This is a genomic window from Microbacterium xylanilyticum, from assembly GCF_054654695.1.
In genome coordinates this window covers 2,859,986-2,969,289 of record NZ_BAAIEN010000002.1, presented here as the reverse complement: position 1 = coordinate 2,969,289, position 109,304 = coordinate 2,859,986, and the positions used below count along the sequence as shown (strand labels likewise).

The window sequence follows — 109,304 nt, the reverse complement described above, 5'->3', positions numbered from 1 at the left end:
TCCGGCGATGCCCATCCGCACGCCCGGGCCGAAGATCAGCGCGAACAGGGCGTACGCGAACAGACCCGCGACGATCGAGGGGATGCCCGTCATGACGTCGACGAGGAACGTGATCGCGCGGGACAGCTTGTTGCCCCGCCCGTACTCGACGAGGTACACGGCCGTCATCACGCCGATCGGCACCGAGATGATCGCAGCGGCCAGGGTGACGAGCAGGGTGCCCATGATGGCGTGCAGGGCGCCGCCGCCCTCGCCCAGCGTGCCCTTCATGGAAGAGTTGAAGAACGTCGGGTCGAAGCGGTGCACGCCGTCCGCGATCACCGTCACGGCGACCGAGACGAGCGGCACCAGGGCGATCGCGAAGGCGCAGGTCACGATGCCGGTGATGAGGCGGTCGAGCGCCTTGCGGCTGCCCTCCACGATGCGCGACAGCACGTAGATGAGCACGAGGTAGACGAGCGCGCCGACGACCAGGGTGCCGGCGACGTTGAACTCGCTGCGCCGGCTCATCGCGGTGATCGCGAAGGGCGCGGCCACGATCAGCAGCGAGGCGGCCAGCAGCGTCCAGGGCGCCCAGCGCGGCAGTCGGCCGGAGCGCAGCGACGCCGAGGAGCGCGTCGCGGGACGCAGCTTCGGGGACTCGGAGGTGATGGCGGTCATGTCAGGCTCCCGGTCCGCGACGGCTGACGATCCAGCGGGCGAGTGCGTTCACCGCGAAAGTGACGATGAACAGGATCAGACCCGTGGCGATCAGGACGTTGATGTTCGTCTGGAACGCCTCGGGGAAGGTCAGGGCGATGTTCGCCGCGATGGTCGACGGGTTGGTGGAGGTGAACAGCTCCCAGGTGACCTTGCTGCTCACGGAGAGCACCATGGTGACGGCCATCGTCTCGCCGAGCGCGCGGCCGAGGCCGAGCATCGACGCGGACACGATCCCGCTGCGTCCGTACGGGAGGACCGCCATCCGGATCATCTCCCACCGCGTGGCGCCGAGAGCCAGCGCGGCCTCCTCGTTCAGGCGCGGCGTCTGCAGGAAGATCTCGCGGCAGATCGCGGTGATGATCGGCACCACCATCACCGCGAGCACGATGGCGGCGGTGAGGATGGTGCGGCCGGTCTTGGAGAGTTCGCCGGCGAACAGCGGGAACCAGCCGGCGTAGGTGTTGAGCCAGGCGTAGACCGGCTGCACGGCGGGTGCGAGGACGGCGAAGCCCCAGAGGCCGAACACGACCGAGGGCACGGCGGCGAGCAGGTCGATGATGTAGCCGAGCAGCTGTGCGAGCCGGCGCGGCGCGTAGTGCGTGATGAACAGGGCGACGCCCAGCGACAGCGGGACGCCGATCAGCATCGCGAGGAAGGCGACCCAGACGGTCCCGAACAGCAACGGCCCGACATAGGCCCAGAAGTTGCTGGTGAGCAGCGAGGCGCTCTTCGGATCCGCCCCGAACGCCGGGATCGACTGCACGATCAGGAAGATCGCGACGGCCGCGAGGGTGATCAGGATCATGGATCCCGCGGCGACCGCAGCGCCCGAGAACCAGATGTCACCGGCGCGGCGCTTGGCGACGGCCGGCCGCGGAGCCGGCGCCGTGGTGGCTGTCATGGGTGCTGCTTCCTATCGGGTGGGCACAGCGCGTGCGTGCGGACGAGGGGGACGGCGGGACGTGCGTAGGCGGTTCCCGGGAGCGGAAGCATCCCGGGAACCGCCTGTGGACTCACTTGATCAGGTCGATCGCGGCCTGAGCCTTGGTGCGCAGCTCGTCCGAGATCGGCGCGCTGCCGGCGTTGGTCGCGGCCTCCTTCTGGCCTTCGGCCGAGATGGCGGTCGAGAAGAACGACTTCGCGAGGGCCGCGATCTCGGGCTTCTCGTACTGCGTGCAGCCGATCAGGTAGCTGACCAGGAGCACGGGGTACGCGCCCTTGGCGGTGGTGGTGCGGTCGACCTTGATGGCCAGGTCGCCTTCGGTGCGGCCCTGGTCGATCTTGGAGGCGTCGAGGGTGGCGCTGGCGCCCGCGGCCGAGTGCTCGGTCCACGTGTCGCCGACCTTGACCTTGACCGAGGAGAAGCCCTTGGCCTGCGAGGAGTCGATGTAGCCGATCAGGCCCTCGCCGCCCTGCACGGCCTTGACGACGCCCGAGGTCTTCTCCGCGGCCTCGCCGCCGAGGTCGGCCGGCCAGGTGTCGACCGAACCGGCGGTCCACACGTCGGGGGCGGTCTGCGCGAGGTAGTCGGTGAAGTTGGCGGTGGTGCCGGACTTGTCCGAGCGGTGCACCGGCGAGATGGTGGCGTCGGGAAGGGTCGCCTTCGGGTTGGTCGCGACGATCGCCGGGTCGTTCCACTTGGTGATCTTGCCGGCGAAGATGCCCGCGAGGGTCTTCGGGTCGAGGTTCAGCGAGTCCACGCCCTTGAGGGTGAAGACGATCGCGATCGGGGAGACGTAGGCCGGGATCTCGACGATGCCGGAGCCCTTGGCGCAGGCCGAGAACGGGCCGGCGGTGATGTCGGCGGTCTTGAACGCCGCGTCGGAGCCGGCGAAGTTCACGCCGCCCTGCTGGAAGGCCTGACGGCCGGCGCCCGAGCCCTGGGGGTCGTAGTTGACCTGCGCGTCGGGGTTGGCAGCGGTGAAGAGCTTGGTCCAGGTCTGGATCGCGACCTGCTGGGCCGACGAGCCCGAGCCGACCAGGCTGCCCGAGACGGGCTTGGCGGTCGAGGTGGGAGCGGCGGAGTCGGTGGGGGTCGCGCCCTCGTTCGCGGCGCAGCCGGCGAGCGAGAGGGCCGCGACGGCGCCGATGGCGCTGATACGCGCGATGCGGGAGATCTTCACTGTGGATCCGTTCGATCGTGGGTCAGGGTAGGGCCCGGTGCAGGGCACACAGTGACGCTAGGGCCGGCGGTTAACGAGACTCGACCCTGGGGGTAAACGGAAGGTGAACGGACGCTGGCCGTGTGCCGAGTCCTTCGTCTCGCCTTCGGCTCGCTCAGGAACCGGCTGGTCGGATTCGGCTCTCGCAGCGACCGATGTCAGATCTTGGGCAGGTGCGTCTCGATGGAGATGATCCCGGATCCGGGGTTCGTGGCGCTCAGATGCACCACGCTGAACGCGCCGACCTCCAGCGCCGAGGCGCTGCCGAGGTACGAGCCGTGCAGGGTGCCGGTGGCGAGCGCGATCTCACGCAGGATGTCGGGCAGCACCGGACCGTGGCTGCACAGCACGACGGGCTTGCCGGAGCGCACCCGCTTGCCGATGACCGTGCGCGGATCGGACTTCCCGTCCTCCCAGGCATCCTGGCTGAGCAGCTCGGTCTTGCGGATCTTGTGCCCGATGGCCTTGGCCAGCGGCGTCACGGTCTCCACGCAGCGCCGGGCGTCGCTGGACACGATGCGCTGCACGCCGAAGGCGAGCAGGGGGCCCACGATCGCCTTCGACTGCGCGTGCCCGCGGGGGGTCAGCGGACGGGACGCATCGGGGCCGCGCCACACCTGGCGGCTCACGGCCTTCGCGTGCCGCAGCACGATGAGCGGGAAGGTGCGCAGCGCCCCGTCGTCGACGAGCTTGGCGAACGCGTCCAGGATCTCGACGTCGACCGGGTAGCTGAGCCGGGCGCGCGCCTTCTTCAGGCTCACCCATTCGAGCGCCGCGATCTCGCGGTTGGGTACGAACGCGGACGCCCGCACGGCATCCTCGGTCGCCTCCGCGGCCCAGTAGTGGACCACCTTCTGCTTGCGATTGGCCATCGTGTACCGGGAGACGCCCACCGGCGCGCCCAGCGAGACGCGGATCCCGGTCTCCTCGAAGATCTCGCGCACGGCCGTCTCGGCCAGCATCTCGCCGGGATCCACCTTGCCCTTGGGCAGCGTCACATCGCGGTACTTCGTGCGGTGGATCAGCAGGATCCGCAGCTTGTCCTCCACGACGCGCCACACCAGACCGCCTGCGGCGTACACGGCACGGTCGGGCCGGTCGGCGACGACCGTGATGCCCGTCGTGTCCGCGGTGGCGCTGGAGGTTCCGGAGGGGCTCGGGGTCATCGCACCGCCCGTGCCCGGCGACGCTTCTGGATCTGCGACATGGTCCTATCCTGCAGGTCGACGAGCGCAGCGCCAACCTCGGAGAACGCGTGCCGGGACCACACGCCGTCCGCGCCGAGGTGCCACGACGACGTCTCCGGAGACATCGCGAGGTCGAAGAACGCCAGCAGCTCCTCGATGTGCGCCTCGTCGGTCACCCGCACCAGCGCCTCCACCCGGCGGTCCAGGTTGCGGTGCATCATGTCCGCGCTGCCGATGTACACCTGCGGGTCGCCGTCGTTGTGGAACGCGAAGATCCGGGAGTGCTCCAGGTAGCGGCCGAGGATCGAGCGCACCGTGATGTTGTCGGTGATGCCCGGAAGATCCGTGCGCAGGCTGCAGATGCCGCGCACCCAGACGTCGACCGGCACACCCGCGGCGCTCGCCCGGTACAGGGCGTCGATGATCTGCTCGTCGACCATCGAGTTGACCTTGATGCGGATGTGCGCCGGCTTGCCGTCCAGCGCGTTCTTGCGCTCCTTCTCGATGAGCCGGAGCAGGCCCTTGCGCAGGTGCAGCGGGGCGACGAGGAGGCGCTTGAACTTCTTCTCGATCGCGTATCCGCTGAGCTCGTTGAACAGGCGGGTGAGGTCCTTGCCGACCTGGGGATCCGCGGTGAACAGGCCGAAGTCCTCGTAGATCCGGCTGGTCTTCGGGTTGTAGTTGCCCGTGCCGATGTGGCTGTAGCTGCGCAGCACGCCGTCCTCCTCGCGGATGACGTTCACGAGCTTGCAGTGCGTCTTCAGCCCCACCAGGCCGTAGACGACGTGCACGCCGGCCTTCTCGAGCTTGCGCGCCCAGACGATGTTGTTCGCCTCGTCGAAGCGCGCCTTCACCTCGACGAGGGCGAGCACCTGCTTGCCGGCCTCGGCCGCGTCGATGAGCGCCTGCACGATCGGGCTGTCGCCCGAGGTGCGGTACAGCGTCTGCTTGATGGCCAGCACGTGCGGATCGCGCGCGGCCTGCTCGAGGAACGCCACGACGCTCGTCGTGAAGGACTCGTAGGGGTGGTGCACGAGCACATCGGCCTTGCGGATCGCCTTGAAGATGTCGATGCGCTCGTTCGCGCCCGGCTTGAACGCGAGCGCTGTCGTCGGCACGTGCGGGGTGTAGCGCAGGTCGGGTCGGTCGATCCGGCCCAGTCCGAACAGTCCGCGCAGATCGAGCGGTCCGGGAAGGCGGTAGACCTCCTGGTCGGTGATGTCGAGCTCGCTCAGGAGCAGGTCGAGCGTCACGTCGTCCATGTCGTCGGTGATCTCGAGGCGGATCGGCGGGCCGAACCGGCGACGCAGCAGCTCGGCCTCGAGCGCCTGGATCAGGTTCTCCGACTCGTCCTCCTCGATCTCCACGTCCTCGTTGCGGGTGAGCCGGAAGGCGTGGTGGTCGAGCACCTCCATCCCGGGGAAGAGGTCGTCGAGGTGGTTGGCGATGAGCTCCTCGAGCCGGATGAAGCGCAGCTCGCCGTCCTCGGACGGCACCTCGACGAACCGCGGCAGCATCGGCGGAACCTTGAGACGCGCGAACTCCTGCCGTCCGGTGCGGGCGTTGCGGATCCGGATCGCGAGGTTCAGCGAAAGACCGGAGATGTACGGGAACGGGTGGGCGGGATCCACCGCCAGGGGCATCAGCACCGGGAACACGTTCGTCTGGAAGTAGTCGGTCAGCTCGGCCTTGGCCTCGCCGTCGAGATCGTCCCAGTCGACGAACTCGATGCCCTCGGCGCCCAGCGCCGGGCGCACCAGGTTCGTCCACGCGGCGGCGTGGCGCAGCTGCAGCTTGTGCGCTTCCGCGGAGATGTCCGCGAGCACGTCGGCGGGCGCGCGGCCCACATTGGTCGGCACGGCGAGCCCGGTGACGATGCGGCGCTTGAGTCCGGCCACCCGCACCATGAAGAACTCGTCCAGGTTGCTGGCGAAGATCGCGAGGAAGTTCGCGCGCTCGAGCACGGGCAGTGTCTCGTCCTCGGCGAGCTCGAGCACGCGCTGGTTGAACGCGAGCCAGCTCAGCTCGCGATCCAGATATCGGTCCTCCGGGAGCAGCGAGTCGTCGGGCGCCACGAGCTCGTCGAAGTCGTCGTCCTCGGCGTCGTCGAGACCGGAATCTGCCAGTGCGGGATCGATCATGCGCCCCATCATTGCAGGATGATGTGACCTGCGGGTGAACGGGTCCGAACTGTGACCGGGAATGCGGCGGAACCCGCCCGAGCGCCAGGGCGAGGCGATGGTCAGCGGGTGCCGGGGGAGACCTGGCGGGTGTCGTCCTCGTCGGCCGCGAACCGGTAGCCGACGTTGCGCACGGTGCCGATGATGTGCTCCTGGTCGCCGAGCTTCGCGCGCAGCCGCCGCACGTGCACGTCGACGGTGCGGGTGCCGCCGAAGTAGTCGTAGCCCCACACTTCGCTGAGCAGCTGCTCGCGTGTGAACACCCGTGACGGATGCGTCGCGAGGAAGTGCAGCAGCTGGAATTCCTTGTACGTGAGATCCAGCGGCGTGCCGCGCAGCTTGGCGGAATAGGACTGCTCGTCGATGGTCAGCCCGGAGGTCTGCACCCGCACCGGCTCGGCCGCCGGGGCCTCGCGAGACAGGGCGAGCCGGATGCGCGCGTCGATCTCGGCGGGACCGGCGCCGGTCAGCAGCACGTCGTCGATGCGCCATTCGCCGTTCACCGCCGTCATGCCGCCCTCGGTCACGACCAGCAGCAGCGGCCCCCGCAGGCCTGTGGTGCGGATGAGCGTGCACAGCGACTTCGCCGCGACCAGGTCGGTGCGCGCGTCGACGATCACGGCATCCGCGTCGGGCGCGGTGACCAGTTCCGCGGGCTGCGCGGGGATCACGCGGACGCGATGGCCGAGCAGCTCCAGGGCGGGGAGGACTGCCCCCTCGCCGGGAGATGACGTCAGCACCAGAAGTTGCGCCACGCGGCTCCTTTCCTATTCACACTCTACCCAGCAGCGCATGCACAGGGCGGATGAGTGACAATGGGCCCATGGCCGATCCCGTCCTCGCTCCGCGCAGCCCCTTCGTCGGGCTGGTCGTCACCTGGGCCGTCGCCGCGGTGGCCGCGATCCTCATCGGGATCTTCGCACCGGCCGCGCTGCTCATGATGTGGTACGTCATCGGCTTCGGCCTGTGCGTGCTGCTGTCGTTCACCGTGCAGCTCTCCCGTGGCGAGACCCGCGGGTTCATCCTCCGCGTCTCGGCGGGGTGCCTCGGCGCACTCCTGGTGATGGGCGTCATCTCGGCGGGATTCGGCATCGCCGCACTGTTCGGCGCCTGAACCCGCCCGCGCCGGGGAGCGCGCGGACGGCAGTAGAGTAGGGGCATGGACATCGTCGCGCTCGAACTCTTCTTCGTCGGCCTGCTGGCCCTGGCGGGGCTCGCGATCGCCTTCTGCGCGGGAGCTGTGCTGGTCAACCTGTTCCGCGGCCAGCGCTGACGGCGTCCGCCGACGCTCACACCCGCTGATCCAGAAGGCTGCGCATGCTCGATCTTCCCTCCGACCTGCCCGCCGACATCGTGCCGCTTTCGTGGCTGCTCGGCGTCTGGGAGGGCACCGGCGTCATCGACTACGAGGTGCCCGGTCCCGACGGCGGCGAGGGGCACCGCTTCCAAGGCGAGTTCGCGCACCGCGTGAGCTTCAGCCACGATGGCGGGCCGTTCCTGAACTACTCGGCGACCGCGACCTTCACGCCCGAGGACGGCGAGGCGGTCGCGCTCGTCGCGGAGTCCGGCTTCTGGCGGCTGGCCCGTCGCGCCGACGCGCAGGACGCCGGACCGGCGCTCCTGCCGCCGCGCGAGAGCCGCACCGCGGAGCGCACCGTGCACGACGTGGAGGCGCTGCGGCTGCCGGAGGGCGGTTTCGCGATCGAGGTCTCGATCGCCCACTCCGACGGCACCCTCGAGCTCTACCTCGGGCGCATCGACGGCCCGCGCATCGACATCGCGACCGATGCGATCGTCCGTGCGGAGGGCGCCAAGGAGTACGGCGCCGCGAGCCGCATGTACGGCCTCGTCGACGGTCACCTGCTGTGGGCCTGGGACATCGCCGCCCTCGGCGCGGGCCTGCGCTCGCACGCGTCCGCGCGCCTCGCGAAGGTCTGACATGGCCGTCTTCCCACCCCTTCCCGGCGCGATCGCGGACGGCGACGTCGTCGCCCACTTCGGGGATCCCGTGCGGGAGCAGCGCGCCCTGGAGCGCGGAGAGGCTCTGGCACCGCTCGCCGACCGGACCGTGATCGAACTCACCGGATCCGAGCGGCTCACCTGGCTCGACTCGATCACCTCCCAGTCCGTCGCACGCCTTCGTGCCGGCGACAGCACCGAACTGCTCGTACTGGATCCGCAGGGACGCGTCGAGCACGTCGCCGCGGTCTTCGACGACGGCGTCTCGACGTGGCTCATCGCCGACACCGCGGACGCGGAGCCCCTCGCCGGATGGCTGCAGCGCATGGTCTTCCGTGCCGACGTCGCGGTCGCGGTGCGGCCGGGGTTGGCCGTCGCCGGCTTCTTCGCCGGTGCCGCCGCCGAGCAGCAGGCGGAGCGCGCCGCGCTCGCCCCGCACGGCGTCGCCGTGGTGTGGACGGATCCGTGGCACGAGGTGCAGCCGGGCGGGCATCAGTATCACGAGGGCGCGCACCCCGGTGCGGACTACCACTGGCGCACCGCGGTGCTCGACGCGGACGGGGCGGCCGCGCTCGCCGCGGATCCGTCGGTCGCCTGGGCCGGTGCGCTCGCCGCAGAGGCGCTGCGGATCGCCGCCTGGCGTCCGCGCTGGGCCGCCGAAGTGGACGAGCGCTCGCTGCCGCATGAGACCGACTGGATCCGCAGCGCGGTGCACCTGAACAAGGGCTGCTATCGCGGCCAGGAGACCGTGGCGAAGGTGCACAACCTGGGTCACCCGCCGCGGCGCATCGCCGCCCTGCACCTGGACGGCAGCGAGAGCCTGCTTCCCGCGTCCGGGGCGCCCGTGCTCGCCCGCGGTGGCGACGGGGCCGGCGAGGACGAGGTCGGCCACATCACCTCGTCCGCGCGCCACCACGAGCTCGGACCGATCGCGCTCGCCGTGCTGTCCCGGCGCGCGCCCGTCGGCGACCTCGTCGTGCGCACCCCGGACGGCGACGTCGCGGCCGCGCAGGAGGTCATCGTCCCGGCCGACGCCGGCGCCACCGCGGATGTCCCGCGCCTGACCCGGCTGTCGCGCCGGCCGTCCGCGCCGGACCCGCGGGGCGCGCACTGACAGGGTGCCCGCGGTGAGCTCGGGGACCGGGCGCACGGAAGGCGCCGACAGCGGAACCGCGAACAAGGGGTCCGCGGACGTCGGCGCACCGCATGCCGGCGCGGACGCGCTCCCGCCGCTGCGGATCCTGCTGATCGACAATTACGACTCGTTCACGTACAACCTGGTGCACCAGGTCGCGGCCACCGCGGGCCAGGCGCCCGTGGTCGTCCACAACGATTGGGCGGACTGGGATCCGGCGGTGCTCGACGGCTTCGACGCCGTGGTGCTCTCACCCGGACCCGGGGATCCGCGGGTGCCTGCGGACTTCGGGATCTGCGCCGATGCGATCCGGGTCGCGGCGGAACGGCGACTCCCGCTGCTGGGCGTCTGCCTCGGTCACCAGGGGCTCGGGCATGCGTTCGGCGCTGTGGTGCGGTGGGCTCCGGAGCCCCGGCACGGCCGCCCCTCACCCGTCTTCCACGACGGCACCGGTCCCTTCCAGCATCTGCCGTCGCCCGTGGAGGTCATCCGCTACCACTCCCTGCTCATCGACGAGGTACCCGAGGAGCTGGTCGTCACGGCGCGCGCGGACGACGGCGTCATCATGGGGATCCGGCACCGCGAGCTGCCGCTGTGGGGCGTGCAGTTCCATCCCGAGTCGATCGGCACCCGCGACGGCACGCGCATGATGGCGAACTTCGTCGCGCTCGTGCGGGAGGGGCTCGCCGAGCGGCCCGCGGCGCTCGCGGAGCGCCCGCTCCCTGTCGACGGGCCGGAGGCTGCTCCGGAAGCGTTGACGGCGGCTGCGTCCTCGCCCGTCCGCCCGGCACCGGCCGCGCAGACGGTCCTGAGGCGCACGCTGACCCGGTCGGTCGACACGGAGAGGCTGTTCACCGCTCTGTTCGGCGATGCCACCCATGCCGTGTGGCTGGACGGCAACAGTCCCGGAGACGACCGCGCGCGGTACTCGATCCTGGGCGGCGGCGACGACCTGCCCGCCGCGGTCGCCGACGTGCACGCGGGCACTGTCTCCGTGCGCGACGGCGAGCGGGTGCGGGAGATCCGGTCGGGCTTCTTCGACTGGCTGGACGCCGAGCTCGCGGCCATCCGCGTCGAGCCGGGTGATCTGCCGTTCGCGCTGGGCTGGGTCGGCGCGCTCGGCTACGAGCTGCGCGCCGAGTGCGGATCCCCGCATCAGCGTCGGGCCGCGACACCGGACGCGATGCTCGTGCGGCTCGACCGGGCGCTCGTCGTGGATCACCGCGAGGACCGGATCCATCTCCTGGCCCTCGACGATGCGGAATGGATCGAACGCACGGCGGCGCGGATCGCTGCGCTCGCGGGTGAAGCGGTCGAGGGCGAGGCGGAGGCGAGCGGCGCTGAGCCGGCAGACGGTGCTGCGGTGCGGGTTCCGGATCTGCACGCCCGGCACTCCCGTGACCGCTACCTCGAGCTCATCGCCGCCGCCCAGGAGCAGATTGCGGCGGGGGAGACCTACGAGGTCTGCCTCACGAACCTGCTGCACGGCGAGGACGCTGGTGATCCGCTCGAGGCGTATCGCGTGCTGCGCCGGCAGAATCCGGCACCGTTCGGCGCTTTCCTGCGCATCGGCGAGGTCAGCGTGCTGAGCACCTCGCCGGAGCGCTTCCTGCGCATCACCGCCGGCGGTGAGGTGGCATCGAGCCCGATCAAGGGCACCCGTCCGCGCGGCGCCACCGCGTCGGAGGACGAGCGGATCCGCGCCGAGCTCGCCTCCGCGGAGAAGGACCGTGCCGAGAACCTGATGATCGTCGACCTCGTGCGGCACGACCTGGGCCGGACGGCCGAGCTCGGATCCGTGCACGTCGACGGCCTGTTCCGCGTGGAGACCTACGCGACCGTGCACCAGCTGGTGAGCACGGTGCGCTCGCAGCTCGCCGCGACGCCGGTCGCGTGCGTCCGCGCCGCCTTCCCGCCCGGCTCCATGACCGGAGCGCCGAAGCTGCGCACCATGGCGATCCTTGACGGCCTCGAGGGCGGTCCGCGCGGGTTCTACAGCGGCGCCCTGGGCTACTTCTCGTTCGACGGGGCCGTCGACCTCAGCGTGGTGATCCGCACCGTGATCCGGTACGACGAGGGCTTCGACTACGGGGTCGGCGGGGCGGTCGTCTCGCTCTCCGATCCCCAGGAGGAGTACGCCGAGACGGTGGTCAAGGCCCGCCCGCTGCTGGGTCTGACCGGCGCCGTGTTCCCCGAGGGCTGACGCTTCCCCGGGGAGCTGGCCCGCCCGGCCCGGCAGCGGGTCACGCCGGCGCCACAGCGCTCCACGGCACGGTGAGCTCGCCCAGACGCCACCGCGTGCGACTGCCGAGCACGGGGTGACCGGCCTCGCGCAGCGCGGCCACGGCGGCGAGGAAGCGCTGCGTCGCCCCGAACGTCGACAGACCTGCGGCGCGCTCCCACTCGCGGTCCAGATCGGCGAGCAGCGCGTGGATGCGCTCACCCGGCACGTTGTGGTGGATGAGCGCCTTCGGCAGCCGCTCGGCGACGATCGACGGGCGCTCCAGTCCCGCCAGCCGCAGCGAGATGGTGAAGCGCTGCGGAGCGCCGGCTCCGTCGACGTCGACGAAGCTCGCGACGCGGCCGATCTCGTCGCACGTGCCCTCCACGAGCAGTCCGCCCGGGGCGAGCCGCGAGGCCATCCGCCCCCAGGCGCCGGGCACGTCCGCCTCGTCGTACTGCCGCAGCACGTTCATCGCGCGGATCACCGCGGGGCGGCGGCCGTCCGGCAGCGGCACCTCGAACCCGCCGCGCGCGAACGACACCGGCAGGTCGGCCGGGAAATGGCCCATGCCGCGGCGGAGCTCGGCGAGCTGGGCCCGGGCCGTCGACACGCGCTCGGGATCCAGTTCGAGCCCGAGCACCTCGGCGTCGGCGCGCACCCGCACCAGCCGGGCGGCGAGCTCGAACGCCGTCACACCGCTCGCGCCGAAGCCCAGGTCGACCACGAGCGGATCGGCCGCCCGGCGGAACGCGGGGGAGGCGGCGATCCAGCGGTCGTTGCGCCGCAGCCGGTTGGTGCCGGTCGTGCCCCGGGTGGGCCGGCCGAGCGGAGAGGACGCCATGGATCCATCCTGCCGGGTGCCGGCGGGGACGTGTGCTGCGTCAGCGCAGGCCGCCTCCCATCGAGGCGCCGGTGGGCGCCGTCCGGGTGTCCACCCGCACGGTCAGTGACGCGGTGTAACCCCTCGAGGTGTCGCCGGTGACGGCGGCGAGCTGCAGGGCGCCGCCGTCGTCGCCGAAGACGTTGTCCGAGGTCAGGGACGTCTGCGACAGGTTCTGCGCCGATCCGTCGTAGCCGCCCGTCGCGTACACGGCGTCGCAGGCCGCCTGCGGCAGGGCGAGCTGCGACGTCGCGATCGCCTTCGCGGCGTCGGTGACGTCCGCTGCCGTGGCGTACACCTCGAAGTGGATGTGCGGCCATCGGCCCGAGTAGCAGCCGGGGAAGACCGACGTGAACGACACCCGGCCGTCCGCGTCGGCCACCTGCACGCCGCGCAGATAGGTCTCGTTCTCGACGCCGTCGGAGTACATCGAGTACCGGCCGGCGGCGTCGCAGTGCCAGGCGTACACGGCCACGCCCGTGAACGGCGCGTCGCCGTTCGCCATGTCGAGGATGCTCAGCGCGAACGTCAGGGGGATCCCTGCCGCGGTGCTTGCGCCGCCGATCGAGGAGCGGATGTCCTGGCGCACGATCCCGGACTCGGTCAGGACGTCGGGACCGTTCGAGCCGTCTCCGGGATACGGACCCGCGGTCTCGTCGGGGATCTCGGCGGCGGGCACGTCCGCGATCTTCGTGGCGGAGGGGCTGGGCGTGCCGGTCGTGGTCGGCGTGGCAGCCGCGTCTGCAGTCGACGGCGCGCAGGCGGCGAGCACGGCACCGCCCGCGCCGAGCCCCACCAGGCTCAGCACCGTGCGCCGCGACACGAGCGTGCGCAGGTCGAACGGCGCTCCCTGATCGACGACCTCCTCCTCCGGTCGGTCGAGCAGTCGGCCCTCGTAGGCGAGGCCGTACGGGGTGCGGGTCGGGTCGGGGAAGGTGCTCATGTCCGGATCCTCTCTCGGGATGACATGAGCGATGCTCCCGGACCCGTCGGATCTCCGCCTTTGCGTCCGCTATGCACCTCCTAAGGGCTCTTCGTCACGCGATGACGTCGGCTTCGGGCGCGCGCCGCGCACGCCGTAGGCTGGGGACATGACCCGCACCCTCATCCTGCTCCGCCACGGCCAGAGCGAATGGAACGAACTGAACCTGTTCACCGGCTGGGTGGACGTCCGCCTCTCCGAGCAGGGCAGGAACGAGGCCCGGCGCGGAGGCGAGCTCCTCGCAGAGTCGGGGATCCTGCCGGATGTCCTGCACACCTCCGTCCTCAGCCGCGCGATCCAGACTGCGAACATCGCGCTCGACGCGGCGGACCGGCTGTGGATCCCGGTCGAGCGGTCGTGGCGCCTCAACGAGCGCCACTACGGAGCCCTGCAGGGCAAGGACAAGGCGCAGACGCTCGAGGAGTTCGGCCCCGAGCAGTTCCAGCTGTGGCGCCGCTCCTTCGACGTGCCGCCGCCCCCGCTCGACGACGCGAGCGAGTTCAGCCAGGTGAACGACCCGCGCTACGCGGGCATCGACGGCGAGGTGCCGCGCACCGAGTCGCTCAAGCTCGTGATCGACCGCCTGCTGCCGTACTGGGAATCCGCGATCGTCCCGGACCTGGCTGCCGGCAAGACGGTGCTCGTCACGGCGCACGGCAACTCGCTGCGCGGCCTGGTCAAGCACCTCGAGGGCATCAGCGACGCCGACATCGCCGAACTGAACATCCCGACCGGCATCCCGCTCGTCTACGAGCTCGACGAGAACAACCGGCCCACGGGGCCCGGCCGCTATCTCGACCCGGAAGCCGCCGCCGCCGGCGCCGCCGCCGTGGCGAACCAGGGCAAGAAGTAACACCCGTTCTGACCGCGCCGAGACCCCTCGGAGCAACGAAACCCCCCTCTCGCCGCGCTGGCGGAGGGGGGTTTCGACGGTCTGTGGGGGTCTCGGCGTGGAGGCGCGAACTCATGACGCAGCGCGCCATGCTGCCGCACGGCCGGGCGGGAGGTCAGGCCAGCCCGGATCCGGTCTCCGCCTCGGCCTGCGCCTCGACGGCGAGGGCGATGTCCTCCTCGTCGACGGCCCAGTCGCCCGTGGCCAGGTAGACGACCTTCTTCGCGACGGCGACCGCGTGGTCGGCGAAGCGCTCGTGGTAGCGGCTGGCCAGGGTGGCGTCGACGGTGGCCGTCGCCTCGCCCTTCCAGTTGTCGCTGAGCACCTTCTCGAACACGCTCGCGTGCAGCTCGTCCACGTCGTCGTCTGCGTTGCGGATCGAGTCCGCGAGTCGCAGGTCCTGCGTGCGCAGCAGCTCGGACAGGGTGCGGGCGATCTCGACGTCCAGCTCGCCCATGCGGGTGAACGTGCCCTTCAGGCCCTTGGGGATGGCGCGCTCGGGGAAGCGCAGCCGCGCCAGCTGCGCGATGTGCTCGGACATGTCGCCCATGCGCTCCAGAGACGCGCTCACGCGCAGCGCGGTGACGACGATGCGCAGGTCGCGGGCGACCGGCTGCTGACGGGCGAGGATCTCGATGGCCTGCTCGTCGAGCGCGACCGCGAGCTCGTCGATGCGCGCGTCGTCGGCGATGACCTCCTCGGCGAGGGCCACGTCACTGGTCGCGAACGAGCGGGTGGCCTTCTCGATCGACACGGCCACGAGGTCGGCGATCTCGACGAGCTGCGCCTGCAGATCCTCGAGGGACTGGTGGAAGACTTCGCGCATGGCTGCGCACCTTTCGTTCGGTGACCCCGGACTTCGGCAGGGGCGGGGTCGCACGGCGGCCCGCGGCGCGGGCACGGGGCGGTGCCCGTCACGGGTCGTGACGCGCACGTGCCGATTCTGTTCGGCGAAGGTTAACGGTTGGTGCCGTGCTCGTGAACAGTAGCGCGCCAGGCGGTGCGAGGGGCGCGAACCCGCCGGATCGGGGGGTGAACGACCTCTACTCTGGAGATCATGGACAGCACTCTGCTCGCCCTGCTCGCCCTCGGGCTGGGGGCCGTGATCGGCGCGGGCATCGCCGCGATGATCGTGGCCGCGATGCGGGCTCGCACCGCCGCAGAGCTGCAGGCGTCCAGCGAGCTCCCGGACGGGCTGACCGACGTGCTTGCCGCCATGGACGACGCCGCGTGCGCGGTGGATCCGTCCGGTCTGGTCACCGCCGCGAGCTCGGCGGCCGCCCGCTTCGGAATCGGCGTCGGCGCGACGCTGGAGAACCCCGAGCTGCGTCAGCTCGTGCGCGCGGTGCGCGAGGGCGGCAGCGAGACGGCGACGCTGCGGCTCGCGCGCGGCGGGCGGAACCTCGACCCGCGGCTCGTCGCAGCCAGGGCGAGCCGCATCGGGCCGCGCCTGAGCCTGCTCATCATCCGAGACATCACGGAGCAGGAGCGGCTGGAGCAGATGCGCACCGACTTCGTGGCCAACACCAGCCACGAGCTGAAGACCCCGGTCGGAGCCGTGAGCCTGCTCGCGGAGGCCATCGAGTCCGCCGCCGAGGATCCCGCCCAGGTGCGCGCCTTCGCGACCCGGATCCAGGCCGAGGCGGCGCGCCTGGGTCAGCTGACCGGGCGCATCATGAGCCTGTCCCGGCTGCAGTCCTCCGATGGCCTCGGCCAGTTCGGCCCGGTCGCGATCGACGAGGTCATCGCCACGAGCGTGGAGGCGCACGCCGTCCAGGCGGCGTCCGCCGGCGTCGAGCTCACCCGCGGCGGGGAGCGCGGGGCCTGGGTGCGCGGCGACGCGCAGATCCTCATCGAGGCGGTCGGCAACCTCATCGCCAACGCGATCGTGTACTCGCCGCGGGGATCCCGCGTGGGCGTCGGCGTGCGCGTGGACGACGGCGTCGTGGAGATCTCGGTCTCGGACCAGGGCATCGGGATCGACGAGGCCGATCGCGAGCGCATCTTCGAGCGGTTCTACCGCGCCGACGAGGCGCGCTCGCGGCGCACGGGCGGCACCGGGCTCGGGCTGTCGATCGTGAAGCACGCGACGCAGCGCCACGGCGGGGAGGTGCGGCTGTGGTCGCGCCCGGGCCGCGGCTCCACCTTCACCATGCGCCTCCCGCAGATCCCCTCGCCCGAGGCCGAGGACGGCCCCGGCCGGCGCAAGAAGCCCAAGAAGGACAAGACCAAGAAGAAGCGGAAGGCGCGCAAACCGCCCCGCACCGGCTCGTCGCCCGTGATCAGCACGGACCAGCCCCGCACCGATACCGGAGAACTCGTATGACCCGCATCCTCCTCGTCGAAGACGAGCCCGATCTCGCCGACCCGCTCGCCTACCTGCTCCGCCGGGAGGGCTACGAGGTCGAGATCGCCGAGGACGGCCCCACCGCGCTCACCCTGTTCCGCGAGAGCGGGGCGGACATCGTGCTGCTCGACCTGATGCTGCCCGGCATGCCGGGCACGGAGGTGTGCCGGCAGATCCGCACCACCTCGACGGTCCCGATCATCATGCTCACCGCGAAGGACTCCGAGGTCGACATCGTGGTGGGCCTCGAGCTCGGCGCCGACGACTACATCACCAAGCCCTACTCCTCGCGCGAGCTGCTGGCCCGCATGCGCGCCGTGCTGCGCCGGGTCGTGCAGGCCGAGGACGACGTCGACGAGCGCGTCCTCGAAGGCGGCCGGGTCACCCTCGACATCGACCGGCACACGGTCGCGGTCGACGATCAGGTGATCAACATGCCGCTCAAGGAGTTCGAACTGCTCGAGGTGCTGATGCGCAACTCCGGACGCGTGCTCACCCGCGGCCAGCTGATCGACCGGGTGTGGGGGAGCGACTACTTCGGCGACACGAAGACGCTCGACGTGCACATCAAGCGGATCCGCTCCCGCATCGAGGAGAACCCCTCCGAGCCGGTGATGCTCGTCACCGTGCGCGGCCTGGGCTACCGATTCGAGGGCTGAATCGCACATGCGAGAACGCCCCCGGATCCGATCGGATCCGGGGGCGTTCTGCGAGGTCGAACGCGGTTCAGCCGACCGGGGTCTCGCTCGGGGTCGGGGTCACCTCGACGGCCGGGGCCACCGTGGAGGTCGGCCGCGGGGTCGGGGCCGGGGTCGGCACCAGCGTGGAGTAGTAGGGGAGGGTGCCGTCGAGCACCGGGATCGCGTACTTGACGCCCTCGGCATCGCCGGACTGGAAGTACACCTCGACGGTCTTGCCGGCTTCGGTGTCCAGGCCCTCGAAGGTCAGCGGCTCGGCCTCATCGCCACCCAGGCTGACGGACTTCTGACCGGCGATGCGCACGCTCTGGGCAGGCCCGTCGCCGACCGAGATGTGGATCGTGGCGGAGTCGGCCGTGGTGTTCACCAGACCCGCGACGAGGTTGCCGGTGGTGCCGTCCGCGTCGACGACGAAGAAGGCGTTGCGGACCTCGATCGGACCCTTCTTGGGCACGTTCGCCCCGTCGGAGGCCGAGTAGTCGATCGTGGTCGCCTGCGGAGTGATCCCGGCGCACCCGCTGGCGCCGACGATCACGAGGGCGCTGAGGGCGATGGACGCAGCAAGGCGCGATTTCACGGGTCCTCCAGAAAATTCACGTGATGATCCAGCACCATTCTAGGGGCACGCGTCGTCCGATCACGGCTCGCCCCGCGCGCGCGTGAGGCCGCGGAGCGGGCAAGGGGCGCGAACCTTAGCGCATTCCCGCTGTGGTATCCTGGAGGTTGCCGAAAGGACACGACTTTATGCTTTTTGAGGTTGGTGAGACCGTGGTCTATCCGCACCACGGCGCCGCGACGATCATCGAGGTCAAGGAACGGGTGATCAAGGGCGAGACCAAGAAGTACCTGAAGCTGAACGTCACGCAGGGAGACCTCATCATCGAGGTGCCTGCCGAGAACGTCGACCTGGTCGGCGTGCGCGACGTGATCGGTCAGGAGGGCCTGGACCGGGTCTTCGAGGTGCTGCGCGCCCCGTTCACCGAGGAGCCGACCAACTGGTCGCGCCGCTACAAGGCGAACCTCGAGAAGCTCGCCTCGGGCGATGTGATCAAGGTGAGCGAGGTCGTCCGCGACCTGTGGCGCCGCGATCAGGACCGCGGGCTCTCCGCGGGCGAGAAGCGCATGCTGGCCAAGGCCCGTCAGATCCTCACCTCCGAGCTCGCGCTCGCGGAGAAGATCGACGAGGAGAAGGCCGGATCGCTGCTCGACGAGGTCCTCGCCTCCTGAGCTCCGTCGAAGAAGGGGTGGAAGCCGTGCGGCTCCCACCCCTTCTTCGCGCCCGCGCGCGGTCTCAGATCGAGCGCTGATAGCTGCGGATCGCCCGCAGCGCCCACGTGAACGCAAGGGCTGCCAGCAGCGCGAGACCGCCGGTCTGCCACCAGCCGTCCGTGGGGAATGCGCCGGAGAGACCGCCGCGCCCGAGCTCGACCGCCCAGGTCATCGGGTTCCACCGCGAGACGTTCTGCACCCACTCCGGCATCGCCGCGGCGGGCATCATCGTGGTCGACAGGAACGTCGCAGGAAGCACGATGAGCTGCGACAGGCTGATGAGAGCGATCTGGCTGCGGGCCGTGAGCGCCACGGCCGTCGACGCGCAGCAGAACGTCGTCGCCAACAGGGTGGCCACGCCCAGCGCGACGAGCATGCCGGCCGGGCCGCCCGGATAGCGGGCTCCGCCGAGCCAGCCGATGCCGATCACGACGAGGGACTGCAGCACGTTGATGACCAGCTGCTGCAGCAGCTGCCCCGCGATGATCGCGGAGCGCCGCAGGGGCGAAGTGAGGTACTGGTCCATCACGCCGGAGTCGATGTCGTCAATGAAGCCGGTGCCGGCCCACGCACCGGAGTACAGCACCGTCATCATCAGGATCCCGGGGACGAGGTAGTCGATGTACCCGTGCCCGCCGAACTGCGGCAGCGCGCCCAGCGTGCGGAACACCTGCCCGAACAGCAGGATCCAGATCACGGGCTGGATGAGGCTCATGACAGGGCCCCAGGCCTGACGGATCGACACGATGGACCAACGCCGCAGCACCTGGCCGGTCTGCGTGAACCAGCCGGGGCTCGCGGGGGCCGCCACGCGGGCGGGGGAGAGGGTGATCGCGCTCATGCCGCGACTCCTTCCGTGAGGGCGGACGCCGCGGCGTCGCCGAAGGTGTGGCCGACGAAGTGCAGGTACACGTCGTCGAGGGTGGGGTGGGACGCCGCGACCTGGCCGTAGCGGATCCCGGCGCCGTCGAGCGCGGCGATGACCGCGCCGACCGCGGTGGCGGCGTCGTCGGTGCGCGCCACGAGAAGCCCGTCCACGCCGGAGGTCTCCACGAGCACGTCGCGCAGCCCCGGGACGTGCGCGATCGCCCGGCGCACGGCGACGGGGTCGGGCTCGACGAGGGTCACGCGCACGGCGTCGCCGTGCAGGGCGGCCTTGAGCTGTTCCGGCGTGCCCTGGGCGACCGCGCGCCCCCGGTTCACGAGGAGAAGCTCATCGGCGAGCCGGTCGGCCTCCTCCATGTAGTGGGTGGTGAGCACCACGGTGAGCGCCTCTTCGCCCGCGAGTCGACGGATCTCCGCCCACATCGCCGCGCGCGCCTCGGGATCCAGCCCGGTGGTCGGCTCGTCCAGGAACAGCACCTGCGGACGGTGCACGAGCGCCGCGGCCACGTCGAGCCGCCGGCGCATGCCGCCGGAGTACGTGCGCACGGGCCGGCGGGTGGCGTCGGCGAGGCCGAACTCCGCGAGCAGGCGGGCGGAGCGCGCACGGGCGTCGGGGCCGCTGAGCCCGCGCATCCGCCCGGCGATCTCCAGGTTCTCGGTCGCGGTGAGGTTGGGGTCCGTCCTCGTGCCCTGGGACACGTAGCCGATCGCGGCGCGCACGTCGCCGGGCGCCGTGCTGACGTCGTGACCGGCGACCGCGGCGCGTCCGGACGAGGGACGCGACAGGGTCGTGAGGATCTTGGTGGTGGTGGACTTGCCGGCGCCGTTGGGGCCCAGCAGGCCGAAGACGCGTCCGGCGGGGACCGTGAAGCTCAGGCCGTCGAGGGCCCGGACGGCGGGCCGACGGCCGCGGCCGCGGTACTCCTTGACGAGGTCGTCGGCGATGATGGCGGTGTGTTCTGCGGGCATGACGAGCATCCCTTCCGTTCCGAGGGTTCTTCTGCGTATGGGGGAGGGCGGATCCGGCAGGGGGCGATGATCGCCCGATCGGATCCGCCGACCGGTCAGCGGCGGTCGCCGCCGCGCGGTGCGTAGAGCATGCGGGCCAGGAGCAGCATCATGGCGGCGAGCCCGGCGACGAACGCCACGGGCGCCCACCACCAGCCCACGGTGAAGACGAGCACGATGATCACGGCGAGCGTGACGAACCACAGCACCGCGGTGTAGATCCCGAACCGGGCGGCGGTCTCCGGCTCCGTCTCGAACCGGTTCGGCGGCATCTGCCCTGCGGCGCCGCGCACCCAGGCCTTGTGCCGGTTGGTCTTCGTCGCGCCGAGGTAGGAGAACAGGGCGATCGCGGCGACCAGCAGCATCGCGGCGAGGATGACGAGCCACAACTGGTCCGGGGCGAGGGCGAACGCGCCGCCGAGGCCGAGGGCCAGCAGCGTGCCGGTCGTGGCCAGGCCGAATCCGGTCGCGCGTCCCCCCGGCAGCGGATGGTTGGTCGTGGTCTCCTGCAGCAGGGCGTCGGCCGTCACGATCCCCAGCGCGACCGCGACCAGGGCGCCGAGCCCGGCGACCGCCGCGGGAGCCGCCGGGTGGACGAGCAGCAGGACGAGCAGGATCCCGACCAGCGCGCCGGCGGCCAGCAGGCTCAGCACCACGGTGCGCACCACGAAACCGGGCTTCGGGCGCACCCGATTGCGGGCGGTGAGGGCCTCCCAGCCCTGGCCGGATGCGCCCGCGGGCTCGTCGTCCAGCAGGGCGCGCACGTCGCCGAGGTCGGCGATCGCACGCCGAGCGGCCTCGGCGGGGGAGGCGCCCGCGGCGACGAGGTCGTCGACCTGGGCCGTGAGATTGGCGCGGATCTCCTCCTTGAGGTCCTGGGCGGCCGGCGTCATCTCGATCCCGGCGAAGGCCTCGTCCAGCAGGCGGTGGATGTCGGTGTTCATGGCGTTCAGTCCTTCACGTCCAGAAGTGTGTCGATCACGCGGCGGGTGGCGACCCATGCCGCGACGTTGCTGCGGTACACGGCGCGCCCGGCGTCGGTGATCCGGTAGTACTTGCGGCGGCCGCCCTGCGTCTCGTCGCCCCAGTACGACTCGACCAGGCCGTCCTTCTCCAGGCGCCGGTAGGTCGCGTACAGGGTGGCCTCCTTGATCTCGTGGTCCCCTCCGGTCGCGTCCCGGATGGTCTTGTAGATCTCGAAGCCGTAGCGGTCGCCGGAGCGGAGCGTGGAGAGCACGATCGTGTCGGTGTGCCCGCGCAGGAGGTCCGCGGAGAAGGCGTCATCGTTCATGTCAAGTACTGTATCAGATCAAGTACTGATTCACGCAAGGTTTTCTCCAGACCGATGGCGCGGCCGTCGGGCGCTAACGTGAGAGCGTGACCGACCACGTCCCGCCGCTCGCCCGCACCGCCGTGATCGTCGTGGCCGCGGGGTCCGGCGCCCGGCTGGCGGCGGGAGCGCCGAAGGCCTTCGTTCCGCTGGCCGGGCGCACCATCCTGCAGCGCGCGCTCGACGGCGTGTTCGCTGCGGCACCGGCGCAGGTGATCCTCGTGGTGCCCGCCGGGCGGGAGGCTGAGGCGGCGGCGATGGCGGGCGGACGTCCCGCACAGGTGGTCGCGGGGGGCGACACCCGCCAGCAGTCGGTCGCCGCGGGCTTTGCCGTGCTCGCCGGCGACGTCGACACCGTGCTCGTGCATGACGCCGCGCGCGCCCTGACCCCGGCGGCGCAGTTCGCCGCGGTCGCGGATGCCATCGCTCCGGGCATCGGCGTCATCCCGGCACTGCCGGTCGTCGACACCCTCAAACGCGTGCACGACGGGGTGGTCGTCGCGCCGGTCGACCGGGCGGAGCTGGCCGCCGCGCAGACGCCGCAGGGCTTCCCGCGTGCGGAGCTCGAAGCCGCGTACGCGCAGGCCGCCGAGCGCGGCGTCGAGTACACCGACGACGCGGCGCTGTTCGCGGCCGCCGGGGGAGCGGTGCACCACGTCCTCGGATCCGAGGAGGCCTTCAAGATCACGACCCCGCACGACCTGGAGCGCGCCCGCATGATCATCGACAACGCCTCCGTCCCCGCGTCGGGGCGGGCTCGGCGAGCGGCCGAAGCGCCGCTCGTCCCGCGCATCGGCATCGGCACCGACGTGCACGCCTTCGCCGACGGAGGAACCCTTCGCCTGGCGGGCCTGGACTGGCCGGGTGAGCCCGCGCTCGAGGGGCATTCCGATGGCGATGCGGTGGCGCACGCGATCGTGGACGCCCTGCTGGGCGCGGCCGGACTCGGCGACATCGGGCAGCACTTCGGCACGGCGCACCCCGAGTACGCCGGTGCACACGGCGATGTGTTCCTCGCGCGCACGGCCGGGATCCTGGCCGAGGCGGGGTACGCGATCGGCAACGTCTCCGTGCAGTTCCAGGGCAACCGCCCGCGGTTCAGCGCGCGACGCGACGAGGCCCAGCGCGCGCTCTCCGCCGCGCTGGGCGGCGCGCCGGTCGCGGTCTCCGCGACGACGACCGACGGCCTCGGCTTCCCCGGGCGCGGCGAGGGGATCGCGGTCACGGCCGTCGCCCTGGTGCATTCGATCGCGCACGGCTGAATCCGCGGAACCTGGATTCCGTTCCTCCGCGTCGCGCACGTGCCTACGCTGGGGGAATGCGGCCACCGCCGTCACCCCGGCCGCGCGAGAGAGGATCCTTCATGCGCGCACTCGTCCACTCCTCCTTCGGGGATCCCGCCGAGGTCCTGTCCGTGCAGGACGTCCCCCTGCCTGAGCCCGGACCGGGGCAGGTGCGGCTCCGGGTTCTGCTCGCGACCGTGCACAACCACGACCTGCTCACCGTCCGCGGCCTGTACGGCTACAAGCCCGAGCTGCCGGCCCGCTCGGGCACCGAGGCCGTGGGTGTCGTGGACGCCGTCGGCGAGGGCGTCGACGACGCGCTGCTCGGGCGCCGCGTCACCGTCGCGGGGGCCTTCGGGGCGTGGGCGGAGCACGTGCTGGCGTCGGCGGCGGGGGTCATCCCGGTGCCCGACGACGTGCCGGACGAGCAGGCGGCGCAGCTCGGAGCCATGCCGTTCAGCGCCATCAGCGTGCTGGACTCCCTGGGGATCAGCGCAGGCGACTGGATGATCCAGAACGCCGCGAACGGCGCGGTCGGCCGGATGGTCGCCCAGCTGGCGGCCGCCCGGGGCGTGCACGTCGTGAGCCTGGTCCGCCGCGCCGGCGGCGTCGCCGAGCTCGCGGCGCAGGGCGTGCAGAACGTCGTCGCGACCGACGCAGCCGACTGGCAGGACCAGGTGCGCGCGCTCACGGCCGACGCGCCCATCCGCGCCGGGATCGACGCGGTGGGCGGCGATGCCACCGGCCAGATCGCCGCGATGCTCGGCGAGGGCGGTCTGCTCGTGCTCTTCGGCGCGATGGCGTCCCCGATCATGCGGATCTCCTCGGGCGATGTGATCTTCAAGCAGCTCACCGTGCGCGGGTTCTGGGGATCGAAGGTCGCCGGGGCCATGCCCGCGGAGCAGCGCGGCGCCCTGTTCGGAGAGCTGCTGCAGCGCCTGCGCGAGGGCGTGCTCACCCTGCCGGTGGAGGCCGTGCTGCCCTTCGAGCAGGTCGCCGAGGCATCCGAGGGCACCCTGCGGGCCGGCCGCGAGGGCAAGATCCTGCTGCGGCCCTGATCGCCCCCCGAAACTGACAGGGGCGCCCCGGTAGGCTTGAGCGGTGACGATCCGCCTCCATGACACGCGCGCGCAGGAACTGCGCGAGTTCGTTCCGCTCGACCCCTCGAACGTGACGATCTACGTGTGCGGACCCACGGTGCAGTCGGGCCCGCACATAGGGCACGTACGGGCGGCACTGAGCTTCGACCTCCTGCGGCGCTGGCTGCAGCTGCGGTACGGCCGCGTCACGTTCGTGCGCAACGTCACCGACATCGATGACAAGGTGCTCACCAACGCCTCCGACGCCGAGCCGTGGTGGGCGCTCGCGTACCGGATGGAGCAGGAGTTCTCCGCCGCATACGCCGCCGTGGGGATCCTGCCGCCGACGTACGAGCCGCGTGCGACGGCATCCATCCCGCAGATGCAGGAGCTCATCGCCCGGCTCATCGAGCGCGGCCACGCGTATCCGGCGTCGGACGGTTCCGGCGACGTGTACTTCGATGTGCGCTCCTGGCCCGCCTACGGGGAGCTGACGCGTCAGTCCGTCGACGCCATGGAGGCGGCGGAGGATGCGGATCCGCGCGGCAAGCGCAACCCGCAGGACTTCGCGCTGTGGAAGGGCGCCAAGCCGGGAGAGCCGGCCGACGCGACCTGGGACTCGCCCTGGGGCGCGGGGCGACCGGGCTGGCACATCGAGTGCTCGGCGATGGCGCGGCGCTACCTCGGCGCGGAGTTCGACATCCACGGCGGTGGCCTCGACCTGCGCTTCCCGCACCACGAGAACGAGGTCGCTCAGTCCACCGCGGCCGGCGACGCCTTCGCGCGCTACTGGGTGCACAACGGCCTCGTCACCGTGGACGGGCAGAAGATGTCGAAGTCGCTCGGCAACTTCACGCTCGCGGCGGACGTGCTGGACAAACATGATCCGCTGGTCGTGCGCTACGCTCTCGCCGCGGCGCACTACCGCTCCAGCCTCGACCTCTCCGAGTCGTCGTGGACCGAGGCCGAAGCCGCGCTGGGGCGGATCCGCACCTTCCAGGAGCGGGTCATCCGCGCCCACGGCCCGCACCTCGGATGGGCCGACCGTGGTCTCCCGGACGCCTTCGCCGCGGCGATGGACGACGACCTGGGCGTGCCGCAGGCGCTCGCGGTGCTGCACGAAACGGTCCGTGCGGGGAACGCGGCACTGGATCGCTCGGAACGCGGAGCCGCGATCGACGCCTTCGCCGATGTGCAGGCGATGACCCGGATCCTCGGCATCGACCCGTTCGCACCGGAATGGGCATCGGCCGGATCCGACACGAAGACCACCACCGCATTGGACGCCCTCGTCCAGGCGATGATCACCCAGCGCGCCCAGGCGCGCGCCGACAAGGACTGGCCCGCCGCCGACCGCATCCGCGATGCGATCGCCGCCGCGGGCATCACCCTGGAGGACACTCCAGACGGAACTCATTGGAGCATCGATGGCTAAGCCGAGCCGCCCCGGAGCGGGCAACAGCAAGAAGAAGGGTGCCATCAAGGGCACCGGAGGCCACGGACGCAAGGCGCTGGAGGGCCGCGGGAACACCCCGAAGGCCGAGGACCGCTCCTGGCACGTCGCCGGCAAGCGCAAGGCGGCCCAGGAGCGCTACGCGGCGGCCGGCGGCAAGGGCCGGATCGGTCAGAAGCCCCAGAGCGGCGGGTCGAACCCGAACCGCCGCGTGTCCGGCTCGTCCGCCTCGAGCGACACCGAGACGGTCACGGGCCGCAACTCGGTGCTCGAGGCGCTGCGCACGAAGATCCCCGCCACCACGATGTACATCGCCCAGCGCGTGGAGATGGACGACCGCGTCAAGGAGATGCTGGCGATCGCCCGTCACCGGGAGATCCCCGTGCTCGAGGTCACCCGCCAGGAGCTCGACCGCATGGCCGGGTTCGACGGCGTGCACCAGGGCGTCGCGCTCAAGGTCCCGCCCTACGAGTACGCGCACCCGCAGGATCTGCTGGAGCAGGTGATCGATCGGGGCGAGACGCCGCTGTTCGTGGCGCTCGACGGCATCACCGACCCGCGCAACCTGGGCGCGATCATCCGCTCCACCGCGGCGTTCGGCGGCCACGGCGTGATCCTGCCCCAGCGCCGCTCGGCGAGCGTCAACTCCGCCGCGTGGAAGACCAGTGCAGGGGCTGCCGCACGCATCCCGGTCGCGCTCGCCGCGAACCTCACCACGATGCTCAAGGAGTTCAAGAAGCAGGGCGTGTTCGTGCTGGGCCTGGACGGCGGCGGCGACGTGTCGCTGCCCGCGCTCGAGCTCGCCGACCGTCCCGTGGTGATCGTGGTCGGATCCGAGGGCAAGGGCCTGTCGCGTCTGGTCACCGAGACCTGCGACCAGATCGTGTCGATCCCGATCTCCGCGGCCACGGAGTCGCTCAATGCCGGGATCGCCGCCTCGGTCGCGCTGTACCAGGTCTCGACGGTCCGCGCTGCGAAGGGCTGACGCCGGTGGCACCGTGCGCGACCGCCGGGCGCGCACGACGCCGGACGCACGGCGTTGACCCGGAGTGCACATCCGTCAGTTCCCGGAGATTCGACGGAATAGGCGGGTGCCGCGGATCCTTGCACCTTCCGTACCCTGTGCAGGAATGGAAGGAAAGCGCATGGCCCGCATCATCGTCATCGGAGGCACCGGCTACGCCGGCGGCCACATCGCCGCGGAGGCGGCATCGCGCGGACACGAGGTCGTCTCAGTGTCCCGCAAGGAGCCGTCGGACCGCATCGAGGGCGTCGAGTACGTCCAGGGCGACGTGCTGGACCCCGCCTCCCTGGCGGACACGCTCGCGGGCGCGGACGTCGTCGTCTCCGCGATCTCGCCGCGCGGCGACATGACCGACAAGGGCCTCGACGCGGTGCGCGCGCTGGTGCAGGCCCTGACCGGCACCTCCACCCGCCTCGGCGTCGTGGGCGGCGCCATGGGCAGCCTCAGCGCCCCCGGCGGACCGCGGCTGTGGGATCTCGGCGTGCCCGAGGAGTACCGCCACGAGGCGAAGTTCGGCATCGACTCGCTCGAGATCCTGCAGGGTTCCGAGGGCCTCGACTGGTTCTACGTGCACCCGCCGAAGGAGTTCGGCGCCTGGGTCCCCGGCGAGCGCACCGGCTCCTACCGCGACGGCGGCGAGGTCTTCGTCGAGGACGCGGACGGCAAGTCCTACATCTCGGGCGCCGACTACGCGGTCGCGTTCGTCGACGAGATCGAGAACCCGCGGCACCGCGGCGAGCGGTTCGCGGTCGGCTACTGACCGCACCACGACGAGCGGTCGTCCTTCGTCTCGCTGTGCGGATCCTGAGCGAGCGCAGCGAGGCGAAGGACGCTCAGGAACCGGACCTCACCAGTTCCTGAGCGAGGAGCGCGGCGACGAGACGAAGGACGCCGCTCAGACCAGATCCCGCCAGTCGACGTCGGCTTCGTCGTCGTCGAGCGGGACGGATCCGGTGATCACCGGCAGCGACATCGTCTCGGTCGGCGGGCCCATGATCGTGGCCTCGTCGCGGCGGTGCCGCAGCACGTCGTTGATGTACGAGGTGAGCACCTCCGCCAGGGGCACGGAGCGGCCGCGGGCCTGGGACATGTACCAGCGGTGCTCGAGCACCTGGTGGAACACCTCGGCGGGCTCGAGTTTGGCCCGCAGGTCGTAGGGGATGGCGCGCACGACGGGTTCGAACACCCGCGTCAGCCACTCGTGGGCGTACATCTCCTCGTCCGCCCAGTGCTTGGTGGAGCGGGCGCGGAACTCGTCGAGATCGTTCAGCAGCCGCCGGGCCTGGTTCTCCTCGACATCGAGTCCGGTGAGCCGGATGAGCCGGCGCTGGTGGTGGCCGGCGTCGACGACCTTGGGCTCGATCTCGACCCTGGTGCCGTCGGCCGTGGTCTGGATGGACATCTCGCCGATGTCGAAGCCGAGCGCGTTGAGCCGTTCCACCCGCTCGGTGATCCGCCAGGCCTCGCCCGCGGCGAACGACTCGTGCTCGGTGAGTGCCGCCCACAGCGAGCGGTACGACGACACGATGCCGTCGGCGATCGCGACGGCGTCCACGCCGCGCTCCAGCCGCCCGCCTGCGGCGAGGTCGAGGATCTCCCCGGCGATGTTCGTGCGGGCGAGGTCCAGGTCGTAGGCGCGTTGGCCGTCGGTCAGGCCCTCCTCGTGCAGCTCGCCGGTCTCGGCGTCGACGAGATAGGCGGCGAAGGCGCCGGCATCCCGGCGGAACAGCGCGTTCGACAGCGAGACGTCGCCCCAGTAGAAGCCGACGTTGTGCAGGCGCACGAGCAGCAGAGCGAGCGCGTCGACGAGCCGGGTGGCGGTGTCCGGGCGGAGCACCCGCGTGAACAGGGCGCGGTACGGCATGGAGAACTTCAGGTGCGAGGTCACCAGCACCGCGGGCAGCGCCGCCCCCTTGGCGTCCGTGCGGCCGGCGATCACGGCCACGCGCGAGACGCACGGCACGTCCAGACGCGCCAGGTTCCCGAGCATCTCGTACTCGCGGCGGGCCATCTCCTCCGTGGTCTCCTTCACGGCGACGACGGATCCGCTCAGGTCCGCGAAGCGCACCAGGTGCCGGGAGAGCCCCTTCGGCAGCGAGACGATCACCTCCGAGGGCCACTTCGACAGCGGCAGGGACCAGGGGAGCGAGAGCAGCCCCGGGTCCACAGCGCTCGCGGTGATGCTCAGTGCATCCTTCATGGCTGCTCCTCGGTCTCGTGTCCCGGGCGGAGAGCGCCCGGATACGACGACGCGGCGCGAGGGGATGCCCCCCGCGCCGCGTCGCGCGATCAGATGATCAGGAAGCCGCGATCGGCTTCGTGTTCAGGCGCTCGCCCGACTCGAGGTCGAAGGCGTGCAGGTGGCCCGGGTTCGCGGCCAGGGTGACCTTCTCACCGGCGTTCGGGTGGTTGCGGCCGTCGACACGGGCGACGAGGTCGGCGCGCTTGCCCGCGATGTCGGTGTGGCCGTAGAGGTAGCCGTCCGCGCCGAGCTCCTCGACCAGGTCCACGACCACCGAGATGCCCTTGCCGTCGGCGGGGCCGACCGTGATGTCCTCGGGGCGCACGCCCACGGTGATCTGGTTGCCCGACGCCCGGCCGAGGGTCTCGCGGTCGAGCGGGACGACCTCGGTGCCGAACCGCACGCCTCCGTCGGCGAGGTCGGAGGCGAACAGGTTCATGGCGGGGGAGCCGATGAAGCCGGCGACGAAGACGTTCTGCGGGTTCTCGTACAGGTCGCGCGGCGAGCCGACCTGCTGCAGCAGACCGTCCTTGAGCACGGCGATGCGGTCGCCCATGGTGAGCGCCTCGGTCTGGTCGTGGGTCACGTACACCGTCGTGACGCCGAGACGGCGCTGCAGCGACGCGATCTGCGTGCGGGTCTGCACGCGCAGCTTCGCGTCGAGGTTCGACAGCGGCTCGTCCATGAGGAACACCTGCGGCTGGCGCACGATGGCGCGGCCCATGGCGACGCGCTGACGCTGACCGCCGGACAGGGCCTTCGGCTTGCGGGTGAGGTACTGCTCCAGGTCGAGGAGCTTGGCGGCCTCGAGCACGCGCGCGGCCCGCTCCTCCTTGCCGACACCGGCGATCTTGAGCGCGAAGCCCATGTTCTCGGCGACGGTCATGTGCGGGTACAGCGCGTAGTTCTGGAACACCATCGCGATGTCGCGGTCCTTCGGCGGGACGTCGGTCACGTCGCGGTCGCCGATGAGGATGCGGCCCGCGTTGACCTCTTCGAGGCCGGCGAGCATGCGCAGGGAGGTGGACTTGCCGCAGCCGGAGGGGCCGACGAGAACAAGGAACTCGCCGTCGGCGATCTCGATGTTCAGCTTGTCGACCGCGGGGCGGGTGCCGCCGGGGTAGAGCCGGGTGGCCTCGTCGAAGGTCACAGTTGCCATTGTCTTCTCCTTCACCGGCAGGTACGTGCCGGACGATCCGTAGTGAAAAAGCGACGAGGGTGAACCCGCCGTGGCCCGCCGTCGGGCCGGGTTCAGTATGACATGCGGCTCCTGACAGGTCCATCCCCGGTGTCGCGACGCGTCATCGGCGCCCGATCGCCGCCCGATCTCGCAGGGAGCGGCCAGTGCCCGTCTGGGCATTTCTCAGCCTGCCTGGCTAGCATCGGAGCCGTGCCGTGCCGCGCCCGTTGGCGGCCGGACACCGGGATGCCCATCCCCAGGAATCAAGAGGAACGATGTCGAGCGACGAAACGCCGAACGTCCCCACGACCTCGCACTCGCGTGCGGCCGTGCGGGAGAAGGCTCAGCAGCTGAACGCCCAGCAGTCCCGCGCCCGGTTGATCCGGCGCGTGATCATCGCGGCCGTCGCGGTCGCTGTGGTCGTGGCTGCCGGCGGTGCCGTGGCCTGGGCCGTGGTCTCGGCCGCGTCGAAGCCGACGCTCAGCCCGTCGAACCTGAACGACGACGGCGTCGTGGTGACCAAGGAGGAGCTCGCGTCCGCGCGCGCCGCGTCGACGCCCACCCCGACCGCTCCCGCCGGGGCCGCGACTGGGACGCCCACGCCCACGCCGACACCGGATCCGACCTCGGCGTCGGGCCCCGTGGACATCCACGTGTACGTCGACTACCTGTCGCCCGGGGCCAGCGACTTCGAGCGCGCCAACTCCAAGCAGCTGGCGACGTGGGTCGATCAGGGCGCCGCCACGGTGACGTACCATCCCGTCGCGCTGCTCACCGCCAACTCGAACGGCACCAAGTACTCGCTGCGCGCGGCGTCCGCGGCCGCGTGCGTGGCCGCGCGGCAGCCGGCCGCGTTCTACGCGTACAACCACGCCCTGCTGATCGACCAGCCCAAGCAGGACACCGACGGCAAGAGCGACAAGGAGCTCATCCAGCTCGCCGTCGACAGCGGCGTCAAGGACGGCGACGGCATGCGCGGGTGCGTCGAGGACGGCACCTACGGCTCCTGGGTGAAGGACGCGACGCAGCGCGCCGTGGACGGGCCGCTGCCGGGGTCGAAGAAGAGCGCGCTGAGCGGCGCCCCGACGATCGTCGTGAACGGGCAGGTGTACGCCGGATCCCTCACCGACGCGGCGGAGTTCAGCCAGTTCGTGCTGTCCGTGGCGAGCGACTCGTACTACGGGACGCCGGGTCCGACGGTCACGCCGACGCCCAGCCCCAGCGCCACGCCCTGACCGCGCGGCGGCGGTGCCCGCGCCACGACGGGCTTGCTACGCTGTGGTGCGGTCGCGCCGTCCGGTGACGGCCGGCGCACGCCTCCTTAGCTCATCTGGTAGAGCAGCGGCCTTGTAAACCGCAGGTGGCCGGTTCGAGTCCGGCAGGAGGCTCCGACATCGCCTCGATGGTCCGCGCTCAGGGCGCGGCCGTCATCGTGGCGGACTGCACGCGCCCCGTCGCGTCGGACGAGGCGAGCAGCGCGTCGTCCATGAGCCGGCGGGTGGGCTCGCCCTCCAGCCAGTCGTGCGCGAACGAGGCGGGGATCAGCACGGGCATCCGGTCGTGGATCCCGGCCAGCCGCTCAGGTGCGGGCTGCATCACGATCGAGTAGCAGGTGAACCAGGATCCGTCCTCGGCCCGGCCGCGCTGCGTCACGGCCGCCATCCCGAACAGCGCGCCGTCCAGACCGAACTCGTGCCACGTCCGCGAGGGCTTCTGCATCTCGAACCACCGCGTGGCCGGCACGATCGCCCGGCCGCGCAGGCTCCCCGGGCGCTCCTGCAGCCGCTCCGACCGCGTGTTGATCGACGGGAACCGGGACGGCCTGCCGTCGACGAGGAAACCCCACCACGCCTCCTCGAGCTCAGGGCCGGATGCCGCAGGCACGAGGATCGGATTGAGGTTGCGCAGCAGACGGCCGGTCGGGCGCACGGTCTCGTCGGCGTTGCGCCGCGCCCAGGCGCGGATGCCCTCCAGGAGTTCGTCGTCGGCCTCCTCGATCAGCTGCTGATCGCTGAACCGGGGATCCAGGCCATAGCTCGCGCACATGAGGGGAGCGTACCTCCGGCAGCGGACATCGGCGCCGGAGGGGAGCGGATCCGCCCCGCGCGGCCGCCGCGGGTAGGCTCGGACGGTGACCGCGCATCCCCCGAGACCTGCTCGCGGGCGCACCCTGCTGGCGCTCGGCGGAGCGATCGCGATCGGCGCGATGACGGCGATCCAGGCACGCGTGAACGGCCAGCTCGGGGTGCGGCTCGACAACGGCGTCCTCGCCGGCTGGGTGTCCTTCGCGGTGGGCCTCGTGCTGCTGAGCGCGCCCGTGCTGCTCCGCCGGACGGGCCGCGCCGCGCTCGGTCGCGTGTGGCAGGGGGTGCGCACCGGCCGGGTGCCGTGGTGGATGCTGCTCGGCGGGGCGTGCGGGGCGCTGACGGTGTCGACGCAGGGGCTGGTCGCGGGCATCCTCGGGGTGGCCCTGTTCACGGTCGGCGTCGTCGCCGGCCAGACACTGCACGGCCTGCTGCTGGATCGGGTCGGCTTCGGGCCGGCCGGGGTGGTGGCGATCACTCCGGGGCGCCTGATCGGCGGCCTGTGCGCGCTCGTCGCGGTCGCGTTCTCGCTGGGCGGGGACGTGCTCTCCCGCGCTCCACTGTGGATGCTCGTGCTGCCGTTCCTCACCGGCGCCGGGATCGCCTTCCAGTCCGCGGTGAACGGACGGCTGGGGCAGCGCATCGCCTCGCCGCTGGGCGCCACCTACATCAGCTTCCTCGGTGGCGTGCTCGTGCTGTCGGCGTCGGTGGCGGTGAGCCTGCTGGTCAAGGGCGCGCCCCGGCCGCTGCCCGCGACGTTCCCGGGCGACCTGTGGCTGTATCTGGGCGGGCTGCTCGGCGCCGCGTACATCCTGCTCGGCGTCGTGATCGTGGCCCGCACGGGCGTGCTGCTGATGGGCCTCGGAGCCGTGCTCGGCCAGCTCGTGGTGTCCGTCGTGATCGACGTGATCTGGCCGCCCGCAGCGGGGCCCGCGCTCTGGCAGGTCGTGGGGATGGTGCTCGCCGCCGGGCTGTCGGTGCTCGTGGCGCTGCCCTGGCGGATCCGCCGCGGGGTCCGGTAGCCGCACTCGTCGTGCGGTCGCGTGGGATCAGGCGGACACGCGGGATCAGGCGTCAGCGCGTCGGATCCGCCTGTTCCGCCGCGTTCGCCTGTTCTCGCGGCGCGGATCCGACGAGAAGCGCGGATCGGGCGGCAGGAGCCGTGGCGTCACCGCGGCAGGCGGGTCAGCAGCGGCTCCGGGTCCACAGTGCGGCGCGAGCCGGGGGACCGGTCGGGCTTGCCGCCGACGTACAGCCAGCCCAGCAGGGCCTCGTCCTCGCCGAGGCCGTGCAGCCGGGCGACCTCCGGGGTGCGCGTGTAGTCGCCGGTGCGCCAGATGACGCCCCAGCCGGCTTCGTCGAGCAGCAGGCTGAGCATGTGGGCGACGCCCGATGCGACGGCCTCCTGCTCCCACCGCGGCACCTTGTCGCTCGGCCTGAAGCTCGCGACCACGGCGATCAGCAGCGAGGCGCGCAGCGGCTTGGTCGACGGCTCCGGATCCCCGCGCACGGCCGAGATCGCCTCGCCGAGCCGGATCCGGTCGTCGCCGCGGAGCTCGATCAGGCGCCACGGCTGCAGCGACGAGTGGTCCGCGACGCGGCCCGCGGCGGCCACGAGCGGGAGCAGCTCCTCGCGCGACGGCGCGTCGGGGGTGACTTTGGACCAGGACTGGCGGCGGCGGACGGCGTCGAGGGCGCTCATGCCTCGGCGGCGCCCTCGTCGGGCTGGAAGGACAGCGCGATCGAGTTCATGCAGTAGCGGTCGCCGGTGGGGGTGCCGAAGCCGTCGGGGAACACGTGCCCGAGGTGCGAGCCGCAGGCGGCGCAGCGCACCTCCGTGCGCACCATGCCGAGGCTGGTGTCCTCGATGAGCTCCACCGCTTCCGGGCGCACCGACTCGTAGAAGCTCGGCCAGCCGCAGCCCGAGTCGAACTTCGTGCCGCTGCGGAACAGCTCCGCGCCGCACGCGCCGCAGGTGTACAGGCCAGCACGGTGCTCGTCGAGCAGCTCGCCCGTCCACGGGCGTTCGGTCGCGGCCTCTCGCAGCACGGCGTACTGCTGCGGGTCGAGCTCGGCGCGCCATTCGGCGTCGGTCTTGGTCACGCGGTGCGACATGGATCCTCCCGGGGTCGGATCCATTCTCCCGCTTCCGACGGCGGCGAGGGCCGAGCACCGGGGCGTGGCTCCCTGGGCGCGGCGGCCGGTGGCCGTAGCCTGAAGCGGTGACCGACCTCCTCAGCGACCGCGAGCGCGTGATCCTGGAGTTCGAGGCGCGCCGTCCCGGCCACTCGAGCGCCAAGGAGGAGGCGATCCGCGGAGAGCTGCAGCTGACCCCCGCGCGGTACTACCAGCTGCTGGACCGCGTCATCGACTCGGAGCAGGCGCTCGCGGCGGATCCGATGCTGGTGCGCCGACTGCGCCGCATCCGTGACGGCGCCGCCGCCCGCCGGGCGGACCGCACCGCCCTCTCCGCCGGCTGAGATCGGCCGCACGCGGCGCGTCCGGCGGGCGTTCAGGAAATCCGACGGAGCGCGACGGATAACATCATGGGATGCCAGAACCCGCCCGCGACCGCTTCGACGTGATCCCGCACGCGCAGGGGCGTGTCGGCGCCCATCGTGCGGAGAACCCCGGCATGCGCGGATGGTTCGTGGTGCTGTGGGCGGCCGTCGCCACGGCCGTGCTGATCGCGGTGGGCATCTTCGCCGCGATGCTGGCCATGGGCAAGATCAGCTTCGACCAGGGCACGCCGATACCGGTGCCGACGCACACCGCGACCTCCGCGCCACCGGCGCTGGACACGACGTATGCGGTGTTCGTCCTCAACGCCACGGGTGTGAACGGCCTCGCGGCGGCGACGCGCGACACCATTGTGAACGCGGGCTTCCCCAGCGGTGCCGTCGTGACGGGCGATGCCGCCGCGCAGGACTTCCCGACCACCACGATCTACTACCGGACCGCGGCGGACAAGACGGCGGCCCAGGCGCTGGCCAACCTCATCGGTGCGACGAAGATCGCGTTGAGCGACCGCTACGGAGACGACGTCGTGGCCGGACAGAAGCAGCTCACCGTGGTGCTCGGCATGGACCTCGCGAAGAACGCCCCGTCGACCGAGCCCACGCCCGCCGACACCTCGGGCGACAGCGCGACCGGCTGACCGCGGACGCGCTCGTTACAGCTTGCACTCTCCAGGGTCGAGTGCCAGACTGGGTTTAGCACTCGACTGATCTGAGTGCTAAACCCAACGTCTACGTCCAGGAGGGACGACAGAACTCATGGCAAAGATCATCGCTTTCGATGAGGAGGCCCGTCGCGGCCTCGAGCGCGGCCTGAACATCCTGGCCGACGCGGTCAAGGTGACCCTCGGCCCGCGCGGCCGCAACGTCGTGCTCGAGAAGAAGTGGGGCGCCCCCACGATCACGAACGACGGCGTCTCCATCGCCAAGGAGATCGAGCTCGACGACCCGTACGAGAAGATCGGCGCGGAGCTCGTCAAGGAGGTCGCGAAGAAGACCGACGACGTCGCCGGAGACGGCACCACGACCGCCACCGTCCTGGCCCAGGCGCTCGTCCGCGAGGGCCTGCGCAACGTGGCCGCCGGCGCCGACCCGATCAGCCTGAAGAAGGGCATCGAGAAGGCCGTCGCGGCCATCACGGCCGAGCTGCTCGCCAACGCGAAGGAGATCGAGTCGAAGGAGGAGATCGCCGCGACCGCGTCCATCTCCGCCGCTGACCCGGCCATCGGCGAGCTCATCGCCGAGGCGATCGACAAGGTCGGCAAGGAGGGTGTCGTCACCGTCGAGGAGTCGCAGACCTTCGGCACCGAGCTCGAGCTCACCGAGGGCATGCGCTTCGACAAGGGCTACCTGAACCCCTACTTCGTCACGGACCCGGAGCGCCAGGAGGCCGTCTTCGAGGACCCGTACATCCTCATCGCGAACCAGAAGATCTCGAACATCAAGGACCTTCTGCCCGTCGTCGACAAGGTGATCCAGGACGGCAAGGAACTCGTCATCATCGCCGAGGACGTCGAGGGCGAGGCTCTCGCGACGCTCGTGCTGAACAAGCTCAAGGGCATCTTCAAGTCCGTCGCCGTCAAGGCTCCGGGCTTCGGCGACCGCCGCAAGGCCCAGTTGCAGGACATCGCGATCCTCACCGGCGGCACGGTGATCACCGAGGAGGTCGGCCTCAAGCTCGAGAACACCACGCTCGCCGAGCTCGGCCGTGCCCGCAAGGTCATCGTCACCAAGGACGAGACCACGATCGTCGAGGGCGCGGGCGACGCGGCTCAGATCGAGGGCCGTGTCACCCAGATCCGTCGCGAGATCGAGAACACCGACAGCGACTACGACCGCGAGAAGCTGCAGGAGCGCCTCGCCAAGCTCGCCGGCGGCGTCGCCGTCATCAAGGCGGGTGCAGCCACCGAGGTCGAGCTCAAGGAGCGCAAGCACCGCATCGAGGACGCCGTGCGCAACGCGAAGGCGGCCGTCGAGGAGGGCATCGTCCCCGGTGGTGGCGTCGCGCTGATCCAGTCGGGCGCCAAGGCGCTCGCGGGCCTGACGCTCGAGGGCGACGAGGCGACCGGTGCGAACATCGTCCGCGTCGCCATTGAGGCGCCGCTGAAGCAGATCGCCGTCAACGCGGGCCTCGAGGCCGGCGTCGTGGCGCACAAGGTCTCCGAGCTCCCCGCGGGCCAGGGCCTGAACGCGGCCACGGGCGAGTACGGCGACATGTTCGCCCAGGGCATCATCGACCCGGCCAAGGTCACCCGCTCGGCGCTGCAGAACGCCGCGTCGATCGCCGGCCTGTTCCTCACCACCGAGGCGGTCGTCGCCGACAAGCCGGAGAAGGCGGCGGCTATGCCGGCCGATCCGTCCGGCGGCATGGACTTCTGAGTCCAGAACCCCTTCGAGAAGACCCCCGGGATCCGTCCCGGGGGTCTTCTCCGTCTCCGCCGGATCCGGGCGAGCACGCTCGGCTCCGGCGGGGCTCAGTGGAAGAGCGCCGTGGAGTCGCTCTCCGCCTGGGCGTAGAACTGCGCTGCGGAGCCGAGCGCCTGGCCGATCGCCGCGAGCGCCTGCTCGACGTGCGCCTGGGCGCCGCGCCACTGCTCTGCCGCGTCCTGGCAGGCGGCCGAGGCGATGCCGGTCCAGGACGACTGCAGCTGAGTGAGCTGCGCCATCATGGCGGCGGCGTCGCTCTGCAGCCGTTCGGCGGTGGCGCTCACCGAGAGCCTCGTGGTGGCGACGGCATCGGTGTCGACGGTGAAGACGGACATGGGGATCCTTTCGTCGGTGGATGCGTCCGACGGTAGGCGCGCGTGCCGGCGGCAGGCGGCGCGGTCATGCATCCCGTGCAGTATCCGCGGTCCCCGTCTCCTGTGCGGACCGGTCGTCGAGAGCCGGCCGGCCGCGGTCGGTCAGTGCGGCAGGTCGAGCGGCTCGATGGGCTGCGTGTCCTGCAGCAGGTGCTCGGGGGTCGCCCGCGACGGGGCGAGCGGCAGGGAGACCGTGAACGTCGCACCTCCGCCGGGGGTCTCGGTGACCTGCACCGAGCCGTTCAGCGCCTGCACGATCGAGGCGACGATGGCCAGGCCCAGGCCGGCGCCACCGGTGTCGCGCGTGCGCGACGTGTCGGCGCGCCAGAAGCGCTGGAAGATCTGGTCGCGGATCTGCTCCGGCACGCCCTCGCCGTGATCCACGATCGAGAACCAGCCCACGCCGCGCCGCCGGTCGGCCCCCACGACGACCTCGATGGGAGAGTCTCCCGGCGAGAAGCGCCGGGCGTTGCCGAGCAGGTTCGCGATGACCTGGCGCACCTTGTTCTCCTCCCCGAGCACGATCGGCGGGGTGGAGACGGGGGCGACGACCGCCTCGGAGAAGTCGATCTCCGGTACCGGGCTGCCCTCGCGCGGCCGGCGGCGCAGGATGGCCGGGATGCGGGCGCGGGCGTTCACGGGCCGCGACGTCGGGGCGGGGCGCGTGATGGCGGCGACCGAGGGCTCGAGCTCCTCCGGGGCAGGCGGCTCCGCGGTCGTGTCGACGACCGTCACGGTGCGCTCGGGCGCGGCGGCACGCAGGTCGAGTGCGGCGTCCTGCGCGAGCGGACGCAGGTCGAGCGGCTCGATGGTGAGTTGGCGCTGCTCGTCGAGGCGGGCGAGGGCGAGCAGATCCTCGACGAGCACGCCCATCCGCAGCGCCTCCTTCTCGATCCGGTCCATCGCCCGGGCGGTGTCCTCGTCGCCCTTGATGGCGCCCATCCGGTAGAGCTCGGCGTAGCCGCGCACGCTCACGAGCGGGGTGCGCAGCTCGTGACTCGCGTCGCCGACGAAGCGGCGCATCTGCTGGACCGATCGATCCCGCTGCGCGATCGATGCATCGAGGCGGTCGAGCATCGTGTTGATGGCGCCGTTGAGGCGGCCGACCTCGGTCGTCGGCTCGAGGTCGGTGAGGCGCTGGCTGAAGTCTCCGGCGGCGATCGCCATCGCGGTGGATTCCACGCGCCCGAGCCGGCGGAAGGTGAGCGTGACCAGTCCGCGGGTCGCGAGCGCGGCGATGATGATCGTGACGAGGGCGACGGTCGTGAACACCCCGAAGAACGTCGCGATGATGCGGTCCGGCTCGTCCAGCGACAGGGCGACCACCTGGATGAACGTGATGTTGGTCTTCGGATCCTCACGGACCGCGACCGCGGCGCGGAACTCGGATCCGTCGGCACCGTGCAGCACGAGAGGGTCGGTGCGCTCGGCGTCGATGGTCGCCGTTGCGAGCGGATACGAGGCCGGGAAGGCGGGCTTGGTCGCCTTGGGGGCTCCGCCGCCGGAGAGGATCAGCGCGCCCTGGGCGTCGTACACCGCGACGAAGTACTCGGACAGTCCGAGGCGTTCATCCTTCAGTGCGGCGCTGAAGCCGCCGGTGTCCTTGTTCGGCGTGATCGTCGCGAGGTCGCTGGTGACGAGGGTGGGCAGCTGCGACTCGACGTTGTCGATGAGGAGGTTGCGCAGGATCGGCATCGTCCCGATGCCGGTCACCACGAGTCCCAGCGCGAGCACGCCGACGGTGACGCCGGTCACCTTCGCGCGAAGGCTGATCCGGCGCCACCACCGCGTGATCGCGTCGGCCTCGCCCATCCGCTACGCGGTCTTCCCCACTTTGAGCATGTAGCCGAAGCCGCGCTTGGTCTGGATGACGGGCTCTTCGGTGTGCGGATCGATCTTGCGGCGCAGGTAGGAGATGTAGCTCTCCACGATGCCGGCGTCGCCGTTGAAGTCGTACTCCCAGACGTGGTCGAGGATCTGGGCCTTCGACAGCACCCGGTTGGGGTTGAGCATGAGGTAGCGCAGCAGCTTGAACTCGGTGGGGCTGAGTTCGATCGGGGTGGATCCGACGAAGACGTCGTGGGTGTCCTGATCCATCGACAGCTCGCCGGCGCGGATCACCGACTCCTCATCCGCCTGCATCGTGCGTCGCAGGATCGCCTGGGCGCGGGCGACGATCTCGTCCAGAGCGAACGGCTTGGTGACGTAGTCGTCGCCCCCGGCGTTGAGACCCTCGATCTTGTCCTCGGTGTCGTCCTTCGCGGTGAGGAAGAGGATCGGCGCGGTGAATCCGGCGCCGCGCAGGCGCTTGGTCACGCTGAAGCCGTTCATGTCGGGCAGCATCACGTCGAGGATGATCAGGTCCGGCTCCTCCTCGAGCACGGCGGAGATGGTGGCCGCACCGTTGGCCACCGTCTTCACCGAGAAGCCGGCGAAGCTCAGGCCCGTGGAGAGGACATCGCGGATGTTGGGTTCGTCGTCGACGACCAGGATGCGCGCTTCAGTCATGCCCCCCATTATGGTGACCGGATCGGTGTTCGGGCTGATTGCGGCCTATTCCCTGGCGAAGCGGAGCGCGGGGGTGCAGAGTGAACGCATGAAGATCGACATCATCGAGCACGAGCCGCCGTACCGCGTCGGCGTGATCATCGGCAGCCTGTCCCGTGAATCCATCAACCGCCGTCTGGCGAATGCGCTGACGCACCTGGCGCCGGAGGGCTTCGAGTTCTTCGAGATCTCCTACGCCGACCTGCCGCTCTACAACCGTGACCACGATGCCGACTATCCCGAGGTCGCGCTGGATTTCAAGGACGCCGTCGCGAGCGCGGACGCGCTGCTGTTCGTCACGCCCGAGTACAACCGCTCGCTGCCGGGACCGCTGAAGAACGCGATCGACTGGGGCAGCCGGCCCTGGGGGCAGAACGTATGGGAGCACAAGCCCGTCGGTGTGATCGGCGCCTCGGCAGGGGCGATCGGCACCGCCGTGGGGCAGCAGTCGCTGCGCAGCATGCTGAGCTTCCTGAATGCGCGGCAGATGACCTCGCCTGAGGCGTACATCCACTACACGCCGGGCCTCGTCGACGACGAGGGGAACGTCACCAATGCCGGCACCGAGGACTTCCTTCGCCAGTTCATGACCGCCTTCGCGGAGTACACGGCGCGCGTGCTCACGGTCATCCCGCAGAGCTGAGCCGTCGGGGACTCGTGCAGGGGGATCCGTCAGGCCGGATCCCTACCACCTGACCGGGCGATAGCATCCCGTGCATGGAGGATGAGGACGGAGGCGACGCCGTCTGCTGGCTGTCGAGGGTGTGCCCCGAATGCGGGGCGCTGCTCGACGATCTCGCCGTTCCCTGCTGGCGCTGCGGGCTGAAGCCGGGGGAGCAGCCGCGCCTCTGATCGCGGGCGGTCCGGGGGGGGGCCGTCTGCGCCCTGCTCGCCTCGATGATCGAGCGTCAGCGCCCGAGTGCCGCGTCCACGGCGCGGGCGATGACGTCGTCGATCCGCACATCGGGATCGACGGTGAGTCGATGCAGAAGGGCGCCATCGCACGCCGCCATCAGGAACGGCGTGTTCCGCGCCGCCGCCTCGCCTCCGAGGTCGGTGAGCACGCTGCGGATCCATGCCTCCATGCCGAGCCGCTGCTCGCGCAACGGCCGGATCGCGTCGGCGTCGGCTTCGAGGAACAGCGCGTACCTCGCCCGCGTGCGGGAGGCGAGCGGCCCCGCCTGCGCCGCCGCCATGCGGCAGAGCAGATCCACCAGCTCGTCCCGGCTGTGCGGATCGGGCGCGCCTCCGTCGCTGCGCTCCTGCTGGGCCAGCCATTCGACCACGCCCGCGACGAGCGCCGCCCTGGTCCGGAAGTGGTTCGAGGTCGATCCGGCGGGGAGCGAGGCGGCCGCATCCACTCGGCCGTGTGTGAGGGCCCGGATGCCCTCGGTCCCGATCAGGGCGACCGCCGCGTCGAGGGCGCGGTTGCGGGTGCTGCTCATGGGATGAGCGTAGAACACTATCTTCGTAGTGACTATTTACTATGAACGTAGTAAAATCGGATCCCGGGCCGGCGCGGCCCGCGAGGTGCGACGAGGAGGTCTCACCATGGGCATTCCGGTGTCTTCAGAAGGATCCGTCGGTCGCCGATGGTCGCCGCCGCTTCCCGACGCGGACGGCTTCGAGCACGCGATCGTCGAGACCGCAGGGCTGCGCACCCACGTCGCGACGATCGGTCAGGGGGAGGCCGTGGTGGCAGTGCACGGCTTCCCGATGCACTGGTGGCAGTGGCGGGAGATCGCACCCGCGATCGCCGCGCACGGTTACCGCGTGATCTGCCCGGATCTGCGTGGCTCCGGGTGGACCGAGGCCGACGATCCGCGCTTCCGCGCCGAGTCGCAGCTCGACGACGTCGAGGCTGTGCTCGATGCGCTCGGTGTGGAACGCGCGTTCTTCCTCTGCCACGACATGGGCGCGATCTCGGGGATGCAGCTCGCCTATCGCAGCCCGGAGCGCATGCGCGCGATCGTCCAGGTCGCCGTGCCGCCGGGATTCATGGAGTTCAGCCCGAAGGTCATCCCCGCGTTCGGGCACATGCCGGCTCTGCTCCTGCATCGTCCGGGGCGGTCGCTGCGATACCTGTTCCGCGACGCTACGTGGCGCAGCCGATGGGCGACGCGACGATCGACGCGTATCTCCGCGTCCACGAACGGCCGGAGATCGAGCGCGCGGTCGCCGCGCTGTATCGCGGGATGGTCGTCCCCGTCTCGATGCGGCTGATGAGCGGCGTCTACAAGCGGATGCGGCTGCACCCGCCGATGCTGTGCGTGTTCGGCGACCGGGACGGACCCTTCGCCGAGGCGACGGTTCGCCGCATCTGCCGCGACCATGCCCAGCACGCCGACCGGTTCGAGCTGGCGTTCGTCGACGATGCCGCCCACTTCCTCACCGATGATGCGCCAGACGACGTGGCGCGTCTCGCGCTGGACTGGTTCAGTCGCGAGGGCTGAACGCGGCCTGCGGGCCCGCGGGTGCGCTCAGGCGGCCTCGAGCTCGTGCGCGTCCATGATCGTGTAGCTGTAGCCCTGCTCCGCGAGGAAGCGCTGCCGGTTCTGCGCGTAGTCCTGGTCGACGGTGTCGCGCGCGATGAGCGTGTAGAAGCTCGCGGTGTGGCCGGACTGCTTCGGCCGCAGCAGCCGGCCCAGGCGCTGCGCCTCCTCCTGGCGGGAGCCGAAGGATCCGGAGACCTGGATCGCGACCGACGCCTCGGGAAGATCGATCGAGAAGTTCGCGACCTTCGACACCACCAGCAGCTCGATCTCGCCCTCGCGGAACTGCCGGTACAGCTCCTCGCGCTCGTCCACCGGCGTGGCACCGGTGATGGACGGCGCGTCGAGCGCCGCGGACAGCTCCTCGAGCTGGTCGAGGTACTGCCCGATCACGAGGATCCGCTCGCCGGCGTGCTTCGCGATGAGCTCGCGCACCGCGGTGATCTTGGCCGGCGCCGTCGCCGCCAGGCGGTAGCGCTCGTCGTCGGTGGCGGCCGCGTACTCGAGCCGCTCATCCGGCGGCAGATCGACGCGCACCTCGTAGCAGGCGGCGGGGGAGATGAAGCCCTGCGCCTCGATCTGCTTCCAGGGTGCGTCGAAGCGCTTGGGGCCGATGAGACTGAACACGTCGCCCTCGCGGCCGTCCTCGCGCACGAGCGTCGCGGTGAGGCCGATCCGGCGCCGTGCCTGCAGGTCGGCGGTGAGCTTGAACACCGGGGCGGGCAGCAGGTGCACCTCGTCGTAGACCACGAGGCCCCAGTCCATCTCGTCGAGCAGGCTCATGTGCGCGTACTGCCCCTTCCGCTTCGCCGTGAGGATCTGGTAGGTCGCGATCGTGACCGGCTTGACCTCCTTCACCTGCCCCGAGTACTCGCCGATCTCCTCGGGGGTGAGGCTGGTGCGCTTGATGAGCTCGTCGCGCCACTGCCGGGCGGAGACGGCGTTCGTCACGAGGATCAGCGTGGTCGTCTTCGTGGCGGCCATCGCGCCGGCGCCGACGATGGTCTTGCCGGCACCGCAGGGGAGCACCACGACGCCGGATCCGTCCTTCGCGAACGCGTCGACGGCCTGCTGCTGGTAGGGGCGCATCGTCCAGCCGTCCTCGGCCAGGGTGATCTCGTGCGGCGTGCCGGGGGTGTAGCCGGCGAGGTCCTCAGCGGGCCAGCCGATCTTCAGCAGCTCCTGCTTGATCTGGCCGCGCGCCCAGGCGTCCACGGCATAGGTGTCGGGGGACGGGTGCCCGATGAGCAGGGGCTGGATCCGCTTGTTGCCCGCCACCTGAGTGAGCACGGCCGGATCCGTGGAACGGAGGATGAGGGCGCCCTCCTCGTCGCGTTCGATGACGAGGCGGCCGTAGCGATTCACGGTCTCGCGGATGTCGACCGACACCGACGGCGGCACGGGGAAGCGCGACCAGCGGTCCAGGGTCTCGAGCATGTCGTCCGCGGTGTGCCCGGCGGCCCGGGCGTTCCAAAGGCCGAGCCGGGTGATCCGGTAGGTGTGGATGTGCTCGGGCGCGCGCTCCAGCTCGGCGAAGATCGCGAGCTCGTGCCGGGCGCTCTCGGCGTCGGCATGTGCGACCTCGAGCAGCACGGTGCGGTCGCTCTGGACGATCAGCGGGCCATCAGACATAGCGAACCAGTCTACCGGTCGCCGGTGCCGGGACGGGCGGACGGGCGTGCCCGCCCCGAAGCCGCCTCAGGTGCCCGGGTTCTCGAGCGCGCGGGTGGCGAGGATGGAGCGGATCGGGAGAGTGCGTTCGACGTCGCTCGCCCGATCGCGTCCGCGCAGGCGCCCGCCGCCGAAGCCGGTCACCTCGAGCACCAGTTCGCGCGTGGTGCCGTCTGGCATAGCGACCTCGACGGCCAGCACGGCGCGCTGCTTCGCCGCGTGCTCGAGCTCGCGCTCCAGCCAGGCCGCGTCCGCGTTCTCCTCCCGCGCCTCGCGGAGCCGGGCGATGAGCGCCGCGTAGCGCGCCCGGTCATCGGGAGCAGCGGGCGCGCTCGCCGCGGTGGTGCGCACGGGGCGCTCCACCGCGCCGCCGGCGTCGACCAGCGCCGCCGGGTAGTGCTCGTCGGTGAGCGCCCAGAACACGGTGTCGCGGTTCACGCGGGTGGTCAGCGAGGTCGCACCGTCGGCCGCCGTCTCCCGGACGAGCCCGAGCGGGCGCAGGGCCTGATCCACGTCGATCGCGCGCAGCAGGTGCTCGTCCGCGCTGCGCACGCGCGTGCGGCCGGTCTCGGGATCCGTGCCGACCTGCACCTGGCCGTGCCGGCCGGCGCTCTGCGTCAGCAGGTAGCGCAGCGGCTGCGGCACACCGGTGAGGGAGATGCCCTCGAGGAAGGCCAGCACGCCCTCCTCGGTCTCGCCGGCGGAGAGGGCACGGCTCAGGGAGTCGGCCGTGAAGCGGTAGGAGGACGCCTGGCTGGCCGACTCGCGCGCCGCCATCCCGCGCAGGCGCAGGTCCAGGGCGGGCAGGAGCGGTCCCGGCGCGATCGCGGTGAGGTCGTTCTGCAGGAAGATCCGGTCGACCTCGGCCGGCACGTAGGCGCTGAGCGCATCCGGCTCCGGGTCGGCGCCGAGCCGCGGGGCGCGCGCCCACGGCGTCTCCGCGAAGGTGCCTTCGGCGGCGGTCTCCGCGTGCGGGGCTCCGGGCGCGGCCTCAGAGCCGCCGGCGACGAGACCCAGCAGCCGGGCCTGCCGGATCAGCGCGTCGGCGCGGTCGCCCCATGCCGGGTCCCACGGGTGCTCGTCCCGCCAGGAGGGCAGCGGGATCCAGCCGCCCTCCGACGTGCGCAGCGCCTCGGGCAGCGCAGCCCGGAAGCCCGCGACCAGCCGGGCCCAGCGCTCGAGGCCGGCCAGTCGCAGCCAGGCGGCGCCGTCCTCGGAAAGGTGCAGACTGCGGTCGATGGGCCGCAGCAGGCCCGCGCCGATGCCGAGGGCGAGGACATCGTCGAGGAGCGCCGCGTCGTCGGGCAGCCCGCGCTCGACGAGGCGGCGCTTCTCGGACAGTCCCACCGTGCCTGCGGCGAGCAGCGGGAGCGGACCCTCCTCGGCCAGCAGCAGGGTGTCGGCGAGGGTCGCGACCGTGGTGAAGGCGCGTTCGGCGGCCCGGGCGACGGCGGGCTCTTCCGCCTCCTGGGGCGCGTCGGGCGCCTCCGTCGGCGGGATGGTGCGCCCCGCGACCGCGGCCGCGACCGAGGGCGGCAGCGGGCCACCCGAGGCCGGCAGCAGGGCGAGCGCGCGCAGAGCGTCCGCCGCGGCGCCCGCATCGGCCCCCGTCGCCGCGTCGAGGAGTCCCGAGGCCTGCGCACGGGTGAGCCGGGGGAGGATCTTCGCGATCGAGGCGGGATCCAGCAGCGCTTCCGCAGCGTCGAAGAAGTCGTTCCATGACGCGTCGGGTCGCACGTCGCGCTGACGGAACAGCGCGGCGAGCTGCTCGTCGGTGCGCGCGGACAGCGCCTCGGCGAGAGGGCGCGCGTGGGTGCTCATGGGAGAACAGCTCGCAGGGCGTCAGGAACGCCGGGCTGCGCGGCCTCTCCGCACGAAGCTCATGATGAGCAGCACGACGATCATGAGGAACGCGATCGGCAGGCCCCAGAACGGGAAGACCCCCACGATCGGCCAGGCGCCGTGCGTGAAGTCGGCCTGCTTCATGCCGAAGGCGGTGCCGAGGATGATGGTGAAGAAGCACAGCACCGACAGGGCCGCGAGCGTCAGCGAGCCGAATGTCAGGAACCGATCGATCCCGCGGATCTCCGGTTCGGGGGCTGGCGGCCGAGTGCTCATCCCCACCAGCCTACCCGCTCGACGACGGGTAGGCTGGTGTGTGCGGGTTCCCCCGCGCACCGAGAGGGTCCCGCCGGATCCTTCTTCCCCGAACGATGCAGCGAGGTTTCTGGAATGCCCACCGGCAAGGTCAGGTTCTACGACGACGAGAAGGGTTTCGGCTTCATCACCACCGATGACGGCCAGGACGTCTTCCTGCACGCCACGTCCCTCCCCGCCGGGTCCACGGTGAAGGCCGGCACCCGCGTCGAATTCGGTGTGGCCGACGGCAAGCGCGGACTCCAGGCGCTCTCCGTGCGCGTGCTGGAGGCGCCGGTGAGCCTCGCGAAGGCGAAGCGCAAGCCCGCGGACGACATGGCCGTGATCGTCGAGGACCTCGTCAAGCTCCTCGACGGCATCGGCGGCGACCTGCGTCGCGGCCGCTACCCGTCGTCCAGCCACGGCCGCAAGATCGCCGCCGTGCTGCGCAACGTGGCCGAGGACTTCGATGCCTGAGACCGGCCCCGACGCGGTCGAGTCGGCTCCGGCGCCGCAGCCGGACGCCGTGGCGCCGGCCGTGGAGGTCGCGGTCGCCGCCGAGGAGCCGCTCGACGTGCCGCTTCCGAACGAACGGCTGCTCGGTGCGCGTGACCTGGCGCTCGCCGCGCTGCACGAGATCACCCCTCCGGCGACGGTGGGACCTCCCGCGGGCTACCTGCCCGAAGCGGACGGCGTGATCTCGCTGCGCTTCGAGAACCGGCTCGGCGGCTATCCGGGCTGGTACTGGACCGTGTCTGTCGCCCAGGTCGGCGACGAGGAGCCGACCGTCCTGGAAGCCGAGCTGCTGCCGGGTGAGGGCGCGCTGCTCGCGCCGGAGTGGGTCCCCTGGGCGGAGCGCCTCGCGGAGTACCGCGCGCATCAGGCGGAGCTCGCCGCGACCGCGCAGCACGACCCGTCCGACGGGGAGTCGGAGGATGCCGACGAGCTCGAGGAGGACGCGGACGTCGACGACGTCGACGCCGACGACCTCGAAGACGACGAGCTCGAAGACGACGAGGAAACCGCCCGGCCGCGGCTGCACGCCGGGGACCTGGACGGCGTCGACATCGACGAGCTCGACGACTCCGCCTCCAGGGAGGGCGACGCGGCTGACGAGCAGCACGGCGATGAGGACGACGACGACGCGGACGATGAAGGCGACGAGGACGACGAAGACGACGAGGACGACGCAGCAGAGGAGGAGTGATCCTCCGGCCGTGCGGACATGAGAAAGGGCGCCCCTGCGGGAGGCGCCCTTTCTCATGTCCGATCTGCGCGCGTCACGCCTCGCGGTGCTCCAGCACGTAGTCGATCGAGCGGATCAGCTGGCGCACGTCGTCGGGCTCGATCGAGACGAACGTCGCGATGCGCAGCTGGTTGCGCCCGAGCTTGCGGTACGGCTCGGTGTCGACGATGCCGTTGGCGCGCAGCGTCTTGGCCACAGCGGCGGCGTCGACGGACTCATCGAAGTCGATGGTGGCGACCACGGGGGACCGGTCGGCCGCATTCGTCACGAACGGCGTCGCGACCGCGCTCGCCTCGGCCCAGCGGTACAGCTCCTGCGAGGACTCGCTGGTGCGTGCGGCGGCCCAGGCGAGGCCCCCGTTGCCGTTGATCCACTGCAGCTGCGAGTCGAGGAGGTGCAGGGTGGTCAGTGCGGGGGTGTTCAGCGTCTGCTCGAGGCGGGAGTTGTCGAGCGCGTTCTTCAGGCTGAGGAATTCCGGGATGTACCGACCGGAGGCGGCGATGCGCTCGATGCGCTCGATCGCGGCCGGCGAGACCGCCGCGAACCAGAGCCCGCCGTCGGATCCGAGATTCTTCTGCGGCGCGAAGTAGTACACGTCCGTCTCGGTGACATCGAGGTCGATGCCGCCGGCCGCACTCGTCGCGTCGATCACGGTGAGCGCGCCGTCGGCGGCGACGCGGCGGATCGGCGAGGCGACGCCCGTCGAGGTCTCGTTGTGCGGCCAGGCGTAGACGTCCACGCCCTCGACCACCTCGGCCTCGGCGCGCGAGCCCGGCTCCGCGTTGCGAACGTCGGGCGCCTGCAGCCACGGCGCGGCCGCGGCCTTGGCGAACTTGCCGCCGAACTCGCCCGAGACGAGGTTCTGGGCGCGGTTCTCGATGAGGCCGAACGCGGCGGCGTCCCAGAACGCCGTGGATCCGCCGTTGCCGAGGATGATCTCGTAGCCCTCCGGAAGACGGAACAGCGACGACAGGCCCTCGCGGACACTGCGGACGAGGTTCTTCACGGGGGCCTGCCGGTGCGACGTGCCCAGCAGGCTCGATCCCACGGCCGCGAGGGCGCTCACCTGCTCCGGGCGGATCTTGGACGGGCCGCATCCGAAGCGGCCGTCGACGGGCAGAAGTTCGCGGGGAATCTCGATCGCCATGCACAGATTCTAGGTGTGCGCGCGGGGGCGGCCCTTCCCGTGTGACGCCGCACGACGTGCCCTCCGAGGCGGCGGTGTCCTGGCGCCGCCCGGCAGAGCCGGTGCTCATCCGCAGAAGGTAGGCTTGCCTAACAGCAGCTCCTGCATCCGCAGCACCATCACCCAGGGGGATCCATGGCCGATCTGATCGACACCACGGAGATGTACCTCCGCACCATCCTCGAACTCGAGGAGGAGAACATCGTCCCGCTGCGCGCCCGCATCTCCGAGCGCCTCGGGCACTCCGGCCCCACGGTGTCGCAGACGGTCGGGCGGATGGAGCGCGACGGCCTCGTGGTGGTCTCCGAGGACCGCCGGCTGGAGCTCACCGAGGCCGGGCGCCGCAAGGCCGTGGACGTGATGCGCAAGCACCGCCTCGCGGAGCGGCTGCTGTCGGACGTGATCGGGCTGGACTGGGCCTACGTGCACGAAGAGGCCTGCCGCTGGGAGCACGTCATGAGCGAGCAGGTGGAGCGCCGCCTCGTCGAGCTGCTCGGCTATCCCACCGAGTCGCCGTACGGCAACCCGATCCCCGGGTTGGATCAGCTCGGCGGCACCCCGGCGCGCACCTTCGACGAGGGCGTGATCGGTCTCGTCGAGCACATGAACACCGCCGGCGTGCCGACCGAGGGCACCGTGCGCCGTCTGGCCGAGCCGGCGCAGGTGGATCCGGAGCTGCTGGAGCAGCTGCGTGATGCCGGCGTCGTCCCGGGGGCGCGCGGCCGGTTCCGCTTCAACGAGGGATACGTCCTCATCGAGGTGGACGGGCAGGACGAGGGGCTCGAGCTGCCCGTCGAGCTCGCGTCGCACATCTTCCTCGTCGCCTGAGCCTGAACGTCCGCTGTGCGGCGATCGGCGGATCCGCGGGAAATCGGCGTTCAGCGGATCCCAGGCCGATGTGACGGGTCCGTGACTTCCCGGTAGCGTCGATAGCGCCCGTCGTCCCCGACTCGTCGACGGAGTCCACGACGCTCGCCTCATCGGCCCGTCGCCGTCGTGGGCAGACGTGCGTCCGCATCTGACGGACAGAGCAGACGACGACGGACCGGCGCGAGCGCGCAGAGGCCGGAGGACAGACCTTGCCTGACACCACGATCGAGCCCACCGGCGCGCTGCCCCCGGCCCCGTCGAACCGCACCCCGGGGCATCCCCTCTCGGTCGCGCTCGTGCGTCCGATTCGCGCCGTCGCCACCCTCGGAGCTGTCGGCGCGCTGGTGGCCGCCATCGCCCTCCCGGCCTTCGCCTCGGCCGCCGCGCCCGCCGATGCCGGCCCCGTGACCACCGAGCAGCTGGCCGCGGACAACGCGCAGTCGATCGTGGTCGCGTCCGACGCGACGCAGGCGCCGAGCGCGCGCGAGCAGTTCACCGCCACCACCCCCGACGAGATCGAGAAGCAGAAGGCCGAGGCGGCTGCCGCTGCACGTGCCGCCGCCGCGGCGACCGTGTCCGCCTCCCGTCCGTCGACGGCGGGGCTGGCCCTGGTCGCCCCGGGTTCGGGCGCCGTGCGCTACCCCCTGACGAGCTTCACCCCCGGCGAGGGACCGGGATCCGGCCGCGGCCACGAGGGCTGGGACATGATCGCGCCCGAAGGGACCCCGATCTACGCGGCGGCGGCGGGCACGGTGTCAGCGTCCGCCGAGAGCATCGGCGGCTATGGCGTCTCGATCATGATCATGAGCGAGCTCAACGGCACCATGGTGGAGACCCGGTACGCGCACATGGTCTACGGCAGCCGCATGGTGGAGGCCGGCGACCAGGTGCAGGCGGGCCAGCTGATCGGCCTCGTCGGCAACACCGGCAACTCCTACGGCTCCCACCTGCACTTCGAGGTGCGCATCGGCGGATCGGTCATCGACCCCGAGCCCTGGCTCGCGGCGAACGCCGGCTGATCCGGTCGCATCGGTCGCGCTCCGGCTCGCGGCGGAAGCGCTCCCGGGTGAACAGCCGGGGGCCTTCCTGTGAATTCAGGGGTGACAGGATCATCACGATCGGGTAACGTCGGGGAGGTCGTCGGCGAGAAGCCCGCCGACGATCGCCGCGGCGGAAGCCTCCCGGTTCGTCACCGTCACGGTTACCCTGAGCACGATGCAGGACGTCGTGCGCGAATGCGGACGAGCCGGCGCACGGCGCCGAGGCCTGGAGGAAAGCCCTGTGGCTGGAGAACTGGAAGAAACCTCGAAGTCCGACCTGGCGCGCTCGACCCGGAGCACGACGTCGGCATCCGTCGCACGATCCGTGGTGCGGCCCATCCGCACGGTGGCCATCCTCGCCGCCGTGGGTGCGCTGGTCACGGCGATCGCCCTCCCGGCGCTGGCCACGGGCGCGCCCGCCTCGGCCGGTGCATCGCCCGCGACGGCGCAGCAGCTCGCCGCTCACAACGCGCAGTCGATCGTCGTCGCCTCGGAGGCCACGCAGGCGCCCACCGCCCGCGAGCAGTTCACCGCCACGACGCCCGACGAGATCGCGCAGAAGAAAGCGGCCGAAGAGGCGAAGGCCCTCGAGGCCGCGAAGGCCGCGGCGCTCGCCTCGGCCTCGGCCATGACCGCCTCGGTCCGCACCAGCATGCCGTCCATCGCGCAGCCCGGACAGGTCATCTACCCGATGGTGGCCGGCAGCTACACCTTGAGCGACGGCTTCGGCGCCGCTCGCAGTGGCCGCAGCCACATGGGGCAGGACTTCGCCGCTCCGGTCGGCACCCCGATCTACGCGATCGCCGACGGCTGCGTCACCATCTCCCAGGGCAGCTACGGCGGCTACGGCGAGACGATCGAGATCTCCCATCCGGCGCTGAGCGCCTCCGGCGCGCTCTCGACGCTGTACGGTCACATGAGCTACCGAGCGGTCTCCGCCGGCCAGTGCGTCACGGCGGGGCAGTACATCGGCGACGTGGGCGCCACCGGCTGGGTGTCCGGATCCTGCCTGCACTTCGAGGTGCTCATCAACAACACCGAGATCGACCCGCTCGCGTGGCTCGAGGCCAACGTCCTCTGACCCGACACGGACGCCGTTCACCGGAAGTTCTCCGTGTCGTCGCGCCCCGATGGGTTAGCCTGATCCCGTCGTCGCAAGGGCGGAGGAACACGATGGGACGAATACCGGCCATCCGAACCACGGATGCACTCGGTCGCCTCGTCCTTCGGCATTGCCCGCTGGATCTGCACGGAGTCCCCGTGCGCTCACGGCGCTGTCTCTCGTAGACAGCGCCGTTCTCATTTCCAGCGGACCCTCCGCCTGCGCACGGTCGAGAGCCCGGGAAGCCATCCCGGGCGGATCGAAGGGATGCAGGATGCGCACACTGGTGCTCAACGCAGGGTACGAACCGCTCGCCGTCGTGTCGTTCCGACGCGCTCTCGTGCTGGTGATGAACAAGAAGGCCTCCGTCGTCGAATGCGTCGACGACGATCCCGTCTGGGCGGCGAGCGGACGCTTCGACCGGCCCGCCGTGATCGTGCTCAGCCGCTATGTGCGAATGCCCAGGGCGCGGCACGCCCCCGTGACGCGACGCGGGGTGCTTCGGCGTGACGGCAACCGCTGCGGATACTGCGGGAAGGCGGCGTCCACCATCGACCACGTGCTGCCGCGCTCGCGTGGAGGGAAGAACTCCTGGGAGAACCTCGTCGCGTGCTGCCTGCGCTGCAACAACGTGAAGAGCGATCGCACGCCGCAGGAGATGGGCTGGGAGCTGCGTCTGACGCCGGGGCCGCCGCGGGGGACCGGATGGACCGTGCGCGGATCCGAGCGCAGCGACCCCAGCTGGGAGCCCTATCTGGCGATGGCGGCGTAGGGCGTCACGGGCGGTCGATAGACTGGCATTTGCGCCTTCGTAGCTCAGCTGGATAGAGCAGCCCTCTCCTAAAGGGCAGGTCGCAGGTTCGAATCCTGTCGAGGGCACGAGGTGGAAGGGGTCGCCCGGATGGGCGGCCCTTTCACCTCTTTCACCCTCGACAGGCAGGGGCCCCAGCGCAGAGGCTCCGCGCGTCGCGAATGCGACGTGTGGACAAGCGTCTGGGGACGCGAGGGCACGCAACCAGCCTCGAAGGGACCCGATCAAGGATCGGATCCCGAACCCGCCTACTCGCACGGACCGTTCAATCGCCGCACCTCGACGACGAAGAGAGGGACCACTCTTCCGAGTGATCCCTCTCTTTGTCGCGAGTCGGGTTCAGTGCGCGGCGCGGTAGGCCTCGATCACGTCGGCGGGGATGCGGCCGCGCTCGGAGAGCTTGTAGCCGTTCTCACCGGCCCAGGCGCGGATCGATGCGGTCTCCGGGTTGCGGTTCGGGCGCTTGGATGCCGCAGCCGGACGTGCGTTCCCGGCGCGCTGCGTGCGACGTCCGGAGGAGATGTACGGTGCGAGCGCCTCGCGCAGTTCCGCCGCGTGTGCGCTGGTCAGGTCGATCTCATATGCCGAGCCGTCGAGCGAGAAATGCACCGTCTCGCCTTCTCCGACCTCGAGAACCGAACCGTCGATGTCGTCGACGAGCTGATGAACGATTTTGCGTGCCATGGCGATAAACCTACGGGCAGGAAATGCGCCTGGCAATCATTCGAATGCGGAATGTCATGAATGGCCATGATCGATGAGTTTCAATCCGACAATGCAGCCGACCAATCCGAGGATGAGCAGGATCCGGATCCAGGAGACATCGGAATCGCCGGTGATCATGGCCCAGACGACCGTGAGTGCGGCGCCGATCCCCACCCAGACGGCATAGGCGGTCGCCGTCGGGATGTCGCGCATCGCCCACCCGAGCCCGAACATGGACGCGGCGAGACCGACGACGAACACGACGCTGGGCCAGAGCCGGGTGAAGCCTTCCGACTTGCCGAGCGCGGTCGCCCACACGGCTTCGCACATTCCCGAGATGATGAGCACGATCCACGCCATGGCGGGCCTCCTGAGAGCCGGTCTTTTCGCTGTCCGGGTACTGGCCCGCCTCGTCCGGGTGCGCGAGCGCGCTGTTCCGAGGATACCGGGCGCGCCTGAGCAGGAGCAGGGCAGAGCCGTGCTCCCGTTCGGCGATCAGGGGATGAGTCCGTCGCGCCGGGCGCGTGCCACGGCCGCGTGCCGGGTCGGCGCATCGAGCTTGGCCATCGCGGTGCCGAGGTACGCCTTCACCGTGGATTCGCGCAGCCCCAGCTCCTCCGCGACCTGAGCGTTGGTCAGACCGAGCGCGGCGCACGCGAGCACGTCGATCTCACGGCGGGACAGGTGCACGTCCGAGGCGCTCGGCACGGTCGCCGGCGAGGAGAGCGCCAGCAGCCGGCGCTCGATGTCGCCGAGACGCGCGCGCACCGCCTGATCCTCCACGAGGGCGGCTACGGAGCGCAGCTCCGCGAAGCTCTCCCGCAGCTCCTCGCGGTGCGCGGGGCTCAGCGACGGCGCGGGGGAGGGCGCGGTCGCCGTCCGCAGGCGGCGCTCCACCTCTTCGCGGATGCGCAGTTCGCTCGCGAGCTCCTCGGCGATCTGCATGGCGGGTGCCGTCGCGACGCCGCCCGCCGGAGGCCCGTCCCACGCTCCGGCATACAGGACCCCGCGCGGACGGCCCGCGACGACCACCGGGATCGCCAGCAGGGTGCGCAGTCCCTCGCCGAGCACGAACCCGTCGTAGTCGTGCGTGATCTGCCGGGACGCGCCGTAGTCATGCGTCATGCGCGGGCGCAGCTCGGTCATCGCGCGCCCGCCGAGACCCCGCTGCGGCTGCACGCACAGGCCCTCGAGGCTGCGGGTGCGCGAGCCGACGATCGACGTGACCGGCACCTCACCGCGCGACAGCAGCCCGCCGAACGCCACCGGGAATCGGGTGCGGCGGATCAGCTCGCGCACGGCCTGCGCGACGAGATCCGCATCGGATCCGAGTGTCTCGAAGGTGTTCACCGGCTACCAACTTCCGGGGGTGACGTCCGCGTCCCCGCCTTTCGTAGCGTCGACGGTATCACCCCGGCGCGCATCGGCGCGCGCCGCGGAAACCGATATGAGGCAAGGAGGCCCCGTGTCCGAGTCCACTGACGCGCGCAGCATGCACGCGATCGACTATGTGCAGGTGCAGGAATCTGCGCCGTTCCAGCGGCTGCGCAAGGACCACCGATCGTTCGTGTTCCCGCTCGCCGCCCTCTTCCTAGTGTGGTATTTCTTCTACGTCCTTCTCGCCGCATTCGCGCCGGCGTTCATGGCACAGCGCGTATGGGGCGATATCACGGTCGGGCTGCTGTTCGGTCTCGGCCAGTTCGTGACCACGTTCGCGATCACGATGGGTTATGTCGCATTCGCGAACCGCCGATTGGATCCGCAGTCCGCGGGCATTCGCGAGACGCTGGAGAAGTCGGAGACGGGCGCATGAGCGTGCATTCCACGGCCGGCGCCACGCTCGAGCAGAGCAACCCGGTGCTGAACATCTCGGTGTTCCTCGCATTCGTCGCGGTGACGCTGTTCATCGTGATCAGAGCGAGCCGCAACAACAAGACGGCCGCCGACTACTACGCGGCCGGGCGCAGCTTCTCGGGGCCGCAGAACGGGTTCGCGATCGCGGGCGACTATCTGTCGGCGGCGTCGTTCCTCGGCATCTGCGGCGCGATCGCGGTGAACGGATACGACGGCTTCCTGTACTCGATCGGATTCCTGGTCGCCTGGCTGGTGGCGCTGCTGCTGGTGGCCGAGCTCATGCGCAACACCGGGAAGTTCACGATGGCCGATGTGCTGTCGTTCCGGCTCGCTCAGCGTCCGGTGCGGATGGCCGCGGCGCTGACGACGCTCGCCGTCTGCTTCTTCTACCTGCTGGCGCAGATGGCGGGGGCGGGCGGTCTGGTGTCGCTCCTGCTCGGCATCAGCGACAAGCTGGGGCAGTCGATCATCATCGCCGTCGTCGGCGTGCTCATGATCGTGTACGTGCTCATCGGCGGGATGAAGGGCACGACCTGGGTGCAGATCGTCAAGGCGGGCCTGCTGATCGCCGGGGCGGTCGCGATGACGGTCTGGGTGCTGGCACTCAACGGCTTCAGCCTGAACACGCTGCTGGAGAGCGCCGTCGCCGCATCCACCTCCGACCCGAAGGACGCGATCCTCGGCCCCGGTCTGAAGTACGGCGCGAACCCGTGGGACTTCATCTCGCTCGCCCTCGCGCTGGTGCTGGGAACGGCGGGCCTGCCGCACGTGCTGATGCGGTTCTACACCGTGCCCACCGCGAAGGAGGCCCGTCGCTCGGTCGTCTGGGCGATCTGGCTGATCGGCATCTTCTACCTGCTCACCCTCGTGCTCGGCTACGGCGCCGGCGCGCTGGTGGGCCCGCAGGCGATCACGACGGCGCCGGGCGGGGTGAACTCGGCAGCGCCGCTGCTGGCACTGCATCTCGGCGGACCCGTGCTGATGGGCTTCATCTCGGCGGTGGCGTTCGCGACGATCCTCGCGGTCGTCGCCGGCCTCACGATCACGGCGGCCGCGTCGTTCGCGCACGACATCTACGCGAACGTCGTCAAGCGCGGCAGGAACGGCGACGGCGTGGCCGACCCCGACGGGGAGGTGCGCGTCGCGCGCCGCACCGTGATCGTCATCGGCGTGCTGGCGATCCTCGGCGGCATCGGGGCGCAGGGGCAGAACATCGCGTTCCTCGTCGCCCTCGCGTTCGCCGTCGCGGCGTCCGCCAACCTGCCGACGATCCTGTACTCGCTGTTCTGGAAGCGCTTCACGACCCGTGGCGCCGTCTGGAGCATGTACGGCGGCCTGGCGGCCGCGGTCATCCTGATCGTGCTGTCGCCGGTCTTCTCCGGGAAGCCGACGTCGTTCCTGCCCGGCGTGGACTTCGCGATCTGGCCCCTGGAGAATCCGGGGATCCTGTCGATCCCGCTCGGCTTCCTGCTGGGCTGGCTCGGATCCGTGCTCGACCGAGGCACCGAGGATCGCCGCCTCGCCGCCGAGATGGAGGTGCGGTCGCTGACCGGCTACGGCGCGGAGAAGGCGATCGAGCACTGAGCCGCGTCCGCCCCGGCGGCCTACACGCCGGGGCGGACGCCGTCCACGGGAGGACGGTGCGCGGCGGCGTCGGCCTCCAGGTCCAGCAGGTACCGCTTGCGCTCGGGATGCGCGCCGTACTGCCCCGGGGAGCCGTCGGCGCGCACCACCCGGTGCACGGGCACGACGATCGAGAACGGCGTGGTGCGGCACGCGGTGCCCACCGCGCGCGCCGCCCCGGGACTCCCGGCGAGCGCCGCGACCTCGCCGTAGCTCGCGGTCTCACCCCACGGGATCTCGCACACGGCCTGCAGCGCGGCGCGACTGAAGCCGTTCGCGAGCCGCCAGTCGAGCGTCACGTCCCGATCGAACCGGATCGGCTCGCCGTCGAAGTAGGCGCGCAGCAGCGTGTCGATCTCGGCGCCCGCGCCAGGATCCGGCTCGGGCACCGCATGCAGCATCCGCGCGACGGCCTCGAGCGCCCAGGGTGAGCGGCGGTGCATCCCCTCGGGGAGGTCGAAGGCGACCAGGCCCTCGTCCGAGAAGACGAGGAGGGCATCCCCGAACGGGGTGTCGGCGAAGTCGTAGCGGTAGCTCATGTCCCCATCCTCGGGTACGTCGCCGACAGGCGCTGCGGCGGAGACGCAAAGGGTGGGTTCCGTCGGGAAAACGCCCGCTGTGGAGGAAGAAAGGGGAGGAATCCGGCAAAACCCAGCGGATCTGACGGTTCCACACGGTCGGCCCGCCTAGTCTTTGTCGTGTGTGGCGACGTGATGGGAAGAGTGCGGAGGACACGTCCGTGACCCCCAGCGACGTCGACGTGTCGGAGCCGGGGGTGCGCGTCGCGCACGTCGCGACGACCGAGCGGGCACGGCTGAGGGCCGAGGCGGCCGAACTGGGCGGACCCTCGCCGCTGACCGCGTACCGCGATGTCGCAGCCGGGGGGATCGACATCTCCCGTGCGCACCCCGGAAGCCTGCCGCAGTTCATCACCGGCCGCTCGACGCTGCTGTCGAATCTGTTCCGCGACGAGGTGGGACTGCGCAACGCCCGCCTCGCCGCCGATCGCATCACGGCGAAGAACACGGAGCTGCGCACCGTGCGCGGACTCGACGCCGTGCATCTCGCGGTGGGCCTGTGCACCTGGCGCATCGGCGGTGTGGACTACGCCGCCCCGATGCTGCTGCGCCCGCTGGCGATCCGCCGCCACTACGCCGACTACGAGCTGAAGCTGCACGGCCAGTTCTTCCTCAACCCGGAGCTGGTCCGCATCGCGCGCGACCACTTCGGGATCACGATCGACGACGCCCGGCTCGCGGCCCTCGCCTACCAGAACGGCGTGTTCGCCCCGCAGCCGGCGATCGACATGCTGCGTGCGGCCACGAAGTCCATCGACACGTTCTCGGTGCAGCCGCGCATGGTGGTGTCCACCTTCGCGGACGTCGGGACGGTGATGGCGCGCGATGCCCACGACCTCGACCACCCGGTGCTGAACGCCCTCGCCGGCCACGCAGCCGACCGCGAGCGCGTCAGCTCCCCGGGGCCGGTGCCCTCGACGGCGGGGCCGGACGACCGTGCACCCGCCTCGGACAACCTGCTGCTGGACGCCGACCACGAGCAGGAGCAGGTGCTCGCCCGGATCGCCGCAGGACACTCGCTGACCGTCTCCACGCTGCCCGGCACCGGGGGCACGCAGACGGTGATCAACGCGATCGGCGAGCTCGTGCGCGCGGGCCGCCGCGTGCTCGTGGTCTCGCCGCGCCGCTCCACCCTCGACGGCGTGCGTCATCGCCTCGGCGGCATCGGGCTGGACGGCTTCGCGGTGTCGCCGGCGTCGGTGCGCCGGGATCTGGTGCGCGCGATCGGGCGCAACGAGAAGGCCGCCGCACCGAAGCTCGCCGAGATCGACGACGCCCTGGTGCGCCTGCGCACCGTGCTGCTCGACTATCGCCGCGCGCTCACGCAGCCGGATCCGGCGCTGGGCGCCAGTGTGCTCGACGCCACCCGCATGCTGACCAGGCTGGCGCTGCTGCCGGTGCCGCCGACCACGACTGCCCGGCTGGGACGCCAGGCGCTGCAGAACCTGGCAGAGGACCGGACCCGCGCGGCGGAGGCGCTGGCGCAGGCGGCGCGGCTGGGGGAGTTCCGCTTCGGCCCGGACGACTCGCCCTGGTACGGCGTGGTCTTCTCGTCCACCGACGAGGCGCACCGCGTACACGCGCTCGCGGAGAACCTGCACGCCCGCACGGTGCCGGACCTGTTGGAGCAGGGCTATGAGCTCATCGCCCAGACGCGGATGCGGCCGTTCGCGACGATCGCGGAGCTCGGCGAGTACCTGCGGCTGCTGCGCGGTGTCCGCGACTCGCTGGACCGGTTCACCCCTGCGGTGTTCGAGCGTCCGCTCGGCGAGCTCATCAAGGCGCACGGCAGCCGGCGCGATGCACCGACAATGACCGGGGCGAACCGGCGGCGCCTGCGTCAGCTCGCCAAGGAGTACGTGCGCCCGGGCGCCCACGTGGGCGACATGCACGAGGCCCTCTCGCGGATCCAGGCGCAGCGCACCGAGTGGCAGCGCTACGTCGACGCCGGGGTCGCGCCCGAGGTGCCGCTGGGACTGGCCGACGCCTCGGTGGCCTGGCGCGAGGTGGATGCGCAGCTCGCCGAGCTCGACGCGGCGCTGGGGCGGCGCGAGCCGCTCGCCACGCTCCCGGTCGCGCGTCTGCTGCGCACGCTGGCGGGCCTGGCGGCGAAGTCCGACGTCTTCGAGAACCTCATCGAGCGCGCCCGCCTCCGCGACGAACTCGCCTCGCTCGGGCTCGAGCCGCTGCTGCTCGACCTGTCGACGCGGCACCTGTCGGAGGACCGGGTCGGCGTCGAGCTGGAGTACGCCTGGTGGCAGTCGCTGCTCGAGCAGGCGCTGCGGCAGAACCGCTCGCTGCTCGGCGCCAACACCGCGGTCGTCGACCAGCTGGAGCGGGACTTCCGCCTCGTCGACGAGGCGCACGCCGGGGCCGCGGGCCCGCTGCTGGCCTGGCAGCTGAGCGGACAGTGGAAGATCGGCATCGTCGACGAGGCCACGGAGGCGCAGAACCTCCGGCACGCGCTCACGCAGCCGCGCACCACCGTCGCGGAGCTGATGGCCGCCGCCCCCACGCTGATGCGCGTGCTCGCGCCGGTGTGGATCGCGTCGCCGTATCAGGTCCCGGATCTGCCGGACTCGGTCGAGTTCGACACCGTGATCCTCGTCGACGCCGCCGCGATCAACCTCGCCGAGGCGACGCCGGCCATCCGGCGTGCGCGCCAGATCGTCGCGTTCGGCGACCCGGTGCTGCAGAAGCCGACGCCGTTCCAGGTCGCGACGGTCCCGGACGAGGAGCACGAGCCGGAGGAGCCCTTCGACGAGGTCTCGGTGTTCGAGCGGCTCTCCGAGCTGCTCCCGGTCGTCACCCTCACGCGCAGCTACCGTGCCGGCGGGGAGGACCTCGCCTCGCTCATCAACGACGCGTTCTACGGCGGCGAGATCGTGTCGCTGCCGTGGGCGGGTTCGTATCTCGGACGCGGATCCCTGGCTGTCGACTACGTCGAGGGCGGCGTCGGGATCCCGCACCCGGACACGGGCGCGATGGAGAGTCCCGAGGCCGAGGTGGCCCGGGTGGTCACGCTGGTCGTGGAGCACGCCGTGCACCGTCCGGCTGAGTCGCTCATGGTGGTCACCGCGAGCCGCACGCACGCCGAACGGGTGTTCGCGGCGGTGTCCGTGGCGTTCGCCGGGCGCAGCGACGTGGCTGAGTTCGTCGGCAGGGACACGCAGGAGCCCTTCATCGTCCTCACGCTGGAGGAGGCGGCGGCGGAGAGCCGCGACCGCGTCATCTTCTCGCTCGGCTTCGGCGTCACCAAGCACGGGCGCGTGCTGAGCGACTTCGGCGACCTGTCCTCGCCCGACGGCGACCGCCTGCTCGCGATCGGGATGACCCGGGCGCGTCGGTCCATGGTGATCGTGTCGTCGATCCGCCCGTCGTCGTTCGACGAGGGGCGCCTCGAGCACGGCGCGGCGACGCTCATGTCGATCCTCGGCGACCTCGCCGGTCACGCGCGCGAGGAGCGCGCGGAGGACCAGGCGGATCCGCCTCACCCTCGCCCTCGCGCGGGAGCTGCGCCGACTGGGCATCTCGGTCGACGTCGACTACCGCGGCCTGCTGCCGCTGGTCGCGCAGCACGCGGGCAAGGCCGTGGTCATCGAGCCCGACCCGGAGTCGCGGCCGGAGTCGCTCCGCGAGACGCTGCGGCTGCGTCCGCAGGTGCTGCGGCGGCTGGGCTGGCACTACATCCGCGTGCACGCGTTCGATCTGTACAGCGACCCGGCGGGGGTCGCACGCCGCATCGGCGAGGTGCTCGGGGTGCCGCTGGACGCGCCGCGCGTGGACGGCGACACGCAGCCGCTCGACGTCGACGATGCCTGAGGACCCGCGAGACGGCACCGCGGCCGAGGGATCGCGCCAGCGGATCGTGCGGGTGCGCGGATCCCGGCGCGCGAAGCTGACGCCTGCTCCGGGCACGCATGCCGAGCCGGACGAGCGCGACCGCGAGGCGACCAGTGCGGCGGGCTCCGGCGCGGGCTCCGGTCCGAATGACGACCGGATGCGGCGCGAGGTTCCGCCGCACTACTGACCGGCTGTCGGCGCCGGAACGCACGACGCCCCGGTCGCCACGAGGGCGCCGGGGCGTCGGTGTCCGGTCTGGATCCGGTCAGGCCGAGCGCTGCTTCTCGAGCAGGTCGCGGATCTGGATGAGCAGCACCTGCTCGCTGGGCAGCTCCTCGGGTGCCTCGGGGACGCCGGCCTTCGCGGCCTGGCGCTCCTTGAACTTGTTCATCGGCATGACGAGGAACAGGTAGACGACCAGGGCCACGGCGACGAAGTTGATGATCGCGGCGATGATGGCGCCGATGCCGAAGTGCGCGTCGGCGAACACGCCCGGGATCGTGATCGTCCACTTGGCGAGGTCACCCGACGGGACGAGGGCTCCGATCAAGGGGTTGATGAACTTCTCGACGATCGTATTGATGATCGCGGTGAACGCCGCGCCGATGACGACTGCGACAGCGAGGTCGATGACGTTGCCGCGTGTGATGAATTCCTTGAAACCCTTGATCATTTCTTTGTCTCCCCTGAAGTTCGGCCTCAGGATCCCGAGGCCGGTGCGGAGGCGGGCGCCGGCTTGGCGCTCGCCGTGGATTCCACCTTCGATGATGCACCCGAAGTGGAGGCGGAGCCGGATCCCGCGCGGGAGTCGGTGCGATAGAAGCCCGAGCCGTTGAATGTGACGCCGATGGAGCCGTACTCCTTGCGCAGGCGTCCGTGGCATTCCGGGCACTCGGTCAGGGCGGCGTCGGAGAAGGACTGCACGGCGTCGAAACGGTGGCCGCAGGCGGTGCAGGCGTAGGAGTAGGTGGGCATGGGGCCTCGCAGGTCTCGGATCGGACGGGTCAGGTCAGGGGGAAGACGACGGTGCGCCGGGGCGTGACCGCGCCGGTGACGGGCTGGTCGTGCACATCGCGCGGCACCTCGTCGAGGATCTCGGAGTCGAACACCACGGCATAGGTGGGCGGGCACTTCTGCATCGAGCCGAGCGTGCGGTCGAAGTAGCCACGGCCCCAGCCCATGCGCATGCCGGTGCGGTCCACGGCCGCTGCCGGGACGAGGAGCAGGTCGACCTCGTCGAGCGCCATCGGATTCAGGATCTCACCGGTCGGCTCGGGCAGCCCGTGCAGGCCCGTCGCGATCTCGTCCTCGGTGCCGGCGACCGCCCAGTCGAGGAGGCCGTCCTCACGGGTGATCGGCAGCAGCACGCGGACGCCGCGGGCGACGGCTTCCCGGATGAACCGGCGCGTCCCTGGCTCCGTCGTCGTGGACAGGAAGCAGGAGATCGAGCGGGCGCCGGTCGATGCGACCAGGTCGTGCAGACGGGCGGTCAGGGCCGCCTCCGCCTCCGCGCGCTGCGCATCGGAGAGCAGGGCGCGGCGCTCGCGCAGATCGGCGCGCAGCGCGCGTTTGGCATGGTCGATCGCGCCCGGCATGGCCCCGATTCTACCGGGGCCCGTCTGTGCCGATCGCGGGTGCGGATCCGCGTCGTCCGGTGGTCGCAACCGGCCCAACGCCGGGTGCGCGCCCTAAGCTGAGCAGATGACGAAGGCACGCATGAAGGCGGTCATCCCCGCGGCCGGTCTGGGCACGCGCTTCCTCCCGGCGACGAAGGCCATGCCGAAGGAGATGCTGCCCGTCGTGGACAAGCCGGCGATCCAGTACGTGGTCGAGGAAGCGGTGGCCGCGGGCATTCAGGACATCCTGGTCATCATCGGGCGCAACAAGAACGCGATCTCCAACCATTTCGATCAGATGCCGGAGCTGGAGGGGAAGCTCAGCGAGAAGGGCGATCACAACCGGCTTGCCCGGGTCGTCGCCTCCAGCGACATGGCGGACATCCACTATCTGCGCCAGGGTGAGCCGAAGGGGCTCGGCCATGCCGTGCTGCGCGCGCGCACGCACGTGGGCGACAGCTCGTTCGCCGTGCTGCTCGGCGACGACCTCATGGACGAACGCGATCCGCTGCTCACGGCCATGATCGCCGAGCACGAGCGCAGCGGTGCGGCCGTGATCGCGCTCATGGAGGTGGATCCGGAGCAGATCCACCTGTACGGCACCGCCGCCGTCGACGGGACTCCCGATGGCGCCGCCGACGACGTGCGGCGAGTGACCGGGCTCGTCGAGAAGCCCGCGCGCGAGGATGCGCCGTCGAACCTCGCCGTCATCGGCCGCTACGTGCTGCCGGCCGCGATCTTCGACATCCTGGAGCGCACACCCGCCGGCAAGGGCGGCGAGATCCAGCTCACGGATGCGCTGCAGGTGCTGGCCGCCGATCCGGACGGTCCTGGCGTGCACGGCCTGGTCTTCCGGGGCCGACGTTACGACACGGGCGATCGCCTGGAGTACATCAAGGCGATCGTGCAGCTCGCTGCCGACCGCGACGACCTCGGGCCGGACCTGCGGGCCTGGCTCAAGGAGTTCGCCGAAGGGATCTGAGCGGCTCGTGGACATCTCGGCACCGATGCGGCACGGACCTGTGGAGCTGCGGCTCATCCGGCCCAAGGACGCCCGCGCGCTGCAGCACGAGCTCGTCACCAACCGGCGCTGGCTGCAGCCGTGGGAGGCGACACTGCCCGGGGTCCAGACCGGCATCGACATGCGCGTGAGCATCCGCCGGCTGTTGCAGCAGTACCGCGACGGCACGGGGTACCCGTTCGTCATGGAGTACGACGGCGCGATCGCGGGGCAGCTCAACATCTGGGGCGTGATGAGGGGGTCGCTGTGCTCGGCGACCATCGGCTACTGGGTGAGCGAGCGCTTCGCCGGTCACGGGATCACCCCGGCGGCCGTCGCGATGGCCACCGATCTCGCCTTCACCGACCTGGGCCTGCACCGCATCGAGATCTGCCTGCGCCCGGAGAACCGTCCGAGCCTTCGCGTCGTGCAGAAGCTGGGATTCCGCTACGAGGGCGTGCGGCGGCGGTTCATCCACATCGACGGGGACTGGCGCGACCACCTCGCGTTCTCGCTGGTGCGCGAGGACGTGCCCGGCGGAGTCCTCAGCCGATGGGCGGAGGGCCGCGTCCCCGCGGACTGGGCCGCGGTGCCGCCGAGCGATCTGCCGCACACCGACCTGCCGCTCTGACGCGCGGCGTCGCCGACGGCGCGGCCGGAGCTCAGGACCCGGATCGGGCGGGTCCGGATCCGGCCGCGGGATCGGATCCGGTGCGGGAATCGGATCCCGCGTCCGCATCGGATCCGCTGTCCCCATCGGACACCGGCGCGGGGCGCCGGATGCCGATCCAGGCGACGATCCCGCCGAGCGCGAAGAGCGCGGCGGTGACCCAGGTGGCGCTGTGGAAACCCGCGAGGTTCAGGGTGCCGCCCACGATCGTGGAGAGCATCGCGACCACGAGCAGTCCCGCTACTCGGGCGACCGCGTTGTTGACGGCGGAGGCGATGCCGGAACGGCCCTCCTCGATGGAGCCGAGGATGGCGGACGTGAGCGGGGCGACGGTCAGGGACAGCCCCACGCCGAGCACGATCATCGCCGGAAGCACCTGCCACCAGTAGTCGAAGTGCTCCGAGACCAGCAGGAGCAGCAGCGCGCCGGCGGCCATCATCAACGGACCGGCCGTCATGAACAGACGCGGTCCGAGGCGCCCGGACAGCCGCCCGGCGCGGGAGCTGAGCAGGATCATCAGGATGGTGACGGGCAGGCTGGCGAGCCCCGCCTCCGTGGCCTTGAGGCCCGCGCCCTGTTGCAGGTACACGCCGATCACGAAGCCGTTCAACGACAGCGCCGCGTAGACGAACAGCGTGGACAGGTTGCCCCAGGCGAAGTTGCGCACCTGGAACAGCGACAGCGGCATGAGCGGATGCGGTCGGCGCTGACGCAGCAGGAGCAGCGTCAGCAGCACGGCGCCGCCGATCGCTGTGACGAGGATCGCGGTGGAGCCCCAGCCCTGGTGCGGCTGCTCGATGAGCGCGTACACCCCTCCGCCGAGGCCGACCGCGCAGAGGGCGCCGCTGAGCCAGTCCACGTGCGCCGTGCGCGTGGCGTCGGGGAGGCGCAGACGCGTCAGCAGCACCAGGGTGACCCCGATCGGCAGCACGTTGATGAGGAAGACGAATCGCCAGGACAGCAGGTCCACGAACAGGCCGCCGAGGAGGGGGCCGACAAGCTGGGCGGCGGTCGTGAAGGCGGTCCACACGCCGATCGCTCTGGACTGCACCTCTCCGCGCATCACCGCCGTGATCAGCGCCAGCGAGCTCGGCACGAGCAGGGCGCCCGCTGCGCCCTGCGCCGCCCGCGCGATGATCAGCACGAGAGGCGTGGGCGCGGCGGCGACGGCGACGGAGGCGATGCCGAACGCGATGAGCCCGATCCGCATCACCAGCACCCGCCCGTAGGTGTCGGAGACGGATCCGGCGAGCAGGATGAGCGCGCTCAGGGTGATCAGGTAGGCGTCGACCGCCCACTGCTGGGTCGTGATGCCGCCGCCGAGCTCGCGGCTGATCGCGGGCAGCGCGACCGTGACGACGGTGCCGTCGAGGAACGTGACGAAGGAGGCGAGCACGGCGACGGCGATGACGAGCCGGTGCACAGGGGTGAACGAGGCCACGTGCCGACCCTACTCGCCGGAGCGGACAGCACGGCCGGATCCGGCGGATCCCGCGCGCGCATGCGCGTGTCGGCCGCGTCGCGGGCGGGCGCTCGCATACCGTGGAGGGCATGAACGGGCCGGTGCTGAGCGGGGGCGTGATCGTCCTGGTCGCGGCTCTGCTCTGGCTGCTGTACTTCCTGCCGTCGTGGCGGGGGCAGCACCATTACGACGCCGCGGAGCGCAACGCGCTGCGGCTCAACCGCGCCCTGCGCGTGCTGGCAGAGACCAGCGAAGCCCCTCGCGAGGTGCAGCTGGAGTTGAACGCCCGCACGGCGCTCGCGCAGCAGAGGCTGGCCAAGCGTCTGCAGTCCGAGCGCGAGCAGGCCGAGCTGCAGCGCCTCCGCGAGCAGCTCGCGGCGACGCGCGCCGACCCGGCGTTCCGCCGCGCCAGGGCCCGCCGCCGCACCCGCCTCACCGCCACGGTGCTCCTCGTCCTCGCGCTCGCCGCCGTCGGCCTCGGCGTGTGGCAGCTGGTCGACGGCGGATCCGCGGTTCTGCTGTGGACCGGCGGGGCCATCGCCGTGCTCGCGCTGGGCATGCTGCAGCGGATGGCCGCCGTCGCGCGCCGCGCTGCACGGCGTTCCGCCCGGGCTGCCACAGCGCCCGTCCTCGCCGCGCCGGTGCGCGAGGAGGCCGAGCTGCACGATCAGGGGCCCCGCACGTGGACGCCGCGCAGTCTTCCCGAACCGCTCGTCTCCGTCAACGGGACCAGGGCGCACGCCGCCCGTGCCACGATCGATGCCCAGGCGCTCGCCCGCGAGGCCGTGCGCGCCGCCGAGCTGCAGCGCCGCGCGGAGGAGCTCGCACCGCCGGCGCCGGTCGAGCTGCCGGCTCCCGTCGAGGAGCGCCCGGCGCAGGAGTCGCCGTACGCCCGGATGGGGTACGTCGACGACGCCGAGATCGAGGCGCACGTGCGCCGCCTGCTCGCCCAGCGCGCCGCGGGCTGAGCGTCCCCGACACGCCCGGTGTGTGCGGCGGCGTCCGCCGACTCGGACCCCTCGCGCTCGGCATGATAGGCTGAACGAGTTCACGGGCCCATGGCGCAGTTGGTAGCGCGCCTCGTTCGCATCGAGGAGGTCAGGGGTTCAAATCCCCTTGGGTCCACCGGAACAGGAAGCCCCGAGCATCTGCTCGGGGCTTCCGTCGTCTCACCGTGGGGGCGGAGTAGCGTGACGGTGACGACGACCTGTTCGAGGGGGACGACGAGATGCGGACGCTTCGCTACTCGATCAACGTGACGCTCGACGGCTGCTGCCATCACGAGGCGGGGATCGCGCCGGATGAGGAGTCCATGCGCTTCTGGACGGCGGAGATGGAGCGGGCGGACGCGCTGATCTTCGGGCGCGTGACCTATCAGATGATGGAGTCGGCGTGGCGGCGGCCGCGCACCGGGACGTGGCCCGAGCGGATGGCGCCCTGGGAGCGCCCCTTCGCGGAGCGCATCGACGGAGCCAGGAAGTACGTGGTGTCGCGCACCCTCGACGCGGTCGACTGGAACGCCGAGCTGCTGCGGGAGGACCCGACCGAGGCGGTGCTGCGGCTCAAGCAGGAGCCGGGGGAGGCGCTGTGGGTCGGCGGAGTGTCGCTGCCCCTGGCGCTCGCCGAGCGCGGGCTGATCGATGAGTACCGCTTCCTCGTGCAGCCGGTGCTGGCCGGCCACGGGCCGCGACTGCTCGACGGGCTCCGCGAGCGGATCCGCCTGGAACTCGTCGACCGTCAGGAATTGCGGTCCGGAGCCGTCGCCCTCCAGTACCGACCGGCATGAGGCGGCCCATGGCATCGCTCGTCGCGCCGTGCGGAGGTCTGCGCGCCTGGGAGGATGGATCCTGCGGATGATGTCGTTCTGGGCGCAGCTCGAACGCCCCCGGGTCGCCCATGGCGACGCCGGGTTCCGCACCGTCCTGCTCCGAACGGAGAACGCATGAGTCCCAGCCGCTTCCCCCGGCGCGTCTACGACCGCGGCGAGGAGCCGGACGCCCGCTTCACGCTCGCGAACGAGCGCACGTTCCTCGCATGGATCCGCACATCGCTCGCCCTGCTCGCCGGCGGTGTCGCACTCGAGGCGCTCGGGCTCGGCATGGCCCCCGGATACCGGCACGCGGCGTCGATCCTGCTCATCGTGGCGGGGCTGCTGACGCCGGCGCAGGCGTGGTTCGGCTGGATGCGGACCGAGCGCGCGCTGCGGGAGTCGACCCCGCTCGGTCCGCCGTGGCTGGCGATCCCGCTCGCGCTGGTCGTGGTGGCGACCGCGGTGCTCGTGCTGCTCGGAGTGCTGCTGGCGTGAGCGAGCCCGAGCGGGTCTTCGACCGCGGGCTGCAGCCCGAACGCACCGCCCTCGCATGGCGGCGCACCGCCCTCGCGCTCGCCGGAGGATCCGTGGTGATCATGCGGATCCTGCCCTCTGTGATCGGCGGCGCCGCGCTCGTGCTCGGCCTCGCGGGGCTCGCCCTCGCCCTCGTGGTGCTGGTGGGGTCGCACCGCCGCTACCGCCGCCAGCATCGCGCCCTCACTTCGACGGAGCCGGCCGTGCTGCGCTCCGGGTGGCCGGTCGCGGCGCTCACCGCCGCCACCCTGCTGGTGGGCGTGCTCTGTCTCCTGTTCGTGCTGCTCCGGGGCTGAGCAGCGTCGACGGGCGCCGACCGGACGCCTGTCGTCGAGGACCGGAGGCAGGGCGAGGGCGTACCTTTGCAGGGTGCAGAACCTCGCGACGCGCCCTGATCCGCTGCCCGACCGGCCCGCCCCCGACAACCCCCAGGGCAAGCTCGTGCTGCTGCGGCACGGTGAGACCGAGTGGTCGCGCAGCGGCCGGCACACCGGCCTCACCGACGTCCCGCTCACCCCGCGCGGCGAGGAGCTGGCGCGCCTGGCCGGTGCCCTCGTCACCGGCTACGACTTCCGGCTCGCGCTGTCGTCGCCGCTGCAGCGCGCCCGCCGAACGGCTCAGCTGGCCGGTCTCGACGCGGAGGTCGATCCGCTGCTCGTGGAATGGGACTACGGCGGCTACGAGGGGCGCACCACGAAGGAGATCCGCGCGGAGCTCGGCTACAACTGGAGCGCGTTCACGCACGGCGTGATCCGTGGCGAGACGCCGGGGGAGACCGTCGAGGAGGTCGCTGCGCGCGCCTCCCGGGTGCTCACCCGGGTGCTGCCGGCGATGGTGGACGGCGACGTCGCCCTCATCGCCCACGGGCACTACCTGCGGATCCTCACCGCGGTCTTCCTGCGTCAGGCGCCGCGCTTCGGAGCCGCGATCACGCTCGACGCCGGATCCGTCTCGGTGCTCGGCTTCTCCCGCGAGCAGCCGGCGATCCTGGCGTGGAACCACGGACCGCAGCTGCCGCTGGAGCCGTCCGAGTCCTGAGCGCACCCGGTCCTGCCCGGGCGCCCGGGGCCCACCGCCGGCGCCCGCGACCTAGTCGGCGACGGTCGGGTCGCCGTCCTGCTCGATCAGCGGCGGCGAGGCCGGTGCGGGCATCGCGCCGAGGTGCCCTTCGGCCCGGTAGTCCGGTCGCGGCGGCTGGCGGCGCTGGTGCGCGCCCTCGCCGCCGAGACGTCCGCCGAACGGACGTCCGTGGTCGGCGAACTCGTCGCGCACGAACACGAACCGCCAGTCGCCGGCGGTGAACCGCGCACCGGTGTGCAGGGTCTCGACCGCCCGGCCCTCCTCCTCGGCGGCCTTGGCGATGTTCGCGCTGGTCTGCCCGGGGCCGATCATCTCCAGGTCGTAGTCGTCATCTCCGTCGTGCCGGATGACGGCGTGCACTGCGGCGAGCCCGGCGAGACGGATCTGGCATTCGGCGCCGGATCCGATCCGCGTCTCGTCCTCGGTGATCTCGTGCACCAGACGATCGACCTCGGACGTGATCAGCAGGCGGGGGTGTCCCGCGCCCCAGGCTGCGTGCGTCGTGGTGCCCCGCGGCTGCTCCTGCGTCTTCATGAGCGCACCTCCTTCACGGAGGCCGGGCGGCACGGGTCGCTGCTCCAGGACGGTCAGCTGAGCGTCGCCCTGGTCTCTCGCATACCGCGATGGTAAACCCGCGCGGAGCGTGCGGCGCCGGATCCGGCAAACCCTCAGCCTGCCGGATCCGGGCCATTCGTCAGCCGTGGTGGTCGTGCTGATGGCCCTCGTCGTGCGGGTGCACGTGTCCGGCGCCGTGGTCGTGCCCGCCGTGCCCGTGCGCGTGCTCGTGCTCGTCGTGGCTGTGTCCGTGCCCGCTGTGGCCCGGCTCGCACGCCGCGCCCTTCACCGTGCGCGGGGCGTCGAGCGAGGGGTTGCGGTCGAAGAACCCGAACGGCTTGAGCCAGAACGCGATCGTGTCGGCCGGCATGATCGGCCAGTCCTCGGTGCGGGTGATGTGGTGGATCCCGAAGTTGTACCAGAGCACGACGTCCTCGTTCACGAGGTTCTCGTCGTCCGAGATCCAGGCGGTCATGCCGTTGTGCAGGTCGTCCACGGCCTGGGTCGGGTAGTCGCCGGCCGGCCAGAACTGGTCGTCGTGGTGCCGGGTCACCCACACGGTCTTGCCGATGACCGGGTTGCGCTTCAGGATGGGCGAGGATTCAACGAACATCGCCGGGAACGACGCCGAGGGCACGAGCTTGTACGCCACGGGCGCGCCCCACGCGTTGAGCTTGTTCGGGTTCTGCACCTTCCAGCCGCGCTGGCGCTCCCAGTCGTAGCTGCGCCCGGCTTCGGCCTCTGAGCGGATCACCGTGGCCTGCGTGTGCAGATCGAGTCCGAACGGGTTCGCCTCGGAGATCGGCGCCGGCATCGAGTCCGACTCGATCACGGTGTTGCCGTCGCCGTCGACGTCGAGATCGAGGCGCGCGATGAGGAAGTGCTGGTGGAACGGCGCGTACGTGCGAGTGTCGATCGTGGTGCCGGTGGCCGTGCCGGTCTCGCCCTCGGCCATGGGTGTGGTGACCATGATGCCGGTCGCGCGCACCTCGCACTCGATGTTGCCGTCCTGGTAGAACCGCCAGTACACGAGGTACTCGTAGTTCGCGACGGTGGCGTGCACCGAGACGACGAACCGGCGCTGCCGGCGCACCTCGGTGCCCGCGTCGGGGTCGACGTGCTTCCACAGCACGGCGTTGTCCTCCTCGTGCAGGCAGATCGCGTTCGTGATCGTCCACGGCTGGCCGGCGGTGTCGGGCAGCACGGCGTCGAGGTAGGTGATCTCGCCGAGGCAGTCGCAGCCGAGCTCGAGCGAGGTGCACATGTAGCCGAGGCCCCACTCGCCGATGTCGAATGCCGTGCGACGGTAGTGGTCGAAGCTGGAGTCGCGGTACGGCACGATCATCTCGGCGAACGACAGCCGGTACGCGACCTCGCGGCGGGTGCCCTGGTCCTCGAAGCCGACCTGGTAGATCACCGGCCCCTCGCGGTAGTTGAAGCCGAGTCGGAAGTCCCAGTTCTGCCACTGGATCCGGGATCCCTCGACCGCGAACGAGACGCCCTCGGGCTGCACGATCTCGAGCGGCTTGAGGTCGGTTCGCTGCGGGATCCCGGTCAGTTCGGGCGTGTACTCGCCGAAGACCTCGGGGAAGCCGTAGTCGTGGTGATCCTCGATCTCGAGGACCTCCATCGTGTTCATGTCGACGATGATCTTCAGCCCGCTCACGGGGTGCGCGTAGGGGTTCCCGTCGGGCGTCGCACGCTTCCACAGGTCCACCCAGCCCAGGCGCCGGTCGCGCCACTGCTCCGGGATCACCGCGCCGCCGTACGTCCACACGTCGAACAGCACGAGGTCGACGTCGTCGATGCCGCGGGCGGCGAGCGCCGCGCGCACCTCGGGGTTCTCCTTCATCGCGTGATCGCAGTCGTGGTACTCGTCGATCGTGAAGTTCGGCGTGACGCCCGGCACGTGCGTCCACGATTCGACGACGTCGTCGGTGAGGTTCACGATCGCCTCGTACACCTCGTTGGTCTGCTTGCGCCACAGCACGGAGAGTGAGCGCCGCACGATCGGATCCCCGTCGCGCCACGCCTTGACCTCGGCCTTGGGCGGCTCCTTGAGGATGATCGAGGCGTACCGCCAGCCGGCGTCGACGCCATGCTCCCGGGTCAGCGCGGCGGCGGTGGCGGAGAACTCGGCGCCGGTGAGCGAGTCCAGAGGGTGCGAAGGTGCAGGCTGCGACATGGTTCCCCGTTCGGTCGGCTCCCGGGCGCATCGTCGTGCGCCCGGCGCTGTCGAGTCTGCCATCACGGCACCCGGCGCGCGAGAGGCGGATCCGGGGGTTGATGGCCACGGAGTCGGCCTTTCGGCGGCGCGGCGGCCGGGCCCTTCGACAGGCTCAGGGACCGGCCCATCGGCAGAGCCGGAGAATGGTCAGTCGGTGAGCAGCGCCTCGAACTCGGCCTTCACCTCGGCGCGGTACGCGTCCACGTCCAGGGAGGCCGGCGGCACCTCTCCGGCCAGGAACGCGCTCATGCCCGCGGCGAGCGCGTCGTCGTCCTGCTCCACGATGCGGATCGCGCCGTCCGGGAGCGCGCCGTACACGGATCCGAACGAGGTGGACACGATCGGCAGGCTGCAGATCGCCGCTTCGATGAGGACCATCGGCTGGCCCTCGTACAGGCTCGACAGCACGAAGCAGTCCGACGCGGCCAGCAGCGCGTAGGGGTTCTGCTGGGGGCCGGTGAGGAAGGCGACGTCGGCGAGACCGGCGTCGTCGATCTGCTGCTGCAGGTCGGCGCGCAGCGGCCCGCCGCCCACGATGAGCAGCCGGGTCTCGGGATGCGCGGCGTGCACCTGCTGGAACGAGCGGATCAGGCGCGCATGGTTCTTCTCGGGGCTCAGCCGTCCCACGGTGACGAACCAGCGCAGCGCGTCCTCATCGGCTTCGAGCGCCTCGTACCACGCGGGCCTCGGCGCGATCTCCTCGTCCGCGGCCTCGCACTGGGCGTCCGATTCGGCGAAGAACTCGCTGAGCGGCCGGCGCGCACCGCTCTTTACGTGCTCGACGTCCGGGAAGTTCCGCACCGTGCGGAAGCGGTCTCCGGGGGCGTAGTCCGCGAGCTCCACCCGGTTCAGTTCGGTGAGCTGGTGCGAGACCGAGACGAGCTGGTCGTACTGCGAGTACATCGCGAAGACGGCGCCGAGACCGCGCTTCATGCTCGCCTTGCCGTTCACGGTGCGCTCTCGGTCGGCGGCCATCTCGTTGTGCATCCAGATCGCGCGCACCGGATCCGGTCCGCCCTCGCTCACGGCGGGCGCGTGCAGCAGCAGGGCGGTCCACATCGGGCCGTAGCCGCTGAAGTCGGCCACCCAGTCGAAACGCGCCGCGCCGAACACGCGCATCCACTCCGCGTTCCAGAGGTTCTCGTGCCACGGCTCGCTGCCGGTGGTGCGCGGGGAGCCGCGCCAGTCGTCGATGCGGCGGCGCAGGTGCACGGCCTTGGATCCGTTCATGCCGCCGATGCGGAACACCTGACGCACCTCGGCGGGGATGCGCGCCTGCACCAGCGGATCCGTGCTCCCGCGCCGCTTCGGCAGCAGCGCGGTCACGTCGTAGCGGCTGTGGTCGATGGCGCCGAGCAGGTTCAGCGCGCTCGTGGTGATGCCGTTCGGCTTCATCCCGCCCAGGTACACGAGCAGGCGCTTGCGGCCGTCATGCGCGGTGGGGCGGGCGCGGTATCCGTCCCGGGCGCCGCCGAACACGATGTCGACGACGCGGGCGGTCGCCCCGCCGTCCTCGAAGGGTGTGAACCGCTGCACCCAGGAGGCGTACTGCGGATGCGGCTCAGCACCGTGCAGCAGCGCGGCGAGCGCCCGGCCGGTGGCGGCGGCGTCGGAGTCGACCGGACCCGGCAGGGTGTCCAGCGACATGTACGTGCCCCGGCCGGACGAGTAGAGGTCGGCGTCCGGCGTGAAGAACGCGATCGGACGGCCGGTCGCGAGGTAGTCGAAGAAGATCGAGGAGTAGTCCGTGACGAGTCCGGCCGCCGCACCCAGCAGGACGTTGGTGGGGATGGTGTTCGGGGCGAGCGAGCGCGCCAGCGCCGGTCGCGACGCCGCGCGCGCGTGCACGATCTGGTGCGTCTTCAGCACCACGACGTGGTCGTCGCCGACGCCTGCCTGCAGCTCGGCGAGCTGCGCGGCGAGCTCGTCGATGTTGTCCTCGGGGTCGTCGAAGGAGCTTCCACGCCAGGTCGGCGCGAACAGCACGATCGGCTTGTCGCCGAGGACGACGCCGCTGCCCTCCAGCTCCGCCCGCACGGCCGCCTCGTCGGCGGCGTCGAGCCGCTGCCGGTCGATGCGCGGATATCCCTCCTCGATGAGGGTTCCGGGGTAGACGTTGGTGAGCCGGTAGGCGCCCTCGTACATGGTCTCCGCCATGAACGGGTTCGCCGCCAGCAGGTAGTCCGACATGAGGAAGTTGCGCAGCGTGTTCGCGGACTGCACCGCGCCGGACGGCATGTCGAAGCCCATGAGCTTCAGCGGCGTGCCGTGCCAGGTGTTCAGATACACCTGGCCCTCGCGCTTGCCGAACCAGGTGGGGAAGGTGGCGTTGTTGACGAGCCACCCGCTGACGGCGAGAGCCTGACGGTACGCGGCGGATCCGCGGCGCACGAACGACACCCGGCGGTCGCCCGCGAACTCCCGCCGGAACCGGGCGATCGCGTCGTCGTCGGCCAGCGCCCAGACGTGCGTCAGGTGCGCGTACGCCGGGTCTGCCAGCAGGTGGCGGAAGATCGCCTCGGGGTTGCAGAGCATGCCGTTGCCGGCGAACGACTCGTAGAGCACCTGGTCCGGGCGCACCGGACGGGAGCGCCAGAACGCGATGCGCTCGGCCTCGGCGGCGCGCTTGAGGCGGCGGGCGACGGAACGGACACGGCGCACGGAGGAGGGGAGGGGCACAGTCCCAGGATATTCGTCGACGTCCGAGTGAACGCTCGGAGAACATCCGGGGAAGCGTCGACGACCTGCGAGGCCTCTGACAGCCAGTTCGGAGCGGCGGCCAAGGGCGGCCCGCTACCCTCGGGGCGTGACCTCCTCCGCTGTCGGCACCGCCTCGGAGCGGGCCTTCTCCGCCCGGACCCGGGCGACGGCGGATACGCGGCGTCTGGGCCTGTGGGCCGGGCTGCTCGGCCTTTTCGCCGTCGCCGCGAGCGCGACCGGATCCTGGATCCCCTCGCTCTGGGGCGACGAGGCCGCGAGCCTGATGTCGGCGACACGCCCGCTGCCCTCGCTCTGGCACATGCTGAGCTACGTCGACGCGGTGCACGGGCTGTACTACCTCGGGCTGCACGCGTGGATCGATGTGTTCGGGCCGAGTGCGTTCTCGATCCGGTTCCCTTCGGCGCTCGCGATCGGCGTCTGCACCGCCGCCGTCGTGTGGCTGTGCGGGCGGTTCGAAGGGATCCGGTTCGCGGTCGTCGCGGGCGTCTTCACGGCGCTGGAGCCCCGGCTGATCTTCGCCGGGGAGGAGGCGCGGTCCTACGCGATCGGCGCCGCGCTCGCCGCCGTGCTGATCGTGATCCTTGCGGAGCTCGCCCTCCGGCCCGGGAGAGCGATCGGATGGTGGGTCGGCTACGCCGCGGTGCTCACCGTCGCGATCTGGACCTTCCTCTACTTCGCGCTCATGGTCCCGGCGGTGCTCGTGATCGTGCTGCTGTCCCCGGAGCTGCGCCGGCGATGGCGGGCGTGGGCGGTCAGCACCGGCGTCGCCCTGGTGCTCAGCTCGCCCCTGGCGTGGTTCGGGTTCCTGCAGCGCCGTCAGATCGCGTTCCTCGCGGTGCGGGAGTCGGTCACGGCCGAGGTCGTGCTGAAGAACATGTGGTTCCAGGAGTGGTGGTTCACGGTCATCGCCTGGGCACTCATCCTGGTCGCCGGGGTCGTGCTCGTGCGCGAGGTCGTGCGGATCCGGCGCACCGGCGGGCGGTTCGCGACCGGGATCCGGCTCGAGATCGTGGCACTGAGCTGGATGCTCGTGCCGATGGGGCTGCTGCTCGCCGTCACCCCGTTCATGGCGGTGTACACCGCGCGGTACGGCACGTTCTCGGCACCCGCCGTCGCGATCGCGATGGCGTTCGGGGTGCGCGGCCTGGCCCGGATCCCACGGCGATCCCGCGGCGCGACGTCCTCCGGCGGCGCGCAGTCGTCACGACGGAGCGCCTGGCTCGCCGGGATCGCGATCGCCGTGGTCGTGATCGCCGCCGTGCCGGTCGCCGTGCTGCAGCGCACGCCGTACGCGAAGAACCAGTCCGACTGGAACGACATCTCCGCGTTCATCCGGGCGAACGCCGAGCCCGGCGACGGCATCGTGTTCGACGACGGGGCCCGTCCCTCGCAGCGCACCCGACTGGCGAAGGCGACGGATCCGTCCTCGTTCCGCGATGTGACCGATCTGTTGTTGAAGACGCCGTACCAGCGGTCCTACACCTGGTACGACCAGACCTACGGGATCCCGCGGGCTGCGGGCATGGGACGCTTCGACGGCGTCGACCGGGTGTGGGTGGTCGAGCTGAGCTTCAAGGGCGTCGAGGACACCTGGGGGCTCAGCGATCTGCGCGCCCTCGGCTATCACGAGACCCGTCGCGTCGTCGGTGCCGGCAGCGTGATCCTGCTCTACGAGCGCTGAGCGCTCGGATCCGACTTGCTCGGACGCAGGACGGATGCCGCTTCGCAGGAGATCCTGGCGGGATCCTTCCTGCAGAGCTGCATCCGTCCTGCGTTCCGCGGCGCCGGGATCCGGTGATCAGCGGGCAGAGACGAGGGCGGCGCCGTGCTCGCGGCCGCGGACGACCGTGGTGCGCACCCGCGCCGTGAGGAACGCCTCGGGACCTTCGCGGAACGGATCCTCGTCGAGCACGACGAAATCGGCGGACGCGCCGGGGCGCAGCACCCCGAGCTCGCCGTCCCAGCCGGAGGCGAAGGCGGCGTCGCGGGTGGCCCGGCGCACCGCGTCGGCGATCGCCATCGCGTTTCCCGGCACGTTCGCCGGCAAGGAGGGGTCGAACGCGGACCGCCGGGTCGTGGCGATGAACAGGTTCGGCAGCGGATCGAACGGCGCGGTCGGCGCATCGGTGCCGAGCGCGAGCGTCGCGCCTGCCTCGACGAACTCGCCCCAGGGGTACCCGCGCTCGACACGGTCGTCGCCGAGCACCGCACGCCAGTTGTCCTGGATGGCCGGGTCGCTGTGCGCGGGCTGCAGGGAGGCGATCACGCCGAGCCTGGCCAGGCGCAGCGGCGTCGCGTGGTCCACGGTCTCGAGGTGCTCGATGCGGTGCCGGCGGTCCGCGCGGGGGCCGTTGGCGGCGACCGCGGCCTCGAGCGCGTCCAGCGCGAGCGCGGACGCGGCGTCGCCGATCGCGTGCATCGCGATCTGCAGCCCGGCCGCGTCGGCGCGGGTGACGACGGCGGAGAGGGAGGGGAGGTCCCAGAGCGCCTCCGGCTGGGAGCCGTCCGCGAACGGCGTGCGCATGGCCGCCGTGCAACTGTCGATCACGCCGTCCACGAAGAGCTTGATGCCGGCGACCCGCAGCCCCGGACCGGAGTGCTCCCGGTGCAGCGCGATCGCGCGGTCGACTGCGCCGGCGTCGCCCTCCGCGGTCCCGGTCCGGTACACGGCCCAGTGTGCGGCGACGTGCATCGGAAGCGTCCCGCCGTGGCGCTCCTGGACGGCGAGCATCGCGCGGAGGTCGGGCTCCGACAGCGCCATGTCGACGGCGGCGGTGACACCGGCGTCGAGGTAGGTGCGCAGCGCGGCCTCGAACTGCGCCTCCCGCTCGGCGTCGCTCGTGAGAGCGTCCAGCCGCTCGCGCAGGAACGCGAACACCGCGTTCTCCAGCAGCATCCCGGTGGCGTGTCCGTCGGCGTCGCGCTGGATCGTGCCGCCGAGCGGATCCGGGGTCTCGTCGTCGATGCCCAGCTCGGCGAGGGCCGCGGAGTTGACCCAGGCCGAGTGGTTGTCGTTCGCGTGCAGGTACACCGGCCGGTCGGCGACCACGGCGTCGATCATCTCGCGGTGCGGGGCCCGGCCGCCGAGGCTCGAGAACAGCCAGCTGCGTCCCTGGATGCGCGGGGCGGAGGGATCGGCCGCGGCCGCCGCGGCCACGCGCGCCTGGATCTCGGCGAGGTCGACCGCGTCGTGCAGATCCACCTGCTCGAGCGACTCGCCGAGGCCGATCAGATGCGTGTGCGCATCCACGATGCCGGGGATCACCAGCGCGCCGTCCAGCTCCACGACCGCGTCCACGGCGAAGGCGTCCGCGGCGGCCGTGTCTCCGACGAAGCGGATCCGCCCGTCCTCGACGATGAGCGACTGCGCCCACGGCTGCGTGTCGGAGGTGAAGATCGAGCCGCCGCGGTAGTGGGTCGTCCGGGTGTCGTTCGAGGTCATGTACGGGATCCTTTGCGTGCGATCAGAGGGAGGCCTGCGAGCGGGGCGAACGGCGCACCAGCACGAGGTAGAGGACGAAGGGCACGATCAGGCCGACCGGAACCGAGAGATCGATGCCGCCGATGGCCGCGGCGATCGGTCCGGTGAAGACCAGCGTCGCGCTGCACAGCAGCGAGGCGTCGATCCCGACCAGCACCGCGACCGCACCGGGGACGTGCACGCCTCCGGTGAACCAGAAGCGGCTGCCGCGGCTTTCGTCGTCGAGGGCCGGGCCGTCGTAGCGGTTGCGCCGCCACAGCATGTCGGCGAGGTACACGCCCATCACCGGCGCGAGGATGGTCACCGCGAGCTGCAGCGCGCTGGAGACGCTGTCCAGGAAGTTCCACACGAGCAGGGCGAACAGGGTCATCAGCACGCCCACTGTGCCGTCCAGCAGCACCGTGCGCGAGCGGGGCAGGCGGATCCCCACGGCCTGGAGCGCGAGGCCGGAGCTGTAGGCCGTCATCGCGTTGTTGGCGATCGTGCCGACGATCACCGAGATGAGGAAGATCGGCGCGAACCAGCCCGGCAGGAACTTCTCCAGTCCCGCCTCCGGATCCGACATGTCCACCGCGCCGGCGGCCAGCACGCCGACGAAGGTGGCCAGCACGCCGGGGATGATCATGCCGAGCGTGGTCCACAGGGCGACGTCGCGCACGCGGGTGCTCGCGGGCAGGTAGCGGGCGAAATCGGCGCTGTTCGTGTACGACAGCGGGCCGGAGGCGACGAGGGCGATGCCGGCGGCCATCATCGCCACCAGATCCAGGCCGTGCAGGGGAGCTGCCGGGGTGTAGCTCCACTTCGCACCGCTGACGACGAACACCGCCATCACCGCGAAGATCACGGCGAGCAGGATCGCGAGCGGCTGGTACAGGCGCATGATCATCCCGTGCCCGTACACGCTGATCACCATGGTGGCGGCGGCGATCACGATCGCGCTGATCGCGATGGTCCAGCCGTTCGAGGGGACGCCGAGCCGGCTGAGGAGCCCGACGGCGACCGTCGTGGCGGCGGCCCAGTTGATCGCGAGGTAGCAGACGCTGATCAGCCAGCCGGCGATCGCCACGTTGAACCGGTTGCCCGTGATGCCGTACATCGCGCGGGTGATCACCTCGCTGGGCGCGCCCGCGGCGGGACCGGATCCGGCGACGATCCCCGTGATGATCGAGAAGAGGTTGCCGATCACGATCGCCAGCAGGGCCTGCCACAGGTTCAGTCCGAGCAGAACGAGCGTCGCGCCGATGACCACGGCGAGGAAGTTCACGTTGGGGGCGGCCCACACCGCGAACAGATCGCGGGCGCGGCCGTGCCTTTCGCTGCTCGGGATGTAGTCGATGCCGTGCGTCTCGACGCGCACGGCGCTGTCGGTGGGCACGGGATGGGTGAGGGCCGGGGATGCGTCGGTCCCCAGGGGCGTCGTCTGCGACATGGGTTCTCCAGGGCGGAAGGTCGGGTGCGCGACGTCCTTGTTCGCGCTCGACACGCAACGCTAAAGATCCAAAACGATTTGGACAAGCGGGATCCCGAATTTATCATCCAGGCATGCGAAGACAGCGTTCCACGATCCGCGACGTGGCCCGCCGGGCGGGCGTCTCCGTGACCACCGTGTCGCACACGTTCTCCGGCAACGGCGTCGTGAACCCGGCCACGCAGGCGCGCGTGCGCGCGGCGGCCACCGCACTCGGCTACCACCCCGATGTCGTGGCGAGCGGGCTGCGCCGGAGCCGCCTGGGCGTGATCGGGCTGGTGCTGCGCCCCGCGGTGGGCGCGGAGCCGCAGGAGATCGATGACGTCGACTACTTCCCGCGGTTCGCCGGGGCGGCGGCGCTGACCTCCCTCGCGCAGGGGTACGCGCTCATGCTCGTCGCGGACCCGACCGTGCCGAACGCACCCACCACGGCGTGGGCGTGCGACGGCATCATCGTGACCGACCCGGTCGAGGGCGACCCGCTCATCGCCGCCCTCCGTGCCGGCGGCATGCCGTACACGCTCGTGGGCGCCGACACGGCGGATCCGGAAGATCCGCACGTCGTCGACATCGCCACCGCGCTGATCACCGACCGCGTTCTCGAACACCTCGCCGCAGCGGGTGCGACACGCATCGCCCTCGTGGTCGGCACGGATCCGATCGAGTGGAACACCGCGACCGAGCAGCGCTACCGCGAGCGGATCCCCGCCGCGGAGCAGATCGTGCGGCACCTGCCGGAGCGCGCCGACCCGCCCATGGTGGCGGGCGTGGTCGATGCGCTGCTGGCTCTGCCCGAGCCGCCGGACGGCGTGTACTGCATGACGAGCGACCACGCCCGCGCCCTGGTGGACCGTCTCGTCGAGCGCGGCGTCCGCGTGCCGCAGGACGTGCGGGTCGTGTGCGGCTCCGACGCGGAGCGTCTGCGTGCCGCCCCCACGATCACCGCCGTCGACCTGCAGCCGCAGGCGCTCGGTCGCCAGGCGGCCGCTGCGCTGTTGCAGCAGCTCGAGCCCGAGCTCGCGATCGAGGTGCCCGCGCCCGCCCACGGCACGCTGAACGTGCGCGCCTCGACGGAAGGGTGAGCCGCGCTTAGCCGATCAGATCCGTGACGTCGCCGTCGACCTCGACCGGAGCGGAACCGCGGCGGAACAGCAGTGCCGGGCCTCTACCGGGGGTCACGGCGCTGCCGCCGATCGTGCGCCGTCCGCCCTGCACCCGCAGCCAGGCGCCCTCGCGAAGCGCCAGCACCGGCGTGGTGTTCTCCTCGTGGAACTCCGCCAGGCGCTGAGCGCGGGTCTCACCCGCGTGGGTGGATGCTGGATCGGCATCGAGATAGTGCGCGTTGATCTGGAACGGCACGAGGCCGAGCGCGTCGAAGCCCCCCGGCTCCACGATCGGCATGTCGTTGGTGGTGCGGATGGTCGCCGCCGCGAGATTGGTCCCGGCGCTCGCACCGAGGTACGGCCGTCCGGCGGACGCATGGGCGCGCAGAGGCTCCAACAGCCCGGCCTCACGCACGGTCTTCAGCAGCCGGAAGGTGTTCCCTCCGCCCGCGAAGACGGCCGCAGCCTCGCCAATGGCGGCCACGGGGTCGCCGGATTCGTGCACACCCACGACTTCGACGCCGTGGGCCGCGAACGCCTCGCGGGCCTTGGCCGTGTAGCCGTCCAGGTCGGCGAGCGCATAGGGCACGAAGACGAGCCGCGCCGCACCGCCGAGGGCGTCGAGCACCGCCTCCCAGGCGTGTTCGAGGTAGCCGGATCCGGCGTTGGATGAGTTCGACATCAGGAGCAGGTTCATGAGGTCCTTTCGCGGGCGGGATCGGTGGCCGGCGCGGGGCCGGGTGCGCGGAGGGAGAGGAGCTGACCGATCGCGTGCGCGGTGCGCAGCACGGCGTCCTTGTGTGCCCGGATGTCGCCGAGGCGTTCGCTCTTGTGCTCGCCGATGCTCACGGAGCCGATCGGCCGCCCCGCGACGAACACCGGCGCGGCGACGGCCCGGGTGTCGAGATCGTACTCGCCGTCCGAGTACGCCCAGCCCGCGGCGGCCGCCTCCGACATGGCCTGCTCGATGAGGGTGGCGTCGTTGATCGTGAGGTCGTTGAAACGAGCCAGCGGCAGGGAGTACATCAGGGCCTGGCGCTGCCCGGCGGACAGGAAGGCGAAGTAGGCGCGCGACGTGGCGCCGGCATGCGCGGGATACAGTTCGCCCACCAGGGGATGGTTGCGCATCGGTACCCCGCCGCCCTCTACCGCCGCGACGGCGCGAACGTGTGCGCCGTCGGCGATCGCGAACACGGCGGTGCGCGAGGTCTCCTCCGCGAGCATCGCGAGCACGGGCTCGACGAGCGCTGCCATGCCGCCCTGGCGCTCCCAGGTCGACGCGATCCGCCACAGCGCCGGGCCCAGGCGGTACCGGCGGGTGTGCGGGTCGGCGGACAAGAAGCCGCGTCCCGCAAGAGTCGCGAGCAGGCGCTGCGCGGTCGACTTGTCCAGGTCGAATTCCTCGGCGAGCTCGAGTACGCCCCATTCCGCGCGTCGGCCGGTGAAAGACAGCAGCACCGAGAGGGCGCGGTCGACCGTCTGCAGAGGGGGGCGGGAGCTGGATCCCTTGTCCATCGGCAGGTCCTTTCGACCCGCGATGCGCGCGCGGATCAAATAGTGAGATTGAGTTGCACAAGTATTTCACATCGCTGATAGTGGTCGCTAAGTGCCGCTCGGCGCGATCCACCCCCCATCGAAGTGAGGAGAGCCATGTCCGCCGCCCTGCGTCGTGTGCTCGCGATGATCCCCACGCTGCTCGGTGTCGTCGTCCTCATCTTCCTCATCACCCGCGTCCTGCCGGGCGATCCCGCCCGTTCGCTGGCCGGGGAGAACGCCGACCAGAGCGTCGTGGACAAGCTGCGCGAGCAGATGGGGCTGGACAAGCCTGTCTGGCAGCAGTTCGGCGACTATCTCGTCGGACTCCTGCACGGCGATCTCGGCTACGCATGGCACACCGGCCACCCGGTCGCACAGGACTTCGCCACGCGGTTCCCCGCCACCGTCGAGCTCGCGCTCGCCGCGCTGTTCCTCGGCGTCGTCGTCGGCGTACCGCTGGGCATCCTCAGCGCCATGAAGCGCGGCCGCCTGGTGGACCACCTCACCCGGGTGATCTCGCTGCTCGGTGTCTCGATGCCGCTGTTCTGGCTCGGCCTGCTCGTGATCTCGCTGTTCTTCGGAACGCTGGGCTGGGAGCCCGCACCGATCGGCCGCATCGCGGACGACGTCAACCCGCCCACCCACGTGACCGGGCTCTATCTGATCGACAGCCTGCTCACGGGTGACAGCGTGGCGTTCGCGAGCGCCTTCAGCCACCTGATCTGGCCCGCCGTGGTGCTCTCGGTCGGCGGCGTCGCGATCATCTCCCGCATGACCCGTTCCGCGATGCTCGAGGTGATGGGGCAGGACTACATCCGCACCGCTGAGGCGAAGGGGATGAGTCCCGCGCGCGTCATCGGCGGCCACGCGCTGAAGAACGCGGCGCCGTCGATCGTGACGATCATCGGCCTCGAACTCGGGCAGCTGCTCGGTGGCGCGGTGATCACCGAGACGATCTTCAGCTGGCCCGGCATCGGCGGCTACGTGACGGAGTCGATCAAGGCCAACGACTACGCCCCGGTGCAGGCGATGACTCTGGTCGCGGCGATCGTCTATCTCGTCGTGAACCTGCTCGTCGACCTGTCCCAGGGGATCTTCGACCCGAAGGTGCGCAATGCTTGAGACACGACTCCGCCCGAGCCGGACCGCCACGGGGACGCTCTCGCTCCTGCTGCGCAACCCGTCCGCCGTCGCCGGCATCGCAATCATCCTGTTCTGGACGCTGGGCGGCCTGATCGCCCTGTTCGCCTCGCCGTACGACCCGAACCAGACCGGGGTCGGCCCGCTGCTGTCCCCGCCGAGCGGCGCGCACCTGTTCGGCACCGACAACTTCGGCCGCGACATCTTCGCCCGCGTTCTCGCCGGCGCCCGGGTGTCGCTGTGGACCGGACTCATCGCGGTCGCCGTGTCGCTCGTCATCGGCCTGCCGATCGGCGCGATCGCCGGCTACGTGCGTGGCGCCACCGGGATGATCCTGATGCGGATCATGGACATGCTGCTGGCCTTCCCGTCGCTGCTGCTCGCCATGGCACTCGCCGTGGCGCTCGGGCCCGGACTCGGGTCCGCCATGATCGCCGTGGGCGTAGTCGGCATCCCCGAGTTCGCGCGGATCATGTACGGCCAGACCGTCGCCCTGCGCGAGCGCGAGTTCGTCGAGGCGTCACGGGCGATCGGGCTGGGCGACGGGATCATCCTGTTCCGCCACGTCCTGCCCAACGGCATGGCGCCTATCATGGTGCGCTCCGCGCTCGGCATGGGGTACGCGATCCTCACCGCCGCGGCGCTGAGCTTCATCGGCCTCGGCGCCCAGCCTCCGCTCGCCGAGTGGGGCGTGATGATCTCGGACGGACGCGGCTACATCATCTCCGGGGAATGGTGGATGACGTTCTTCCCCGGTCTCGCGATCGCATCGTCCATCCTCGCCTTCAACCTCCTCGGCGACGGCCTCCGCGACACGCTCGACCCCCGGCTCCGCACCTCCGCTCGATAGCGGGCGCCCGGCGCCCACAAGGCCGTCGGTCCCCGTGGCACCACTCCGCGCGACGACGCGCACCACAGCACAACGAAAGGCAACCCAAGACATGAAGAAGATGAGGATGGTCGCTGCGATCGCCCTCGCCACCGGCCTGACGCTCAGCACGGCCGGCTGCGTCGCGAACGCCAACGCGAACAAGGGCGGCACCGCCACCGGCTCCGCGAACCAGACGCTCACGATCGCCTACTCGGAGGGCGGCAAGACGCTCGACCCGGCCGAGGCGAACGACGGCACGAGCGACACCCTGGTGCTCGCCGCCTACGACCAGCTGGTCACGTACGGCACCAAGACCGAGAACGGCAAGCAGGTGTCCGACACGGCCACGATCAAGCCGATGATCGCGGAGAAGTGGGACGTGGACGCCGCCAACACCACGTACACCTTCACGCTGCGCAAGGACGTCACCTTCCAGGACGGCAAGAAGCTCACGGCCCAGGACGTCGTCCGCAGCTACGAGCACATCAAGGCCTCCGCGTCGGCGAGCTTCCTCTACAAGATGGCTGGGATCGCCACCGTCACCGCGAAGGATGACAGCACGGTCGTGATCACCCTCACGGCGCCGAACCACCTGTTCCTGCAGATCATCCCGATGTACTCGTTCTCGATCATCGACATGGACCAGGTCGACAAGAACGGTGGGCCCACTTGGCTCGCCACCAACACAGCCGGATCCGGTCCTTACAAGATCGACAGTTACGACCCGGCCAGCGCCGCCAAGCTGACCGCCTCCGCGTCCTACTGGGGTGAGAAGCCCGCCGTCGGTACCGTGAACATGAAGTTCGTCGGGGACGCGTCCAACCGCCTGCAGCTGATCCAGAAGGGGTCGGTCGACCTGGCGCTGGAGATCGCGCCGAAGGATCTGAAGGGCCTGAACGGCAAGGGCGGGGTCGTCGTCGACTCCCGTCCGAGCAACAAGATCCTGTTCTTCGCGATGAACAACAAGATCGCTCCATTCGACAACCCCAAGGTGCGTCAGGCGATCACGTACGCCATCCCCTACGACAAGCTCGTCTCCGACGTCATGCAGGGCCAGGCGAGCCCGATGCGCTCCGCGGTCGCCAGTTCGACCCCTGGCTTCTCGGACAAGGGATACAAGGCTGAGCACGACCTCGACAAGGCCAAGAAGCTGCTCGCTGAGGCCGGCTACCCGAACGGCTTCTCGTTCGACTTCACGCTCGGATCCGGCTTCCCGGACTGGAACGACGACGCGGTGCTGATCCAGGCCGAGCTCGCCAAGATCGGCGTCACCATGAACATCCACAACATGGCGCGCGCCCAGTTCCTGGAGGCGCTGGCCGGCAAGAACGTGCAGTCCTACATCAGCCGCTGGACCTCGTTCGTGAACGACCCCGGCTACCACCTCGGCCTGCTGATGACGTCGTCCGGGTCGAGCAACTACATGAACTACAGCAACCCGGAGGTCGACAGCGCCTGGCAGCAGGCCGCGACCGAGCCCGACGCCGCCAAGCGCAACGCGCTGTACGCCACGATGCAGGACCAGATCGACGAGGACGCGCCCTGGGGCTACCTGTACGAGTACAACATCGCGGTCGCCGAGCGCAGCGACGTCGAGGGGTACACCTCGTACCCGGACGGCCTGATCCGGTTCTTCCAGCTCAGCAAGAAGTCCTGAGCCGCCGTCCCTGACCGGCATCGAGAGCACAGTGAGAAAGAGAGACGCATCCATGACCGTCATCGCCGAGTGGGAGCAGCGGCTCCTCGCCGCTGTCGAGGAGTCGCAGGACGAGCTGCTGGCCCTGGCCGGGCTGCTCATCCGGACCCCGAGCGAGAACCCGCCGGGGGACTGCACCGAGATCGCGGACGTGATCGCCGGGCTGTTGCGCGATGAGGGCATGGATCCTGAGCTCTTCGATGCCGGTCAGGGGCGCATCAGCGTGGTCGCGCATCGCGGCGAGAAGGGGGAGGACCGCCACCTGGTCTTCGCCGGTCACAGCGACGTCGTCCCCATCGGGGACGTCTCGCGGTGGACCTTCCCGCCCACCGCGGGCGATGTCGTGGACGGCTGGCTCCGCGGGCGCGGCGCCAGCGACATGAAGGCGGGCCTGGCCGGCCTCATCCACGTGTACCGCCTGCTGCACCGTCTCGGCGTGCCGCTGCGCGGCCGGATCTCGCTCGCGGCCGTGCCCGACGAGGAGACCGGCGGGCGCCTCGGCGCCGACTGGCTGCTCGGCCAGGGCGTGCTGGACGGCGCGACCGGCGGCGTGATCGCCGAGCCCGCCGAGCGCGACCACCCCACGATCGGGCAGAAGGGCAGCAACTGGTTCCGGCTGACCGTGCGGGGCATCCCAGGCCACGGCAGCCTGCAGCCCGTGCACGGCGTGAGTGCCAACCTGCTCGGGGCGAAGGCGATCCTCGCTCTGCAGCGGCTCTGGGACATGGTGCCGGACGCCCCCGAGGAGCTCAAGGAGCTCATCGCCGACTCGCAGCGCTTCGCGGTGCAGCGCGAAGGCTACGCTCCCGAGGTCGCCCAGGTGTTCGAGCACGTCACGATCAACGTGGGCACGATCCACGGGGGCACCTCGACCAATGTCGTCGCCGACACCTGCGTGATCGAGTTCGACACGCGCGTGCCGATCGGCCTCAGCCGCGCCCAGGTGCTGCAGCGCGCGAAGGAGATCCTCGCCGAGGAGGGCATCGACGCCGAGATCGAGCCCATCGGGTTCATGAGCGAGCCGAACTGGACCGCCCCGACGGATTCGATCGTCGAGACCCTGGTCGGGGCGCTCCGCGAGCTCTCCGATCCCGAGGCCCAGGGCGTGCTGCAGTGGGCGTCCTCGGACGCGCGCACCTTCCGCAGCCACGGCATCCCGGTGCTGCAGTACGGCCCCGCCGACCTCAAGACCATCCACAGCTTCGACGAGCGCGCCCTCGCCAGCGACGTGGTGCTCGCCGCCAAGGTGTACGCGATCACGGCCCTGCGCTATTTGGGCCTGCGCGACGACGCCGACCGTCCCGCACTCTGAGAGAGACCAACCCATGCTGAACCACGTTCTGACCGTCGTCGACCTTCTCGACTCGCCCGGCACCTCCGGCGAGGTGCTCGCCGCGCACCTGCGCTCCTTCGAGGCTCCCGGTGCGGAGATCACCGTGAACCGGGTCGAGGGGGACAAGGGCGCCACGGACTTCGTGCGCGTCTTCCTGCCGGGCTCCGCGGGACGCTCCACGGGCGGATCCGCACGCACCCTGGGCATCATCGGGCGGCTCGGCGGCGTCGGCGCACGTCCCGAACTGATCGGCTACGTCTCCGACGGGGACGGCGCGGCCGCGGCGCTCGCCGCCGCCGCGAAGCTGCTGCAGATGGCGGGTCGCGGAGACGTGCTCCCGGGCGACGTGGTCGTCACCACGCACGTCACCGGATGGGCGCCCACGCAGCCTCACGACCCGGTGCCGTTCATGGACTCGCCGGTCGACATCCTCACGATGAACCGACACGAGGTCGAGGAGTCGATGGAGGCCGTGCTGTCCATCGACACCACCAAGGGCAACCGCACCATCAACCACCGCGGTATTGCGATCTCGCCGACCGTGAAGGAGGGGTACATCCTCCGGCCCAGTGAGGACCTCGTGGGCGTCGCCGAGACGGTGACCGGGCGATCCGCCGTGGTCTTCCCGCTCGCCACGCAGGACATCACCCCCTACGGCAACGACCTGCACCACCTCAACTCGATCCTGCAGCCGGCGGTCGCCACGACCGCTCCGGTCGTGGGTGTCGCGATCACGACGGCGGTCCCCGTGGCCGGATGCGCGACGGGTGCGAGCCACGAGGTCGACATCGAGCTCGCCGCCCGCTTCGCCGTGGAGACGGCGAAGTACTTCGGCGCCGGCAGCCTGTCGTTCTTCGACGAGGAGCAGTTCGCCCGGCTGACGTCGCTGTACGGCAGCGCCGGTCACCTGCAGACGCTCGGGAACGTCGAGGCCTGACATGTCCGCGCTGCTTCGCGTCGAGGACCTCCGGGTGCGGGTGGACGCTCGCCGCGGGACCTCCTTCCCCGTGGACGGGATCGGCTTCGAGATCGCTCGCGGGGAGACCCTGGGGCTGGTCGGCGAGTCCGGGTCGGGCAAGAGCCTGACGGCGATGTCTATCATCCGGCTGCTGCCGACTCGCGCGGTGCGGATGGACGGCGGGCGGATCCTGTTCGACGGCGAGGACATGGCGAGGATTGGCGCGAAGGGCATACGGCGGATCCGCGGCAACCGGATCGGCACGATCTTCCAGGAGCCGATGACCGCGCTGAACCCGGCGTTCACGGTCGGCTTCCAGATCCGGGAGCCGCTGCGGCGGCACCTCGGGCTGAGCCGGAAGGCTGCGGAAGACCGCGCCATCGAGCTGCTGGAGATGGTCGGCATTGAGCGCTCGGCACAGGTCGCGGCGTCGTACCCGCACCATCTCTCCGGCGGCATGCGCCAGCGGGTGATGATCGCGATCGCGATGTCCTGCGAGCCCGATCTGCTCATCGCCGACGAGCCGACCACGGCGCTCGACGTCACGACCCAGGCGCAGATCCTCGACCTCATCCTGCAGCTGCAGGAGAGCCACGGCACCGCTGTGCTGCTCGTCACCCACGACCTCGGCGTCGTCGCCGAGGCCTGTCAACGGGTCGCCGTGATGAGGCACGGCCGGATCCTGGAGACCGGCGGTGTCCGCGAGATCTTCCACGCGCCGCAGCACCCGTACACGCGGGCGCTGCTCGAGTCGATGCCCGCGCGCAATGCGGGGGAGCGGCGCCTGCCCACCCTGCCCGAGGAGGTGTTCGGATGAGCGCTCTGCTGAGCGTCCGTGGACTGGTCAAGGAGTATTCGCAGCGCGGTGGACGTCAGGGTGAGGTGTTCCGCGCGGTCGACGGCGTCGACTTCGACCTGCACGAGGGGTCGACGCTCGCGATCGTCGGCGAATCCGGATCCGGGAAGTCCACGACCGGTCGCTGCGTTCTGCGCCTGACCGAGCCCACCTCGGGCAGCGTCGCGTACGACGGGGTTGACCTGCTCCGGCTGAGCCCGGCGCAGATGCGGGCGCAGCGGGCGCACATGCAGATCGTGTTCCAGGACACCTACGCTTCCCTGGATCCGCGATGGACCGTCGGCCGGCTGCTCGCCGAGCCGCTCCGGCTGCGCGAGCGACTCACGCCGGCGCAGCAGCGGACCAGGGTGTGCGAGATGCTCGAGCTCGTCGGTCTCGACGCCACGCATGCCGATCGCTACCCGCACGAGTTCTCCGGCGGTCAGCGTCAGCGCATCGGCATCGCCCGTGCGCTCATGCTCAAGCCCCGGCTCGTCGTGTGCGACGAGCCGGTCTCCGCGCTGGATGTGTCGGTGCAGGCTCAGGTGCTGAATCTCATGAAGGATCTGCAAGACGAACTCGGTCTCAGCTACCTGTTCATCTCGCACGACATCGCCGTGGTCGAGTTCATGGCCGACGACGTGATCGTGATGAACAAGGGACGGGTGGTCGAGGCGGGGATGTGCGCCGACGTGCTCGCGGCTCCGAAGGATCCCTACACGAAGGCGCTGCTCGCCGCCGTGCCGGTTCCGGATCCGGACGCGCACGAGGACCGGGCCCTGCGCCGGGCCGTGATCGAGGCGGGCCTCGCGGCGCCGGTCGGCGCCGACACCGCAGGCGAGGCATGAGCGTGCTCGGGCTGGTCACGATCGGACAGGCGCCGCGCGTCGACGTCACCCCCGACATCGCCCCGCTGCTCGCGGGGGTCGAGCTCGTCGAGCGCGGCGCTCTGGACGAGCTCGACGACGAGGGCATCGCCGCGCTGGCGCCGGCCGAGGGGGAGAAGGTGCTCGTGTCCCGGCTCCGCGACGGCGGCATGGCCGTGCTCAGCGAGGAGCGCATGCTGCCCCTCGTGCAGGCCGCGATCGACCGCGTCGTCGCGGACGGCGCCGGCGCCGTGCTGCTGCTGTGCACGGGGCATCTGCCCGGGCTCACGGCCGCCGTGCCGCTGTACACCGCCGAGCAGCTGGGGCGGGGTGCCGCCGCCGCGCTCATCGGCGATGGGCGGCTCGGCGTGATCGTGCCCGAGCCCGAGCAGGCGGGCCCGATCGTCGAGCGCTGGCGGGACGACCACGGCCTGCATGCGGCGGTCGCCGTCGCGGATCCGTACACCGCCTCGGACGAGGTCTTCGTCCAGGCCGGGGAGGCGCTGCGCGCGCAGGGCGTCGAGTGGATCTTCCTCGACTGCATCGGCTACTCCGAGCGCATGCGGGCGCTCGTCGCCGGATCCGGATCCGCCAGGGTGCTGCTCGCGCGCACGCTGGCCGCGCGGCTGGTGGCAGAAGCCGTCTGAGCCGGGATAGTCCGGTCGAAAGATGACGAAACGCGGCCTCCCGTAGAAAGCCGCGTTTTCGTCTCGGTCGTCGCTGCGCTCTTCCTCGCTCAACGATCGGTTGGATCTCGGCCGTTGAGCGACGCTTCGACTCGCTCCGCTCGCTCAGCGCGAGGCCCCGCGTGACGAAACGCCTGCGGCGTCGTCGCTCAACGACCGGTGGGGAGATCAGAGCTCCGGGACGATGCGGATCGCGCCCTTGTCGGCGGACTGGGCGAAGTGCGCGTACGCGCGCAGCGCGGGGCTGACCTCGCGGACGCGGTTCTTCGGGCGGTAGCCGCCATTGGCCTCGAGCTGCTCGCGGCGACGCTCCAGCTCCTCCCACGGCACCTCGAGCTCGAGCTTTCGGGTGGGGATGTCGATCGAGATGATGTCGCCATCCTCGACGAGCGCGATCATGCCGCCGGCGGCCGCCTCGGGCGAGATGTGGCCGATGGACAGGCCCGAGGTGCCGCCGGAGAAACGGCCGTCGGTGATCAGCGCGCAGGCCTTGCCCAGCCCGCGGCCCTTCAGGAACGACGTCGGGTAGAGCATCTCCTGCATGCCGGGGCCGCCCTTGGGGCCCTCGTAGCGGATGACGACGACGTCGCCCTCCTTCACCTGCTTGTTCAGGATCTTCTCGACGGCCTCGTCCTGCGACTCGCACACCACCGCGGGGCCGGAGAACGTCCAGATCGACTCGTCCACGCCCGCGGTCTTCACGACGGCGCCGTTCTCGGCGATGTTGCCGTGCAGCACGCCCAGGCCGCCGTCCTTCGAGTACGCGTGCGCGATGTCGCGGATGCAGCCGGTCTCGGCATCGGTGTCGAGCGAGGCCCAGCGCTCGGACTGCGAGAACGCGGTGGACGAGCGGCGTCCGCCCGGGGCTGCGTGCCACAGGTCCTCGGACTCGGCCGAGGCGGATCCGCCACGGATGTCCCACTCGTCCAGCCACTCGCCGAGCGTGGCAGCGTGCACGGTGTGCACACTGTCGTCGAGCAGGCCGCCGCGGCGCAGCTCGCCGAGCAGGGCGGGGATGCCGCCCGCGCGGTGCACGTCCTCCATGTAGTACGTCTTTCCGCCCGCGGAGTTCGGGGCGACCTTCGCGAGGCACGGCACGCGGCGCGAGATCGCGTCGATCGCGGCGAGGCCGAAGTCCACGCCTGCCTCGTGCGCGGCGGCGAGCAGGTGCAGGATCGTGTTGGTGGATCCGCCCATGGCGATGTCCAGCGCCATCGCGTTGCTGAACGCGGCCTCGGTCGCGATGCTCTTGGGGAGCACGCTGTCGTCGTCGCCCTCGTAGTAGCGCTTGGCGTTCTCGACGACGAGCGCGCCGGCCTTCTCGTAGAGCGCGCGGCGGGCGGTGTGGGTGGCGAGCACCGAGCCGTTCCCGGGGAGCGACAGGCCGATCGCCTCGGTGAGGCAGTTCATCGAGTTCGCGGTGAACATGCCCGAGCAGGAGCCGCAGGTCGGGCAGGCCGACTCCTCGATGCGCAGGATGTCGGCGTCGGAGATCTTCTCGTTCACGGCGTCGCTGATCGCGTCGACGAGGTCGAGCGAGCGCACGGTGCCGTCGACGAGGGTGGCGCGGCCGGCCTCCATCGGACCGCCGGAGACGAACACCGTGGGGATGTTCAGGCGGAGCGCGGCGAGGAGCATGCCGGGGGTGATCTTGTCGCAGTTCGAGATGCAGACCAGGGCGTCGGCGCAGTGCGCGTTGACCATGTACTCGACGGAGTCGGCGATGAGGTCGCGCGAGGGGAGCGAGTAGAGCATGCCGCCGTGGCCCATGGCGATGCCGTCGTCGACGGCGATCGTGTTGAACTCGCGCGGGATGCCGCCGGCCTCGGTGATCGCGTCGGAGACGATCCGGCCGACGGGGGCGAGGTGGGTGTGCCCGGGCACGAACTCGGTGAACGAGTTGGCGACGGCGATGATCGGCTTGCGACCGAGATCGGCGCCGTTCACGCCGGCGGCGCGGAAGAGGGCGCGGGCGCCGGCCATGTTGCGTCCGTGGGTGACCGTGCGAGAGCGATAAGCGACCATGGGGACCATTGTGGCCCCGCTGCGGGATTCTGCCGAGCCCCGGGGCGAGGAGGGTTTGTACTAGTACTCGGAGTACTGTTTTCGCATGATCCGTCCACGTACGCCGCGCCGCGAGCAGCTCGGGGAGTTCCTCGCCTCCCGGCGGCGTGCCGCGAGCCGTTCCGCACTCGGTCTGCCGCGGGCCTCCCGGCGCGGCGACATCGGCCTGAGCCGCGAGGAGGTCGCCGCGCTCGCCGGTGTCAGCGCCAGCTGGTTCACCTGGCTCGAGCAGGGCCGCGACATCGGCGTCTCCCGGCAGGTGCTGGGTGCGGTCGCCCGCGTGCTGCAGCTGAGCCCTGCGGAGACGGACTACGTGGTGCGGCTCGCCGGACCCGAGGAGGATTCCGCCGCCGAGGAGGCGGAGCGGATCCCGGAGCACCTGCAGCGGCTCGTCGACGCGCTGGGCTTCCCGGCGTTCGTGGTGGCGAGCGACTGGGCGATCGTCGGCTGGAACGCCCCCTACGCCCGACTGTACGCGCCGATCGGATCCGTGGATCCCGCCGAGCGCAACCTGCTCTGGCTGATCTACACGGATCCGCGGCTGCGCCGCATGCTCCCCGACTGGGACCAGGAGAGCCGCCGCTTCCTCGCCGAGTTCCGGGCGGAGTCGGGCGTGCGGCTGGGATCGGACCGGCACCGCGCCCTCATCGACCGGCTCCTCGGGGCGAGCGACGACTTCCGCACCCAGTGGGCGGAGCACGCGGTGGAGCGCTTCGCCTCGCGCCGCCGGGTGTTCCTGCACCCCGACGACGGCCGGCTGGAGTTCGAGCACCACAGCCTGGTCCCCTCGGACGCCCCGGGCCTGGCCGTGGTGATGTACGTGCCGGTCTGAGCCGCCGGGGCGTCAGCGGGTCATGCGCAGCACGGTCGTCACGTTGAGCCGGTGCGCCGAGCGGATCCGGTAGCCGAGGGATTCGAGGTGCCGCACGTCGGGCGAGACATCGGCGGCGGGGCCCCGTTCCACGGCCCAGACCGTCGGGCCGAGGTCGGCCGCGGTGAGCTCGGTGTTGGGGCGCGTCTCGTCCCACAGGCCCGGGCGTGCCCGGAACGAGGCGACCAGAGCCGGATCCCGCAGTCCTGCGACGCCGGAGGGGTACACCGCCGCGATCAGCCGCGGCTCCTCGGAATCCTTGGGACGATCGTCGTAGACCACGGCATCGCCCGGTGCGGCGTGCGTCTGCAGGTAGGCGGCCGCCTGGCGCCAGTCGCTGTCGTCTTTCGCGTACGGACCGCGCTGCACCACGAGATTCGGCAGGAACCCGGCGAGCACGGCCGTCAGCAGCACCGCGCCCAGCACGGACGCGTGCATCGGAAGTCGCTTCGCCGCCCACGCCGCCGTCGCCTGCACGCCGAGGGCGACGAGCACCGCGGCCGCCGGCGTGCAGAACGACAGGTAGCGCACCGTGTACATCGGTGCGAGGACCGCGCTCGCGATCAGGGTCGACACGGTCGGCAGCACGAGCCAGAGGCCGGCGAGCAGCGCCAGCCGTGCTCTGCCGGCGTCTTCGCGGCGTCCACGGAACGCCGCGACCGCCCCGATCGCGATGAGCGCTCCGCACGGCCACGCGGTCACCGGATCGAACCACTGCAGGGCGAGCACGTTCTCGGGCGTGATGTAGTCGCGGTGGAACAGGAACCCGATCTGGTTCCGCTCGGAGGCGGCCAGCAGCATGATCGGCACCGCCAGCAGCACCCCGAAGGCGGACCAGGCAGTCCAGATCCGCATCCGCTCGAGATGGATCCAGAGCACGAACACGCCGTGCACGACGACCAGGAGCGCCAGGTACAGGAAGACGTAGACCGCGGCGGCCATTCCGAAGGCGTATGCGGCCCACAGCCACGACGTCCGCCGGCGCTCCAGCAGCGCCAGCAGCAGCGCGGTCAGCCAGACCGCGATCGCGGTGCTGATCGCATAGGAGCGGGCCTCGGCCGCCATGACCGCCGTGCGCGGCAGCAGTGCCGCGATGAGGCCGGCCCCGAGGGCGAGACGAGGCCCGGAGAACCGACCGGCGAGGACCGCGGTGCCGGCGGCGAGGAACCCGGCCGCGATCGCGCTGGGGAGCCGCACGGAGAACTCGCTCGCGCCGAACAGGCCGATCCACACGTGCAGGAAGGCATAGTACGCGCCGTGCACCCCGTCGACGGTCTGCAGCATCCGCCACAGCTCCGGCCAGGTGCGGGAGGCGGACATGACGCTCGCCGCCTCGTCTCCCCAGAACGACGGGATCCAGGATCCGCAGACGCCGGCGAGCAGACCCACGAGACCGGCGATGAGGGCCGCGCTGCGCAGCGGCGCATGATCGGTCGACGTCTGCACGGGTCGATCCTGCGATGCTCTCCTTTGCGCGCGCCGAGCGGGCGCGGCGATCAGGGCCCGGTGCGGGCGGTGTACCCCAGCCGACGCTGCAGCTGCCGCGCCGTGTCGGACACGGCCGCGACGATCGCGCTCTCGTCCACGGGTGCGTCGTCGGCCCAGGTCATGGCGACGGCCGCGACGGGCCAGTCCACGTGGTCGCGCACGGCGATCCCGACCGAGCGGAAGCCGGCGGTGATCTCGCCGTCCTCCCGGGCGACGCCGTCGCGGCGAACCTCGCGCAGCAGCTCGTTCAGCTCGCGCGGCCGGGTCGGCCCTCCGCCGGTGCGCTGGGCGAACGCGGTGGCGTCCGGGTACAGGGCGCGCACCTGCTCGCGGGGGAGCGCGGCGAGCATGGCGCGGCCGGTCGCGGTGAGGTGCGCGGGCAGCCGTACGCCGACGTCGGTGATCAGTGCGGGGCGGCGCAGTGCGCGCTCCTCGACGATGTAGAGCACGTCGCGGCCCGTCATCACGGCGAGATGCGCGCTCTCGCCGAGCCTGTCGGCGAGGGCCGCCAGCAGGGGACGCCCGAGACGGGCGAGCGGCTCCTGCCGGGCGTAGCCGCCGGCGAGCTCGAAGGCGCTCGTGCCGAGGCCCCAGCGGCGCTCCTGCGGCAGGTGCACGACGAAGCCGTGCGCCTCGAGCGTGGCCAGCAGGTGGTACACCGTCGATCGCGGGATCTCCAGTTCGCGGGCCAGGGCCGAGGCGGCGACCGGGCCCGCGCGGCGCGCGAGGAAGCGCAGGATCCGCAGCGTGTGATCCGCGGCTGGGACTTGAGGCCGATCATCGACCGCGGCGGGGCGCGCATGCGCCCTCACAGCGGCGTCGCGGTCGGGTGTCACGCACCCAGGATCCCACGCCCGTCGCGGATCCGGATGTCGGATGTCCGTCGTCTGCGGGCGCCGTCACTCGTGCACGGGTGCGGAGTCACCCTTGGGCGGGGCCGGAGAAGCGGTCGGCGCGGAACGCGGTCAGCAGCGGTGACACGAACCCGGTGGCGATCTCCTCGGCGACGAGCTCTCCGGCGATCAGTCCCTGGGTGGCGCCGCTGTGGCTGAACGCCACGTACAGACCAGGCACCTCGCGGATCGCCCCGTAGACCGGCTCGCCGTCTGCGGGGACGGGCTTGTAGCCGGATCCGACCCGGGCGACCGTCAGCTGCGGGTGCCCGGTCAGCACGCGGCGCGCCTCGTCGAGAAGCCGGGCGATCACGTCCTCCGCGATGTGCAGCGCACCGTCCTCGCCGACCTCGATCGAGCGCTCCGACCAGCCCGAGTCCATAGCCAGGCCCCCGTCGACGGTGCGGCGGATCGCCACATGCGGCGTGTTCAGCGTCGCCGTCAGCGGGCTGTCCACGGGGTGCGTGAAGGCGACGAAGGCGGGCGGGCTCGAGGTGCCGATGTCGACGCCGAGCGCGGCGAGCTGTCCCGGCACCGAGGGCCCCGTGGCGAGCAGCACGGCGTCGCCGTGCACCACCTCGCCGCCGGCCGTGCGCGCGCCCACCGCGCGCCCGTCCTCGATCACGGGCTGGGTCGCCCCGGCGCCCTGCACGATCGATCCGCCGCATGCGGTGATCTCCTCGGCCAGCAGCGCGATGACCGACGGCAGGTCGACCCAGCCCTCGCCCGGGTTGAAGATGGCGCCCTCTGCCGCCACGGCGGCGGGATCCACGCCCGGCTCGACCTGCGCGATGCGGTCGCGATCCACCCACTGCGCGTCGTAGCCGCGGGCGCGCTCCGTCTCGAAGAGGTCACGGAGGGATTCGCCGTCCTCCTCGTCGGCCCACATCAGTCCGCCCGTGAACCGCAGATAGCGGTGAGCATCGGCGTGCTGCGCCGCCCAGGTGCGCCAGCGGTCGATGCCCGCCATGCGGATCGCGTAGTACGGCGCCGGCCAGTTCCAGGCCGCGTTGAGCCAGGCCAGGGAACGCCCGGAGGCGCCGCTGGCGAGGCGGTCCTCCGTCACCAGGGTCACCCGCACACCGCGGCGCGCCAGCTGGACTCCCGCCGAGGTGCCGAAGATGCCACCGCCCAGGATCACGACGTGGGCGGGATGCGGATCGGTCATGGCTCTCCTCCGGTGCCTGCGGACGCCGAGCGACCGCGCTGTCAGGGCCGATTCAACGTGATACCGGTCCCATACGCAGTCGAGCGTAATCTCCGGCCGGACCCTCGGTCAAGGGTTCTCGTCGAGGGCGAAGGCTGTCTTTCGCGGGCCGGCCGGGGTCGACGCCCGTCACCGATGGTCCGAGCCGCGCGACATTCCGCGGTTTCTGCGCCGCGGGACGCCGAGCGGGATGGATTCGCGACCGCCTCTTGACCGCCGATCCGGCGGTGTGTCAGGATGACCGCAGTGAGACCGGTATCAGTCTCAACGTCCACGAAGGGAAATCAGGCCGTGCTCAAGTTCAACGAAGAGGAATTCACCGCCCAGCTCGCCAGCGCTGCGGCGCTGCGTCCCGAGATCGAGGCGCTGGTCGCCCGAATCGGCGACGGCGTGAAGAACGTGTACTTCCTCGGCGCGGGGGGCTCGTACGCCGAGATGATGCCCTACGCCCAGCTCCTGCAGACGACCTCGACGCTGCCCGGTGCGGCCGCTGTCGCGCAGGAGTTCCTCCTGACCCCCGACACCGCGTTCGGCGAGGGCTCCCTGGCCGTGTTCGTCTCGGCCACCGGCTCGACGCCCGACGTGAACCAGGCGATCGACTGGGCCAAGGCGAAGGGCGCCACCACGGTCGGCTTCACGGGCGAGGCGGACAGCCCCTTCGCGAAGGCGCTGGACCACGTCTTCCTCTCCAGTGCGCACTCCTACGACATCCAGCTGCTGCTGCTCATCACCGGTCTGCTGCGCGCACGCGGCGAGTTCGACGACTACGAGGAGCTCGCCGACCAGCTGGCGCTGCTGCCGGGCCTGCTCGTCGACGTGGCCAAGAAGTCCGACTCCAAGGCGTCGGTGTTCGCGAACAAGCACAAGGACGTCGAGTACCTCTTCGTCGTCGGATCCGGCAACGTGTGGGGCTACGCCTATCTCTACTCGATGTGCGTGCTGGAGGAGTGCCAGTGGCTGCACACCACGCGCGTGCACGCCGCCGAGTTCTTCCACGGCTCCCTCGAGCTCATCGAGAAGGACACCACGACCCTGCTGTTCTTCGGCGAGGACGCGACCCGTCCACTGATGGACCGGGTGCGCAACTTCGTCGAGCTCTACTCCGACGACGTCACCGTGTTCGACACCGCCGACTACCCGCTGGAGGGCATCTCCCCGAAGTTCCGCTCGCTGCTCTCCCCGCTCGTGATCGGCACGGCGGCGAGCCGGCTGAGCACTCACCTCGAGCTCGTCCGCAATCACCGCCTCGACGTGCGCCGCTACTACCGCGTCGTCGAGTACTGAGGGGGATCGTGGTGAAGGTCCTCGGTCTCGGCGACAACGTCATCGATCGCTTCGTCGACAGACGGATCGACTATCCCGGTGGCAACGGCGTCAACGTCGCCGTGTTCGCCCATGAGCTCGGGGCCGACGCCGCCTACCTGGGCGTGTTCGGATCGGATGAGGCGGGTGCCTTCCTCCGGTCCGAGCTCGCCGGCATCGGCCTCGACCTGTCGCGCTGCATCGTCCGCGAGGGCGAGACGGGCATCGCGCTGGTCGAGGTCGTCGGCGGGGACCGGATCTTCCTGGGCGGCAATGACGGCGGAGTCACCGTGCGCGAGCCCATTGTGCTCGACCGGGAGGACCTGGAGTACGTCGCCGGGTTCGACGTCGTCCACTCGGGGGTGTATTCGGCCACCGAGACCCAGCTTCCGCTCGTGGCGGGCACCGGGGCGCTGCTGACCTACGACCTCTCCAGCGAGGACCGGTTCCGCTCGGCGGAGTATCTGGATCCGCTCGCGCCGCATCTCGACCTGGCGCTGCTGTCGTGCTCCGACCTGTCCGCATCCGATACCGGGGAGCTGCTGCGCGCGGTGGTCGCGCGGGGCGCGCGGATGGCGGTCGGCACCCGGGGTGCCGAGGGGTCGCTCCTGTTCGACGGGGCGGTCCTGCACCGCGCGGATGCCGCTGCGCTCGACCCCGCGCGACCGGTCGCCGACACCATGGGGTGCGGCGACGCCTTCCTCAGCGCGCTGGTCTGCGCGCTGCATGCGGCCGGGTGGCGGAAGGGCGAGCGTCCGTCCGCCGAGGCCGTCGGCGCAGCGCTCGCGGAGGCATCCGCCTACGCGGCGGAGCAGTGCTTCACCGACGGCGCGTTCGGCCATGGCCGGCCCACGCCGCCCGGTGCGCCGATGTCGTTCGATCCGTCCTCGGCGCAGCGCTGACGCCGTCGGGCGTCGGCTAGATTGGCGGGACGGCGAGCCGTGACCACGGCGATGTCGTCGCGAGAAGGAGGTGCGATGCCCGTCCATCGATCCAGGTCCGTCTCCTCGCCGACGGTCGCCGAGGTCGCCGCCGAGGCGGGGGTCGGCAAGGCGACCGCGGCGCGGACGCTCGGGAACTACGGTGCGGTGAGCCCCGCGGCGCGCGCCAGGGTGCTCGCGGCCGCCGAGAAGCTCGGTTACCGGCCGAACAGCCTCGCGCGCAGCATGACCACGGGCATCACGCAGACCATCGGCGTCATCGTGGCCGACGTCAGCAACCCGTTCTTCGCGGGCGTGATGCGCGGCATCGCGGATGCCTGCGAGGCGACCGACTACACGGCCATCGTGATGAGCACCGACGAGAAGCTCGCCACAGAGCGCTCCGCGATCGGCGTGCTCATCGACAAGCAGGTCGACGCGCTCATCATCGCGTCGGCCGCACTCGTGCCCACCGAGACCACGCACATCCTGGAGGCGATGAGCCGCCGGATCCCTGTCGTCCTCATCGACCGCAAGGTGCGCGGCCTCGACCTCGACGCGGTCGTGATCAACAACCGCGAGGCGGCGCGCGACGCAGTCCGGCGCTTCACCGAGCTGGGGCACCGCCGCATCGCGTTCGTCTGGGGTCCGGCATTGCGCGGCGAGCTGCCGGATCGGAAGCGGCTGCTCAGCGCCAGTGAGGACTGGCTGTGGAGCGAGACCGAGCGCCTGCGGGGCTACGTCGACGCCCTGGAGGAGGCGGGGATCGCGCTGGATCCGCTCCTGGTGAGCACATGCGACCACAACGAGGAGGCCACGGTCGGCGCCGTCGCCGACATGCTCGCCCTGCCCGACCCGCCGACCGCGGTGCTGACCACCGAGACCGACGCGGTCGTGGGCACGCTCCGTGCGATCCGCGCCGCTGGACTGCGTCATGGGGAGGACGTCTCGGTGATCGGCTTCGACGACAGCTCGTGGGCGAGCGTGATCGAGCCCCCGCTGACGATGATCGCCCAGCCCATGCTCGAGCTGGGCCGCGCGGCGGCCCGGCACGCGTTCGCGCGCATCGCGGGGGACGACGGCGACGCCGTGATCGAGACCATCCCGTCGGCCCTCATCTCGCGCGCCTCGGTGCTGCCGCCGCGCGAGGGGGCTGTCAGCGCTGACGCCGGACGTTGAATCCGATCAGCGCGCCCCGGTGGTAGTCCTCGGCGAGCAGCACCCGCCGTCCCGCGCGGGTCAGGCAGACCTCGGTCACCAGCAGCCACGGCCCGAGCCCGGTCAGGCGGTGCCTGCGCGCCAGGTCGAACGGCAGCTCCACAGCGCTGATCCGTGCCACGGAGGACAGGATCCCGTGCCCGTTCGCCTCGAGCGCCTCGGTGAGCGGGGCGGACCAGTCCCTGTGCGTCAGGGGCCCGGGCAGTGCGTCGCGCACGATGTGGTCGATGCTGAACACGAGCGGCTCTCCGTCGCCGTAGCGGAGCCGAGCGAGCCGGATCAGCGGCGTTCCCGGCGCGATGTCGAGGCTGCGCGCCTGCTCGGCGTCGGCAGGCACCTCGCCGACGGAGAACACCGAGGTGGTCACCTCGTGACCGAGCCGTGCCAGCATCTCGGTCACCCCCTCGTAGCGCGTGATGGGCCGCTCCACGACCGCCGCCGCGAGGGCGGACACGAATCGCCCCTTGCCCTGCACGGCGTCGACGAGGCCGTCCTCCTCGAGGCGCTTGAGGGCCTCGCGCACCGTCGACCGCGCCACGCCGAAGCGCTCCGCGAGCTGCGCCTCGGTGGGCAGCCGGTCGCCGGGGGAGAGGCTCTCGTCGGAGATCATCCGGGCGAGCTCGTCGCGCAGCGAGGCCGTGGCGACGCGGCCCTCGCCCGGCGCCGGCGGCGCGGCTGTCGCGGAGCCCGCGGTGGGCTCGGTCGGACGCGGGGTCATCCCCTCATCCTCCCATTCCGCTCGGCCGCCTCACTGCGGGAACCCGCCGATGTGGACGCAGGTGCGCGCGGCCGCCCTCGCCCCGGCAGCGAGGGCGTCGGGGACCGCGGCCCCGCCCAGCCGCGCGGCGAGGAAGCCGGCGATGAAGCTGTCGCCGGCCCCGGTGGTGTCGACCACCTCGACCGGCACGGCGGCGCAGTGCCACCGCCGGCCGGTGGCGTCGACGGCGAGCGCCCCCGCGGCGCCGCGCGTGACCACAGCGAGCGCGGCGCCGCCGTCGAGCGCCTCCGCGGCCGCGCGCTCCGCCGCGGAGCCGTCCTCCCCGGCCGAGCAGAAGGCCGCGTCGAGCCCGCGGTACCCCGAGGAGACCGCGCAGTCCTGGCTGATCACCAGGCCCGGGCGGGCGCCGCGCAGCCGGTCCACCAGGTCGGCGGCGTCCGGGACCATGCCCAGGTGCACCGCGTCGTACGCGGCGAGCCGCGTGATCTCGTCGTCCGCGGGGCGATAGTGCGCTGTGACTCCGAAGTCTTCGCGCACGAAGACGCGGTCGCCGTCCGCGGTGTGCGCGATCTCTGTGACCGCGGTCGCACCTTCGGCGACGATCAGGCCGGAGACGTCGACGCCGCGCTCGCGCAGAGCGCGCGTGATCGCCTCGCCGTCGGGGTCGGCGCCGACCGCGCCGAAGTAGCCCGCTTCGACCCCCAGCGCGCTCAGCTGCACGGCGACGTTCAGCGCGTTGCCGCCCACGAGCACAGGGCCTCCCTGGAAGCGGTCCACGGTGTTGTCGCCCACGGCGGCGATGCGGATGCGCACTGCCACGTCGCGCTCAGTACTCGATGCGCCGGTAGTAGCGGCGCGTGGTGAGCGGGTGGTCGCGCAGCACCTCCAGATGCGCGCTGACCCGCTCCAGCACGGTCGCGATCAGCACGTGCGGGATGAGCGCCCGCACGTCCGCGGACACACCGGGCAGCGCGAAGCGGGCGGTGTCGATGACGGTGAGCCGATCGGTGACCGTCGGCACCCAGCGCTCCACGCGCTCGGCGAGCGGCCGCGAGGCGTCCTCGCCCTTGAACAGCAGCACGCTGACGCCGGGCTCGACGAGCTCGAGCGTGCCGTGGAAGAAGTCCGACGCGTGGATCGGCCGGGTGCGGATCCACTGCATCTCCTCCAGGATGCAGGTGCCGTAGTACCAGGCCTCCGTCCAGACCGGTCCGGCGCCGGTGACGATGTGGTAGTCGTCGTGCTGGATCTCCGCGGCGATCGCGGCGGCGGTGGGCTCGAACGCCTCCTTGACGTCCACGAGCAGGTGCGGGAGCGTCTCGAGCTCGGGGAGCACCGCGTCGAGGCGGCCGCCCTGGTCGAGCGCGTCCAGCAGCGCGAGCGCGATGACGAGGGACTGCAGGTAGAACGACTCGGAGGACGTGTCGTCCTCGGCGAAAGCGGTGAACGCCACGTCGGCCTGCCGCGCCACCGGGGAGTCCTCATGCGCCGTGAGCGCGATGACGGTCGCACCGCGCTGCTGGGCGTGCTCGAGCACGGCGATCGCCTCGCGGGTGGTGCCCGACAGTGACGGGATCACCACGATCGAACGGGGGCCGAGCGTCGCGGAGCCCACGGCGACGAGCTCTGCTGCGTTCTCCAGGTGGACGGGGAAGTCGCTCTGGCGCGAGATCAGCTGCGCAGCCGGCTCCATGAGCCGCCCCGCGCCCCCGGCGCCGAGGAAGAAGATGTTCTGTGCTCCGTCGGCCAGGAGCGACCCGATGAGCTGCTGCAGCGATCGCGCGTGGGCGAGCGCGCCGCTCTGGATCCGGACGAAACGCTCGGGGTCGAAGTTCAGCATGCGGCGGTCCTTTCAGATTCAACTTGTCGGACAACAGTGTGAGTCATCAGAGGAATACTGTCAAGAGCGCGCAGAGCCGCGGAATTCCACGGGAGCACGCCATAGCGACGCGAGGTAAGAGCAGGGCGGAGTGCGGCTCCATGCCCGCCGACGTTGCCGCACGAGACCCAGCCACCGGGAAGTGAAATGTCGATTGACACCGGTCTCAATTCCGTGTCAGACTTCCGGTGTCCGTTGGACGGCGCACGTTACAGAGAGGTGAGTGCGAAACATGAGGCTGACACGAAAGACCATGTCCCTGGCGGTCGCAGGATTCGCCGCGCTGCTGCTCAGCAGCTGCTCGGCGCCGTCGACCGGGGGCGGATCCGGCGCGGTCGACCTGGACAAGGTCGACTACCACGGCACGATCTCGATGGTGAACAAGTTCTCCGACCCGAGCACGTCGAAGTACTTCCCGGAGATGGCGAAGGAGTTCGAGAAGGCGCACCCCGGCGTAACCGTGAAGGTCCAGCAGGAGTCCGATCAGGGCTACAAGGACAAGATCAAGGTGCTGGCCTCGTCGAACAGCATCCCCGACATCTACTTCTCATGGCCCGGCTCCTACGCGAAGCAGTTCGTCGATGCGGGCCTGGCCCTCGACCTCACCTCGGCGATCGGCAAGGGCACGGCCTGGAACGATTCCCTCGCACCCTCGGCCGTCGACGCCGGCGCCTACGACGGCAAGAACTACGGGGTCCCGATCGACCTCGATGCGAAGTTCATGTTCTACAACAAGAAGATCTTCGCCGACAACGGCATCAGCGTCCCGAAGACGTTCGACGACCTGCTCTCGGTGTGCAAGACGCTCAAGGCGAAGGGCATCGCGCCGGTCAACTTCGGCAACAAGAACGGATGGCCGGCCCTGCACTACGTGACGCAGCTGAACGCGTACAACGTGCCTGCCGCCACGCTGCAGAAGGACTACTCCTCGGACAAGGGCTCGTACACCGATCCCGGATACGCCAAGGCGCTCGAGCAGTTCACCCAGATCATGGACCAGTGCACCGTGACCGGGACATCGGCCAACGGCATCGACCACACCGACGCGCAAGTCGGCTTCGGCGCGGACAAGTCGGCGATGATGTACCTCGAGTCGCTCGAGATCGGACTCCTCAAGGACACCCAGGCGGACAAGGACGGGTTCGGCCTGTTCCAGCTGCCCCCGCCCAGCGACGCGAAGGGCGACACCGGAGCGCTCGTCGGCGCCCCCGATCTGCTGATGGTCAACCCGAAGTCGAAGAACCCCGCGCTGGCCGTCGCCTTCCTCAAGTTCGTCGTCTCGAAGGAGGGCGCCGCCAAGATGCCCGACCTGATGAGCGGATACCCGAGCCCGGTCAAGGACTCGCTGGACGCGGCGACAACGCAGCCGCAGGTGGTCGAGGCGATGAGCGACCTCGCCAAGGCGTCGAGCCTGGCGATCTGGCTCGACACCGTCGCCGCCCCGCAGGTCGCGCAGGCCTACCTCGCCGGCGGCGAGGCTCTGGTGGGCGGCAGCAGCTCACCTGCCGACGTGATGAAGTCGGTGCAGCAGGCCGCCGGATCGAAGTGAGCCGGGCCTCCTCATGAGCCACATCACCGTCACCGAAGCGATCGTCACCCGCGGTCGCACCGGACGGCGAGGCCCCGCCGGCCGCCGGTCGCCCCTCCGGGCGATCGGCGGCTGGCGATCGCTCCTGTGGGTGGTGCCCGGCCTCGTGCTCGTCGCCGGCTTCGTGTACTACCCGCTGGTCGAGAACATCTATCTCAGCTTCTTCCAGTGGTCGGTCTTCAAGCCGATCCCCGAGTTCGTGGGCGGGGCCAACTACGCGCACGCCGCGCAGGATCCGATCTTCTGGCGTTCACTGTTCAACAACATCGCCTACGCCGTCGTCTCGCTCGTCTTCCAGGTCGCGGGAGTGCTGATCCTCGCGGCCCTCGTGGAGACCTTCGTGCGCAAGCGTGGCGGGATCCTCCGCGCGATCTACTTCATCCCGTCGGCGATCTCGCTGACCGTCGCCGGCCTGCTGTTCTACTTCCTCTACCAGCCGGAGACCGGTCTGCTGAACGAGTTCCTGCGCGTGGTCGGGCTCGGCGGATTCGCGCAGGCGTGGCTCGGCCAGGAGTCGACGGCGATCTGGGCCATCATCGTGATGAGCCAGTGGCAGAGCTTCGGATACACCACGCTGCTCTACTCCGTCGCGATCCAGCGGATCCCGCGGGAGCTCTACGACGCCGCCGATCTCGACGGCCTCGGCGCGATCCGGCGCATCTGGTACATCACCACGCCGCTGGTGCGCGAGATGAGCACCCTGCTCATCATCGTCACGGTGACCGGCGCGTTCCAGGTCTTCAACGAGGTCATGGTCATGACCGCCGGCGGCCCCAACAACAGCAGCCAGGTGCTGGGCACCTGGCTCTACCACGCGGGATTCATCAACAACGAGTTCGGGTACGCCGCGGCGATCGCCACGGTCGTCTTCGTGATCACGATCGTGCTGGCCGTCGTGCAGCTGTGGATCTCGCGTCGAAGGAGAGTCGAATGGTGACCAGGCTCCGGTTCGCCGGCATCATCCTGCGCCTGCTCGTGTGGGGGCTGCTCGTCGTCATCGCCCTGCTCGTGGTGGTGCCGCTGGGGTGGATGCTGCTGAGCAGCCTCAAGGTGAACCAGCAGTTCCTCTCCGACCCGTTCGGTCTGCCCACGACGCTCAACTGGAGCAACTACGCCGATGCGTGGAACCTCGGCGTGGGGCGGTACCTGATCAACAGCGTGATCGTCACGGTGCTGTCGATCATCGCGACGACCCTCATCAGCGCGTGGGCCGCCTTCGGCCTCACCAAGCTCGTGATGCCGTTCTCCCGCACCATCCTGTTCCTCATCGTGGGCGGCATGATGCTCGCGCCGACCGTGGCGCTGATCCCGCTGCTGCGGATGCTGCAGGCGCTCGGGATCTACGACTCGCTGCTCGGTCTGATCATCCTGTACACCGCGTTCCGAATCCCGTTCACGACGTTCCTGATCCGCTCGTACATGATCGATCTGCCGCACGAGGTGGACGAGGCGGCCCGGCTGGACGGGTGCTCCCGTGCTCAGCAGTTCTGGCGGCTGACCCTGCCGATGTCGATGCCGATCGTGATCTCCGCGGTGATCCTGCAGTGCCTGTTCGCCTGGAACGAGTACCTGTTCGCGTTCATCTTCGTCAGCAGCAGCGACACCATGACCCTGCCCGTCGGACTCGCCAACCTCGCCTCGAAGCTGTCCACGAACTACCCGATGATCTTCGCCGGGATGACCCTGGCCTCGGTCCCGATGATCGTGTTCTTCTTCGCCGCGCAGCGCTTCTTCGTGCGAGGCCTGGCCGAGGGGATCGGCAAGTAGATGACGCGGCGTCGCGCATGAGCGCGCCGGAGCTCGTCGTCTTCGACTGCGACGGCGTCCTGGTCGACAGCGAGACCCTCGCCGTGGAGGTCAGCCGCAGGGTGCTGGCCGACCTCGGCGTCGAGGTCACCCTCGAGGAGATCGCCGACCGATTCGTGGGCGCCTCCTCGGAGGTGTACGAGGCGGGCGTCGCGGACCTGCTCGGTCGCGCCCTGGAGCCGGGCTGGGATGCGCCGTACCACGACTGGTACGCCGAGGCATTCCGCTCGCGACTGCGCGCCGTGCCGGGTATCGAGGAGTCTCTCGACGCGCTCGTGCTCCCGCGCTGTGTCGCGTCGAACAGCCGTCATGCGCGGATCCGGGAGTCGCTTTCGCTGACCGGCCTCCTGGACCGGTTCGAGGGGCGCATCTTCAGCGCCGAGGACGTGGCACGGGGCAAGCCCGCGCCGGACCTGTTCCTGTGGGCCGCGGAGGGCATGGGCGTCGCCCCCGAGCGCTGCGTCGTGGTGGAGGACAGCGCATTCGGCGTGCAGGCGGCGCGGGCTGCCGGGATGCGGGTGCTCGCCTATGCCGGTTCGGGCGTGGGACCCCGGCTCGCCGGCACCGGCACCGTGGTCTTCGACCGCATGACGGACCTTCCCGCGCTCATCGCCGCGCTCTAGCGGATCCGCGCGCAGCCTCGGGATCCCGTCCGCGGCGCGCTCAGCGATCCCGCACGGCGCGGCATGCGAGGTGCACGGCCAGGCGTGTCTCCGGATCCGACAGATCCAGCCCGAGCGCCTCCTGCACGCGGCGGATACGCAGCGCGACCGTGTTGCGGTGCAGGTTCAGGGCTTGCGCCGTGGCGACGAGGCTCGACTCGTGATCGAGGTAGGCCGAGAGCGTGCGCCGCAGGTCGGGACCGGCATCCTCCAGAGGCGCCAGCAGGGAGGCGGCCGCCGGTACGAACGTGTCGTTGCCGGTCCAGGCCAGCAGCAGCTGCTCCAGGCCGAGGCTGTCGACGCGCACGAACCAGCCGGTCGCCGAACGGGAGGCTGCGATGCGCGCCGCGTCCGCGGCCTCGTCCAGCGTCGTCGCGAGTCCCTGCGGTCCGCGCTGCAGCGACCCGACCCCGGTCGCCACCGCGAACGACCGGGCGAGCTCGGCGTGCAGCGCGCGCAGACCCTGCACGTGGCGTTCGACGGCCGCCGGCGGCGGAGCCGCGGAGAAGGCCAGCCACCCGCTCACCCCTCGGCCCGCGGTGGTCACGTGCGCCTCTGCGCCGATCCCGGCGAGCCCCGCGCGCACGGCCCGCAGCAGGCGCAGCGGCTCCAGGCGCCCGCGTCCTGCCATCCGGAAGCCGAGATGGTGCCCTCCCGTGCGCCAGCCCCGCTCTGCCATGCGTCGCTCGACGTCGTCGTCTCGCCCGCGCGCATCCACGAAGTCCCGCAGCAGCGCCGAGGACGCGGATACGTCGTTGACCTCCGCGACCTCGTCGATGAGGATGCGCGCCGCGATCGCCGGCATCGCCACCTCAGCGGCGACGGACAGCGAGGCGAGCTGGGTCTCGCCGAGCCCGTCGCCGAACACGACCAGGCGCAGACCCGGCCGGCTCGGACTGTCCACCCGCACGGACGCGGCCGCCTGCCCGCCCGCCCGCGCGAAGTCGACCCACGGGCGGAAGTCGATCGAGCGCACCAGTTCAGGATCCAGCTCGCCGCCGGCCTGGTGCATCACCGCGGTCTCGTCCACGAGCGCGACGGCGTATCCGAGGTTCGCCGCGACCTGCCGCAGCAGATCGGGCAGGTCGCGCGCCGTGTATTCGAACGACCGGGCCACCTTCCGCACGTGCGCCAGGGTGAGGGCGTCCTGCGCCTGCACGAGCATCCAGCACGCCTCGGCCAGCTGGATCGGCTTCTCCACGTCGAGCACGCAGATGCCGAGCCGCGCGGCGAGCCGCTGCGCGCCCGGGTCGAGCTCCGCAGCGCCCGGCATGGCCACACCCCGGTAGCCGCGCTCGTGGATGCGCCGCAGCAGCGCGTCCTGCTGCCACGGCGTCTCCGGGGCCGCAGACATCAGCACCGCGAGCGTCGGCGCGCTGCGGGGGAGCAGGTCGCCCTCGGCGGTCTCCACGACGACGTCGTCCCACGCGGCCGCCACCGGCCCGGCGACGCGGCGCAGGCCCCCGGTGTCGGGATGCGCCTGCAGACCGGCGAGCGACAGCCGGGCGCTCATGCGGCGTCCAGCTCGCGCAGGCCGTACGTCGAGGGCAGAACGCGGCGGAGACGCTCGGGGCGCTGCACCCACCAGTCCGGCGCGGGCAGCGACAGCACGGCGACGCGACGCCCCGGCGCGAGATCGGTGACCTCGAGGATCTCGCGAGACACCGCATCCAGCACGACGATGATCGCCGGCGCGGAGGCGAGCAGCCGGCCGTCCCGGAGCACGGCGAGCGTCTCCGAGCGGGTGACGACCCGGTCGACCGAGCCGCCGGGGCCGCCGATCTCGACCGTCTGCACATGCGGATCCCCGGCGTACGGTGCGATCCGGTCGATC

Annotated in this window: 107 protein-coding genes, 3 tRNA genes, 1 pseudogene and 1 riboswitch (2 of these 112 running past the window's edge); of the genes and pseudogenes, 60 read left to right on the top strand and 51 right to left on the bottom strand. The window is 71.1% G+C overall.

What is annotated here, in order from left to right; translation table 11 throughout:
* The 6 genes from pstA to ACYQ1L_RS14845 form a co-directional block, all read right to left on the bottom strand.
* Window positions 1–660, bottom strand: the 5' portion of a protein-coding gene (pstA, locus tag ACYQ1L_RS14870) for a phosphate ABC transporter permease PstA (protein ID WP_460004841.1). Its footprint begins 444 nt before the window's first position; only the first 660 of its 1,104 coding nucleotides appear in the window; its start codon is at window positions 658–660; its stop codon lies beyond the left edge, outside the window.
* A 1-nt stretch (window position 661) separates the two neighbouring features.
* Window positions 662–1,603, bottom strand: coding sequence for a phosphate ABC transporter permease subunit PstC (gene pstC / locus ACYQ1L_RS14865; protein WP_460004840.1), 942 nt, complete (start codon window positions 1,601–1,603; stop codon window positions 662–664).
* A gap of 112 nt (window positions 1,604–1,715) precedes the next feature.
* Entirely contained in the window at window positions 1,716–2,825 is a 1,110-nt protein-coding gene (pstS, locus tag ACYQ1L_RS14860; RefSeq protein WP_460004839.1) for a phosphate ABC transporter substrate-binding protein PstS, read from the bottom strand.
* A 197-nt stretch (window positions 2,826–3,022) separates the two neighbouring features.
* A complete protein-coding gene (locus ACYQ1L_RS14855) occupies window positions 3,023–4,030 on the bottom strand; it encodes an NUDIX hydrolase (protein WP_460004838.1) in 1,008 nt (335 codons plus the stop codon).
* A complete protein-coding gene (locus ACYQ1L_RS14850; RefSeq protein ID WP_460004837.1) occupies window positions 4,027–6,192 on the bottom strand; it encodes an RNA degradosome polyphosphate kinase in 2,166 nt (721 codons plus the stop codon). Before ACYQ1L_RS14850 ends, ACYQ1L_RS14855 begins: the two co-directional genes overlap by 4 nt.
* Before the next feature lie 101 nt (window positions 6,193–6,293).
* Window positions 6,294–6,986, bottom strand: coding sequence for a winged helix-turn-helix transcriptional regulator (locus ACYQ1L_RS14845; protein WP_460004836.1), 693 nt, complete (start codon window positions 6,984–6,986; stop codon window positions 6,294–6,296).
* Between the two features lie 68 nt (window positions 6,987–7,054).
* Here ACYQ1L_RS14845 and ACYQ1L_RS14840 point away from each other — a divergent pair, with 68 nt between their 5' ends.
* The 4 genes from ACYQ1L_RS14840 to pabB all read left to right on the top strand — a co-directional run bounded on the left by ACYQ1L_RS14840 (window position 7,055) and on the right by pabB (window position 11,528).
* Entirely contained in the window at window positions 7,055–7,345 is a 291-nt protein-coding gene (locus tag ACYQ1L_RS14840; protein WP_460004835.1) for a hypothetical protein, read from the top strand.
* 203 nt (window positions 7,346–7,548) lie between these two features.
* The gene (locus ACYQ1L_RS14835) at window positions 7,549–8,169 is read left to right on the top strand and encodes a nitrobindin family protein (RefSeq protein ID WP_460004834.1); all 621 of its coding nucleotides are present in this window, start codon (window positions 7,549–7,551) and stop codon (window positions 8,167–8,169) included.
* Window position 8,170: 1 nt separating this feature from the next.
* Window positions 8,171–9,304 (top strand): CAF17-like 4Fe-4S cluster assembly/insertion protein YgfZ, encoded by a 1,134-nt coding sequence (ygfZ, locus tag ACYQ1L_RS14830; protein WP_460004833.1) that lies wholly within the window; start codon window positions 8,171–8,173, stop codon window positions 9,302–9,304.
* Between the two features lie 13 nt (window positions 9,305–9,317).
* The gene (gene pabB, locus ACYQ1L_RS14825; protein WP_460004832.1) at window positions 9,318–11,528 is read left to right on the top strand and encodes an aminodeoxychorismate synthase component I; all 2,211 of its coding nucleotides are present in this window, start codon (window positions 9,318–9,320) and stop codon (window positions 11,526–11,528) included.
* Window positions 11,529–11,568: 40 nt separating this feature from the next.
* Here the strand turns inward: pabB and ACYQ1L_RS14820 are convergent, their stop codons facing one another.
* Window positions 11,569–12,390, bottom strand: a complete 822-nt coding sequence (locus ACYQ1L_RS14820; protein ID WP_460004831.1) for a class I SAM-dependent methyltransferase — start codon at window positions 12,388–12,390, stop codon at window positions 11,569–11,571.
* A 40-nt stretch (window positions 12,391–12,430) separates the two neighbouring features.
* The gene (locus ACYQ1L_RS14815; protein ID WP_460004830.1) at window positions 12,431–13,372 is read right to left on the bottom strand and encodes an intradiol ring-cleavage dioxygenase; all 942 of its coding nucleotides are present in this window, start codon (window positions 13,370–13,372) and stop codon (window positions 12,431–12,433) included.
* A gap of 148 nt (window positions 13,373–13,520) precedes the next feature.
* Between ACYQ1L_RS14815 and ACYQ1L_RS14810 the strand changes: the two genes are divergently transcribed.
* Complete coding sequence (locus tag ACYQ1L_RS14810) at window positions 13,521–14,264, top strand: phosphoglyceromutase (RefSeq protein ID WP_460004829.1); 744 nt, start codon at window positions 13,521–13,523, stop codon at window positions 14,262–14,264.
* A gap of 154 nt (window positions 14,265–14,418) precedes the next feature.
* On the opposite strand, the gene phoU is transcribed toward ACYQ1L_RS14810, so the two are convergent.
* Window positions 14,419–15,129: a phosphate signaling complex protein PhoU gene (phoU, locus tag ACYQ1L_RS14805; protein WP_460004828.1), complete on the bottom strand. Its 711-nt coding sequence runs from the start codon at window positions 15,127–15,129 to the stop codon at window positions 14,419–14,421.
* A 231-nt stretch (window positions 15,130–15,360) separates the two neighbouring features.
* On the opposite strand from phoU, the gene ACYQ1L_RS14800 reads away from it, so the two are divergent.
* Both ACYQ1L_RS14800 and ACYQ1L_RS14795 read left to right on the top strand, forming a co-directional pair.
* Window positions 15,361–16,629: a sensor histidine kinase gene (locus ACYQ1L_RS14800; RefSeq protein WP_460004827.1), complete on the top strand. Its 1,269-nt coding sequence runs from the start codon at window positions 15,361–15,363 to the stop codon at window positions 16,627–16,629.
* Window positions 16,626–17,309 carry a response regulator gene (locus tag ACYQ1L_RS14795; RefSeq protein WP_460004826.1) on the top strand — a complete coding sequence of 228 codons (684 nt, stop codon included), beginning with the start codon at window positions 16,626–16,628 and terminating at the stop codon, window positions 17,307–17,309. The genes ACYQ1L_RS14800 and ACYQ1L_RS14795 overlap by 4 nt, the downstream gene beginning before the upstream one ends.
* 67 nt (window positions 17,310–17,376) lie before the next feature.
* Here the strand turns inward: ACYQ1L_RS14795 and ACYQ1L_RS14790 are convergent, their stop codons facing one another.
* Complete coding sequence (locus tag ACYQ1L_RS14790; protein WP_460004825.1) at window positions 17,377–17,925, bottom strand: DNA modification methylase; 549 nt, start codon at window positions 17,923–17,925, stop codon at window positions 17,377–17,379.
* 167 nt (window positions 17,926–18,092) lie between these two features.
* Between ACYQ1L_RS14790 and ACYQ1L_RS14785 the strand changes: the two genes are divergently transcribed.
* On the top strand, window positions 18,093–18,575 hold the full coding sequence (locus tag ACYQ1L_RS14785; protein WP_159575278.1) for a CarD family transcriptional regulator: 483 nt from the start codon (window positions 18,093–18,095) through the stop codon (window positions 18,573–18,575).
* 64 nt (window positions 18,576–18,639) lie between these two features.
* Here ACYQ1L_RS14785 and ACYQ1L_RS14780 read toward each other — a convergent pair whose 3' ends face one another.
* The 4 genes from ACYQ1L_RS14780 to ACYQ1L_RS14765 form a co-directional block, all read right to left on the bottom strand.
* The gene (locus ACYQ1L_RS14780) at window positions 18,640–19,458 is read right to left on the bottom strand and encodes an ABC transporter permease (protein WP_460004824.1); all 819 of its coding nucleotides are present in this window, start codon (window positions 19,456–19,458) and stop codon (window positions 18,640–18,642) included.
* A complete protein-coding gene (locus ACYQ1L_RS14775) occupies window positions 19,455–20,471 on the bottom strand; it encodes an ABC transporter ATP-binding protein (RefSeq protein WP_460004823.1) in 1,017 nt (338 codons plus the stop codon). Before ACYQ1L_RS14775 ends, ACYQ1L_RS14780 begins: the two co-directional genes overlap by 4 nt.
* Before the next feature lie 95 nt (window positions 20,472–20,566).
* The gene (locus ACYQ1L_RS14770; RefSeq protein ID WP_460004822.1) at window positions 20,567–21,454 is read right to left on the bottom strand and encodes a permease prefix domain 1-containing protein; all 888 of its coding nucleotides are present in this window, start codon (window positions 21,452–21,454) and stop codon (window positions 20,567–20,569) included.
* Window positions 21,455–21,459: 5 nt separating this feature from the next.
* The gene (locus ACYQ1L_RS14765) at window positions 21,460–21,801 is read right to left on the bottom strand and encodes a PadR family transcriptional regulator (protein ID WP_159575282.1); all 342 of its coding nucleotides are present in this window, start codon (window positions 21,799–21,801) and stop codon (window positions 21,460–21,462) included.
* An 86-nt stretch (window positions 21,802–21,887) separates the two neighbouring features.
* On the opposite strand from ACYQ1L_RS14765, the gene ispD reads away from it, so the two are divergent.
* The 5 genes from ispD to ACYQ1L_RS14740 all read left to right on the top strand — a co-directional run bounded on the left by ispD (window position 21,888) and on the right by ACYQ1L_RS14740 (window position 27,439).
* Window positions 21,888–23,102: a 2-C-methyl-D-erythritol 4-phosphate cytidylyltransferase gene (gene ispD, locus ACYQ1L_RS14760; RefSeq protein ID WP_460004821.1), complete on the top strand. Its 1,215-nt coding sequence runs from the start codon at window positions 21,888–21,890 to the stop codon at window positions 23,100–23,102.
* A 101-nt stretch (window positions 23,103–23,203) separates the two neighbouring features.
* A complete protein-coding gene (locus ACYQ1L_RS14755) occupies window positions 23,204–24,181 on the top strand; it encodes a zinc-binding dehydrogenase (RefSeq protein WP_460004820.1) in 978 nt (325 codons plus the stop codon).
* 43 nt (window positions 24,182–24,224) lie between these two features.
* Window positions 24,225–25,637, top strand: coding sequence for a cysteine--tRNA ligase (gene cysS, locus ACYQ1L_RS14750; RefSeq protein ID WP_460004819.1), 1,413 nt, complete (start codon window positions 24,225–24,227; stop codon window positions 25,635–25,637).
* Complete coding sequence (gene rlmB / locus ACYQ1L_RS14745) at window positions 25,630–26,640, top strand: 23S rRNA (guanosine(2251)-2'-O)-methyltransferase RlmB (RefSeq protein ID WP_159575286.1); 1,011 nt, start codon at window positions 25,630–25,632, stop codon at window positions 26,638–26,640. Before cysS ends, rlmB begins: the two co-directional genes overlap by 8 nt.
* Window positions 26,641–26,800: 160 nt before the next feature.
* Window positions 26,801–27,439 (top strand): NAD(P)-dependent oxidoreductase, encoded by a 639-nt coding sequence (locus ACYQ1L_RS14740; RefSeq protein ID WP_460004818.1) that lies wholly within the window; start codon window positions 26,801–26,803, stop codon window positions 27,437–27,439.
* Window positions 27,440–27,574: 135 nt separating this feature from the next.
* On the opposite strand, the gene ACYQ1L_RS14735 is transcribed toward ACYQ1L_RS14740, so the two are convergent.
* Both ACYQ1L_RS14735 and ACYQ1L_RS14730 read right to left on the bottom strand, forming a co-directional pair.
* The gene (locus ACYQ1L_RS14735; RefSeq protein ID WP_460004817.1) at window positions 27,575–28,879 is read right to left on the bottom strand and encodes a DUF4032 domain-containing protein; all 1,305 of its coding nucleotides are present in this window, start codon (window positions 28,877–28,879) and stop codon (window positions 27,575–27,577) included.
* A 97-nt stretch (window positions 28,880–28,976) separates the two neighbouring features.
* Window positions 28,977–30,080, bottom strand: coding sequence for an ABC transporter ATP-binding protein (locus ACYQ1L_RS14730; protein ID WP_460004816.1), 1,104 nt, complete (start codon window positions 30,078–30,080; stop codon window positions 28,977–28,979).
* Between the two features lie 296 nt (window positions 30,081–30,376).
* Between ACYQ1L_RS14730 and ACYQ1L_RS14725 the strand changes: the two genes are divergently transcribed.
* Window positions 30,377–31,336: a DsbA family protein gene (locus ACYQ1L_RS14725; RefSeq protein WP_460004815.1), complete on the top strand. Its 960-nt coding sequence runs from the start codon at window positions 30,377–30,379 to the stop codon at window positions 31,334–31,336.
* An 80-nt stretch (window positions 31,337–31,416) separates the two neighbouring features.
* Window positions 31,417–31,489, top strand: a tRNA-Thr gene (locus ACYQ1L_RS14720).
* Window positions 31,490–31,514: 25 nt separating this feature from the next.
* Here the strand turns inward: ACYQ1L_RS14720 and ACYQ1L_RS14715 are convergent.
* A complete protein-coding gene (locus ACYQ1L_RS14715; protein ID WP_460004814.1) occupies window positions 31,515–32,147 on the bottom strand; it encodes an SOS response-associated peptidase family protein in 633 nt (210 codons plus the stop codon).
* An 85-nt stretch (window positions 32,148–32,232) separates the two neighbouring features.
* On the opposite strand from ACYQ1L_RS14715, the gene ACYQ1L_RS14710 reads away from it, so the two are divergent.
* Window positions 32,233–33,207, top strand: coding sequence for a DMT family transporter (locus tag ACYQ1L_RS14710; protein ID WP_460004813.1), 975 nt, complete (start codon window positions 32,233–32,235; stop codon window positions 33,205–33,207).
* Window positions 33,208–33,353: 146 nt separating this feature from the next.
* Here the strand turns inward: ACYQ1L_RS14710 and ACYQ1L_RS14705 are convergent, their stop codons facing one another.
* Both ACYQ1L_RS14705 and msrB read right to left on the bottom strand, forming a co-directional pair.
* Entirely contained in the window at window positions 33,354–33,887 is a 534-nt protein-coding gene (locus ACYQ1L_RS14705; protein ID WP_460004812.1) for a nitroreductase family protein, read from the bottom strand.
* Window positions 33,884–34,300, bottom strand: coding sequence for a peptide-methionine (R)-S-oxide reductase MsrB (gene msrB / locus ACYQ1L_RS14700; protein WP_460004811.1), 417 nt, complete (start codon window positions 34,298–34,300; stop codon window positions 33,884–33,886). The genes ACYQ1L_RS14705 and msrB overlap by 4 nt, the downstream gene beginning before the upstream one ends.
* 107 nt (window positions 34,301–34,407) lie before the next feature.
* Between msrB and ACYQ1L_RS14695 the strand changes: the two genes are divergently transcribed.
* The 3 genes from ACYQ1L_RS14695 (at window position 34,408) to groL (ending at window position 37,080) form a co-directional block, all read left to right on the top strand.
* The gene (locus ACYQ1L_RS14695) at window positions 34,408–34,665 is read left to right on the top strand and encodes a DUF3263 domain-containing protein (RefSeq protein ID WP_159575294.1); all 258 of its coding nucleotides are present in this window, start codon (window positions 34,408–34,410) and stop codon (window positions 34,663–34,665) included.
* A 71-nt stretch (window positions 34,666–34,736) separates the two neighbouring features.
* Complete coding sequence (locus ACYQ1L_RS14690) at window positions 34,737–35,342, top strand: LytR C-terminal domain-containing protein (RefSeq protein WP_460004810.1); 606 nt, start codon at window positions 34,737–34,739, stop codon at window positions 35,340–35,342.
* Between the two features lie 118 nt (window positions 35,343–35,460).
* Window positions 35,461–37,080 carry a chaperonin GroEL gene (gene groL, locus ACYQ1L_RS14685; RefSeq protein WP_159575296.1) on the top strand — a complete coding sequence of 540 codons (1,620 nt, stop codon included), beginning with the start codon at window positions 35,461–35,463 and terminating at the stop codon, window positions 37,078–37,080.
* 95 nt (window positions 37,081–37,175) lie between these two features.
* On the opposite strand, the gene ACYQ1L_RS14680 is transcribed toward groL, so the two are convergent.
* From ACYQ1L_RS14680 to ACYQ1L_RS14670, 3 genes are all read right to left on the bottom strand, one after another.
* The gene (locus ACYQ1L_RS14680; protein WP_460004809.1) at window positions 37,176–37,463 is read right to left on the bottom strand and encodes a WXG100 family type VII secretion target; all 288 of its coding nucleotides are present in this window, start codon (window positions 37,461–37,463) and stop codon (window positions 37,176–37,178) included.
* 141 nt (window positions 37,464–37,604) lie between these two features.
* On the bottom strand, window positions 37,605–39,314 hold the full coding sequence (locus tag ACYQ1L_RS14675) for a sensor histidine kinase (RefSeq protein WP_460004808.1): 1,710 nt from the start codon (window positions 39,312–39,314) through the stop codon (window positions 37,605–37,607).
* A 3-nt stretch (window positions 39,315–39,317) separates the two neighbouring features.
* The gene (locus ACYQ1L_RS14670) at window positions 39,318–40,010 is read right to left on the bottom strand and encodes a response regulator transcription factor (RefSeq protein ID WP_159575299.1); all 693 of its coding nucleotides are present in this window, start codon (window positions 40,008–40,010) and stop codon (window positions 39,318–39,320) included.
* A gap of 88 nt (window positions 40,011–40,098) precedes the next feature.
* Here ACYQ1L_RS14670 and ACYQ1L_RS14665 point away from each other — a divergent pair, with 88 nt between their 5' ends.
* Both ACYQ1L_RS14665 and ACYQ1L_RS14660 read left to right on the top strand, forming a co-directional pair.
* The gene (locus ACYQ1L_RS14665; RefSeq protein ID WP_460004807.1) at window positions 40,099–40,692 is read left to right on the top strand and encodes an NADPH-dependent FMN reductase; all 594 of its coding nucleotides are present in this window, start codon (window positions 40,099–40,101) and stop codon (window positions 40,690–40,692) included.
* A 74-nt stretch (window positions 40,693–40,766) separates the two neighbouring features.
* Entirely contained in the window at window positions 40,767–40,901 is a 135-nt protein-coding gene (locus tag ACYQ1L_RS14660) for a hypothetical protein (RefSeq protein ID WP_460004806.1), read from the top strand.
* 56 nt (window positions 40,902–40,957) lie between these two features.
* On the opposite strand, the gene ACYQ1L_RS14655 is transcribed toward ACYQ1L_RS14660, so the two are convergent.
* Window positions 40,958–41,494, bottom strand: coding sequence for a TetR/AcrR family transcriptional regulator (locus ACYQ1L_RS14655; protein WP_460004805.1), 537 nt, complete (start codon window positions 41,492–41,494; stop codon window positions 40,958–40,960).
* Window positions 41,495–41,600: 106 nt separating this feature from the next.
* Here ACYQ1L_RS14655 and ACYQ1L_RS14650 point away from each other — a divergent pair, with 106 nt between their 5' ends.
* Window positions 41,601–42,272: an alpha/beta fold hydrolase gene (locus tag ACYQ1L_RS14650; protein ID WP_460004804.1), complete on the top strand. Its 672-nt coding sequence runs from the start codon at window positions 41,601–41,603 to the stop codon at window positions 42,270–42,272.
* Window positions 42,245–42,502 (top strand): alpha/beta fold hydrolase, encoded by a 258-nt coding sequence (locus ACYQ1L_RS14645; RefSeq protein ID WP_460004803.1) that lies wholly within the window; start codon window positions 42,245–42,247, stop codon window positions 42,500–42,502. The genes ACYQ1L_RS14650 and ACYQ1L_RS14645 overlap by 28 nt, the downstream gene beginning before the upstream one ends.
* Window positions 42,503–42,529: 27 nt before the next feature.
* On the opposite strand, the gene ACYQ1L_RS14640 is transcribed toward ACYQ1L_RS14645, so the two are convergent.
* From ACYQ1L_RS14640 to ACYQ1L_RS14630, 3 genes are all read right to left on the bottom strand, one after another.
* Window positions 42,530–44,173 (bottom strand): DNA repair helicase XPB, encoded by a 1,644-nt coding sequence (locus ACYQ1L_RS14640; RefSeq protein WP_460004802.1) that lies wholly within the window; start codon window positions 44,171–44,173, stop codon window positions 42,530–42,532.
* Window positions 44,174–44,239: 66 nt separating this feature from the next.
* The gene (locus ACYQ1L_RS14635) at window positions 44,240–46,033 is read right to left on the bottom strand and encodes a helicase-associated domain-containing protein (RefSeq protein ID WP_460004801.1); all 1,794 of its coding nucleotides are present in this window, start codon (window positions 46,031–46,033) and stop codon (window positions 44,240–44,242) included.
* A 21-nt stretch (window positions 46,034–46,054) separates the two neighbouring features.
* On the bottom strand, window positions 46,055–46,330 hold the full coding sequence (locus ACYQ1L_RS14630; protein ID WP_159575306.1) for a multidrug ABC transporter ATPase: 276 nt from the start codon (window positions 46,328–46,330) through the stop codon (window positions 46,055–46,057).
* A 114-nt stretch (window positions 46,331–46,444) separates the two neighbouring features.
* Between ACYQ1L_RS14630 and ACYQ1L_RS14625 the strand changes: the two genes are divergently transcribed.
* Together ACYQ1L_RS14625 and ACYQ1L_RS14620 are read left to right on the top strand one after the other, a co-directional pair.
* Complete coding sequence (locus ACYQ1L_RS14625; RefSeq protein WP_159575307.1) at window positions 46,445–46,825, top strand: cold-shock protein; 381 nt, start codon at window positions 46,445–46,447, stop codon at window positions 46,823–46,825.
* On the top strand, window positions 46,818–47,555 hold the full coding sequence (locus ACYQ1L_RS14620; protein ID WP_460004800.1) for a DUF3027 domain-containing protein: 738 nt from the start codon (window positions 46,818–46,820) through the stop codon (window positions 47,553–47,555). The genes ACYQ1L_RS14625 and ACYQ1L_RS14620 overlap by 8 nt, the downstream gene beginning before the upstream one ends.
* Window positions 47,556–47,628: 73 nt before the next feature.
* On the opposite strand, the gene serC is transcribed toward ACYQ1L_RS14620, so the two are convergent.
* A complete protein-coding gene (gene serC, locus ACYQ1L_RS14615; RefSeq protein WP_460004799.1) occupies window positions 47,629–48,741 on the bottom strand; it encodes a phosphoserine transaminase in 1,113 nt (370 codons plus the stop codon).
* A gap of 174 nt (window positions 48,742–48,915) precedes the next feature.
* Here serC and ACYQ1L_RS14610 point away from each other — a divergent pair, with 174 nt between their 5' ends.
* The 5 genes from ACYQ1L_RS14610 to ACYQ1L_RS14590 all read left to right on the top strand — a co-directional run bounded on the left by ACYQ1L_RS14610 (window position 48,916) and on the right by ACYQ1L_RS14590 (window position 52,671).
* Complete coding sequence (locus tag ACYQ1L_RS14610; protein ID WP_460004798.1) at window positions 48,916–49,608, top strand: iron-dependent transcriptional repressor DtxR; 693 nt, start codon at window positions 48,916–48,918, stop codon at window positions 49,606–49,608.
* A gap of 251 nt (window positions 49,609–49,859) precedes the next feature.
* Complete coding sequence (locus ACYQ1L_RS14605) at window positions 49,860–50,669, top strand: M23 family metallopeptidase (RefSeq protein ID WP_460004797.1); 810 nt, start codon at window positions 49,860–49,862, stop codon at window positions 50,667–50,669.
* 262 nt (window positions 50,670–50,931) lie between these two features.
* Window positions 50,932–51,771, top strand: a complete 840-nt coding sequence (locus ACYQ1L_RS14600) for a M23 family metallopeptidase (protein WP_460004796.1) — start codon at window positions 50,932–50,934, stop codon at window positions 51,769–51,771.
* 295 nt (window positions 51,772–52,066) lie between these two features.
* The gene (locus ACYQ1L_RS14595) at window positions 52,067–52,564 is read left to right on the top strand and encodes an HNH endonuclease (protein ID WP_159575312.1); all 498 of its coding nucleotides are present in this window, start codon (window positions 52,067–52,069) and stop codon (window positions 52,562–52,564) included.
* Window positions 52,565–52,597: 33 nt separating this feature from the next.
* Window positions 52,598–52,671, top strand: a tRNA-Arg gene (locus ACYQ1L_RS14590).
* Window positions 52,672–52,942: 271 nt separating this feature from the next.
* Here the strand turns inward: ACYQ1L_RS14590 and ACYQ1L_RS14585 are convergent.
* From ACYQ1L_RS14585 to ACYQ1L_RS14575, 3 genes are all read right to left on the bottom strand, one after another.
* Window positions 52,943–53,287, bottom strand: a complete 345-nt coding sequence (locus ACYQ1L_RS14585; RefSeq protein WP_460004795.1) for a histone-like nucleoid-structuring protein Lsr2 — start codon at window positions 53,285–53,287, stop codon at window positions 52,943–52,945.
* Window positions 53,288–53,341: 54 nt separating this feature from the next.
* Complete coding sequence (locus ACYQ1L_RS14580) at window positions 53,342–53,668, bottom strand: DMT family transporter (protein WP_460004794.1); 327 nt, start codon at window positions 53,666–53,668, stop codon at window positions 53,342–53,344.
* Between the two features lie 11 nt (window positions 53,669–53,679).
* Window positions 53,680–53,745: riboswitch (guanidine-III (ykkC-III) riboswitch) on the bottom strand.
* 58 nt (window positions 53,746–53,803) lie between these two features.
* The gene (locus ACYQ1L_RS14575) at window positions 53,804–54,658 is read right to left on the bottom strand and encodes a LuxR C-terminal-related transcriptional regulator (RefSeq protein WP_460004793.1); all 855 of its coding nucleotides are present in this window, start codon (window positions 54,656–54,658) and stop codon (window positions 53,804–53,806) included.
* Between the two features lie 142 nt (window positions 54,659–54,800).
* Between ACYQ1L_RS14575 and ACYQ1L_RS14570 the strand changes: the two genes are divergently transcribed.
* Window positions 54,801–55,121 (top strand): DUF485 domain-containing protein, encoded by a 321-nt coding sequence (locus ACYQ1L_RS14570; protein WP_460004792.1) that lies wholly within the window; start codon window positions 54,801–54,803, stop codon window positions 55,119–55,121.
* Complete coding sequence (locus ACYQ1L_RS14565; RefSeq protein WP_460004791.1) at window positions 55,118–56,746, top strand: solute symporter family protein; 1,629 nt, start codon at window positions 55,118–55,120, stop codon at window positions 56,744–56,746. The genes ACYQ1L_RS14570 and ACYQ1L_RS14565 overlap by 4 nt, the downstream gene beginning before the upstream one ends.
* Window positions 56,747–56,766: 20 nt before the next feature.
* Here the strand turns inward: ACYQ1L_RS14565 and ACYQ1L_RS14560 are convergent, their stop codons facing one another.
* Entirely contained in the window at window positions 56,767–57,324 is a 558-nt protein-coding gene (locus ACYQ1L_RS14560; protein ID WP_460004790.1) for a methylated-DNA--[protein]-cysteine S-methyltransferase, read from the bottom strand.
* Window positions 57,325–57,485: 161 nt separating this feature from the next.
* On the opposite strand from ACYQ1L_RS14560, the pseudogene ACYQ1L_RS14555 reads away from it, so the two are divergent.
* Both ACYQ1L_RS14555 and ACYQ1L_RS14550 read left to right on the top strand, forming a co-directional pair.
* Window positions 57,486–61,185, top strand: a pseudogene (locus tag ACYQ1L_RS14555) (AAA family ATPase).
* Entirely contained in the window at window positions 61,178–61,393 is a 216-nt protein-coding gene (locus ACYQ1L_RS14550) for a hypothetical protein (protein ID WP_460004789.1), read from the top strand. Before ACYQ1L_RS14555 ends, ACYQ1L_RS14550 begins: the two are co-directional and overlap by 8 nt.
* Window positions 61,394–61,471: 78 nt before the next feature.
* Here the strand turns inward: ACYQ1L_RS14550 and mscL are convergent, their stop codons facing one another.
* Genes mscL through ACYQ1L_RS14535 form a run of 3 tightly spaced genes read right to left on the bottom strand, consistent with a single transcriptional unit; the run spans window position 61,472 to window position 62,801 of the window.
* Window positions 61,472–61,879, bottom strand: coding sequence for a large conductance mechanosensitive channel protein MscL (mscL, locus tag ACYQ1L_RS14545; RefSeq protein WP_460004788.1), 408 nt, complete (start codon window positions 61,877–61,879; stop codon window positions 61,472–61,474).
* A 26-nt stretch (window positions 61,880–61,905) separates the two neighbouring features.
* The gene (locus ACYQ1L_RS14540; protein ID WP_460004787.1) at window positions 61,906–62,181 is read right to left on the bottom strand and encodes an FmdB family zinc ribbon protein; all 276 of its coding nucleotides are present in this window, start codon (window positions 62,179–62,181) and stop codon (window positions 61,906–61,908) included.
* Between the two features lie 29 nt (window positions 62,182–62,210).
* Entirely contained in the window at window positions 62,211–62,801 is a 591-nt protein-coding gene (locus ACYQ1L_RS14535; protein ID WP_460004786.1) for a 5-formyltetrahydrofolate cyclo-ligase, read from the bottom strand.
* 106 nt (window positions 62,802–62,907) lie between these two features.
* Between ACYQ1L_RS14535 and galU the strand changes: the two genes are divergently transcribed.
* Both galU and ACYQ1L_RS14525 read left to right on the top strand, forming a co-directional pair.
* A complete protein-coding gene (gene galU / locus ACYQ1L_RS14530) occupies window positions 62,908–63,804 on the top strand; it encodes a UTP--glucose-1-phosphate uridylyltransferase GalU (RefSeq protein ID WP_460004785.1) in 897 nt (298 codons plus the stop codon).
* 25 nt (window positions 63,805–63,829) lie between these two features.
* Complete coding sequence (locus ACYQ1L_RS14525; protein ID WP_460005834.1) at window positions 63,830–64,453, top strand: GNAT family N-acetyltransferase; 624 nt, start codon at window positions 63,830–63,832, stop codon at window positions 64,451–64,453.
* Between the two features lie 31 nt (window positions 64,454–64,484).
* Here the strand turns inward: ACYQ1L_RS14525 and ACYQ1L_RS14520 are convergent, their stop codons facing one another.
* Window positions 64,485–65,933 (bottom strand): MFS transporter, encoded by a 1,449-nt coding sequence (locus ACYQ1L_RS14520; RefSeq protein WP_460004784.1) that lies wholly within the window; start codon window positions 65,931–65,933, stop codon window positions 64,485–64,487.
* A 110-nt stretch (window positions 65,934–66,043) separates the two neighbouring features.
* On the opposite strand from ACYQ1L_RS14520, the gene ACYQ1L_RS14515 reads away from it, so the two are divergent.
* The 6 genes from ACYQ1L_RS14515 (at window position 66,044) to ACYQ1L_RS14490 (ending at window position 69,336) form a co-directional block, all read left to right on the top strand.
* On the top strand, window positions 66,044–66,922 hold the full coding sequence (locus ACYQ1L_RS14515; RefSeq protein WP_460004783.1) for a hypothetical protein: 879 nt from the start codon (window positions 66,044–66,046) through the stop codon (window positions 66,920–66,922).
* 84 nt (window positions 66,923–67,006) lie between these two features.
* A tRNA-Ala gene (locus ACYQ1L_RS14510) sits at window positions 67,007–67,079 on the top strand.
* Between the two features lie 103 nt (window positions 67,080–67,182).
* A complete protein-coding gene (locus ACYQ1L_RS14505) occupies window positions 67,183–67,740 on the top strand; it encodes a dihydrofolate reductase family protein (RefSeq protein WP_460004782.1) in 558 nt (185 codons plus the stop codon).
* A 156-nt stretch (window positions 67,741–67,896) separates the two neighbouring features.
* A complete protein-coding gene (locus ACYQ1L_RS14500) occupies window positions 67,897–68,259 on the top strand; it encodes a YidH family protein (protein WP_460004781.1) in 363 nt (120 codons plus the stop codon).
* Window positions 68,256–68,594, top strand: coding sequence for a DUF202 domain-containing protein (locus ACYQ1L_RS14495; protein WP_460004780.1), 339 nt, complete (start codon window positions 68,256–68,258; stop codon window positions 68,592–68,594). The genes ACYQ1L_RS14500 and ACYQ1L_RS14495 overlap by 4 nt, the downstream gene beginning before the upstream one ends.
* Window positions 68,595–68,667: 73 nt before the next feature.
* Complete coding sequence (locus tag ACYQ1L_RS14490; protein ID WP_460004779.1) at window positions 68,668–69,336, top strand: histidine phosphatase family protein; 669 nt, start codon at window positions 68,668–68,670, stop codon at window positions 69,334–69,336.
* A gap of 51 nt (window positions 69,337–69,387) precedes the next feature.
* Here the strand turns inward: ACYQ1L_RS14490 and ACYQ1L_RS14485 are convergent, their stop codons facing one another.
* The 3 genes from ACYQ1L_RS14485 to ACYQ1L_RS14475 form a co-directional block, all read right to left on the bottom strand.
* Window positions 69,388–69,912 carry an FHA domain-containing protein gene (locus ACYQ1L_RS14485; RefSeq protein ID WP_460004778.1) on the bottom strand — a complete coding sequence of 175 codons (525 nt, stop codon included), beginning with the start codon at window positions 69,910–69,912 and terminating at the stop codon, window positions 69,388–69,390.
* A 160-nt stretch (window positions 69,913–70,072) separates the two neighbouring features.
* Window positions 70,073–72,118 (bottom strand): primary-amine oxidase, encoded by a 2,046-nt coding sequence (locus ACYQ1L_RS14480; RefSeq protein WP_460004777.1) that lies wholly within the window; start codon window positions 72,116–72,118, stop codon window positions 70,073–70,075.
* A 189-nt stretch (window positions 72,119–72,307) separates the two neighbouring features.
* On the bottom strand, window positions 72,308–74,839 hold the full coding sequence (locus ACYQ1L_RS14475) for a CDP-glycerol glycerophosphotransferase family protein (protein ID WP_460004776.1): 2,532 nt from the start codon (window positions 74,837–74,839) through the stop codon (window positions 72,308–72,310).
* Between the two features lie 127 nt (window positions 74,840–74,966).
* Between ACYQ1L_RS14475 and ACYQ1L_RS14470 the strand changes: the two genes are divergently transcribed.
* The gene (locus tag ACYQ1L_RS14470) at window positions 74,967–76,562 is read left to right on the top strand and encodes a glycosyltransferase family 39 protein (RefSeq protein WP_460004775.1); all 1,596 of its coding nucleotides are present in this window, start codon (window positions 74,967–74,969) and stop codon (window positions 76,560–76,562) included.
* A 117-nt stretch (window positions 76,563–76,679) separates the two neighbouring features.
* Here the strand turns inward: ACYQ1L_RS14470 and ACYQ1L_RS14465 are convergent, their stop codons facing one another.
* Both ACYQ1L_RS14465 and ACYQ1L_RS14460 read right to left on the bottom strand, forming a co-directional pair.
* Entirely contained in the window at window positions 76,680–78,323 is a 1,644-nt protein-coding gene (locus ACYQ1L_RS14465) for an amidohydrolase (protein ID WP_460004774.1), read from the bottom strand.
* A gap of 22 nt (window positions 78,324–78,345) precedes the next feature.
* The gene (locus ACYQ1L_RS14460) at window positions 78,346–79,791 is read right to left on the bottom strand and encodes a purine-cytosine permease family protein (RefSeq protein ID WP_460004773.1); all 1,446 of its coding nucleotides are present in this window, start codon (window positions 79,789–79,791) and stop codon (window positions 78,346–78,348) included.
* Window positions 79,792–79,904: 113 nt separating this feature from the next.
* On the opposite strand from ACYQ1L_RS14460, the gene ACYQ1L_RS14455 reads away from it, so the two are divergent.
* On the top strand, window positions 79,905–80,912 hold the full coding sequence (locus ACYQ1L_RS14455) for a LacI family DNA-binding transcriptional regulator (protein WP_460004772.1): 1,008 nt from the start codon (window positions 79,905–79,907) through the stop codon (window positions 80,910–80,912).
* A 7-nt stretch (window positions 80,913–80,919) separates the two neighbouring features.
* Here ACYQ1L_RS14455 and pepE read toward each other — a convergent pair whose 3' ends face one another.
* Together pepE and ACYQ1L_RS14445 are read right to left on the bottom strand one after the other, a co-directional pair.
* A complete protein-coding gene (pepE, locus tag ACYQ1L_RS14450; protein WP_460004771.1) occupies window positions 80,920–81,615 on the bottom strand; it encodes a dipeptidase PepE in 696 nt (231 codons plus the stop codon).
* A gap of 11 nt (window positions 81,616–81,626) precedes the next feature.
* The gene (locus tag ACYQ1L_RS14445; RefSeq protein WP_460004770.1) at window positions 81,627–82,448 is read right to left on the bottom strand and encodes an IclR family transcriptional regulator; all 822 of its coding nucleotides are present in this window, start codon (window positions 82,446–82,448) and stop codon (window positions 81,627–81,629) included.
* 135 nt (window positions 82,449–82,583) lie between these two features.
* Here ACYQ1L_RS14445 and ACYQ1L_RS14440 point away from each other — a divergent pair, with 135 nt between their 5' ends.
* From ACYQ1L_RS14440 to ACYQ1L_RS14405, 8 genes are all read left to right on the top strand, one after another.
* The gene (locus tag ACYQ1L_RS14440; RefSeq protein ID WP_460004769.1) at window positions 82,584–83,591 is read left to right on the top strand and encodes an ABC transporter permease; all 1,008 of its coding nucleotides are present in this window, start codon (window positions 82,584–82,586) and stop codon (window positions 83,589–83,591) included.
* Window positions 83,584–84,459, top strand: coding sequence for an ABC transporter permease (locus ACYQ1L_RS14435; RefSeq protein ID WP_460004768.1), 876 nt, complete (start codon window positions 83,584–83,586; stop codon window positions 84,457–84,459). The genes ACYQ1L_RS14440 and ACYQ1L_RS14435 overlap by 8 nt, the downstream gene beginning before the upstream one ends.
* A 106-nt stretch (window positions 84,460–84,565) precedes the next feature.
* Window positions 84,566–86,137, top strand: a complete 1,572-nt coding sequence (locus ACYQ1L_RS14430) for an ABC transporter substrate-binding protein (RefSeq protein ID WP_460004767.1) — start codon at window positions 84,566–84,568, stop codon at window positions 86,135–86,137.
* A 52-nt stretch (window positions 86,138–86,189) separates the two neighbouring features.
* The gene (locus ACYQ1L_RS14425) at window positions 86,190–87,488 is read left to right on the top strand and encodes a M20 family metallopeptidase (protein ID WP_460004766.1); all 1,299 of its coding nucleotides are present in this window, start codon (window positions 86,190–86,192) and stop codon (window positions 87,486–87,488) included.
* Between the two features lie 13 nt (window positions 87,489–87,501).
* Window positions 87,502–88,446 carry a DUF1177 domain-containing protein gene (locus ACYQ1L_RS14420; RefSeq protein ID WP_460004765.1) on the top strand — a complete coding sequence of 315 codons (945 nt, stop codon included), beginning with the start codon at window positions 87,502–87,504 and terminating at the stop codon, window positions 88,444–88,446.
* A 1-nt stretch (window position 88,447) separates the two neighbouring features.
* Window positions 88,448–89,284: an ABC transporter ATP-binding protein gene (locus ACYQ1L_RS14415; protein WP_460004764.1), complete on the top strand. Its 837-nt coding sequence runs from the start codon at window positions 88,448–88,450 to the stop codon at window positions 89,282–89,284.
* Window positions 89,281–90,150, top strand: coding sequence for an ABC transporter ATP-binding protein (locus ACYQ1L_RS14410; RefSeq protein WP_460004763.1), 870 nt, complete (start codon window positions 89,281–89,283; stop codon window positions 90,148–90,150). The genes ACYQ1L_RS14415 and ACYQ1L_RS14410 overlap by 4 nt, the downstream gene beginning before the upstream one ends.
* The gene (locus ACYQ1L_RS14405; protein ID WP_460004762.1) at window positions 90,147–90,815 is read left to right on the top strand and encodes an AroM family protein; all 669 of its coding nucleotides are present in this window, start codon (window positions 90,147–90,149) and stop codon (window positions 90,813–90,815) included. The genes ACYQ1L_RS14410 and ACYQ1L_RS14405 overlap by 4 nt, the downstream gene beginning before the upstream one ends.
* A gap of 207 nt (window positions 90,816–91,022) precedes the next feature.
* On the opposite strand, the gene ilvD is transcribed toward ACYQ1L_RS14405, so the two are convergent.
* A complete protein-coding gene (gene ilvD, locus ACYQ1L_RS14400) occupies window positions 91,023–92,879 on the bottom strand; it encodes a dihydroxy-acid dehydratase (protein ID WP_460004761.1) in 1,857 nt (618 codons plus the stop codon).
* Window positions 92,880–92,964: 85 nt separating this feature from the next.
* Here ilvD and ACYQ1L_RS14395 point away from each other — a divergent pair, with 85 nt between their 5' ends.
* Window positions 92,965–93,750: a helix-turn-helix transcriptional regulator gene (locus ACYQ1L_RS14395; protein WP_460004760.1), complete on the top strand. Its 786-nt coding sequence runs from the start codon at window positions 92,965–92,967 to the stop codon at window positions 93,748–93,750.
* Between the two features lie 12 nt (window positions 93,751–93,762).
* Here the strand turns inward: ACYQ1L_RS14395 and ACYQ1L_RS14390 are convergent, their stop codons facing one another.
* From ACYQ1L_RS14390 to ACYQ1L_RS14380, 3 genes are all read right to left on the bottom strand, one after another.
* Window positions 93,763–95,235, bottom strand: coding sequence for a glycosyltransferase family 39 protein (locus tag ACYQ1L_RS14390; RefSeq protein WP_460004759.1), 1,473 nt, complete (start codon window positions 95,233–95,235; stop codon window positions 93,763–93,765).
* A gap of 50 nt (window positions 95,236–95,285) precedes the next feature.
* On the bottom strand, window positions 95,286–96,089 hold the full coding sequence (locus ACYQ1L_RS14385) for an IclR family transcriptional regulator (protein ID WP_460005833.1): 804 nt from the start codon (window positions 96,087–96,089) through the stop codon (window positions 95,286–95,288).
* Window positions 96,090–96,198: 109 nt separating this feature from the next.
* Window positions 96,199–97,338 carry an NAD(P)/FAD-dependent oxidoreductase gene (locus tag ACYQ1L_RS14380; protein WP_460004758.1) on the bottom strand — a complete coding sequence of 380 codons (1,140 nt, stop codon included), beginning with the start codon at window positions 97,336–97,338 and terminating at the stop codon, window positions 96,199–96,201.
* Between the two features lie 330 nt (window positions 97,339–97,668).
* Here ACYQ1L_RS14380 and ACYQ1L_RS14375 point away from each other — a divergent pair, with 330 nt between their 5' ends.
* The 3 genes from ACYQ1L_RS14375 to ACYQ1L_RS14365 all read left to right on the top strand — a co-directional run bounded on the left by ACYQ1L_RS14375 (window position 97,669) and on the right by ACYQ1L_RS14365 (window position 100,778).
* Entirely contained in the window at window positions 97,669–98,661 is a 993-nt protein-coding gene (locus tag ACYQ1L_RS14375; RefSeq protein ID WP_460004757.1) for an SIS domain-containing protein, read from the top strand.
* Window positions 98,662–98,669: 8 nt separating this feature from the next.
* The gene (locus tag ACYQ1L_RS14370) at window positions 98,670–99,581 is read left to right on the top strand and encodes a PfkB family carbohydrate kinase (RefSeq protein WP_460004756.1); all 912 of its coding nucleotides are present in this window, start codon (window positions 98,670–98,672) and stop codon (window positions 99,579–99,581) included.
* A 75-nt stretch (window positions 99,582–99,656) separates the two neighbouring features.
* A complete protein-coding gene (locus tag ACYQ1L_RS14365; protein ID WP_460004755.1) occupies window positions 99,657–100,778 on the top strand; it encodes a LacI family DNA-binding transcriptional regulator in 1,122 nt (373 codons plus the stop codon).
* Here ACYQ1L_RS14365 and ACYQ1L_RS14360 read toward each other — a convergent pair.
* The 3 genes from ACYQ1L_RS14360 to ACYQ1L_RS14350 are packed head-to-tail and all read right to left on the bottom strand — an operon-like array spanning window position 100,756 to window position 103,375.
* Window positions 100,756–101,535 (bottom strand): GntR family transcriptional regulator, encoded by a 780-nt coding sequence (locus tag ACYQ1L_RS14360; RefSeq protein ID WP_460004754.1) that lies wholly within the window; start codon window positions 101,533–101,535, stop codon window positions 100,756–100,758. The two genes, ACYQ1L_RS14365 and ACYQ1L_RS14360, sit on opposite strands and share 23 nt — an antisense overlap.
* Before the next feature lie 30 nt (window positions 101,536–101,565).
* Window positions 101,566–102,354 carry a PfkB family carbohydrate kinase gene (locus tag ACYQ1L_RS14355; protein WP_460004753.1) on the bottom strand — a complete coding sequence of 263 codons (789 nt, stop codon included), beginning with the start codon at window positions 102,352–102,354 and terminating at the stop codon, window positions 101,566–101,568.
* Between the two features lie 7 nt (window positions 102,355–102,361).
* The gene (locus tag ACYQ1L_RS14350; protein ID WP_460004752.1) at window positions 102,362–103,375 is read right to left on the bottom strand and encodes an SIS domain-containing protein; all 1,014 of its coding nucleotides are present in this window, start codon (window positions 103,373–103,375) and stop codon (window positions 102,362–102,364) included.
* Between the two features lie 271 nt (window positions 103,376–103,646).
* Here ACYQ1L_RS14350 and ACYQ1L_RS14345 point away from each other — a divergent pair, with 271 nt between their 5' ends.
* The 4 genes from ACYQ1L_RS14345 to ACYQ1L_RS14330 are packed head-to-tail and all read left to right on the top strand — an operon-like array spanning window position 103,647 to window position 107,431.
* The gene (locus tag ACYQ1L_RS14345; protein ID WP_460004751.1) at window positions 103,647–104,963 is read left to right on the top strand and encodes an ABC transporter substrate-binding protein; all 1,317 of its coding nucleotides are present in this window, start codon (window positions 103,647–103,649) and stop codon (window positions 104,961–104,963) included.
* A gap of 13 nt (window positions 104,964–104,976) precedes the next feature.
* On the top strand, window positions 104,977–105,939 hold the full coding sequence (locus ACYQ1L_RS14340) for a carbohydrate ABC transporter permease (RefSeq protein WP_460004750.1): 963 nt from the start codon (window positions 104,977–104,979) through the stop codon (window positions 105,937–105,939).
* A complete protein-coding gene (locus tag ACYQ1L_RS14335; RefSeq protein ID WP_460004749.1) occupies window positions 105,933–106,769 on the top strand; it encodes a carbohydrate ABC transporter permease in 837 nt (278 codons plus the stop codon). The genes ACYQ1L_RS14340 and ACYQ1L_RS14335 overlap by 7 nt, the downstream gene beginning before the upstream one ends.
* A gap of 17 nt (window positions 106,770–106,786) precedes the next feature.
* Entirely contained in the window at window positions 106,787–107,431 is a 645-nt protein-coding gene (locus ACYQ1L_RS14330; protein WP_460004748.1) for an HAD family hydrolase, read from the top strand.
* Window positions 107,432–107,471: 40 nt separating this feature from the next.
* On the opposite strand, the gene ACYQ1L_RS14325 is transcribed toward ACYQ1L_RS14330, so the two are convergent.
* Both ACYQ1L_RS14325 and ACYQ1L_RS14320 read right to left on the bottom strand, forming a co-directional pair.
* Window positions 107,472–108,983, bottom strand: coding sequence for a PucR family transcriptional regulator (locus ACYQ1L_RS14325; RefSeq protein WP_460004747.1), 1,512 nt, complete (start codon window positions 108,981–108,983; stop codon window positions 107,472–107,474).
* A protein-coding gene (locus ACYQ1L_RS14320; protein WP_460004746.1) for an S-methyl thiohydantoin desulfurase domain-containing protein crosses the window boundary here: on the bottom strand, window positions 108,980–109,304 show its end. Its footprint extends 710 nt past the window's final position; the window shows 325 of its 1,035 coding nt (coding positions 711–1,035); the start codon falls outside the window, past its right edge — the gene reads right to left on this strand; the stop codon is at window positions 108,980–108,982. The genes ACYQ1L_RS14325 and ACYQ1L_RS14320 overlap by 4 nt, the downstream gene beginning before the upstream one ends.

What these genes read in the sequence shown, in the direction of transcription:
- pstC (WP_460004840.1), bottom strand. Translation starts at nt 1,603, where the DNA reads ATGACAGCCACCACGGCGCCGGCTCCGCGGCCGGCCGTCGCCAAGCGC.
- ACYQ1L_RS14855 (WP_460004838.1), bottom strand. Translation starts at nt 4,030, where the DNA reads ATGACCCCGAGCCCCTCCGGAACCTCCAGCGCCACCGCGGACACGACG.
- ACYQ1L_RS14850 (WP_460004837.1), bottom strand. Translation starts at nt 6,192, where the DNA reads ATGATCGATCCCGCACTGGCAGATTCCGGTCTCGACGACGCCGAGGAC.
- ACYQ1L_RS14840 (WP_460004835.1), top strand. Translation starts at nt 7,055, where the DNA reads ATGGCCGATCCCGTCCTCGCTCCGCGCAGCCCCTTCGTCGGGCTGGTC.
- ACYQ1L_RS14835 (WP_460004834.1), top strand. Translation starts at nt 7,549, where the DNA reads ATGCTCGATCTTCCCTCCGACCTGCCCGCCGACATCGTGCCGCTTTCG.
- ygfZ (WP_460004833.1), top strand. Translation starts at nt 8,171, where the DNA reads ATGGCCGTCTTCCCACCCCTTCCCGGCGCGATCGCGGACGGCGACGTC.
- ACYQ1L_RS14820 (WP_460004831.1), bottom strand. Translation starts at nt 12,390, where the DNA reads ATGGCGTCCTCTCCGCTCGGCCGGCCCACCCGGGGCACGACCGGCACC.
- ACYQ1L_RS14815 (WP_460004830.1), bottom strand. Translation starts at nt 13,372, where the DNA reads ATGAGCACCTTCCCCGACCCGACCCGCACCCCGTACGGCCTCGCCTAC.
- ACYQ1L_RS14810 (WP_460004829.1), top strand. Translation starts at nt 13,521, where the DNA reads ATGACCCGCACCCTCATCCTGCTCCGCCACGGCCAGAGCGAATGGAAC.
- phoU (WP_460004828.1), bottom strand. Translation starts at nt 15,129, where the DNA reads ATGCGCGAAGTCTTCCACCAGTCCCTCGAGGATCTGCAGGCGCAGCTC.
- ACYQ1L_RS14800 (WP_460004827.1), top strand. Translation starts at nt 15,361, where the DNA reads ATGGACAGCACTCTGCTCGCCCTGCTCGCCCTCGGGCTGGGGGCCGTG.
- ACYQ1L_RS14795 (WP_460004826.1), top strand. Translation starts at nt 16,626, where the DNA reads ATGACCCGCATCCTCCTCGTCGAAGACGAGCCCGATCTCGCCGACCCG.
- ACYQ1L_RS14785 (WP_159575278.1), top strand. Translation starts at nt 18,093, where the DNA reads ATGCTTTTTGAGGTTGGTGAGACCGTGGTCTATCCGCACCACGGCGCC.
- ACYQ1L_RS14780 (WP_460004824.1), bottom strand. Translation starts at nt 19,458, where the DNA reads ATGAGCGCGATCACCCTCTCCCCCGCCCGCGTGGCGGCCCCCGCGAGC.
- ACYQ1L_RS14775 (WP_460004823.1), bottom strand. Translation starts at nt 20,471, where the DNA reads ATGCCCGCAGAACACACCGCCATCATCGCCGACGACCTCGTCAAGGAG.
- ACYQ1L_RS14770 (WP_460004822.1), bottom strand. Translation starts at nt 21,454, where the DNA reads ATGAACACCGACATCCACCGCCTGCTGGACGAGGCCTTCGCCGGGATC.
- ACYQ1L_RS14765 (WP_159575282.1), bottom strand. Translation starts at nt 21,801, where the DNA reads ATGAACGATGACGCCTTCTCCGCGGACCTCCTGCGCGGGCACACCGAC.
- ACYQ1L_RS14755 (WP_460004820.1), top strand. Translation starts at nt 23,204, where the DNA reads ATGCGCGCACTCGTCCACTCCTCCTTCGGGGATCCCGCCGAGGTCCTG.
- rlmB (WP_159575286.1), top strand. Translation starts at nt 25,630, where the DNA reads ATGGCTAAGCCGAGCCGCCCCGGAGCGGGCAACAGCAAGAAGAAGGGT.
- ACYQ1L_RS14740 (WP_460004818.1), top strand. Translation starts at nt 26,801, where the DNA reads ATGGCCCGCATCATCGTCATCGGAGGCACCGGCTACGCCGGCGGCCAC.
- ACYQ1L_RS14735 (WP_460004817.1), bottom strand. Translation starts at nt 28,879, where the DNA reads ATGAAGGATGCACTGAGCATCACCGCGAGCGCTGTGGACCCGGGGCTG.
- ACYQ1L_RS14730 (WP_460004816.1), bottom strand. Translation starts at nt 30,080, where the DNA reads ATGGCAACTGTGACCTTCGACGAGGCCACCCGGCTCTACCCCGGCGGC.
- ACYQ1L_RS14725 (WP_460004815.1), top strand. Translation starts at nt 30,377, where the DNA reads ATGTCGAGCGACGAAACGCCGAACGTCCCCACGACCTCGCACTCGCGT.
- ACYQ1L_RS14715 (WP_460004814.1), bottom strand. Translation starts at nt 32,147, where the DNA reads ATGTGCGCGAGCTATGGCCTGGATCCCCGGTTCAGCGATCAGCAGCTG.
- ACYQ1L_RS14705 (WP_460004812.1), bottom strand. Translation starts at nt 33,887, where the DNA reads ATGAGCGCCCTCGACGCCGTCCGCCGCCGCCAGTCCTGGTCCAAAGTC.
- msrB (WP_460004811.1), bottom strand. Translation starts at nt 34,300, where the DNA reads ATGTCGCACCGCGTGACCAAGACCGACGCCGAATGGCGCGCCGAGCTC.
- ACYQ1L_RS14690 (WP_460004810.1), top strand. Translation starts at nt 34,737, where the DNA reads ATGCCAGAACCCGCCCGCGACCGCTTCGACGTGATCCCGCACGCGCAG.
- groL (WP_159575296.1), top strand. Translation starts at nt 35,461, where the DNA reads ATGGCAAAGATCATCGCTTTCGATGAGGAGGCCCGTCGCGGCCTCGAG.
- ACYQ1L_RS14680 (WP_460004809.1), bottom strand. Translation starts at nt 37,463, where the DNA reads ATGTCCGTCTTCACCGTCGACACCGATGCCGTCGCCACCACGAGGCTC.
- ACYQ1L_RS14675 (WP_460004808.1), bottom strand. Translation starts at nt 39,314, where the DNA reads ATGGGCGAGGCCGACGCGATCACGCGGTGGTGGCGCCGGATCAGCCTT.
- ACYQ1L_RS14670 (WP_159575299.1), bottom strand. Translation starts at nt 40,010, where the DNA reads ATGACTGAAGCGCGCATCCTGGTCGTCGACGACGAACCCAACATCCGC.
- ACYQ1L_RS14665 (WP_460004807.1), top strand. Translation starts at nt 40,099, where the DNA reads ATGAAGATCGACATCATCGAGCACGAGCCGCCGTACCGCGTCGGCGTG.
- ACYQ1L_RS14660 (WP_460004806.1), top strand. Translation starts at nt 40,767, where the DNA reads ATGGAGGATGAGGACGGAGGCGACGCCGTCTGCTGGCTGTCGAGGGTG.
- ACYQ1L_RS14655 (WP_460004805.1), bottom strand. Translation starts at nt 41,494, where the DNA reads ATGAGCAGCACCCGCAACCGCGCCCTCGACGCGGCGGTCGCCCTGATC.
- ACYQ1L_RS14650 (WP_460004804.1), top strand. Translation starts at nt 41,601, where the DNA reads ATGGGCATTCCGGTGTCTTCAGAAGGATCCGTCGGTCGCCGATGGTCG.
- ACYQ1L_RS14645 (WP_460004803.1), top strand. Translation starts at nt 42,245, where the DNA reads ATGGTCGTCCCCGTCTCGATGCGGCTGATGAGCGGCGTCTACAAGCGG.
- ACYQ1L_RS14640 (WP_460004802.1), bottom strand. Translation starts at nt 44,173, where the DNA reads ATGTCTGATGGCCCGCTGATCGTCCAGAGCGACCGCACCGTGCTGCTC.
- ACYQ1L_RS14635 (WP_460004801.1), bottom strand. Translation starts at nt 46,033, where the DNA reads ATGAGCACCCACGCGCGCCCTCTCGCCGAGGCGCTGTCCGCGCGCACC.
- ACYQ1L_RS14630 (WP_159575306.1), bottom strand. Translation starts at nt 46,330, where the DNA reads ATGAGCACTCGGCCGCCAGCCCCCGAACCGGAGATCCGCGGGATCGAT.
- ACYQ1L_RS14625 (WP_159575307.1), top strand. Translation starts at nt 46,445, where the DNA reads ATGCCCACCGGCAAGGTCAGGTTCTACGACGACGAGAAGGGTTTCGGC.
- ACYQ1L_RS14620 (WP_460004800.1), top strand. Translation starts at nt 46,818, where the DNA reads ATGCCTGAGACCGGCCCCGACGCGGTCGAGTCGGCTCCGGCGCCGCAG.
- serC (WP_460004799.1), bottom strand. Translation starts at nt 48,741, where the DNA reads ATGGCGATCGAGATTCCCCGCGAACTTCTGCCCGTCGACGGCCGCTTC.
- ACYQ1L_RS14610 (WP_460004798.1), top strand. Translation starts at nt 48,916, where the DNA reads ATGGCCGATCTGATCGACACCACGGAGATGTACCTCCGCACCATCCTC.
- ACYQ1L_RS14595 (WP_159575312.1), top strand. Translation starts at nt 52,067, where the DNA reads ATGCGCACACTGGTGCTCAACGCAGGGTACGAACCGCTCGCCGTCGTG.
- ACYQ1L_RS14585 (WP_460004795.1), bottom strand. Translation starts at nt 53,287, where the DNA reads ATGGCACGCAAAATCGTTCATCAGCTCGTCGACGACATCGACGGTTCG.
- ACYQ1L_RS14580 (WP_460004794.1), bottom strand. Translation starts at nt 53,668, where the DNA reads ATGGCGTGGATCGTGCTCATCATCTCGGGAATGTGCGAAGCCGTGTGG.
- ACYQ1L_RS14570 (WP_460004792.1), top strand. Translation starts at nt 54,801, where the DNA reads ATGCACGCGATCGACTATGTGCAGGTGCAGGAATCTGCGCCGTTCCAG.
- ACYQ1L_RS14565 (WP_460004791.1), top strand. Translation starts at nt 55,118, where the DNA reads ATGAGCGTGCATTCCACGGCCGGCGCCACGCTCGAGCAGAGCAACCCG.
- ACYQ1L_RS14560 (WP_460004790.1), bottom strand. Translation starts at nt 57,324, where the DNA reads ATGAGCTACCGCTACGACTTCGCCGACACCCCGTTCGGGGATGCCCTC.
- ACYQ1L_RS14550 (WP_460004789.1), top strand. Translation starts at nt 61,178, where the DNA reads ATGCCTGAGGACCCGCGAGACGGCACCGCGGCCGAGGGATCGCGCCAG.
- mscL (WP_460004788.1), bottom strand. Translation starts at nt 61,879, where the DNA reads ATGATCAAGGGTTTCAAGGAATTCATCACACGCGGCAACGTCATCGAC.
- ACYQ1L_RS14540 (WP_460004787.1), bottom strand. Translation starts at nt 62,181, where the DNA reads ATGCCCACCTACTCCTACGCCTGCACCGCCTGCGGCCACCGTTTCGAC.
- ACYQ1L_RS14535 (WP_460004786.1), bottom strand. Translation starts at nt 62,801, where the DNA reads ATGCCGGGCGCGATCGACCATGCCAAACGCGCGCTGCGCGCCGATCTG.
- galU (WP_460004785.1), top strand. Translation starts at nt 62,908, where the DNA reads ATGACGAAGGCACGCATGAAGGCGGTCATCCCCGCGGCCGGTCTGGGC.
- ACYQ1L_RS14525 (WP_460005834.1), top strand. Translation starts at nt 63,830, where the DNA reads ATGCGGCACGGACCTGTGGAGCTGCGGCTCATCCGGCCCAAGGACGCC.
- ACYQ1L_RS14515 (WP_460004783.1), top strand. Translation starts at nt 66,044, where the DNA reads ATGAACGGGCCGGTGCTGAGCGGGGGCGTGATCGTCCTGGTCGCGGCT.
- ACYQ1L_RS14505 (WP_460004782.1), top strand. Translation starts at nt 67,183, where the DNA reads ATGCGGACGCTTCGCTACTCGATCAACGTGACGCTCGACGGCTGCTGC.
- ACYQ1L_RS14500 (WP_460004781.1), top strand. Translation starts at nt 67,897, where the DNA reads ATGAGTCCCAGCCGCTTCCCCCGGCGCGTCTACGACCGCGGCGAGGAG.
- ACYQ1L_RS14485 (WP_460004778.1), bottom strand. Translation starts at nt 69,912, where the DNA reads ATGAAGACGCAGGAGCAGCCGCGGGGCACCACGACGCACGCAGCCTGG.
- ACYQ1L_RS14480 (WP_460004777.1), bottom strand. Translation starts at nt 72,118, where the DNA reads ATGTCGCAGCCTGCACCTTCGCACCCTCTGGACTCGCTCACCGGCGCC.
- ACYQ1L_RS14465 (WP_460004774.1), bottom strand. Translation starts at nt 78,323, where the DNA reads ATGACCTCGAACGACACCCGGACGACCCACTACCGCGGCGGCTCGATC.
- ACYQ1L_RS14460 (WP_460004773.1), bottom strand. Translation starts at nt 79,791, where the DNA reads ATGTCGCAGACGACGCCCCTGGGGACCGACGCATCCCCGGCCCTCACC.
- ACYQ1L_RS14455 (WP_460004772.1), top strand. Translation starts at nt 79,905, where the DNA reads ATGCGAAGACAGCGTTCCACGATCCGCGACGTGGCCCGCCGGGCGGGC.
- pepE (WP_460004771.1), bottom strand. Translation starts at nt 81,615, where the DNA reads ATGTCGAACTCATCCAACGCCGGATCCGGCTACCTCGAACACGCCTGG.
- ACYQ1L_RS14445 (WP_460004770.1), bottom strand. Translation starts at nt 82,448, where the DNA reads ATGGACAAGGGATCCAGCTCCCGCCCCCCTCTGCAGACGGTCGACCGC.
- ACYQ1L_RS14440 (WP_460004769.1), top strand. Translation starts at nt 82,584, where the DNA reads ATGTCCGCCGCCCTGCGTCGTGTGCTCGCGATGATCCCCACGCTGCTC.
- ACYQ1L_RS14435 (WP_460004768.1), top strand. Translation starts at nt 83,584, where the DNA reads ATGCTTGAGACACGACTCCGCCCGAGCCGGACCGCCACGGGGACGCTC.
- ACYQ1L_RS14430 (WP_460004767.1), top strand. Translation starts at nt 84,566, where the DNA reads ATGGTCGCTGCGATCGCCCTCGCCACCGGCCTGACGCTCAGCACGGCC.
- ACYQ1L_RS14425 (WP_460004766.1), top strand. Translation starts at nt 86,190, where the DNA reads ATGACCGTCATCGCCGAGTGGGAGCAGCGGCTCCTCGCCGCTGTCGAG.
- ACYQ1L_RS14420 (WP_460004765.1), top strand. Translation starts at nt 87,502, where the DNA reads ATGCTGAACCACGTTCTGACCGTCGTCGACCTTCTCGACTCGCCCGGC.
- ACYQ1L_RS14415 (WP_460004764.1), top strand. Translation starts at nt 88,448, where the DNA reads ATGTCCGCGCTGCTTCGCGTCGAGGACCTCCGGGTGCGGGTGGACGCT.
- ACYQ1L_RS14410 (WP_460004763.1), top strand. Translation starts at nt 89,281, where the DNA reads ATGAGCGCTCTGCTGAGCGTCCGTGGACTGGTCAAGGAGTATTCGCAG.
- ACYQ1L_RS14405 (WP_460004762.1), top strand. Translation starts at nt 90,147, where the DNA reads ATGAGCGTGCTCGGGCTGGTCACGATCGGACAGGCGCCGCGCGTCGAC.
- ilvD (WP_460004761.1), bottom strand. Translation starts at nt 92,879, where the DNA reads ATGGTCGCTTATCGCTCTCGCACGGTCACCCACGGACGCAACATGGCC.
- ACYQ1L_RS14395 (WP_460004760.1), top strand. Translation starts at nt 92,965, where the DNA reads ATGATCCGTCCACGTACGCCGCGCCGCGAGCAGCTCGGGGAGTTCCTC.
- ACYQ1L_RS14380 (WP_460004758.1), bottom strand. Translation starts at nt 97,338, where the DNA reads ATGACCGATCCGCATCCCGCCCACGTCGTGATCCTGGGCGGTGGCATC.
- ACYQ1L_RS14365 (WP_460004755.1), top strand. Translation starts at nt 99,657, where the DNA reads ATGCCCGTCCATCGATCCAGGTCCGTCTCCTCGCCGACGGTCGCCGAG.
- ACYQ1L_RS14360 (WP_460004754.1), bottom strand. Translation starts at nt 101,535, where the DNA reads ATGACCCCGCGTCCGACCGAGCCCACCGCGGGCTCCGCGACAGCCGCG.
- ACYQ1L_RS14350 (WP_460004752.1), bottom strand. Translation starts at nt 103,375, where the DNA reads ATGCTGAACTTCGACCCCGAGCGTTTCGTCCGGATCCAGAGCGGCGCG.
- ACYQ1L_RS14345 (WP_460004751.1), top strand. Translation starts at nt 103,647, where the DNA reads ATGAGGCTGACACGAAAGACCATGTCCCTGGCGGTCGCAGGATTCGCC.
- ACYQ1L_RS14340 (WP_460004750.1), top strand. Translation starts at nt 104,977, where the DNA reads ATGAGCCACATCACCGTCACCGAAGCGATCGTCACCCGCGGTCGCACC.
- ACYQ1L_RS14335 (WP_460004749.1), top strand. Translation starts at nt 105,933, where the DNA reads ATGGTGACCAGGCTCCGGTTCGCCGGCATCATCCTGCGCCTGCTCGTG.
- ACYQ1L_RS14330 (WP_460004748.1), top strand. Translation starts at nt 106,787, where the DNA reads ATGAGCGCGCCGGAGCTCGTCGTCTTCGACTGCGACGGCGTCCTGGTC.
- ACYQ1L_RS14325 (WP_460004747.1), bottom strand. Translation starts at nt 108,983, where the DNA reads ATGAGCGCCCGGCTGTCGCTCGCCGGTCTGCAGGCGCATCCCGACACC.